This window comes from Geodermatophilus sp. SYSU D00965, from assembly GCF_054050075.1.
In genome coordinates, this window is the sequence record NZ_JBJGYQ010000002.1 from 168,099 (window position 1) to 283,441 (window position 115,343).

Below are 115,343 nucleotides of genomic sequence, written 5' to 3' on the forward strand. Positions count from 1 at the left end.
GCCCGGCGCTTGACAGTGGGATCGGCCGTGACAGCAGCCGCCCGCTCCAGAGCCACCCGTAGCACTCGGTTCTCGAGCACGTCGTGGTCGAACGCTTCGAAGTGGCACGCCAGGACGTCGACCCGGCCGAAGTGCCGGGTCGATTGGCTGACGACATCGACCCTGCCTCGGACGTACGGCAGGTCGCCCCCGTGCTGGCGGTAGTCCCGGATCGCCCCCGATGCCAGCAGCTGGGACGTCGCGCTGACGAGCAGTGCGCACAGTAGGTCGACGAGGTCGCGGCTCGCCCCGGTGTCGATCGACCGCTCGAGTGCCAACAGCTCGTCAGGGCGCAACCCGCCCGCCAGGCCGACCATGTACAGCACCTGGAGCTCATCACCGGCCAGCTTGGGGACGACGCGGATCGGCGTTCCGTCAGACAGGCGCACGACCCCCACCCAGGAGGAGGTCCGGATCCGGAGCCGATCATCAGCGAGCCACGTCAGCTGCAGGCGGCGGCCCAGCTCCCGGTCGAGTGCCTCCCTCGCTCGGAGGGAGGGCGGCGGGTGGTGTACCTCGCGCTCGTCGTACTCACTCAGGGTGAGCGGCTCAGGAGGCGCCATCGGATCCGCTCTTGTACTCCTTGGCCAGAGCGGCGATGAGTCCCTGCGGGTCGTTGACCACGTCGGTCAAACGCTGCTCGGCTGCGTCGACGACGTCTGTTCCGAGGTACTCGGCCAGCCGTCCGTAGTCGTCGTAAGCGATCTCTTGCAGCAGCGGCACGATCTCCAGACGCAGGACGTCGGCCAGGGTGGGAGCGTCCTGGACCGGTTCCTCGCCGTCGAGGAAGAACGAGTGGCCGATCTGTCGCTCACGACCGGCTGTTCGGGTGATGCGCCGATTGAGCTCCCGTAGGAAGGTGTCGAGCTCCAGATCGTCCACCTTCGCCCCGTTGAGCAACTGCGGCTGCGGCATCAGCTCGATGAAGGCGAACCGTCGCCGCAGCGCCGCGTCCAGTGTCCGGATGCTGCGGTCGGCGGTGTTCATGGTGCCCACCACGAACAGGTTGTCGGGGACCGCGAGGTTCTGCCCGCTGCCGGGCAGCGTGACGGGGAGGCCGCGCTTGTCCGACTCCAGGACGGTCAGCAGCTCCCCGAACACGCGCGGCAGGTTGGCGCGATTGATTTCATCGATCAGCACGACATAGGGGGAGGGGCGGTCCGCGGCAGCGGTGGATGCGACTCGCTTCATCACGCCGTCCCGGAGCCTCAACGACAAGCCGGCCGTTCCGTCGTCCACCGGGCGGTATCCCTCCACGAACTCCTCGTACGAGTACGACGCATGGAAGGTCAGGAACGTCAGGTAGCCCGCGAGCTCGGCCGCCTGCTCACCGAGCGGTAGGCGGTCGACGCCACTCAGCACCGCGATGCGCTGAGCCTCTTCCCAGGTCAGCGGGAAGACCGTGCCGCTGGAGTTGGCTCGCACCGGAACGCTCTCGCTCAGGCGTGTGTCAGCCTGCAGCTGCTGCCACGTCGGGCCGCTCTCGATGCGCAGGAGGAGACGGAGGCGGAGTTCCCCGGTGGTGTCCGTGGCGCCGGCATGGCTCGAGACGACTCGAGCCAGCGCCACCACCCGGCTCGTCGGGTCCGACTCGTAGCACACGACCAGGTCACCGCTCTGGATGTCGCGGTCACCGCCGGATCCGGACAGGGGGACGGCGACGTGGCCATCGCCGAACAAACCCTCCCACCAGGCCGTCGCGGGGCTGCTGTTCATCCACCACGTGCGCGTCGCTGAACCGGGATGACCCAACTCCGCGTCGAGGTCCTGGATGGACGCGAACTGTGCCACGTCGTACCCCAGTTCATGGGCCAACCACCAACGTGCGAAGCCGCGCGCGGCGTAGGTCTTCCCGGTGCCCGGAGGGCCGTAGAAGATGACCTGCTTCTTTCGGCCCAGGAGCCTGGCCCAGTCGGCGTACTCGGGTCGCTGTAGTGACTCCAGGGCCAGGCCGCTGTCGGTGACGATCCCGGGTTCGGCTGCCAGCAGGCTCGTGTACAGGGCGCTGGGCATGGGAAGCACGGTCGTCGTCGCCCACTGCCGGACGGGCGTCTCGAGACGTCGGGCCTTGGACGTGTCCCAGTCGACGGCCACCGTGTGGCGGTACTCGTCCCGTTCCGGACGCCATTCGTAGGCGGGGTCCTTGACCGTTCCGACGGCGAGGATCTCGCTCGTGCCCCGGTTCGCCACGACCTTGTCTCCTGGACGGAGACGGGTGAGCGTCCAGAGCTCCTTCGCCTTGCGCGTCACCTGGGACTGGCTGCCGTTGTAGGGGTACGCGGATGCGAAGGCCGTCCGGAAGTCCTCCTCGGTCTCGAAGAGCGAGAGATCTCCGACGTCGTCCCAGCCGACGCAGATGTAGCCGTGCTCGAGGCAGTCGTCCCATTGGTCCGCATTCGGGCCCGGAGCGATCTTCACGCGTGTCGTGGCGATCTGACCCGGCGGCGGACTCCACGCGTAGAGGAGCGAGGCCATCTCGTGACCGGACAGTTCCGAGATGCCCGGCAATCCCTTGAGGTGCTCGAGGATGGACCGGTTGAGCAGGACGACGTCGCTCTGCACCGGGAGTCCGAGCTTCCCCGCGAAGTACTTGAGGTGCTCCTGGCTGTGTACCGGCAGCACGTCCGTCGGGAAGTACAGCGACAGGGTCTTGAGCGTGACGACCGTGGCGCCCTGCAGTGCGGTCAGACCGCTCACCTCTGCCCAGCGCCCCTCCGCCCCGTACTCAAGGAGGCGCCGGAAATCGTGCCGGAGAGCAGCCCAGGCTTCGTCGACGTCTGAGTAGCCGACGGGGTGGTGCCACTCGCCGTCTTTGCGGCGACGAAAGATCACGTGCTTGAGCGACGTGCCACCGCGGATGCTGCCCAGATCCGGCGTACCCCACTCGAGCGCGTACGAGTAGGACTCCCGCGCGTGCTCGGTTCCGAGCGCGTACTGCTCCAGCGCCATCGATTCCCAGATGGAACGAGGAAAGGCGCTGAGGAACTCGTCGTGCTGCCGGGTCATCTCGGCCAGCTCTTCGGCTGTCAGCTTGCCGAGGCCATGATCGAAGGCGTCCGTCAACTCCACGATGCTCTCTTCCTGTCCATCACCAGCCTCGGCGCGGGGCGCGTCTCCCTACCGCCGCCACCACGTGCACTGCGACCTCCGTACTACGGACAGTGTGCTCACAGTTCAGTTGGGCAGGCGCTGTAGAGGCGACGACACGAAGCCCAGAGCGGCTCCGTCACTTCAGCAACGCTGACCCCAATGGGCCAGGCTCGGTCCTGGCACACCAGGCCAGTCGCGGGACGTATGTAGTCTCCGGTCGGAGGGGGTTCCGTAAGCATGGGTACCGCGAGTAAGACCGGCGCCGGGGCGAGTTGCGGGGCTGCGACTTGAGGAGTGACAGTCCTCGCTGGACTCAGGTCACACCGTCAGCCTTCGCCTGGGAGCGCGAGGCGCTCGAGCATGTCAAAGCACTGCTCCCCGACGCTGAGCCATACCGCGCCTGGGCGAACTTCGAGTTCGTCGCCGACGACGGCACGGTCAACGAGGTGGACCTGCTGGTCGCCTGCCCACGGGGTCTCTACCTCGTCGAGATCAAAAGCCGGCCTGGTCGGCTGACGGGCGACGCAGGCACATGGACGTGGCGCGGTGAGCGGACGCGGACGGACGACAACCCACTGTTGCTCGCAAATCGCAAGGCCAAGAAGCTCAAGTCGATGCTGGAGCGGGCTGCTCGTCCTCGCCGGGCCAGGGTTCCGTTCGTTCAAGCCGTCGTCCTGCTCCACGGGCCGGGCATCGATGTCCAGCTAGACCCGGCCGGTCGGGCCCACGTCTACGCCCCGGACAGCGACCTGCCGATCCCGCGTCCTGGTGCTCTTCCTCGAATCGGTCGAGAGCTGCTGACTGCTCCCGCTGACGACCAGCGTCGAGGCTTGGACGCGATGACCAGCAAGGCCCTGGTCGGGCTCGTCAACGACCTGGGCATCCGCCAGTCGCGGCGCCTGTTCACGATCGGCCAGTATGAGATCACCATGCCGCCTCTCGACGAGGGGCCGGGGTGGCAGGACTTCGCCGCTAAGCACGTCGACCTGCACGGGGTTAAGGCTCGCGTTCGCATCTACCTGGTGGAGAAGGCGGCGAGCCAGGAACACCGGCGGACTGTCGTTCGGGCGGCGGAGCGTGAGTTCCGGTTGCTGTCCGGGATGCAGCATCCGGGCATCGTTCAGGTGCAGGCATACGTCGAACACGACCTGGGTCCTGCTCTCATCTTCTCGCACGAACCAAGCAGTGTCCGGCTCGACCACTACCTCCGCGACTCGCTCGACCGGCTCACCGTGGACGCGCGCCTCGCGATGGTCCGGCAGCTCGCAGAGACGCTCCGATACGCCCACAGCCGTCACCTGGTCCACCGTGCGCTCAGCCCACGCAGCATCCTCGTCATCGACCCGGACGCCGCCGTTCCTCGACTCAAGGTGCTCGACTGGCAGACGGGCGGTCACGCGGGGACGACGACTGCCACCACGACGAGCCGCGTGCAGGGAACCTCGCACCTCGATCGACTCACCGACCGTGCGGTGGAGTCGTACCTCGCACCGGAGGCGTTGGTCTCACCAGACGCCCGAGGAGTGCCTCTGGACCTCTTCGCACTCGGGGCGGTCACCTTCCACCTGTTCGCCGGTCGTGCGCCGGCATCGAGCGCGGTGGAGCTCTCCGAGGTCCTCCGCGGCGAAGGAGGACTGCGGCTCGACGGGGCAGTAGACGGCGTCAGCAGCCGGCTTGCAGAGCTCGTGGCCATGTGCACCGCACCGGAGGTCGATAGCCGATTGGACAGTGCTGAGCTCTTCCTGGAGGAGCTCGACGCTGTCGAGGAGGAGCTGACCGCGCCCGAGGACGACACCGTCGATCCTCTCGACGCCCACAAGGGCGACCGACTCGACGGTGGTCTGACCGTGGTGCAGCGATTGGGCAGCGGCTCCACGGCGCTGGCCTTGCTCGTCGAGGGAGGGGAGCTCGCTGAGCCGGCCGTCCTCAAGGTCGCCTTGGACGCCGACAAGGAACAGCGCCTCGTAGACGAGGCCGAGGTGCTGAACCGGGTCCACCACGCGGGCGTCGTCCGGCTGCTCGGAGAAGTCAGCGTGAGCGGTCGGTTCGGCCTCCTGCTGGAGCGAGCCGGCGACCGGACCCTTGCACAACAGCTGCGCGAGGACGGCAGGCTTCACCTCGACCTCCTCGAACGCTTCGGAACAGACTTGCTGCAGGTTGTCGATCACATCGACGGCGAGGGTGTCGCGCATCGAGACATCAAGCCGGACAACCTCGGCGCCCGTCCTCGCAGACGAGATCGGCAACCGCACCTGGTCTTGTTCGACTTCTCCCTGGCAAAGGCACCGATCGAAGCAGTCCGCGCCGGGACAAGCGTGTACCTGGATCCCTTCCTTGGCTCCCGCTCGCGACCGCACTGGGACCCCGCCGCCGAGCGATATGCCGCTGCCGTGACTCTGTACGAGATGGCGACGGGCACCTTGCCGGCGTGGGGAGACGGCGAGACCGCTCCTGCACTCTTGGACGACGAGGTCACGCTTGAGCCGGAGCTCATGGACTCGGCGGTCGCCGAAGAACTCACGGACTTTTTCAGAACTGCTCTCCGGCGGGATGCGGCACAGCGCTTCCCGACGGCAGAGGCGATGCTCGCGTCTTGGAGAAGGATCTTTGCTGCCCTGGGGGAGGCAGCGGGCGAGGAGTCTGCGGAGGAGGACGCCCGCGACGAGGCCGCGGCTCGCGCGACGATCACCACACCCTTGGCACAGGCCGGAATCTCCGCTCGAGGCGTCGCTGCTCTGGAGCGATTCGGTGTCTCGACCGTGGGCGAGGCGCTCGCGGTGCCGTCGTACGAGCTGACGCGCATGCGAGGCGTCGGCGACGCGACCCGTCGCGAGGTCCGCTCCCGGATCAGGGAGTGGCGACTCAGGCTGGCGCGTACGTCCATCGGCGCGCCGTCGCCATCGCCCGGGAACGCCGTGTCGGACGCCGTCGAGCCACAGCGCAGCGTGGACGCAGTACTTGCCTCGCTCTTGCCGGGCGGTGGCGTCGCCGTGAATCCGGTGGTCACCGCCTACCTGGGGCTTCACCGGCCGGGCGCGCTGGGAACGAGTACGTGGCCTAGCGAGCGCGAAATCTCGGAAGCGGTACGGGTGCCGCCGGAACAGGTGTCGCGCGAGACGGAGAGCGCACGCAGCGGCTGGCTGTCATCGTCTCTGGTCAGCGACGTGCGTGAGGACGTCGTGAGGCTGCTCGCCGACGCGGGTCGGGTCGCGACCCCCGCGGAACTTGGCGAGGGGTTGCTCGCCGTCCGAGGAAGCGCTGCTCCCGCTGAATTGCGACGTCCGGAAGCGGTTGCCTTGGCGCGTCTCGCGGTGGAGACAGAACTTGCTGACCCCGCTGGTTCCCGCCTGTGGCTTGGCCGAGCTCGTGGCCGAGTGCCTCTCGTCGCGTTGGAACCGACTGACGACGACCCGACGATGCCACCGGCGGAGGCGCTCGTCGGTTGGGCGCGCCGCTTGGCCGTGCTCGCCGAAGAACTTGCCGGCACCGATCCTCTGCCAGGCCCTGCGCGCGTGAGGGCGCGGCTGGTGGAGGAGCCGCCGCCGGAGGGCTATGACGTCGTTGACCCGGACCGGCTGGTGCGCCTCGCCGCCTCCGCCTCGACCATGGCCGCCGCCTCGCCGCGGCTGGAGCTCTATCCCCGGGATCTCGACCCCATCCGGGCGCTTCGCTTGGCCCAGGGGGCTTTGACGGGCGCTGGCGTGGATGCGCTCTCTGAGAAGGAGCTCCGCGGGCGGGTCGCTGCGAGGTTTCCGGTGGCACCGTCCCTCCCGCAGCGACCGCGACTCGATGCCCTCATCGAGGAGTCCGGCCTCCCTCTCAGTTGGGATCCCGTTGAGGAGCTCTATCGCCTCGGAGGACGAGAGGGGTTCATCTCCGCTACGACGAGGTTGCCGAGTCGGGTGCTGACGGCCACGTCCACTGCCTCGATCCCGGCCTCGCCAGAGGTCAGGGCGGCCGTCCGGGCGGAGTCTCGGCTCACCCGAAGCGTGAAGGCAGGGGGATTTCTAGCCCTCGTCGTGCGGCCACGCCTGCTCCCCAGGGCCGTCGACGAACTCGCTCGTCGTTTCGCGATGACCGAGATCGATGTAACGGCACAACTCATCGAAGAGATGAGGACGATTGCGCAAAGAGCCGGTGTGCCGTGGGAGCTCGTCGTCGCGGCGGACGCCGCAGAGCCAGGGAGCCGTGACGCGACCAATCTCTCTCGCCTTGTCGCCGACGCCGTCCCCGGTCTTCGCACACGGCTACGCGGAGCAGGCGAGGCACTGATCCTCAGTGAGGCCGCAGTGCTCGCCCGCTATGGCGCGGGACATGTCCTGACCGACCTCATCAACGACGTCGGACGCAGCGGCTCTGGCCTACGCACCCTGTGGTTGGCGGTGCCCGAGGACCGCTCGGGGGGCCTTCCGATGCTCGACCGTGAACCCGTTCCAGTGATGACTTCGAATCAATGGCTACGGCTTCCGGACTCCTGGGTGAGCAATGCGCACCGTGGTAGCGCAACTTCAAAGATCGAAGGTAGCAACGCGTGATCGATGCGCCGGTGTTGTTGAAGGACCTCCAGAGTCAGCTGCGCCTCCTGGAGGCTGATTTGCGGCTTCGTCTCGAGGAAGACACCTTGCTTCGCGAGACCTTGGAGACGGAGCACGCACAGGCTCTGGCGGTGGAGCGTACGGCCGCATCGTTCGGGGCGTGGCGGGACGAGCGGGTGACCCAGGCTGCTGTGGCGTGGCTGCTGGCGTGCGTTTTCGTCCGGTTTGCCGAGGACAACCACCTGGTCGCCGACATCCATCTTGCCGGGCCGGGGGAGCAAGGCCGGATGGCTGCCGATGCGCAGATGCACTACTTTCAGCAGCACCCCACGCATAACGACCGCGATTGGCTCCTCTCCGCATTCCGGGCATTGTCGGCGTATCCTGCATCCGCGCCGCTGTTTGATGAGCGATACAATCCATTATGGCAGATGCCGATTTCGGCGGATGCGGCATCTACTCTGCTCGAGTTCTGGCGGCGGCGTGACGCTGACACGGGTGCGCTAGTGCACGACTTCCGAGATCAGTCCTGGGAAACTCGCTTCCTGGGGGACCTTTATCAGGACCTGTCGGAGCTCGCCAGGAAGACGTACGCGCTATTGCAGACCCCGGAGTTTGTTGAGGAGTTTCTGCTTGACCGGACGCTGGAGCCGGCGATCGCCGAGCGCGGGGTCCACAAACTGCGCATGATCGATCCAACCTGCGGATCAGGACACTTCCTATTAGGCGGCTTCGCCCGTCTGCTGACGCACTGGCGCAACCAGGAGCCCGGCACTGACGATAGAGTTCTTGTCCAGCGTGCTCTAGGGTCTGTCTATGGCGTGGATGTCAATCCCTTTGCCGTGGCGATCGCGAGATTTCGCCTGACTGTTGCAGCGCTGAAGGAATCGGGGCTGCGCCGATTGGGCGACGCGCCGGCATTCCGAATGAACTTGGCAGTCGGGGACTCCTTACTGCACGGTCGGCGCGAGGGCATCATTCCTGGAATGGATGATGCAGCACTCCGCCTATCGGACCATGCCTACGCGACGGAGGATGTGAATCTTCTTCGCGAAATCCTGGATCCGGACCATGCATACGATGTTGTGGTCGGAAATCCGCCCTACATTCAAGTGAAGGATCCTGCACTTCGTGCCGCGTATCGCAAGCGGTACAAAGTGAGCGTCGGCAACTATGCTCTTGTTGTTCCCTTCACTGTTCGATTCCTCGAACTGTGCCAGCCTTCGTCGCCGGTCGGCCACGTAGGAATGATCGTTGGTAGCGCCTTCGCAAAGCGAGAGTTCGGCGCTCCATTGGTCCACAACTTCCTCGCTGGGGTAGACGTAACTCATGTCATCGATACAAGTAAGGCATATCTTCCTGGGCATAACACTTCAACTCTTATTCTCCTCGCCCGTCGCCAGCGACCGTTGAAGAGCGATATTCGGGTTGTCCTGGGATTGACTGGAGAGGCGGGCATACCCACGCCCGCGGACCAAGGTGTCGTCTGGCGTCAGATCGTCGACCGGCTGGACAGTCCAGGTTGGAGGTCGCGCTTCATCGAGGTTGTGGACCTCCCACGGGAACGTCTCGCGATCCACCCCTGGAGCCTGGGCGCTGGCGGTAAGCTGCGCTACGAACTGGAAGCTCGACACCCATCGCGGGTGGGAGACAAAGTTCTCAGAATCGGCATGTTCGGCGATTCCCACGCCGAGGACTTCATGTCCGTTCGGGCCGGAACCCTAGCGAGAAAGGGGTTGCCAGACCGATACTGGAGGCCTGCCTACAATGGCGATCAAATAAAGGACTGGGCATTCCTTCCTGCGGATGAGGACGTCTTTCTGCCCTATTCCGCGTCGGGTGAACTTCTGCCGTTGCCCTCTAGTGGCGAGGGCCTTCCGTTTCTCTGGCCGTTCAGAACAACGCTCGGGAATCGCAGAACCTTCTCTGGCGAGTCCTACATTCAAGCTAACCGCCCCTACCATGCATGGCATCAGCTGCCCCGGGACGCCGACGCGCGTCCTGAGAGAGCCTACTTCCATAAGATCACTTCCCATAATCAGGCTCTCTACGCTAGAGGCGCGGTGCCCACGAAGCCGAGCGCCTTCGTCGTAACCTTCCCTGCCGCCGTTCTGCCCATCGAGGTTGTGGGCACAGTTGGCGTACTTAACAGTTCGATTGCCGCCTTTATGCTCAAGCAGGTCTGCTATCCAAAGGGTGGAGATAATGCGGGCGCTGAGGGCGCACGAGTGGTTAAGAATGAATGGGACGAACGTTACGAATTTAACGCTGCAAATCTAAAGCGTCTACGAATTCCGGAGGCGCTTCCAACCGTCCGGGCGCAGCGTCTGTGTGAAATCCTCGGAGGGGCGGTGCCTGAGGACGAGAACGACGAATATGTGCCGCGTCTACCCGCGAACGCCTCGGACGGCGATGCACGACGGCGACGCGGGTTGAGTATCGCCCTACAGGAGGAACTGGACTGGGAATGCTACTTGCACTACGGTGTTATCGATGAGGACTTGACGGCGCCCGACGGATGTATACCGGCTTTGGTGCTGGGAGAGCGCGCCTTTGAAATCATCATGGCGCGCAGGCTGGCGGCTGGTGAGCAGTCTACGGAGTGGTTCGCGCGGCACGGATCCGCGCCGGTTACAACATTGCCCCTTCATTGGCCCGCTGCCTATCGCCAAGTCGTCGAGCGCCGGATAGCGCTGATTGAGGAGAGCGCTGACCTCGCCCTTGTGGAGCGGCCGGAGTGCAAGCGGCGTTGGCAGGCTGAGGATTGGGAGCAGCATGAGCGTCGAGCCCTGCGGGACTGGTTGCTGGACCGTCTGGAAGGTCGCGGGACGTGGATGGCAGACGCAGCCGCAGGGGCTCAGCCGGTAATCCGCAGTATTAGTGAGCTAGCCGATTCCTTGCGTGAGGATTCCGAGTTCTTGTCCGTCATGGCCCGGTACACGGGGCGTCTCGACCTCGACTTGGTTGCCGAGCTCAGCAAGTTAGTGGTCGAGGAGGCGGTGCCCTTCCTCGCTGTATTTCGGTACAGCGAGTCGGGCCTTCGTGTGCGAGAGGAGTGGGAGAGAACCTGGGCGTTGCAGCGCCTCGAAGACGCTGGGCAGGCGGTCGGTGCGATCCCGGCTCCACCTAAGTATTCGGAGAAGGACTTCGCACGTAAGGAGTCATGGGCGCTGCGAGGCAAGCTGGACGTTCCCCAGGAGAGATTCATTTCCTATCCGACGGCCGGTCGGGACGCTGATCCGACGGTCATGGTCGGTTGGGCCGGCTGGGACCATTTGCAGCAGGCGCAGGCCTTGGCGACGCTCATCGTCGAGCGCCGGGAGATCGATGGATGGAGCCCTGAGCGTCTGGTGCCGATGCTGGCTGGATTGGCCGAACTGGAGCCTTGGGTGCATCAGTGGCATGCCGCTGTGGACCCTTCCTACGGCACCACGCCCGGAGCGTTCTATACGGAGTTTCTCGAGGACACCCTGCGAGAGTGCGAACTGACCCGTGATGACCTCGCCGCGTGGCGTCCGCCAGCGCCCAGCCGAGGCCGACCAAGGAAGACACGATGACCCTCGTCAGCGAACTGTTGAAGGATCTGCCCGATCAGGTCCTGAGCGGGGACTTCGTTCTCCGCCTGTCCGAGGGGGTGGCAGACCCCGAGCAAGCGCTGTCGTCGTACGTCGTCACCCCTCAGCTCGCCGGCTCGTTCGACCAGGCGCTGGGCGTCATCAGGCAAGCCCTGTCGAATGGGACGTCTAAGGCGGCATACCTGCACGGGTCCTTCGGCTCCGGTAAGAGCCACTTCATGGCAGTGCTGCATGCGCTGTTGCGGCATGATCCTCACGCACGCGCAATCCCCGAGCTCGCGGCGATCGTGGCGAAGCATGACCAATGGCTGGCTGGCCGCCGGTTCTTGCTCGTTCCCTACCACCTCATCGGCGCAAGCTCACTCGAGTCGGCGATCCTCGGCGGTTACGTCAAGCACGTACTGCAAGTCCACCCCGACGCCGCGCTGCCGCCCGTCTACGTGGCAGACAAGATTTTCGAGGACGCTCGAACGCTCCGCACGAAGATGGGCGAGGACAAGTTCCTCGAGGGGCTCGGTGGTGGGCCAGCGGGCGCCGGCAGCTGGGGCAGTTACGGCGGCGGTTGGACCACTGCCCAGGTCGATGCGGCGCTGAGCGCTCCGCCGAATGATGCCGAGCGGAATCGGCTTTTCTCGGATCTCGTGCTGTCCTACTACTCGGCGTACCGGGACGTAGCCGCCAGTGGCGGCGCCGCCTCCTACGTCAGCCTGGACGAGGGACTCGTGGCTATCGCCGCGCACGCCAAAGAACTTGGCTACGACGCCCTGCTCCTGTTCCTCGACGAGCTCATCCTCTGGCTCGCCAGCAATATGGCCGACCACTCCTTCGTTGCCCACGAATCGTCCAAGGTGGTCAAGCTGGTGGAGGCCGCCGGTCAGCCCCGCGCTGTCCCGGTCGTGAGCTTCATGGCCCGACAGCGAGATCTGCGGGAGTTGATCGGTACGCACGTGCCCGGGGCCGAGCAGCTGGCCTTCGCTGATGGGCTATCGCACTCTCAGGGACGGTTCGACACAGTCCACCTGGACGACCGCAACCTTCCGGTCATCGCGCAGCGACGCATCCTGGCGCCCAAGGACGACGCCGCCAAACGGCAAATCGACCAGGCGTTCGAGACCGTGGCCCGCATGCGGCGCGAGACAATGGACGTCTTGCTCGGTAGTGATGCAGACCGGGACGCCTTCCGGGCTACCTACCCCTTCAGCCCCGCCTTCGTGTCGACTCTCGTCGCCGTCTCCTCGGCGCTGCAGCGGGAGCGCACCGCGCTGAAGGTCATGCTGCAGCTGTTGGTGGACCAGCGGAGCACGCTTGAGCTTGGACAGGTCGTCCCCGTCGGGGATCTGTGGGACGTCGTAGCTGCTGGCGACGAGCCCTTCACTGACGAGCTGCGGGGTCACTTCGAGAACGCGAAGCGGCTGTATGTCGAGAAACTGCGCCCGATGCTGCTCAGGGAACACGGCCTCACCGAGGAGGAGGCAGAGCAGCAACCCAGAAAGGCGTCGTTCCGAACGGACGACCGCCTCATCAAGACGCTGCTGTTGTCTGGGCTCGTCCCCGAGGTCGAGGCCCTCCGCAACCTGACGGCCGGCAAGCTCGCGGCCTTGAACCACGGCCTTCTTGCGACCCCGATCCAGGGCCAGGAGAAGCGCATCGTGCTGTCCAAGCTGCGCACCTGGGCGGGCGAGGTCGGAGAGATTCGGATCGGCGATGACACTGCTGACCCGATCATCAGTCTCGAGCTCTCCTCCGTGGACGTGGACCGCGTCCTCCAGCGCGCGCGCGGCGTCGACAACGTTGGTGAACGCCGACGCCTCGTACGCCGTCTTGTCAGTGAGGCGCTGGGGATCGGTCCGCAGGAGACCTTCACGACGACCCATGACTTCACGTGGCGCGGCAGCCGACGCAGTGTCGAGGTGGCCTTCGGCAATGTTCGAGACCCTCGAGATCTGCCTGATGCCGCTCTCGTGCCCGAAGGGGCCGGATGGCGAGTCGTCATCGACTTTCCCTTCGACGACGAGGGCTATGGGCCGCACGATGACCTTGCGCGACTCGACGCCCTGCGATTGCGACAGCTGACCGGGCGCACCGTCGTCTGGTTGCCGTCATTTCTGAGCGCTCGCCGTCAGGAGGATGTCGGAACCCTCGTCGTCCTCGAGCACCTTCTCGCCGGCGAGCGCTTCGAGAGCTATGCGAGTCACCTGCCGCCCCAGGATCGGCAGCCGGCGAAGAGCATCCTCGCCAACCGCGCGGCGTCGTTGACCGAGCGCCTGAAGTCCGTGCTGCTGGCTGCATACGGCGCGTCGCGGGCTGAGACCGCGGACCTGCAGGTGTTCGAAGGCGCTGAGACCCTGCGCTCGCTGGATCCTTCATTCACTCCGCAGCTGCCTGTCGGAGGAACGCTCAGCCAGGCATTCGAGAGCCTGGCCGACCAGATGCTCAAAGCGCAGTTTCCTGCCCACCCAGACCTTGACAGTGGCGGAACGGGAACCGCCGTCCGCCAGCGCGACCTCGCCGTTGTCTTCGAGGAGGTGTGTCGCGCCGTTGAGCAGCCCGATGGCCGCGTCATCGTCGATTCGGCGAAGCGAAGGACGATGGCGCGCATCGCCAATCCTCTGCGGCTGGGCGAGATGCATGAGGCGCCGTTCGTTCTCGGCAGGTACTGGGAGCAGCACTTCCTGCGTAAGGCGGCCGAGGAGGAAGTGACCGAGGAGATCCCGGTGCCCCGGCTGAGGGAGTGGATCGACGAGCCCCAGCCCATGGGTCTAGCGCGAGAAGTCCAGAACCTGCTCATCGCGTCCTTTGCAGCACAGACCGATCGCTCGCTCTATCGAGCCAGTGGTGCAGCAGTCCCCCTGGGTCTCGATGTCTCGGACGACCTGCTGCTGCGGCAGCCGGCACTCCCTGCCGAGGACGAATGGCAGAAGGCGCGCGAGCGCTCAAGGGGACTGTTCGGAACCGTGGTGGCGGCACTTCGTAGCGCTGCGAACGTTGCGCATGTGGCGCGGGTCAGCCGCGAGGAAGCGGCGAGGCGTCGCCCGGACGCGGCGCGGCTCGTGGCAGCCCTTCGAACCCATATCCACGAGCTGGGGCGTGAGGGGCTCGAGGCTGGTCGGCTTCGCACAGCCGAGGCCGCTCTGAACCTTGTGGATGCCGTCCGGGACGGCGACGACCTGACGGTCATCGCTGCGCTCGCGGGGACGGATCTCCCCGTGACTGAGGTGGTCGTCTCCAAGTCGCTGACCGCCGCAGCAGATGTCGCGACCGCTGTTGAGTCGACGAACTGGACGCTGCTCCGAGGACTGGAGGGCCTGACCGACGACCGCCGGCAGTCGGCTGAGCAAGTTCTTCAGCGGCTCCGGGAAGTCGCGGCCCACGATGAGCACGCGGCTGCGCTAGCGCCGGCCCTTAAGGAAGCAGTTCGACGGGCCAGTGAACTGCTGGTTGCCCCGACACCGCCCCCGGCGCCCCGAGCGACTTCTGCCACGGCGGTCGTGCACCGCGTCACAGGTCGCGACAGGGAAGCGGTTGCTCGGCAGCTCGCCGAGTACATGGACGCCCATGCGGAAGAGCTGTTGGAGATCACCTGGCGCGTGGTTGAGGGCGATGCCTGATATCCGCTTTGGAGGGGTCGCGCACGGCATATGGCTTTGGTCGGGGCGTGCGGTGACATGGCAAAACAGTCATTCTTCGATGAACAACAGAACCTCCAGGTGACCCGTGACCGACACGCTCGAAGAGATCGTTCCGATCGCTACCCCGGCGCTCGTGCGGGCTGTGGTGGCCGAGGCGCTGGACAAGAGGCCCGAGGCTCGGGTGGTCGCACTGAGCGCTCAGCCCCGGTGGCACTATCCGACTGAGCTCGACGTCAATGGTCGGTCCGTGACCGTGGTGCCGTGTGTCTCGAGCCTTGCTGTCCGTCAAGCGCTGGTGGAGCATCCTCGGCCCGCGCTGCTGGCCGTGCTTACGGATCGGCCTGAGGCCGACCTCGGGTCGGGCTTGCTCGCGCATTTCGCCGGCGAGCGCGTTCTGCCGTTGGATCGCTGGCTTGCTGTGCGAGCGCGGTTTGGCGCCAGCCGACACGACTCTCGACTGGGTGAGTGGGCTGCCGCCGCGCTCTTGGAGGCGGAGCCTCCGGTGGGCTGGCCGCCTGTACCGAGCGGCTATCTCGATCGAGACACCGCCATGGGGCACCTCGCCGACGCCCTGCTCGGCCTCGGGGCAGCGGACCTTGACGAGAGCGGCTTGCTTCAGTGGACGTTGCGCGATGACGCTGCTGCTCGCTGGCGGAGCCTGACCGCCGACGTTCGCTCGGGATTGACCCAGTGGCTCGTTGAGCGTGCGGGCCCCATGGTCCGCGTGATTTCGGCCGCTTCGGATGCCGGCTACACGCCAGACGTCGTCCCGCTAGGCCTTCTGGCGGAGCTGGCGGCGACTGACGAGGCGGAGTCCGTGGGCGTGCGCACGCGGTTGGAGCGCTTCATCGGCGACCAGCCTCTGAGTCGGGAGCTGGCCAGCAGGTGGGGGGCGGCCAGTGTGGGTGTCGTCCAGCGACTGCTGCTCACGGGACAGGACCAGCCGCTTCTGAGCCGGGCGGAGGTGCTGGTCAGCACCCTTGGCGCCGCTTCGCTGGCCGGGGCAAGCACGCTGCTGCCCCGAGGCCTCGATGGTCGTCTGCAAACTCTGGCTGCCGCTATGGACCGTGCGCTCCGCGACGCGTCCAAGGCCGGCGAGGTCGAGAGTGCTCTGTCGCAGGTCCATGAACATGCGCTGGCAGCATCGGGTGACAGCAGAGTGCGGGCTGCCGACATGGGCGTGCGCCTGCTGCGATGGCTCCTGTCCGAGCCGCAGCGACCGGACACCCTGAACGACCTGGCCCATGTCTACCTGAGCGACCGAGGCTGGGTCGATCGGGCTCGAGGTTCTGTCTGGGGCACTGAGACCGACGCACGCGTTGCCGCCTCGTACGGACGATTGCTGGACCGCGTCCGCGCGGTGCGTGACCAGGACGACCTCGCCTTCGCGAGGCGCCTGGCTACCGCTACATCGGCGGGTGATGTGGGTTCCTCGATCGTGGTCGAGCAGGTCCTGGACCGCGTCGTTGCCCCGCTCGCACGGCAGCAGCCCGTCCTGCTCGTCCTGTTGGACGGGATGAGCGCGGCGGTCGCGGTTGAGCTGGCAGAGGACTTGCAGCGACGTGGCTGGGTTGAACACATCCGGCCGGGTGAGGGTCGAGTGCCGGTCCTTGCTGCCCTTCCCACCGTCACGCACATATCTAGGACATCGCTGTTCTCCGGCAAGCTCGCTGACGGGGCCGCGCCCGACGAGCGCCGAGCCTTCCCTGTGCATCCGGGGCTCGCCGCTGTTAGCGGATCCGGCCTGCCACCCGCGCTGTTTCACAAGGCCGGTCTCGAAGGTGCCGAGGGCTGGGCCATCGCCGAGGATCTCGCAACTGCGGTGGCTCGGACGGGCCCGCGCGTGGTCGGCGTCGTCCTCAACGCCGTCGACGAGGAGCTCGACAAGGGAGACCCCGGCCGCAGGCGTTGGGGAGTTGACGATGTCCGCCATCTCGCCCCATTGGCGGTGGCGGCACGTGACGCTGGCCGGCTCCTGATTCTGCTGAGCGACCACGGACACGTCGTTGAGCGTGGGACGGAGCTTCGACCTTCCAGCGGCCTTCCCGCTCGGTGGAGGCCTGCAGACGAGCCTCCCGCGGCGGACGAGGTGCTGCTTGTCGGCCCGCGCGTTGTTCGCCCTGAGGGGCAGATCGTGGCCGCGGCGACCGACGGCATTCGTTATGCCGCGAAGCACGCCGGCTACCACGGCGGCGCCACACCCGCGGAAGTTGTGATCCCTTTCCTTCTCTTCTCCCCGAGCCTGGCTGTGGAGCTGGAGGGCTGGGAGACCGCGCCGCCGCAGCAGCCGTCGTGGTGGCTGGGGCCGTCGGTTGTGTCGAGCGCCGTTCCTGCAATACGAGCGCCTCGGCCGGCTCCGGTGCAGCCAAGCCTCTTCGATCCGGTCACTCCGACACCGACGGCGTCTGGAACCGTGGACGAACTGCTGAGCAGCGAAATTCTTGCCACACAACGGCGCCGCGCTCCACGTGCACGCGTCGACGACACCAGATTGCAGGCGGTGATTCAGCTGCTGCTCGATCACGGAGGGACCGCCGCATCGGCACAGGTGGCCCAGGCCGCGCAGTTGCCGTTGAGTCGCTTGGCAGGGTTCCTGAGCGCGATGGTGAAGCTGATCAACATCGAGGGCTACCCGGTCCTGCAGTACGACGAAGACGTCGTTCGGCTGGATGAGCGCCTGCTACGAACGCAGTTTGGGTTGACCGCATGACCATGCAGCTGAGTCCGCAGCGTCGGCGAGATGTCCTCGACGCACTTCGGCGGGGTGCTGTGCCGGACGCCGGTCTTGACGTCTTGGCCGTAGGACTGAACCGCTTCGAGCAAGCTGTGGACGACGAACTGGACACCGTTGCCTCCGGAGGCGCGGTGGTGAAGGCAGTGCGTGGTGAGTATGGGAGCGGCAAGACCTTCTTCGTCCGCTGGCTGGCTGAACGGGCGAAGCGGCGAGGAATGGCGACCTCTGAGGTTCAGATTTCGGAAACTGAGACTCCGCTGCACAAGCTCGAGACGGTCTACCGGCGCCTCACCGAACGGCTGATGACCTCCGAATACCCCCCGAGCGCCCTGCGCGCCGTCGTCGATGCGTGGCTCTACGCGCTCGAAGAGGACGTGCTCGCCAATGAGCGCGTACCTGAGTCGGACACGGCGCGCCTTGGTGCCGAGGTTGACCTGCTCTTAGAGCCACGGCTTGCCGAGGTGTCTCGGAGTGCGCCCGGGTACACCCCTGCGCTTCGGGCGTACCGAGCGGCTCGAGAGCGAGGGGATCGTGAGACCGCAGATGCCCTGATTGCGTGGCTCGGTGGTCAGCCGCATGTCGCTGCCGCGGCAAAACGCGCCGCCGGGCTGAAGGGGGAGCTCGACCACTTCGGTGCCTTCGGGTTTCTCCAGGGTCTTCTGACGGTTCTCCGGGATAGCGGCCATCCGGGTCTGCTCCTCGTCCTCGACGAAGTGGAGACGCTGCAGCGAGTTCGTGGCGATGTTCGCGAACGAGCACTCAACGCCCTGCGTCAGTTGATCGACGAGGTATCCGGCGGCCGGTTCCCCGGTCTCTACCTGGTCATAACCGGTACTCCGGCGTTCTTCGACGGGCCGCAGGGCGTGCAGCGTCTGCCTCCGTTGGCGCAGCGGCTAGCAACCGACTTCTCGACCGACGCGAGGTTCGACAACCCTCGTGCCGTCCAGCTGCGGCTGCCGGGCTTCAACGACGCTCGGCTTCTAGAGCTGGGGGCGAAGGTCCGTGACGTGTTTGGCTCCGGCGCGAGCGATCCCGGGCGTATCGCGAGCGCGGTGGACGACGCTTACATCGCCACCTTGGCGAGGGCCGTCACTGGCTCCCTCGGTGGTCGAGTTGGCGTCGCCCCCCGGCTGTTTCTCAAGAAGCTCGTGGGGGATGTGCTGGATCGGGTGGACCAGTTCGACGACTTCGACCCTCGGCAGCACTACGCGTTGACGGTCAATTCGATGGAGCTGACTGATGTTGAGCGGGAGAGCGCCAGTCTGACCGTTGCACCGGCGGCTCGGGCCGATGACGTGCGCTTGGATCTGTGACGGCAGACCTACTGGACCCCGCAGTCCAGTACCACATCGTCAACTCGCTCGGCTGGCCCGCGCTGCGGCCGTTGCAGGAGGCGGCCGTCGAGCCGGTCCTTCGCGGGGACGACGCGCTGCTGCTCGCGCCGACGGCCGGGGGGAAGACAGAAGCGGCGGCCTTCCCGCTTCTCTCGCGGATGGCGCAAGAGGACTGGCGCGGCCTGACCGTTCTCTACGTCTGCCCGCTGCGGGCACTACTCAACAACCTCGAGCCGCGGCTGGCCGGCTATGCATCCTGGCTCGGCCGTCGGGTCGGTCTCTGGCACGGCGATACGCCCGACGCGGTGCGGCGGCGTCTCACCGTTGACCGGCCGGACATTCTGCTGACGACGCCCGAGTCGTTGGAGTCGATGCTGGTGTCGACTCGCGTCACCCCGGAGCAGATGTTCGGCGACCTGCGAGCCGTCGTCGCCGACGAGGTGCATGCGTTTGCCGGGGACGACCGTGGGTGGCACCTGCTTGCGGTCCTCGAGCGGCTGTCGGAAGTTGCCGGTCGCCCGCTTCAGCGGATCGGTCTCTCCGCGACGGTGGGAAACCCTGACGCGTTGCTGGGCTGGTTGCAGGGCTCCGGGCGGTCGAAGCGACGGGCGAGCGTCGTGGCGCCGACCGTTTCTGCGGCGGTGACGCCGGAGCTGGAGTTGGACTACGTGGCGAGCGTGCCCAACGCCGCCACGGTCATCTCCGCTCTCCACCGCGGCGAGAAGCGACTCGTCTTCGCCGACAGCCGGCGGACCGTCGAGGCTCTCGCGGTCGCGCTGCGAGCACGGGGGACAACGACCTTCGTCTCGCACTCCTCCCTCTCGGTCGATGAGCGCCGGCAGGCCGAGAAGGCGTTCGCCGAGGCGCGGGACTGCGTCATCGTGTCGACGTCCACGCTGGAGCTGGGCATCGACGTCGGTGACCTGGACCGGGTGCTCCAGGTGGGATCGCCGCGGACCGTCGCCTCGCTGCTGCAGCGGCTCGGTCGCACCGGCCGACGGGCCGGGACGAAACGCAGCATGCTGTTCCTCGCTCTCGACGACGACCAGCTCCTCCAGGCGGCAGGTCTGTTGCAGCTGTGGAGCGAGGGCTACGTCGAGCCGATCACCCCACCGCCGCTGCCACGGCACCTGATGGGGCAGCAGCTGCTGGCGCTCAGCCTGCAGAAGGGGCGGGTCGGGCGGTCGACGTGGACCCAGAGCCTGGCCGGGCTCGAGCTGGCCTCGGCCGACGAGACAGCGCAGATCACGGATTGGATGCTCAAGACCGGGCACCTCGATGAGGACTCGGGGATGCTCTTCGTGGGCCCGGAGGCAGAACGGCGTTACGGGCACAAGCACTTCCTCGACCTGCTCTCAGCCTTCACCGCCGACCCGGAGTTCACCGTGCTGCACGGCCGGACGGAAGTCGGCTCTGTCGACCCGCTGGTGATGACGCGGAAGGTCCAGGGGCCGCGCGTGCTCGTCCTCGGCGGCCGGCCGTGGAAGGTCACGTTCATCGACTGGAAGCGGCGGCGGGCCTTCGTCGAGCCGACCGATCTGCCCGGCAACTCGAAGTGGTCGGGCATGGGTCAGCCGCTGTCCTTCGCCCTGACTGACGCGATGCGACGGGTGGCGCTGGGAGCTGATCTACCCGGGGTCTCGCTGACCCGCCGGACGATCGAGCGTCTGAAGATGATCCGCGAGGAGGTCCAACCGACGGTGTCGGAGGGCAGCAGCCTCGTGTTGCCCCAGGACAGCGGGCTGGCGCGCTGGTGGACCTGGGGCGGTGGCCGTGCCAACGGAGTGCTGGCTGCCGCGCTGACTGCTGTGGCCCCGGGGCTGGTGGACGAGCTCGAGCGCTACGACAACCGGTACGTGAAGCTGCGCGGCGATGCGACAGCCGGCGCGGTCCGCGACGCGGTGGCAGAGGCACGGAGTCGCTTCGGCCACGACCTGACCGGTGTCGAGCCGTCCGTGTCGGACGACGCGCTCAAGCAGCTCAAGTTCGCCGACCTGCTGCCGCCAGACCTCGCCAGCTCGACGCTCGGCCAGCGCGCGGCCGACCATGCTGGGGCTGCATCAGTGCTCAGGCGCCCCATCGCTTGAACCACTTGCGCCCTATCTGTCACGAACGGCGTGGGCAAAACAAAGTCTGAGCGATCCGCTATTACCTTCCTGCGAAGTCCTGCTGCATCTCGGAGGTTCAAGCGGTGGTCCTTCCCCTCATCCCTCTCGCCCTCATCGGCCTCGGCGCGAGCACAGGAATCGGTGGGATCGTCACCGGCGTCATGGGCGGCCTGAAGATGAAGGAGGCACAGTCGATCGCGGACGCTGCCCGCAAGCGTTATGACCAGTCGACGTCGCGCACTGAAGGCCGCGTCGGCGAGATCAACGAGCGCATCCAGCAGTACGGCCGTCAGCAGGAGCAGGCCCGGCAGCTGGTGATCAAGCGGATGGGTTCGTTCATCGAGCGCCACCGCCAGCAGGTCAAGCAGAGCGCTGCGCAGCTGCTCGACGGCATCGACGCGGAACAGCGGGACGTCGAGGCTTTCACAGGAGCGCTGACCGCGGACGTCAACTGGATCAAGGGTGCCGGCATGGCCGCCCTGACCGGAGTGGGTGCCTACGCCGGCATCCCGGGTGCGGTGACCGCCTTGGGCGCTGCGAGCACCGGGACGGCCATCAGTTCCCTCTCCGGCGCCGCAGCGCAGAGCGCCACAATGGCGTGGCTGGGTGGTGGACCACTGGCTGCGGGCGGAGGAGGCGTGGCCCTCGGCACGACCGCACTCGGCGTGGTGACCCTCGGTCCGACGATGCTCATCGGTGGCCTCACCCTGAACGTCCAGGGTGAGAAGGCGGTGACAAAGGCCAAGAAGTACCAGGCGAAGGTCGCCGTGGCCGTGGAGGAGCAAGCCGCCTTCCGATCATTTCTCGACACCCTCGACACCAGGATCACTGAGGTGAGCGACGTGCTTGCCGGGCTGGTGACGCGAGCGCAAGAGGCCCTCTCCATTCTCGAGCAGCTCGACTTCGACCCGAAGCAGCACACCGCCGAGTTCCAGCGCGCGCTCTCGCTGACGTTCGCGGTGCGTGACGTCTGCAAGGTGCCGCTGATCGGTGACGACGGGCAGATGAACGCAGACATGAACCGGCTGATGCTGAAGTACAAGGAGATGAAGTGACTGCCGCCAAGAAGCCGGTGGAAGGCACTGTGTTGCCGCCCGCGGCGAAGTCCGCTCTGCCCGGTGTAGACGCGCTGAGCGCCCTCAACAACGTCGTCGACGGGACGCTCGAGTTCCTGCGGGTGCGCGAGGAGGAGCGCACCAAGCGCGCCAACATCGACGCGTACGCGACGGTCGAGGTCACCCGTATCAAGGAAGCCGGCGCCTTCCTCAAGCAGTACTTCGAGCACGTCTTCGCGGAGCGTTCGCGGACCATCGACGGGCTCTTCGAGCACCTCGACGACGCGATGACGCGAGGCGACGGGACGGCGGCCACGGCGGCGCTGCAGGGCATCGTCGACCTGGCAAAGTCCTCACCGCTGGCCGACATCGGCGACCTGACCCAGGTGCGGAAGGCGCTCGACGACCCCGACCACGTCTGGGAACTGTAGCCAGGGAAGGCGGCGCAGCACCGCCAGGACAATCAGCGGAAGTGACGGTGTCGCGTCCGAATGCCGTCACGCTGACGAGCCGGCTGGTCGTTCAGCGGTATCAGGCCTACGAGGCGCCCGTGGGATGCGTCCGCAGTGTGCTCGGGGCGACAGGACCTGCTGTCACCCCGTCCACCCCAGCATGTGCCACTTGTGCCGACCGGCGAACCAGCGACCCGTCACTCGAGACCGCCGGTAGGTGCCCAGGTGTCCTAAGGGCGCGACCGTCACGTGCACCTGCCAGGACCGGCCGTCCGGTCGGTCGGGGAGGTGAGCACCTAGACGGGCCAGAGTGCCGTACCAGCCCGCGTATCGGTCCAGGAGGAGACTCGCCTCTCGTTGGGGCGCCGTGGGCGGGTCGTGGATGATGCGGCCGGTCAGCGGCGGGAGGCCTCCGAACTCCGGACCGCCGAGGAGGTGGTCGAGGACGTGGCCGAGGTGCAACGGATCCCCGCCGCCGTCCGCGGCGAGGTGCCACCGTTCCTCGGACTCGACCCGAGGCATGGGTGTGGTCGGTCCCAGCGTGGTCGCAGTCGCCGAAGCGATGGCGTGGCTGTAGTGCTCGATTTGTTGCGATCTCTGCGCCCAGGCGGTCAAGCCGAGCACGTCACGCCCCCACCAACGGTTCAGCAGGTTCAGGGCTGCATCCTCGTCGGGGCATCCCGCTTCGACCCACCTCTGTACACCGACCTCTGGCCGAGGCCATCCCAGGACGCCGTAGGTCAGCGTTAGCAAGGGTGCCCAGAACGCGATGCGCGTGGCGAGGTCGTCCTCACCGCGCCAGGGCGGCGGGGGAGGGGCCCATGGGCCGTCCGGATCGGCGAGGCCGCGCCAGAGGGTTGGAACCTCCCATGTCCACGGGCCCTGATCACCGAAGTGGTGGGCCGAGATGGGCGTGTACTCCCAATCGCGTTCAGTCATGACCAGATCCCCGTGAGCGGTAGTGGATCGCCTTTAGGCGACCGAGACGACGTGACAGAGGTCAGTTGGTAGCTGGCTCAGGACCGCTGGGGTCCCTCTGTTCCAGCCCCTCACCTGACTGCAGTCCGACCTTTACACGGGTCCTGAGCCAAAGGCGTCAACAAGCGACCGGAGGAGAGCCTGAGTCTCGGCATCCGTGGAGAAGAGCAGAGTCCCACGCATTCCGCGGCTGAGAAGGACCTTGTAGACGTTCCTCACCAACGCGTCGAACTCCTGGTCGCTGACGCGCTTGGTGTTCCGGAAGTCCGGATCCCGGTTGGCAGACCGAACGGTCACCCATCGGTCGGTGCGCCACACGACGTCCGGTCCGATGAGCACGCCGTTCCAGTCGTACTCGAAACCCTGTGCGGTGTAGACGCAGCCGACCTGACCGAAGCCGGCCGGCTCGCTGGCCCACAGCGCGGATGGGGGAGCGCCGCCGACCGACCGATCTCCCTTGAGGTTCCAAGGCCGTGCCCAGTCACCGATCTGCACGTCGGGTACCAGGGAGCCGTCCTTGCGGGGATCGCTCCACGGCCAGCAGTAGCCTGCCGCCATCCGAGCGCCGTAGTGCTCGTCGAGCTTGGCCTGCAGGGCGGACTCCATGGCGGACGGTGACTCCACCACCCGTACCTCGAAGTTCGGGTCGCCGTCCCACGGCACCGGGCCGCCAGGCTTGAGGCCAAGTAGCCGCTCTACCCAGTCGATGTAGGCCTCCGAGCCGCCACAGCGGTACTGGGCGCTCAGGTCGACATGGTGGACGGCGAGGCCTCGCTCCCGGGCGGCCTTCTCGATGTCCTCGACCGTCCCGAGCTCGCCCGGCCGCACGACCTGGTTCTGGTCGAGCAGGAACACCGGCACGCGCGCCGCGTCGATCAACTCATCGACCTGCGCCTTGCTGGTCCGCTGATCGGCTCGCGTCCACCGGTTCGCCGAGGTCTCGCGCAGCCGGTGCGCCTCATCGGCGATGAGGACGTCGAAGCCGTTCTTGTCGGCGTCCATGAAGCTGTTGAAGTACTTGAACAGGGACTGGACCTGACGGGAGCCGCTGCCCGCCACCTTGCGCAGCGTCTGGGTGAAGGAGCGGGATCCCGTGGCGTGGATCGCCGACCGCCCTCGCCGGTTCAGCTCCCCGAGCAGCGACAGTGCAATGACGCTCTTCCCGCTCCCTGGGCCACCCGAGACGATGACGACGCTCTTGTGGTCGCCGGCGCGAGCCTTCTCCACCTCGTGCATCACCAGGTCGAAGGCGACGCGCTGCTCGTCGAGCAGGACGAACTGCTCTCTGCGGCGGACCTCCTCCGCGGCGACGGCCATCAATTGCTTGCTGGGCGCGATGGCGGAGTGCAGCAACCGGTCCGCGTAGACGCTCCCGTCGATGGGCGCGAGCCGGCTGCGCAGGAAGTCGAGCCACTCACCGCGGTTTTGCCCGGTGAAGAGCCGGCCGAGTTCGTCCTGCGGGTAGTTGTAGAGCCCGCCGACCTTGGCCGACGTCGCGTTGTGGAGGTAGGCCGCGCCGGCCAAGACGTCCGTCGTCCCGTGCAGGACGGTGGTGAAGTCGAGCAGGTACTCGCCGTACGACCGCACCTGCGCGACCGGGTGCAGGATCGGCCGAGGTCCGTACGACGGCTGGACGACGAGTTCGACGTCGTCCTCGAATTCCTGAGCCTCGGTCCACTGCTTCAGCTCGACGAGGACGTAGGAAGGGCCGTCACGGCGCGAATGCCGGCCGGCGAGGACGACGTCGATCCGCTTGCTGCTCAACGGGAGCTGGTACTCGAGCAGGACGTCGATCTGGCCCAACCCGGCCTGCAGGAGGTCGTCGGCGAGTACACGGAGGCTCGCATCCCAGGAGCGGATTTCGGCGGCCGAGGCCTGGCGCTTCATCTGGAAGGACATCTGCTCGGCGAGAACGGCGCCGATCCGACCCTCTCGGGCCAGGTCGGCGAGGCCTCGCGCGGAAGTGCGCAACAGGGGCAAGGACAGTCTCCGGGCAGCACGAATCGACTCGTGCGGGTGGAGGCGTGTCCGCAGTGCGGAAGCCTGTCGGGCCGCGTATCTCGACAGTAGATGGCATCGACGCCAGGGCTCGTGGCGATACTCGGCCCGTGTCAGACATCGAGGACCTCACCGGCCGCATGCGCCACTTCACCGAGGCCCGCGACTGGATGCGGTTCCACGACCCCAAGTCGCTGACGCTCGCGCTGGTCGGCGAGGTGGGGGAGTTGGCCGAGCTCCTGCAGTGGCTGCCCCACGAGGAACAGGCGGAGGTCGTTCGCGCGCAGCCCCTGCAGGGTCGGCTGGCGGAAGAGATGTCCGACGTCCTGCTGTACCTGCTGCGCCTGGCGGACGTGGTCGGTGTCGACCTCGCCGAGGCCGCTGCGTCGAAGCTCCGGGGGAACGAGGAGCGCTTCCCACCGGAAGACCACCGGAGCGTGGCGCCCTCCAAGGCGTGAACTCGCCCGTGCGGAGTGTCATCGCCTCGTGAGCGCCGAAGCTTCCGCATAGTGGAGGGGTCGGCGTGGAGAAGCGTTGGCATCGCGAGCACGGCCCAACGGGCTTCCGTCAGGACATGCCCTCACCCGCTGCGAACACCGGACGGCGCGGATGAGTGACGCATTGGGTCGGCTCGATCTCCTTCGAGCAGCGGGACAACTGGGAGATCTGCAAGCGCACATCTCTCTTCGGCTCGAACACACCGACAGCGCTCGGTGTCCGCGAAGGCGACGAGCTGTTCATCTGGGGTTCCCAGCGGGGCTGGCTCGCTCGGTGCCGGGTCACTGCTGACGCGCGCCGTCCAGGCGGGGTCGACGACGTCCCGTGGCCGGACCCTGAGCGGTACATCGCGCTCATCCCCATTGAGGTGCTCGGCGAGCCCGAGGTACCCCTGGCGATGTCCGGCTCGGAGATCGAGCGCACCCTCGGGATAGGCACCATCCAGCTGCCGCGCTTCCCACGCCTCGATGCCCAGCACGCTGAGCGGCTGACCGTGCTGCTCTCGGACGGCTACCGGTCCCACGGCCAGCTGAACGCCGTCGCGCCCGCGCAGCCGTCGGCGACTGATCACCCGCTCCTCCAGGCGCTCGACGACCTAAAGGTCGACCGTCAGCTGGGCCGGCCAGCGCCGTACCAGCAGCTCGTCCTCCTGTGGGCCATCGCTGAAGCGGTTCTGGGTGGTGACCGCTTACGGTCGTTCTCTTCCGCGGGTGACGAGTTGCGAGTTCTCCTTGCGCCCTTCGCGGTGGGCGAGAGCGCGCCGGACCCCGAGCTGCCGTGGTTTGCCCTCCGGAGGTCTCCCTGGTGGCAGCTGTCGCCCGAGCCGGACGGTCCGGTCACCCGCGGGGGTATGGACTTCGTGCGGCGCGAGGACCCAGTCGCCGGCCTGACCCGCGAAGTTCACCGCCTCGTGCGGGAGGACTCGGCCTTCCGTCAGCGCGCCATCGAGAAGCTGACCGCGCCGCTGGCGGGTCACGCGGCGCTGCAAGCCGCTATGGCGTCCCTCTTCTCGGCGCCAGCTCCGGAGCAAGTGGTTGATGGCGAGGCCGCCGCCGTCCTTACCCAGCTCGTGGGGCGACGGCTGACGACGGTGACCGGGCAGGTGAACCGGGTCCTCAGGGTGGAGCCGCCCGTCGTCATCGTCGCCACGGAGCGGTCGCCGCAGGGCCAGCCTGTGCCGGTCTCGGATTTGCAGCGCGCACTCGACCTCCTGCGTCGGGACGGCGCCGTGACGATCGACGTGCCGACGCTGGGACATCGCGGCTCTTTTCTTGGTGCTGTCCTTGCGACCCGGCCTGGCGTGACGATCAGTGGGTCCCCGCCAGTCGCGAGCTCTTCCGCCGCGGCGCAGCCCGAACCCACCGACGTCCCTGGCGATGTCACCGTCGAGGACGTCCCTGGCTCTGGCAGCTACGAGGTGGGCCGAATCTACGACCGCGATAACCTTCACGAGGCGGCGCGGCGAGCAGGCCTGCCCTACGGCAACCGCTACTCCGGCATCACCGTTGTCGGCGAGCACCTCTGCATCTTCTGGAATCCGTTCAAGCGGCTCTACGCCAACCGCTGGATCGAGGAGCCGCGGGAATTCACGTATTCCGGTGAGGGCAGTAGCGGGGACCAGACGGAGACGGGAGGGAACCTTCGGCTCATCGAACACGAAGACTCCGCCGAGCCGGTGATGCTCTTCGTCAAGACAAAGCGTGAGGGCTCGGCGTGGGTCCACATGGGTGGTTATCGCGTTGCCGAGCACACCTGGGGCACCAGTCACGGGGACGACGGCGTCGTACGGCGTGACCTGCGGTTTCGCTTTGCACTGGTAACACCGAGAGCCTCTCGACCCGTTTCGACTCCGCGGCTTCCGCCTGTGGCGCCACCCCGTCTTCCCACCGAGCAGGAGCTCTGGGACGCCATCCAGCGCGGTGCAGCGGCTGCGGGAGAGCGGCGCCGTGGAGCGAAGACACACGTCGACAAGCGGCTGTCCGATCCGTTGAAGACGGACTATGTCGTCCAGCGCGCCATCGAGTCCGGCGGTGCCTGTGAGCTCTGCGAGGTGCCGGCGGGATGGGTTCGTGAGGACGGGCGACCCCACTTCCAAGCGCACCACATCGACGCTGATATCGACCTGGTGGACTGGATTGCCGCACTTTGCGGGACGTGCCACGACCGCATGCACCACTCAACCGACCGTCAGCAGGTTGCGCAGCGACTGTTGGCGAAGATCCAAATGCGACAACGCAAGCGCGGGCGACCAGTCGTAAACCGGGAGGGACTCAGTCAGCGTCGAGAGGACACTCCAATTCCCTCCTGAGGATGAGCTGTGGAGTCATGAGGGCGCCACCCCGAGGAGCGAAACTGCGCCGTCGGTCTCAACTGCCGTCAACGAACGACCGATCCCGGCCTCCGTGGCCACGTCCTCCGCCGTTGACCCGACCGCAGCGCTCGGCGACGTCATCCGCGGCGTGCTCGCCTCCGTCCCGCACGAGCCGTGGCTCGTTGCGTTGCTCGTGGTCGCCGCGGTGAGCACCGTCGTCCGGGCGGGCCGCTCCGAGATCCACAGGCGGCGCCGGCCCGACCCGGTGCGTCGGTTCTCGCGCGCCGACAGGCGGGTGATCTTGGAGCGGGCGGGCCACCGGTGCGAGCACCACTCGCTGCTCGAGGGGCGCTGTACGGCCACCGAGGACCTGCAGGCCGACCACGTCCACCGCACAGCCGCGGTGGCGCGACCAGCGTCGGGAACGGTCAGGCGCTGTGCCCGTGGCACAACAAGCGGAAGTCGGCCCGGGTGCCCTGGAACTGGGAGCTCCGTCGGCTCGCACGCCGTCGGGCCGCCTACTTCCCACCGGGCGAGCCGGCCATCGTCATCCGCCGCCGAGAGCAGTCCGTCCAACCCGGGGCGAGCGCGTAGCCGCACTCCCTCCTTGGGATGAGGGCGCCCACCGAAGCCACGCCAACGGCATTCCGGCACACATAGGTTCCGATCGCCGCCCACCCCTGCGCCGTAACCGCGCGTGTAGGCGACCGGGGAACCGTCAGCCGTCGGTGCTCCGCGTCAGCCAGTCCATGGTTGGACGGCGCCCCAATTGCGACGGGAGTGAGCGTGGTCGGACTCAGCACGGACCAGGTCGACTTCGGCTTCCGCACCCTGCGCATCCCGCTGGATCAGCGGCTGAGGCTGCGGTGGTACGCCCGCAACGACCGACGCGCCGGTCTGCCCGTCGGGCTGGACGCCGCCACCACGCCCGTCCTGCATGAGCTCGTCGCCCAGTTCGGCGACGCCTGCGAGCGCGAGCGCACCCGGTACCTCGCCGAGGTCGACCCCCTCGTGGTCCGGCTGGGCCAGCTCGAGGCCCAGGTGACGTCGCTGGCCAGCGCCCTGGCCCGCCAGTCCGACGAGGTCGCGCGCTGCGCGCAGCCGCCGACGGAGGAGTGGCTGGCCATGCGCTATCCCGGCGAGGAGGCGATGACCGAGTCGGCCACCCGCGAGCGCCGGATGGTCGCCCACCGTCGCCAGCTTGACCGGGCCCGCGCGGCGCAGGCCGACGTCCAGCAGCAGCTCGACGAGGCGCTGGCCGAGCGGGCCGACCTGCAGGCCCGAGCCCGCGCCAAGGCCGACGTCGCCCGCTCGCGTGTGGTGCGGCTGAGCAAGTTCACCAACCGCCAGGCCGCCGTCTACCGCCGCGCCCTCATCCGCCGGCACCCGGAGCGCGAGGAGCTGGTGCGCCGGTGGAGCACCGACCTCGCCCGACCGCCGGCCTGGGCCGCGGTCGACCTGTCCCTGCCGACCGACGAACCCTCGGGAGTGTCCGCGTGAGCCGTCCGTGGTCCCGCTCGCCGCAGAACGACCAGCCCGCCGTCACGATCGACGTCGCCTGGCCGTTCGCCGGTCACCGCGACGCGCGCGAGGACGTCCGGCGCCGCGTCGGGGAGCTGGCTCAGGCCGGCTCGCTCGACGCCGCCAACGGTGACGTCCTCGACCCCTGGCTGGAAGGGGTGCGCCGCACCCGGCGCGCGGAGGTCGCGGCCGGCCGCACGAAGGCGGAGCTCGCGGCGCAGCGTGAGGTCGGCCGGCTCGAGGCCGAGGTGCTCGTCGCGGAGCAGCGCCTCGAGGCGGCGACCGCCGAGGTGGAGCACACCGAGCACCTGATCGACCTCCACGAGGCGCGGCTGCTCGGGCAGGCTGAGCGGTCACCCGTCGAGTCCCGCGAGCGTCGCCGCCGGCCGCGGCCGACGCTCGACCCCCTGGAGGGGCTGGTCAACGACTGGGCGCACGGCCTCGTGACCAAGGGACTGCTGTTCCTGGCCGCGGTCGGTGACGTGGCCACCTTCTACATCGTCCTCGCCAAGGCGTACCGCGAGTCCGGCGAGTTGATCATCGGCGCGCTCACGCTCGCCTTCGCGGCCGCATCCGTCGGTCTCATGCACGGGATCGGCCGCGCGGTGAAGGACCTCCGCGAGGCGCGGGGTGGCATCGGCCGGGTGGCGATCACCCTGATGGCCCTCGGCTGGCTGACACTCGGTGGCGTCGCCTTCGTCTTCCGCCTCAACGCGGAGGACTCCGGTACGACGACCGGGGGCTTCGGGACCGCCACGGCGACGACCACGGGCACCGACCCGCTGCTGTCGGCCGCGCTGCTGGCGGGCTTGTTCCTGGCGTCCGGGCTGCTCGCGTACTACTCCGGCTTCTCCACCCACCACCCGCGCATGAAGACCTACCTGTCGCTGCGCAAGCGGCTGCCGAAGGAGCGCAAGGCGGTTGCGGACGAGGTGCAGAAGCTCAACGAGGTAAAGCAGGCGCTCGAGCAGGCCCGTGCCGACGCCGACCGCGCGTCGCAGCTCGCCCTGGACGCCGTCGCCCAGGTCGACGCCCAGATCGACGAGCTCAAGGAGTTGGTGCGCGTCGAGGTGGCAACCCACCTGGGTCTCCCTGAGGCGACTACGGGTCTCGTCACCGGCCGGGGCCCCACCTCCTGACGGCTCCACCGCACCAAACCCAGAACGGAAGAACTGACCGTGTCGACTCCTCGTCCCGTGCGCCGTCTGCTGACGGTTGCCGCCTCAGCCGCCCTCGTCGCCGGCCTCGCCGGCTGCGGCGACGACGGACCAGAACCGACCGGCGGTGTGGCCTTCGTGGTCGGCGCCCGCAACAACATGCCAGCCGTCCACCTGGACGGCCAGGCGCTGGAGGCGCTCGACACCGCGGTCGAGGACCAGTCGCTAGTGGCGATCGTCGTGGCAGACGGCGAGCCGAACCTGCTGGGGACGAAGCAGCTGATCGCCGAAGGAGCGACGAGTCAGGCGCGCCAGGCCAGCAAAGAGGAGAACCGACAGGAGGTCATCGACGGGCTGACTTCGGCGCGGGCGGAAGACGAGGAGACCGATCTGCTCGCTGCCATCGACCTCGCAGTCCGGTCCATCGAGTCCGCGCACGGTGACCGCACCGTGGTCGTCATCGACTCAGGGCTGTCCACGGCTGGAGCCTTGGACTTCCGGGAGCCGGGTCTGCTCGACGCGAGCCCCGACACGCTGGCGGCCGACCGAGCCGAGGCCGGCTACCTGCCTGACCTCGAGGGCGTCAGGGTCGTGTTCCAGGGAATCGGTGACACCTTCGCTCCTCAGGTGCCGCTTGAGCGGCCCCAGAGGATGAACCTCGTTGCTATCTGGACGGCCATCATCCGAGCGGCCAGTGACGTTGACGTGGTCATCCAGCAGACACCGCTGACCAAGGCCCCGGCCAATGGTTTGCCCTGGGTCACTCCCGTCGAGGTGCGTGGCGGGCAGACCTGCACCGTCACGCTGACCAGCGAATCGGTGCAGTTCAACGCGGACAGCGCGGACTTGATGAACCGCGACGCGACCGTGGAGCTTCTGGAACCGCTGGCACAGCAGCTCGCCCAGCCCGGCGTCTCTGCGGTCCTGATCGGGACGACGGCCAACGTGGGGGATGAGGCCGGTCAGGTGGAGCTGAGCCTGAGCCGGGCCGAGGCCGTGCGGTCACTCCTGGAGCAGAACCTCGACGTCCAGCCGGACGCAATGGCTGCCATCGGACTCGGTAGCGACTTCCCGGGCTACGTCGAGGACCACGACGCGAACGGTCACCTCATCGAGGGGGCTGCAGCCCAGAACCGCAAGGTCACTGTCCAACTCGTCGGCGGTGCCGGCCTCGATTGCGACTGACCGGCCCCGGATGCGACCGGCGAGCCCCTCTGTAGACATCAGGCAATAGGTCGAACGGTCCCCGGTTCAGCCAACGGTCCGGTGGTGTTGGACAGGGCGACAGCGCACGCGCACGGCGCGGGAACTTCCGGGACGGCGTCGTCCGTGACAACCTCCCCGAGGCTCTGCGCACAGCACCACGGGGGAACGTTGCCGCACTCATCCCTGCCCGCGGTCCGTCCGACGGAGGGCTGAGTCGTGTACCGCGTCGACGGGCGGCTGGTCCTCAGCCCCAGTGACCTGACCCAGCACCAGGAGTGTCACCACCTCACCGCCCTCAACCTCGCGGTGGCCGGCGGCCACCTGCAGCCGCTCGCCGAGGGGGTCAATGACCAAACGGTGCTCGTCGCCGACCTCGGCATCGCCCACGAGCTCCGCTACCTGGAGTCACTGGAGGAGCAGGGCCTTGAGGTCGTCCGCCTCCACCAGAGCCGCAGCGAGGCGGCGACGCTCGAGGCGATGCGCGCCGGCGTCGACGTCATCCACCAGGCGACGCTGTTCGACGGCACCTGGGGTGGCCAGGCCGACTTCCTCCTGAAGACGGCCGCGCCGTCCGACCTCGGCGACTGGTCCTACGAGGTCGCCGACGCCAAGCTCGCCCGCCGCATCAAGGTGCCGGCGCTGCTGCAGATGGCCACCTACGCCGACCGGCTCGCGATTCTCCAGGGCCGCGCGCCGGAGCGCATCTGCGTCGTCACCGGTGACGGCGAGTCCCGGCCGTGGCGGCTGGTCGACGTCGCCGCCTACGCCCGCCGCGCCCGCACCCGACTGGAGACCTTCGTCGCCAACCCCGGAAGCACTGGCCCCGTCCCGATCGCGCACTGCGGCCAGTGCTCGTGGAAGGCCCGGTGTGAGGACGAGCTGCGCACCGGCGACGACCTCAGCCTCGTCGCCGGCATGCGCCGCGACCAGCGAGGCGCGCTGATCGGCGTCGGCGTCACCACGCTCGAGCAGCTCGCGAACGCCACAGACGACGTCCTCAAGGCCACCGGCATCACGAAGGGCACCCGGGAGCGGCTGCGTGACCAGGCCCGCGAGCAGCTGCGCGGCCGCCAGGCCGGATCGCCCACCCGGACCCTGCTCGCACCCAACCCCGCCCAGGGACTCTCGAGGCTCCCCGCGCCCAGCCCCGGCGACCTCTACCTCGACTTCGAGGGCGACCCGCTCTCCGGCGACGGCCAGGGCCTGGAGTACCTGGCCGGCCTCGGCGACCGGCAGGGCCGCTTCACCGCCCTCTGGGCGCACGACGCCGCCAAGGAACGCCGCATGGTCGAGGACCTGATCGACCACGTCGTCGACGCCTGGCGCGCAGACCCCGGCATGCACGTCTACCACTACGCCGCCTACGAGGTCAGCGCGCTCAAGCGGCTCACCGGCCGGTACGGCGTCCGCGAGGCCGAGCTCGACCAGCTGCTGCGCGCCGAGCGGTTCGTCGACCTCTATCCCGTCGTCTGCCAGTCGATGCGGATCAGCAAGGAGTCCTACTCGATCAAGAAGGTCGAGGCCTTCTACGGGCGCGAGCACACCGGCGACGTCGCCGACGCGATGTCCAGCGTCGTCGAGTACGAGAAGTGGCTGATGGACCGCGACCCGGCCCGCCTGCGGGCCATCCACGACTACAACCGCGACGACGTCGACTCCACCCGCGAGCTGCACGACTGGCTGGAGACCCAGCGCGCCGAGCTGGAGGCGGAGCACGGCGAGCTGCCGCGCCCGGTGCTGTCCGAGATCGATGCGCCCAAGCCGCAGTCGGACGCCGAGGTGGCGGAGCTGGCCCTGGTCGAGCAGCTGCAGACGAGGGGCCACGACCTGCTCGGCGACCTCGTGCAGTGGCACCGCCGCGAGGCCCGGCCGGGGTGGTGGGAGTTCTTCAGCCGCGGCGACCTGGAGGACGAGCAGCTCGTCGAGGACCGCACCGCGCTCGGCGGGCTCTCCGTCGCGGTTGACATCGGCGCGGAGAAGAAGAGCCGGCTGTACGAGTTCACCTTCCTGCCGCAGGACACGAAGCTGTCGGTCAAGTCGGTCGCCTTTGACGTCGACACTCGCGCCCGCATCGGTCAGGTCCACGAGATCGACGCCGTCGGTGGGCGGATCGTCATCAAGAGCACGAAGCAGCCGGGCGCCGTCCGCGGGCTCGGCCCCGAGGGACCGCTCGACGACAAGCAGATGCGCGCGGCGATCGTCGCCACCGCGGACGACGTCCTCGCCGGCCGGCCGTGTCTTGGGCAGGCGCTGCTCGACCGCGTCGTCCCGGCCGACTGCCGGCGGCTGCCGGGGGAGCAGGCCGGGGACGCCGTCGTCCGGCTCGGACTGGAGTTGGACTGTGAGGTGCTCGCCGTGCAGGGGCCGCCCGGGAGCGGGAAGACGCGGGCGGCGTCGCGGCTGATCCGCGCGCTGCTGGACGCCGGCAAGAAGGTCGGCGTCACGGCGCAGTCCCACGCGGTGATCGGCAACGTGCTGCAGGCCGTCGGCCGGCCGGCGCTGCAGAAGTGCGAGGAGCACCAGGCCTGCGGGGCGCCGGGCGTGGAGTGGTCGAAGGACTCCGCCGAGGTGGCCTCCCGGCTGCTGGACGGTTCGGCGTCGCTGGTGGGCGGGACATCGTGGTTCTGGACCCGTCCCGAGCTGGCCGAGGCGGTCGACGTCCTGGTGATCGACGAGGCGGGGCAGTTCTCGCTCGCCAACGCGGTCGCCGTGGCGCGCGCTGCGAAGTCGCTGGTGCTGCTCGGCGACCCGCAGCAGCTGGCGCAGCCGACGCAGGCCGTGCACCCGGGGGAGTCGGGGCTCTCGGCGCTCGAGCACCTGCTCGAGGGGCATCCGACCGTGCCGGAGGACCGCGGCGTCTTCCTCGACCGGACCTACCGGATGCATCCCGCGCTGACCGCGTTCGTCTCCGACCTCGCGTACGAGGGGCGGCTGGAGTCGGCGGCCGGTCGTGAGCGGATCGCGGTGGACGGCTGGACGAGCGGGCTCGCCGTCCGGTTCGTCGAGCACACGAAGCCTGCTGCCGCTGCGTCGGACGACGAGGCTCGTGCGGTGGCCGAGCTGTGGCGCTCGCTGCAGGGCGTCGGCTGGGTCGATGCGGCGGGGGAGCGGTCTGTCATCGGTGCGGACGACGTGCTCGTGGTCGCGCCGTACAACAACCAGGTCGCTCGTATCCGGAGTCTGCTGCCCGACGGCGCGCGGGTCGGGACCGTGGACAGGTTCCAGGGGCAGGAGGCGCCGGTCGTCGTCTACTCGATGACGTCGACGTCGGCCGAGGACGCCCCGCGAGGGGTCTCGTTCCTCTACGACCTGCACCGGCTCAATGTGGCGGTGTCGCGCGCGAAGGCGCTGGCCGTCGTCGTGATGAGCGAGGACCTGTTGGACGCCACCGTGCGGACGCCGGAGCAGTTGCGGCAGGTCAACGCGCTCTGTCGGCTCGTCGAGATGGCAACTGTTCTTCCTGAGCTTGTGACAGTTTATGGGGGTACGGAGCGGAGAACTTTATGAACATCTACTTCCACAACTCGACCTGTTCCTCGGAGCCGGAGCGGTCGACCGGCACGGATGTCGAGGAGTGGGACTTCTGGAACCTTTGGCAGCGCCGCTTGTCTCCGTGGGCGGAGTTGTCTGAGGGGGATCACGTCATCCTCGTCGAGTCCTGGCCTGGCGGCTGTCGGTTGAGCTGGGAGGTGGAGGTGACGGGTCTCATCCGAGGCACGTTCAACCGCGTGGCGGAGGCAGTGCGACCCATCGCCGAGTTCCACGCCTTGTCGGAGGCAGACGTCTGGTCCGACCCCTACACGGCCGACAAGCCGGACGAGCCCGGTGTCTACCTCGCCTGGCACGCGAAGCCGGTCAGGGAGCTCTACGTCTCTCGGCCAGCCGCCCTCCGGATGCGGCAGCATGGCTGGGCCGTTGTGGACGACGAGATCGTTCATTCATGGGGACTGGACGCCCCTGGCCACGAAGTGGCGAGCGCCGCCACGCGGGATATCCGCGACGCGGTACAGGTCCTGACCGGTTTGGTGGGGCGGGAGCTTGCGACGGCTCGGAGGGGTCGGTGGAACCGTATCCTCTCGCTTGAGCCGCCGAATGTCGTCGTGGGGACCGAGAAGTCGCCAGAAGGTCAGCCGGTTCCCATTGCGTGGGTGGACAACGGGTTGCAGCTTCTTCGCCGCCACGGTGCCGTGACCGTCAACGTCGAGACGCTCGGTCACCGCAGCTCGTTCATCGGGGCCGTGCTCGCCACCCTGCCCGGAGTATCGGTTGCTGGCTCTCCCCCAGTCGTCTCCCTGCCCGAGTATGACGATGCAGGAACCCCTTGGCCGTTCGAGGCCTTTGAGGGAGATACATCTCTCCGGAGAATGGTGGAAACGCGCAGGGAGCAGCGGCCACTCCGTGCGCTGCTATTTGGTCAGCGGGAGACTGGAACCTGCGCATTGTGTGGGCAGGAATATCCGGTCTCACTTTTGGTTGCCGCCCACATCAAGCCGCGTCGCGCGTGTTCGGAGGATGAACGTCGCCAGCTGTCACGCATCGCCATGCCAGCCTGCCTCTTCGGTTGTGATGCTCTTTTCGAGGCCGGCTACGTCGGGGTGGACGGACAGGGGCGGATCATGACGGCCAACAGCGTCCCTGCCGGCAGCGCCCTGTCCCGCCAGGCGGAGCGCCTGACGGGACGGACGTGCGCTGCCTTCAACAAGGCAACGGCTGACTTCTTCCAATGGCACCGCGAGAACTCGCTGCGGAAAAGCCCCGTTTCGGCGGAGGAAACTCCGCTCACTCCCCGGTGAGGGCGGCGCCCAGCTTCTCGTCCAGCCCGGTCGGCTGCACGTTGCCGTACTTGCCCTCCATCCACGTGACGACGTCGTGGACGCGGATGGCGGAGATCCGGTCGTCCAGACCGACCTCGTCCCGGAGACGCAGCAGGCGGTCGTGCAGGACGCCGCCGTTGGCGCGCAGCTCCTGCCGGAGCGGTTCCCACTGGGCGAGCCGCGCGTCGGTGACGTCGCGGACGATGGAGTCGTAGATCGGGATCATCCGCGGCCGCTTCCGGGCGCAGAGCTTGCTGGCGATGGTCGGGCCGACCCCCGCGAGCCGATCCTGGAGCGCACGGTTCAGCCGGCGCCCGGGCCAGGCGTCGTCGATGGTCCTGTCCTCGTCGACCAGGTCGCGGTCCGGGCCGAGGTCCTCGAGCAGTCCGGCCAACAACTCCGTGTGCTCGATCAGCAGCCGGTGGGCGGCCATCGGTGGGACGACGACGGAGAGGAAGGTAACGGCGACGACGTCCTCTGCCGTGAAGCGGTTCGGGTCCTGCTCGTCGCCCCAGTCGTCGAAGTACGAGCCGGTGTAGGCAGTGCCGCCGTCGAGGCCGTAGTACTCGCGCAGGTACGCCAGCGCTCTTGTGTCGTCCTCGGTCTGCAGGGCCTCGGGCAGGCGGTAGCTCATGCGATCTCCTCGTGGTGCGGGGGAGCGGTCTCCCCGTAGCGGGCGCAGTACTCGTCCGTCGTTACGGACGCGTCGGTGAAGACGGCTGGGTCCAGGGAGATAAAGCGATCCGGATGGCGCAGCAGGCGCTGCCACACCTCCGACACCGTTGTCCCATCCGCGCGGTGGGCAGGGCGCGTCAGGCTCGCCTGGTACGCGTCGTTGGCGGGCGGGAGCACGTGCACGATTCGAACCACCTCGGCTCCCTGAGCCCTCCGCTTCTCCAGCTCGGACGCGAACAGCTGCTGGCGCATCAGCTGGTAGAAGGGCTCGTCGAGCAGGTCGTCGAAGTCCAGGACCGAGCCGTCGAGGGGTCCGTCCGGCGCGGCGACGAGGTGGGCATACCGCCGTCGCCGGGTGGCATCCGAGCGTGGATGCGGGGTCCGCGGCTCCCGGTAGTCCTCGGTGTACTTCCACTCGACCAGGGCGAGCTCGCTTCTGCCAGTCGACGTCTTGTAGAGGAACGCCGCGTCACAGCTGGTCGCCATCGTGCCGCGCCGGCGGGGACGCCCAGGACTCTCGCCGAGGACGTCCTCATCCCCGATGTACTCGAACGTCAGCCGGCGTCCCGGCTCGATCTCGAGCACCTCGGCGATGTCCAGCACGGTGCCGAAGGCACGGACCAGGCGATCGGCATCCGTGACCATCGGGAAGAGGGCGTTGACGCACTGCACCTGCGAGGACAGCAGGTGGTTGCCGGGCCCACCCCGGGCACCCATGTGCCAGGGGATGTCGAGCTCGCGGAACAGGGCCAGGGCGCCGTCGCGGACGTGGGGCAGGAGGTTCAGCTCGGCCGATGTCGCTGGGAGGCAGAACGGAACCGGCGGTCCCACTTCGACGCCGGCGCCCGACAGCCAGCGGGCCGGCCGGCGCGCCTCCTCCGGAAGGGACGGCGTGGTCGCCTTCCACGCCGCCGCCTGGACCCGACAGCGGTCCCGGTAGCTGTGGTCGCGTGCTGTCACCCGAGGAGGCCCAGCGGTTCGGCGACCGGCCGCGGATCGGCGTCCGCCCAACCCCGGACCACCCGTGCGCTCCATGTGACGTCGTCGTCGAGGGCGGCGGCCAGAGCGCGCGTGTACGAGGGCAGGTGCGGAGAACCGTCCGAGTGCGCCCCGATCACGAGCGCCAGGCGGATCCGAGCGTCGTCGGCGGCCCCCAGGCGCCCGACCAGCGCTGAGCGGTACGCGTGCGCCCACACCACGTAGTCGAGGCCCTGCAGGACGAAGAGTGGATCGGCGTTCTTCTCGATCTTCGTCTCGGCGATCAGGACGTCACCGTTGCCGTCCAGCCCGACGAGGTCGACGTACCCGCGGGTCCACCCGCGGTCGGTGTCCGTAGGTCGCCAGGCCGGCACCTCGCGCAGGGCCTGCTGGTCGATGCCGACGACGGTGGGAGAGCGGCGCAGGACGGACTGCAGCAGGTGTTCGTCGTCCCGACGTATCGCCGGGTCGTCGCCGGCCGACCGCGAGATGACGGCTGCCTCGATCGCGGCCTCGATCTCGGCCAGCCAGGCGGACGTGAGGTGACCAGTCAGGGGCCATTCCCGAGGCGCCCGGTCGGGTCCGGAGTGGTGGATCCCCGCCTTGATGCGGACACCGTCGACCGAGCGCACGAGGGAGAGCACACGCTGACCCCGGTGGTGCCAGGACCGCTCGGACTGCGTGTGTGCCGCGTCCAGCCGGGGGTCGCTCGTGGCCAGGCCGACCAGCTCCGTCACCCAGTCCGCGCGGTCCCGCAGGTGCAGCGCAGTTGCGGCGCGGCGGAACTCCACGTCGGGCGTCACGTCGCCGAGCGAGGTGCGGACGGCGTCGATCGTGTCGTCGCGGCTGCGGATCCGCGCCGGTACGGCCTGACGCCCGTCGTGCAGCCACAGCGTCGGCCGCTTGTCGGCTCGGAGCCACGGGATCCGCTGCGCGGTCGCGTTGCTCATCTGCTCGGGCAGGGCGAGGAGCAGGCGTCGCGCACCGGCCCAGGCCACGCCGTATGCCAGCGCGAGCTCGACATTCCGGGCTTCCTGCTCACCCGCCACCACCAGCAGCGTCGTGGCGTCACCGAAGCAGGCGAATCGCCGGGACCCGCTCTCGACGCGGACGAGTCCTGCGTCGATCGAGGCGGCGATCGTGGCGGCCGGTGTCGCGTTGAAGGTCTCGCGCAGTGTGGCGACGTCGGTCAAGGGGTGCTCCCCGGGGGCACGGAGTCGGTTGACCGCGGAAGGCTCGCCCGCTGTGGCCGCCTCGTGGCGATTGCCGCGCCGCGACGGAACTCGAGGGTCTCGTGTGCTGCGAGTGTCCGCTCGGGACGTGGCGAGGCGCCAGGCAAGCCCTGTGACAGGAGGCGCAAGGTGGGGTTGCGTCCCTTTGAGCCTGCGGTGTTCCGGCACTTCCCCGTGTCACTGTCCCCGTGTCCACCTCGAGGAGACAGCACGGACGCACCACCGATGACGTGGCCGCAGCACCGGCGCCTCGATCGTCACAGCCCATCAAGGGGAGACATGTCCCAGACCACCGCGCCCGTCGGTCCGCCTCCGATGCCCGAGGCCGCCCCGGCCAAGAAGCCGTTCTACAAGAAGGCCTGGTTCATCGTCCTGGCCATCATCGTCATCGCCGTCATCGCTACCCAGGGCAGCAAGGACGGCGGTGACTCGACCAGTGCTGCAGGTGACTCGTCCTCGTCGGGCGACGTTGCGACCGCCCCGGTCGCCGACGCTCCGGCGGCTGACGCGCCTGCCGCCGACGCGCCGGCCGCCGACGAGCCGGCCGAGGCCCCCGCGGACACCAATCCGGGGATCGGGCAGCCGGCCGCCGACGGTGACTTCAACTTCGTCGTGAACGGTGTCGACTGCAGCGTCACCGAGATCGGCAGCCAGTACCTGAACACCAAGGCCCAGGGTCAGTTCTGCATCGTCGACGTGACGATCACCAACATCGGCGACGAGGCGCAGAGCTTCTTCGGCGACAACGCGAAGCTGTTCAACGCCCAGGGCCAGGAGTTCTCGGCCGACAGCGAGGCTGCCATGTACCTGGAGGACTCCTCGTCGCTGTACGAGGAGGTCAACCCGGGCAACACGCTGAACAGCAAGGTCGTCTTCGACGTCCCCGCTGGTACGGCCCCGACCTCGATCGAGCTCCACGACTCGATGTTCTCGGGTGGCGTGACCGTCAACCTGCAGTAAGCCCAGCACTCACTGAGGGCCTTCCGCCGACACCGGCGGGGGGCCCTCAGTCGTCTTCCCAGGCGACGTCGGGGGACCTGATCGGCGAAGACGGTGCAGTGCGGCAGTGAAGCTGTCGTTCCACAGCCCCAGGTGCTCCCACCGCCGGGCGACGTAGTCGGTGGCTGCGGCGACCGACATCCCCTCCTCACGGACCAGCCAGCCGCGCAGCACGAGGCCGGTGCGCGAGGCGCCGCCGTGGCAGTGCACGAGCAGCCGGTGACCCTCGGCGCGCAGCGCGGCCATGTCGTCGAGGACGTCGGCCAGGACGGCGTCCAGGTCGTGGTTGTGCTCGTTGTCGGCGATGTAGGCCATCCGGTGCGTCCGGTGGGGGAACGGCTCGCCGAGCCGGCACAGCGAGATGACGGCGCAGTCCTCCTCGCTGTACCGGGCACCGTCGAGGTTTCCTGCCCAGATGCCGGGGATGACCTCACGCGGGCCGATCCGCGGGATGACGCCGGGGTCGTACGGTCCGCCGTCCTTGCCGTCGAGCGCGGCCGCGAGCTCCTGCAGGTCGGCCAGCCGCCACACCTTTCCGCCGTGGCCCGGCACGCGGCCCTGCACCACCGAGGCCCACCGCGCCGGGATCCCGCCCATGCCGTAGACCGCCCCGGCCAGCCCGCCGGCGACCGCGGCCACCGTGTCGGTGTCCCCGCCCAGGTCGATGACCAGCCGCATGACCTCGGAGAAGTCCCGCCCGTGCCGGAGCGCCCACACCGCCTGGCCGAGCGTCGGCCACACCGCGCCGTTGGGCATGCCGGGCGCGGGCGTCCAGCCCGCCGCCAGCACCTCCGCCCACCGCCCGCGGTGCTCGTCGTGCACGGCCTCCAGCGCCGACGGGATCGCGGCCAGCGGGTCGCCGCCGTCGAGCGCCACCCGCACCAGCTCGTGGAAGACGGCGCAGCCCTCACCGGCGGACGGGTCGCCGTGGGTCAGCGCCGAGATCCGGCGGGCGGCGTCCATCGTCGCCTCGCGCCCCTCGCGGGCGAACCGGATCGCCGCGGGCGTCGTCCGCATCAGCGACCCATTGCCGGCGGCCCGTCCGGTGCGGCGGAAGTGCTCGGCCGCGGCGCGGTCCCAGGGGAGCCCGGACTGCAGGACGGCGCGGGTCTGGATGTCGACGTCCGGAGGACCGGCCTGGACCCAGGCGCGAAACCGGTCGAACAGGTCGCCCTCGTCCAGGCCGCCGCGCTCGGCGAGGGACTCCGCGACGAGCAGCGCCATCTGCGTGTCGTCGGTGAACTCACCCGGCTGCCAACCGAGCGAGCCACCGCCGCACATCTCGGTGTGCGTGCCGCGGGCCGGCTCCGGGAAGCGGGCGGTGAACCGCCCGGGCGGGCCGAACTCGAAGGGTGCGCCGAGCGCGTCGCCGACGGCCGAGCCCACCAGCGCGCCGGCGACGCGGGACGAGCGGTGGAGCGTCATGCCTCTTGACCTCCTGCGGGAGTGATCTACGTGGATGGTGCGGCCGTGCCAAGCGGTGGCGCCCATTCGGACCGAGTGTCGAACTTCGCCACGCCCACCATGCCTCGGGTCGAGAGGCACGTCGGCAAGCCGGGGCAGCTCGACCTGTGCGCCCTCACCCCTCTCGCGCAACTGCACCCCGGGTGCCGGCTGACCGCTCTCGGCGGTCTCACGATTCCTGTCGGTGGTGCTTGTCAGCATGCGCGCCCGGCCGTCGCGCGGACGGTCAACGAGACGGGGAGTGGCATGGCCGAACCGGTCGGCGTCCAGGTGGGGCGGGTCTGCCCGCAGTGCGGGCGGGAGGACTCGGTCCCGCTGCGCTGGGGCCTGCCCGCGCTCGAGGACTTGCGGCTCGCCGAGCGCGGCCTGGTCGCGCTCGGCGGCTGCATGCTGCCGCAGGAGGACCCCGCCTTCACCTGCCGGTCGTGCGGGCTCGAGTGGGGGCGCGAAGAGGACCCGACCACCGACGAGCAGGCGCTGGCCGATCTGCTCGGCGTCCGGTACGCCGACGTCGTCCGCGCCCTCGGCAGGGGATGGCGACGGCAGGGCGCCGCGGATGATCTGGTGCAGTGGTTCGTCAGCGGCGAGCCGGCGCAGGTCGTGGTCGGCGTCGAGGGGCCGTGGTTCGTGCTCGCCCGTCCGCTGACCCGCTGGGGGGAGCGGACCGAGCTGCAGCCCGCCGACCGGCGCGAGTTCAGCCGCGACGACCTCCTGTGGACTCCGGGGGTGGTCGCCGAAGCGGCCGAGGCCATCGCCGCTCGCCGGCGCCGCTCGTTCCGCTGGTGCCGTTCCTGCCGCCGCGCCCACGCCCCCGAGTGGTTCGTCGGCGCCGCAGGGACCTGCCGGGAGTGCGCGTCGGTCCTCGACGGCGTCGACGCAGAACACCGACGGGACCGGATGCCGTAGCCGCTACCGCTCGCCCGTCCAGGCCAAGGGCTGGGTGGCCTGCTCAGTCGGGCAGCTGTCGACGGCGCCGTCGGGCCGCCCAGGCGCTGACGATCGCGACGTTCACGCCGGCCGCCACTGCGTACAGCCAGGGCAGGTGGAGGTCGAACCGGTTGCTGACCTTGACCGCGACGATCGCCAGAGCGAAGACGCCCAAGAGGACCCAGGCCAGTTCACCTCGACCGTGGGTCGCGGGTCGGGTCTCGCCAGTGCTCACAGGTCTGCCTCCTCCACGCGGGTCCGCTGGAGCACTCCGGCCACCACGGTCGGAGGTGCTCGTGCCTGATCGAGCGTGGGGTCGAGCACGAGCGGGAACGAGGGAGGCAGCCAGAACGCCGCCGAGGCAGACCCCCGTCCTGGGACGGGGGTGGACCCTTCCCCCTGCGTTCGGCGGCGGCCCTCCAGGATCGTGGTGCCGTGCTCGGCGGGCCGTGCCGATACAGGTAGGGCACCACCTCGCCGAACCAGGAGCCCCGACGTGCCCAGGTCCACCGCGCCCCGGTCCCGCTCCGGGGCGAGCAGGGGCGCCCGCACCACGAAGGGCTCTCGGTCCGCGAAGGGCGCCCGCAACACGAAGGGCTCCCGGTCCACGAAGGGCTCCCAAGCCAGCAAGAGGACGGCGAAGGGCCGCCGCCGGTCGAGGTCCGGCCGTGGTCTTCGAGCGGTGCTGCTCGTGGTGCTGGTGGCCGCCGGCGTGGTCGCCTGGCCGGCACTCCAGCAGCGGCTGTCCGCGCTGCCGTTCCTCGGGTCCGTCGTCGCCGCGCTCACGCCGCCGTCCGCGCCCGCCTGGCCGCTGACAGGGGTCCCGGCCGACGCGATCGCCGACCGCCCGGCGCTCGCGGTCAAGATCGAGAACTCCGTCGACGCCCGCCCGCAGACCGGTCTCACCGCCGCGGACATGGTGTGGGAGCAGGTCGTCGAGGGCGGGATCACCCGGTTCGTCGCCGTCTACCACTCCGACCTCCCATCCGAGATCGGCCCGGTGCGGTCGATCCGGCCGATGGACCCCGCGATCGCCGCGCCGCTGGGCGGCCTGCTCGCGTTCTCCGGTGGCGTGCAGACCTACGTCACCGCCGCCCAGGACGCCGGGCTGCAGGTCATCCGCCAGGACTCCGGGGCCGCCGGCTTCTCCCGGACGTCGACCCGCGTGGCGCCGCACAACGTCTACGCGGTGCCGCAGACCCTCGTCGACCAGGCCGACGCCACCCACCGAGCCGCACCAGGCGCCCAGTTCGACCACCCCGCGGCCGGCGAACGGCCCACCGCCGTCGCCGCGGGACGACCGACGACCACCCTGGAGCTCGCGCTGTCCGGGGTCAGCCACCCCCGGTGGACCTGGAACGCTGCTGACGGCCGCTGGCTGCGCAGCGAGGGGAGCACCCCGGCGGTCGAGGCCGACGGCCGGCGGCTCGGCGCCACCAACGTCGTCGTCCTGCGCGTCGACGTCGTCGCGACCGAGGCCCGGGATCCCGCAGGGAACCCCGTCCCGGAGACCATCCTGACCGGCACCGGCCGGGCCCTCGTCGCCTCCGGTGGGCACGTGGTCGACGCCACCTGGTCCAAGCCGGCGACGGGCGACCGGGTGACGCTGACCCGTGCGGACGGCGCCCCGGTGACGCTGGCGCCCGGGACAACCTGGGTCGAGCTGGTCCCCAACAGCACGGGCGCAGTCACCACCGGTTGACCACGGAGGGACGGCGACGTGGGAGGTGATTCCGACCCCTTCGGCAGTCAAGGCTGATGACGGGCTCGACGACGAGCGTCAGATGGACTACACGAACTCCGACCTGCGGAGCCAGACGAAGGCCGCCCAGCCCGGCAGGATCGGCAGCCAGAACGTCGCGATCCGGTAGAGGAACACGGCCGGGACGGCGATGGTGTGGTCCATCCCGGCGGCCACCAGCCCCGCGATCAAGGCCACCTCCACCGCACCGAGGCCGCCCGGCGTGGGAGCCGCGGCCCCCACCGCGGCGCCGACGAGGTAGACCGCGCCCACGGTGGCGAGGCCGAGGTCACCGCCGAACGCCCGCGTGGACAGGTACAGGCACACCAGGTAACCGAGGGTGATCACGGCGGAACCGCCCAGCAGCAGCGCGACCTTGCCCGGCCTGCGCAGGGCGTGCCCGACGCCGTCCACCGATCGGCGCAGCACCGGGACCAACCGGCTCGCCAGCCGCCGCCGGACCGTCGGCCAGGCGAGCATGAGACCCGCCAGGACGAGTACCACCAGGGCGCCCCAGAGGAAGACCTGCGGGTCCGGCAGCCGCAGTGAGCGGAAGGCCGACCGGCCGGCCCAGATCGCGAACACCACCATCAGGAAGACGTGGACGACCGAACCCGCCACGTAGTCCAGGCCGACCGCGGAGGTGGCCACCGCCGGGTCGACGCCGCTCCGCTGCAGGTAGCGCACCTGCAGCGCCATGCCGCCGAGACCGGCCGGTGCGAGCTTGGAGGCGAACGACGAGGCGAGCTGCGCCACGAACGTGGGCAGCGCGCGCAGCCGAGCGGGCACGGCGCCGGCCAGGCTCAGCGCGGCGCCTCCGTAGGTCAGCGCGGACATCGCCAGGATGGCCGGCGCCCAGACCCAGTCGGCCTCGCGGACGCGGTCGACCATGCCGGGCACGTCGCCGAACTGCGGTGCGAGCAGGTAGGTGGCCACGACCAGCAGGACGACGGTCGCCACCGTCTTCGGGTGGACACGCTCCAGGTCGACGAGCCGGGGCGCCGGGACCCCGCACCGCTCGGACACCGTCGCGCGCAGCTGACCCACGAGCTGCTTGCGGGAGTGCAGGGCGTCCCGCGTGGCCCCGCTGAACGAGTTGGGCTGCAGCCGGGGCAGCGCCGCGGCCACCGCCTCCGGGCCGAGCTCGGCGATCGCGGCGTCGACGACGGGGTCCACCCCCGCCTGCAGGGCGAGCGCGACGAGGAGCTGGGCGACGTCCGCGTCGAGGAGGGCACCCCCCGCCGCCACCTCGCTGAACCCCCAGTCGATGAGCCACGGAGAGCCCTCGCGGTCGAGCAGGACGTTGGCGCGGCGCAGGTCGCGGTGGGCGACGGAGTGCCGCCGCAGCACGGCCACCTGAGCCCAGATCCCGTGCAGCACCGGCGTCGTGAGGGCGTCGTCCGGGAGCCGGTCGAGGGTGGTGCCGTCGACGAGGTCGTAGGACAGCAGGAACGAGTCGCGCCCCACCGGCGCGATCGTCCGCAGCCGCGGCGTCCGCGCGCCGGCGTCCCGGGCGAGCAGCGACACCAGCGCCTCGTGCTCGACGGTACGGCGCAGCGAGGAGAACGGGCGCTCGTCGCCGACGTTCTTCAGCCGCAGGAACCGCCAGGCGCGGAAGAGCAGGTCGGCCGCCCGGTTGTCCGCGCCCATCACCTTGGCGAAGACGGAACTGCCGTCCTGCAGCGTGGCGACGTAGGGAACCGACCCGCGGGCGTCGACCGAGGCCGGCTGCAGGTGCGCCACGGGCAGGCCACCCCCGGTCAGTGCGGCGGCGACCGCGCCCGGCGTCGGCCGGCTGCTGGGACGGCCGAGCAGCAGGAGCGTCCCGGACCCCGCGAGGCTCCCGGTCAGGAGCGCGAGCACCAGCGCGGCGGGGAAGGCGACCGGCACCAGCAGCCGCAGCAGCACGACCACTGCCAGCAGCACCGCCCCGGCCCGCCGCCACCGCCGGGACACGAACGGCGCGAGGACGACGAACGCGGCCGCGGCCACGGCGAGGCCGTCCACGGTCAGCGCGCCGTCTCCACCACCGTCTCGCCCGACGTCGGTGTCCCCCTGGTCGACCACCCACCCGGCGCCGCGCAGGAGTGCCACCGAGAGCAGGCCGCTGAGCAGGAGGTGGCCGAACAGCCGGTGGGAGCGGGTCACCAGCGGGGCGACCCACGCCGCGGTGACGCCCGCCAGGACCAGCAGGGACGCCGTCCCCAGCAGGAGCTGCCCGACGGTCGGCGTCAGGAACGACAGCCGCCGGGCGAGGTCGTCGTCCAGCGAGGCGGCGGCGTCGCGCGACCACCGGGCGAGGGCGAGGACCGCCAGGGTGACGACGGCGAAGACGACGGTGCGGAGGACGTCACTGGGGGACCGCTCGTAGCCCGTGACCTCCTCCTCGGTGTGGTCGCCCGCAACCGCCCCCGTGGTCGTCGGCTGCGCCGGCGGGGCGCCCGCTGCGCCGGGACGCGCCGTCCGTCCGGTCCGCGTCATGCCGACCACCTCCTCGGCCGTGTCCCCCCGAGCTCACGGTCCGCGAGTTCAACTCCTGCCGGTCGTCGGCTCAGGGTGGGACGGGGCCGGACTCGGGGTAGCCGGTGGTGCGACCCACTGCGCCGCGGCGGCCTTCTCGGCTTCCGGTCCGATCGGTCGGCCCTGCGGCCGGTGGACCCGGCGGCCGACGGCCAGGAGCGCGGTGAGCAGCGCGAGGGCGGTGGCCATCTGCCACGGCCAGTCGCCCCCCTCGACGGCCTCGATGTTCTGGGCGGCGTTCCAGGAGGCGTGCTGGATGCCGGCCGCGAGGATGCTGCCGCCGGTGTCCAGCAGGTGCATGCCGACCAGGTACCGGGCGACGAGCGCGGTCAGGAACAGGAACCCGATGCCGGCGAGGAGCCGTGACCCGCTCGGGTCACCCGCGAACTGGAGCGGCAGGTGGATGGCTGCGAAGAACACCGCGGTGATCAGGGAGGCGACCAGCAGACCGTGCCGGGCCATCCACCGGGACTGGGCGAAGCCGGCCCAGGCGGTCTCCTCCCACAGGTTGAGGCTCAGCGCGCCGAAGATCAACGTGTTGAACAGGTACCAGCCGATCTCGACGGCCCAGCCGCGCTCGGGACTGGTCAGCGTCCCTGAGACGGCGGCCACCGCGACGGTCAGCACCGGCACCCCGAAGAGGACGATCGCCCAGCGCCAGGCGCTGAACCGCCACTGCACCACGCGGAACAGCAGCTTCCGGAGGCCGGCCGGACCGTCGGCCAGCCACGTGACCAGGAGCGCAGCGCCGAGCAGGGCGACGAAGACCAGCAGGAGCAGGAACGGCGCCTGCGGGATCCCGGCCAGGAGCGGGACGACCAGTCCCGGCACCCCGATGGCGAATGCGAGCAGCAGGAACGCGGTGAGCGGCCGGCGCTGGGCGAGGTCTCCCCCGGCCCCCTCCCGGGACGGAGCGGCGCTGGTCATGACTGCTCCTCGGTGCCAGGCCCCGTGGACAGACGTCATCCCCTCGCCGGGGAGCGTGGACCCGTGGGCCTGGCGCGGACAAGGGGTTCAGGAACTGCGTCGATCAGGTGATCGCATCGGGGTCGCGTCGAGGAGCCCGGAGCGCGAGGCGACGAACCCGGCAGAGAGGTGCCCCGGCGCGCGGGTCAGAACGTCAGGCCCTGGCGCTCGATGATGCGCTGCGTCGCGTCCGGGTCGGCATCGCACTGGTACGGGGCGGCCGAGGCGCGAACAGGTGCTGGACGAGGGCGAACCGGCCACCGGCGTCCTCGTCGTCGATCATGAACCGGTCGCGGACCCCGGCCGGGTCGCCCATCACCACGCCGTCCGCGGCCCTGAGGATGCGCGGTGCCGACTGGGCAGCTGACCGATCGTCCATCGTCGTCTCCTCGATGGACGGCGGGCGAGCACGGTACTGCCGTGGGGCACCGTCAGGCGCTGACCTCCTCGTGGGTGTTCACCCCGGGGATGCGCCGCACTGACCCCCAGCCGAAGCGCGCCCACACGACCAGCAGTGCCGCGCCGACGAGCGAGCCCAGGGTGTCGCGGAACAGGTCGCCGTTGGTGTCGTCGTTGTCCTCCGACAGGTCCGTCCCGAACCAGACGTCGGACCGCCACTCGAACAGCTCCCACAGCGCCCCCACGGAGATGCCCAGGGCGAGGGTGACGACCCCGATGCCGATGTAGTGCTGCAGGTGCGTCTCGTCGCGGGGATCAGGGACGACGTCCGCCCGGGCCAGCGCGATGTAGACGACCGGGGCCGTGAGCATCGGCAGGGTGAAGTGCACCAGGTCGTCGAAGCGGACGAACTGGTCGTACAGGCCGAGCGTCTCGCCGAACCCCTGCAGCGCCATGCCCAGCGTCAGCGACAGGTCGTAGAGCCGCGGCAGGTTCACCAGCCGCGCGACCAGCGTGATGCCGCCCAGCGCGGCCAGCAGCGCCGCCGACCCCCAGTCCCCGGCGACCGCGTAGACCACGGCCCCGCCCAGGATCACCAGCCGGAGGACGTCGATGCCGTCCCGGACGATCGGCGTCCAGTCGCCCAGGAGCAGCGTCCGCGCATCCACGTCGCTCCCGTACCCACCGCCCTCGGGACGACGACAACCGCGCGCGACTGGTCAGGAGACCGCGAGCAGGCGCAGGTCCTGCGCGGCCCGCCGCACGTTGACGCGGGCGGCGAGACCCACGGGCTGCAGGCGCGCGTTCGCCCAGGTCACCATCGCCGGCCGGGGGAGGCCCGGCAGCGGAGGACGGCGCACCGAGACCGGGTCGCCACCGAGCGAACGCACCAGCACCGCGGCGACCCCCGCCGCCACCGAGACCGTGCTGAGCGCAGCGGCCAGCCCGGTCAGCTCGGCCAGGAACCCGAGCAGCGGCGGACCGCCCAGCAGGCCGCTGTAGCCGACGGTCGAGGCCAGCGCCACGCCACCGGCCCCGCCGAGCGCGCCGGCCCGGCCGATGGCCAGCGGGAACACGTTGGCCAGTCCGAGCCCGACGAGCACGAAGCCGGCCAGCGCGACGGTCACCGAGCCCGACCACGCGGCGAGCAGCATGCCGAGCGCCGCCAGCAGGGCCCCGCCGACCAGCAGCCGCCCCTCGCCGAACTGCACCACCAGCGAGCTGCCGACCAGGCGGCCACAGGCCATGGCCAGCGAGAACCCGGCGTAGCCGGCGGCGGCCAGGACCGGCGTCGCGCCGAGGTCCTCCCGCAGGAAGAGCGCACCCCAGTCGGTCAGCGCACCCTCGCCGTAGGCGGTGCACCCGGCGACCGCGCCGAGCACGACGAGGACGGCCGTCGGGACGCCACGGCGTTCGGCCCCCTCGTCCGTGGCGACGGAGGCGACGGCCCGCGGCGCGGCCTCGTCGGCGCGGGCCAACGTCGGCCCGATCCAGGCCAGCAGCGCCAGCCCGGCCACGGTGACGCCGGCCAGGTGCGGCACGACGCCGACCGACGCAGCCACCAGCCCGCCGACCAGGGCACCGACCAGACCGCCGAAGCTGAACCCGGCGTGCAGCGAGGACAGCAGCGGCCGGGGCCACCGGGCCTCCACCTGTACCCCGAGGCTGTTGGCCGCCACGTTCACCGCGCCGGTCGCGGCGCCGAACACGAGCAGCGCTCCGCACAGCTGTGGCACCGACGTCGCCGTCGCCGGCAGCGCGACCGCCAGGCTGACCAGCACCGCGGCGCCCAGGGCGACCCGGCCGGGGCCGAGGCGGGCGCTGAGCGCGCCGGTCAGCTGCATGCAGGCGAGCGCGCCGAGGGACATGCACAGGACGGCGATCCCCAGTGCGCTGTGCGAGGCGCCGACCCGGGCGCTCACGTCGGGGATGCGGGCGGCCCAGGTGCCGAACACGAAGCCGTCCATCGCGAACAGGACGGCGACGGCGACGCGTAGCTGCTGCAGCGCGGCCGAGACGGCGGGTGCGGACGTGCGGGCACGGTCGAGGACAGGGCTCACGCCGGGTTCCTTCCGGGTGGGGCGCGCCACTGACGAGAGGCCCCCACGGTGGGGCGGGCGCGCCGGCCGTCTCGGGACGGCTCGACGAGGGACGAGGCGAGCACTTCCTCGGGCTCCGTCTCCACGGTGCCACCGCGCGGGCTTCCGCGCGTGACCGACGCACCCCGGTGGGCCATGACGTGCACGACACCCCCGTGACCGAGCGCACGGTTCCGCGGGGTTGTCGTCGTCCGCCTTGTGCGCCCGCCCCGCACCTCGGGAACCTCGATGCGTCCGAGGGGAGAGCGACATGAAGTACGTCGTCACCTGGCGGGAACGGCCCACCGGCTCGGCCTCCGAGTACGAGGCGGCGCAGAAGCGGATCCTCGACGTCTTCTCGCAGTGGGAGATGCCGACGAGCCTGACGTTCCACCAGTTCGTCGTCCGCGTCGGTGAGTTCGGCGGGTACGCCGTGATCGAGACCGACGTGCCGGCCGACCTGCAGTACCTGACGACCGTCTACGCCGGGTTCGCCTTCACCGTCGAACCCGTGCTCGACGTCATGGACGCCGTCGCCGCCGAGAACCGCGCGATCCAGTGGCGGGACGCCCTGCCGAACAGGTGACGGCCACGTCCTGACCCTGTCCGCGGTCCCGGCGGCGGCTGGATGCCGACGAGGTCGGACGCCTCTTCGAGTCGCCGAGCCGTCTCGCTCGTCACCGAGGCTGCGGGGAGTCGCCGCCGTACGTCGTGCTCTGCATGCCAGGGGCACGCAGAGCACGACGATGGGCGATACCCCTTCACCTCGCCGGCCCCTGACGGGACAGCGCAGCGCCCCGGCCCCGCAGGCAGCGGGACCGGGGCGCCTCAGGGGAACCTCAGGGCCGGCGGCTCAGCCACCCGGCGGCGGCGATGCCCAGGCCGAACACGACGGTGCCCGGGATGATCCCCCAGCCCTCCACCGGCAGGGCGCCGGCGAGCACCCCGCCGACCGGCAGGGCGAGCAGCGACAGCGCCACCGGCACGGGCAGCAGCCGGGAGCGCAGCGCCCCGACGGCGATCAGCAGCGGGCCGAGCAGCGTGGCGGTGCCGGCCAGCCCCGAGAACCACAGGGTCGCCTCCTCGACGGCGGCGAACCCGTGGTGCATCGCCGGCGCGACGTAGGCCTCCGTGTAGCCCCCGATCGGCATCAGCACCAGCCCGACCCACAGCACCCCCAGCCCGATCGTGGCCACCCGCGAGCCGCGCAACCGGGCGGCCAGCGCGCCGGCCCCGGCCGCCATCAGCAGCGCACCGGCGCTGAAGACGACGTGCGCGGCCACCCACGTCGCGGCGGAGTGGGCCGCCTCGCTGTGCTCCATCGGGTGCAGGGCGTTGCCGACGGCGAACAGCACGCCCCCGGCGGTGACGGCCAGCCCGCGCAGGGCGAGCGGCGGGCGGTGGTCGGCGGCGGCGGCCGGGGATGTCGGAGCGGGCAGGGCGGTGGCGGTCATGGCGTGTCCTCGCGGTGAGTCGGAGTCCGGGGAACCCGGTCGGCGAGAACCGTGGCCGGCTGCGCTGACCGCCCACTTGCAGCCGCGCTGCAAGCGGCCGGTAAGCGGACCGCGCGAGCGTCTCGGGCAACAGCCCCCACCCGAGGAGATCTGCGATGACCCGCTCCGACGCCATCCGCGTCCACCCCCGCACCGACGCCGACCCGGTCCCCGATGTCATGGGCATGCGGCTGGCGCACCGCGCGATGCTGCGCGACGCCAACCGGCTCACCGACCTCGCCCAGCGGCTCGCCGCCGAGCCGACGGGAGACGGGAAGCGCGCCGACGCCGTCGCCCGCTACGTCCGCGACTTCGCCGACTCGGTGCACCACCACCACAGCGTCGAGGACGAAGTGCTCTGGCCCGTGCTCGCCGCCTCCGCCGGCCCGCACGTCGACCTCACCGAGCTCTCCGACGACCACGCCGCCCTCGACCCCGCCCTGCACCGGCTGCGGGCCACCGCCGACGCCTTCCGCGCCCGGCCCGGCGAGGACACCGCCACCGCACTCGCCGTCGAGCTCGCCGAGCTGCGCGACACCCTCACCGAGCACATCGGCGACGAGGAGGCCTCGGTCTTCCCGGTGATCGAGCGCTACGTGTCGGTCGGCGACTGGGCCGCGGTCGAGGCCCGCATCCGCAAGCGCGCCAAGCTGTCCTTCGAGGCCCCGCGGGTGCTCGCCGTCGCCACCGAGGCCGAGCGCGCCACGATCGAGGCCGACGGCGGGCTGGCTCTCAGGGTCATCCTCGCGGTGCTCATCCCGCCGTTCCGCCGCCGCGAGCGCGCCGTGTTCGGGAGCTAGTCAGACGCCGACGGCGGCCAGCTGCACGGCCAGCTCCGCCCGCACCCGCTCGGCACCGCGCCGGGCGGCGGCCGCGGCGCCGGCGTCCCCGAGGGCGTCGGCGACCGCGGCCAGCGCGTCGTCCACCGGGCCGACGACGAGCGTGCCGGAGTCCAGGCCGGCGATCCGCCCCGCCCACGGCAGCAGCTCCTCGCGCACCTGCGCGGCAACGGCCAGGTCGCCCAGCCGTGCGGCGGCGTGCGCGCGCAGCGTCGTGGAGGCCAGCCAGTAGTAGTCGCGGCTGATCGGCCGGCGCACCGCCCAGGCCGCGCGGGCGTCGTCCGCCCGCCCGGCGTCGAGCAGCCCGAGGACGACGGCGTCGGTGAGCGCCCCGGGCATCGCCGCGTGCAGCCACTCCAGCTCGGGCACCACCGGGGTGAGGTCGCCGCGGGCGAAGCCGGCCGCGAACCGGCCGACCAGCGCCATCAGCCCGCCGTTCATGGCGCCGGTCTCGACCAGGTGCGCGGCCACCTGCTCGTAGCGCGCCCGCCCCTCGTCGTGGCGGCCGGCCAGCACGAGCAGCGCGCCGGAGAAGATGTGCAGCGCGCCGAGCACGTGGCCCAGCTGGCCGGCGTCGGCCAGCGCGACCGCGGTGTCGACGTGCTTCCGGGCCGCGACCAGGTCGGTCCGCGCCGAGGCGGCGAGGAACAGCAGCCAGTGGGCCACCGCCCGGTGGTCGGTCATCCCGGCCGCGGTCGCCACCGCGCGCAGCTCCTCGGCCAGCGGCTCCCGGACCGCAGCCAGGTGCGGGCCCAGCGCCGCGTACGCCCGCACGTTGAGCGCCGCGCACAGCAGTCGGGCGGCGTCCGGACCGGTCGCCGCCCGCGCCAGACGCAGCGCCTTCGCGCTGGCGGCGTCGGTGCGCTCGTCGTCGACGCCCTCCACCTCCCGCACCAGCGCGACCAGCAGCCGGCAGCGCACGTCGCCGGGCAGGTCCTCGCCGGCGGGGGTCTCCAGCAGCTCCAGCAGCGGGTCGAGCAGCTCGGGGTCCTGCGCGCCGTCGTCGCGGACGGTCCACACCAGCGGCGCGTCCCACGCGGCCAGCGCGGCGACCAGCAGGTCGCGCCGGCCCAGCCGCCGGGCGGTCCGGACGGCATCCCGCTGCTGGGCGCGGGCGGCGACGACGTCCCCGGCGCGGGCGTGCGCGGGGATCGCGGCCAGCAGCACGTCGAGCTCCTCGGCCGTCCCGCGCCGGCCGGCCATCTCCAGCAGTCGCAGCGCCGAGGCCCACTGCCGCGCCTCCTCCGCCGCCGCGCCCAGCCGGCCGGCCTCGCGCGCCGCCGCGGCGACGTAGGGGACGGCGTCGGCGGCGGTGCGCGGCCCGGCCGCGGCGACCGCGTGGTGGGCCAGCGTCGCGGCGTCCACCCCGTCGGACTCCCGCAGCACGGCGAGCGCGGCCGCGTGCACCCGACCGCGGCGCAGCAGCGGGGTGTCCTCGTAGAGCACGTCGCGCACCAGCGCGTGGGTGAACCGCACCCGCCCGGGCGCCGGCTCGTCGAGCAGCCCGGCCAGCACCGCGGTCTCCAGCGCGTCGAGCAGTTCGTCGACGTCCCGCCCGGCCACGGCCGCCAGCACGTCGACGTCGGCCTCCCGGCCCAGCACCGCCGCCTGGCGCAGCGCGGTCACCGCCGGGCCGGGCAGCCGCTCGGCCCGGCGGCGCAGCACGTCGCGCAGCCCGGCCGGCACGCCGGTGCGCGCGGCGCCCCGGCCCTCGGCGACGAGCAGCCGGGTCAGCTCGCGGACGTAGAGCGGGTTGCCGTCGGTGCGCTCGCGCAGCAGCGCCAGCTCCGCGGGCCCGGCGTCCTCGAGCCCGGACTGCCGCGCCAGGACGGCGACGCCCTCGTCGTCCAGCCCGCGCAGCTCCAGGTGCCGCGCCCCGGCCGAGGCCAGCGCCGCGCGGGTGGCCGCGAGCGCCTCCCCGGTCTCGGCGTCGCGGTAGGTGGCCAGCACCAGCAGCGGCTCCCCGGCGAGGGAGTCCACGACGGAGCGCAGCAACTGGAGGGTCAGCTCGTCGGCGCGGTGCACGTCGTCGAGCACGACCAGCAGCGGCTGCTCGGCGGCGGCCGCGCGCAGCAGGTCGGCGACCGCGCGGGCCCGCCAGAAGGCGGTGCCCTCCTCCAGCGGAGCGGCGCCCAGCGCCCGGGTGATCTCCGTCCACGGCCAGGCCGGGGGAGCGCCGTCCACCTCCGGGCAGCGGCCCTCGGCCACCCGCCAGCCGTCCTCGCGCAGCCGGGCCGCGGCGGCCTCGACCAGCGTGGTCTTGCCCGCGCCGGCCTCGCCGGCGATCCAGACGACCCGCGCCCCCTCGGCGGCCAGGTCCAGCAACTGCCGCAGCTCCGCGGCCCGGGCCGGCGCGGGCGCCGGGGGAGCGGGGGCGGGTGTCGCCGGCAGCGCGACGGGCGGGGCGGGCAGGTCCAGCGCCGGCTCCTGCCCGAGCACGGCGGCCTCCAGCTCGCGCAGCCGGGGGCCGGGGTCGACGCCGAGCTCGTCGGCCAGGTGCTCGCGGGCCCGGCGCAGCACGGTGAGCGCGTCGCCCTGCCGGCCGCTGCGGTACAGCGCCAGCGCGAGCAGCCGCACGGCCTCCTCCCGGGCGGGGGAGTCGTGCAGGTGGCGCTCCAGCTCCGGGACGACGGTCGCCGCCCGCCCGAGCGCCAGGTCGGCGTCGGCACGCAGCTCGACGGCGACCAGCCGCAGCTCCTCCAGCCGCGCGATCTCCGGTGCGGCCCAGGAGGCGTCGGCCGACCCGGCGTAGGCGGGGCCCGACCAGCAGGCCAGCGCCCGCTCCAGCAGCTCCCGGCGGGCGGCGACGTCGTCGGTGGCGGAGGCGCGGGCGACGAGGTCCTCGAACAGCCAGGCGTCCACGGCCTCGCGTGGCAGTTGCAGGCGGTACCCGGGCGCGGCACTCACGAGCACCGTCGCACCGCTCCGCTGGCCGCCGGCGGGCTCCAGTGCGCGGCGCAGCCGGGAGACGTGGACCTGGAGGGAGGCCAGCGCCTTGGGCGGCGGCTCGCCGTCCCACAGGTCCTCGACCAGCCGGTCGGCGGAGACCACGTGCCCGCCGGCGAGCACCAGCCGGGCGAGCACTGACCGCTGCCGCGGACCGCCCAGCGCCGCCGGCTGCCCGGCGACCGTGGCCTGCACCGGCCCCAGCACGGACACCGCGACCGGCGGGGCCTCGGCGGGCGGTACGTCGACCGACGGGACCTCGACCGGCGGGACCTCGGGCAGGGCGGCATCCATGGCGCGCAGAACCTAGCCGAACCCGACCCCGATACCCGGCCACGACGACGCGTCGGGGCCCCGGTGCACGTTCCGGACCCCCGATGGGTGAGCCCCCGAGGTATCCATCGGCTGAACGTCTGGCCAACCGTCGCCGTCTCCCTTGCGCCGCCGCTCCGGCCCGAGGGACCGTGCCCCTCCGGAACGTACGAGGGGGAGCACGCGATGAAGTACGTCGTCACCTGGCAGGAGCGGCCGGCGGGGTCGCTCCCGGAGTACGAGGCCGCGCACCAGCGCATCCTCGACGTCCTCGAGAGCCAGGAGATGCCCGGGAGCCTCACTGTTCGCGAGTCGGTGGTCCGCCTGGGCGACCTCGGCGGCTACGTGGTCGTCGAGGCCGAGGACCCGGCCGACCTCCAGGTCCTCACCGCGGTCTGCGCGCCGTTCAACTCGGCGGTCGCCCCGGTCGACGACGCCGTCGCGAACGAGTCGCGCGCCGTCGAGATGGCCGAGGCGCTGCTCGACGCGTGACAGGGCCCTAGGTACGACCGCGAACATCGACGTCCGGACCGACGCCGAGGTCGTCGGCGGCGGGGGTGACAGCCGGCTGGCGCACCTGGTGCTGCGCGACCGCGGGACCGGGGAGCAGGAGACGGTCGACGCCTGCGCCCTGTTCCTGATGATCGGCGCCCGGCCGCACACCGAGTGGCTGCCGCCGACGGTCGAGCGGGACGGCGACGGCTTCATCGTGACCGGGTCCGAGCTCAGCGCCGAGGCGATCCGGGCGCTCGGTCACCGCCCTCAGGCGCTGGAGACCAGCGTGCCGGGGGTGCTTGCGGCCGGGGACGTCCGGCACGGGTCGGTCAAGCGGGTGGCCTCCGCGGTCGGCGAGGGCGGGGTCGCCATCCAGCAGGTGCACCGACTGCTCGCCACGTGAGTCGGGCCGGTCTTGGGACGTCGCCGGCGGCTGCTGAGCGATACCGTCGCGGACATGCCTCCGGCGCCGCGAAGCGATGACCAGCCCGCGAAGGCGTCGGCCGACTCCGAGGACCCGTCGCGTCAGGGGGTCCTGCGGCGCGAGGCCGTCGAGCGGTACGAGAGGAGCGGCCACGCAGCGCGGGTCCAGGAGAGCTCGGCCCGGCTGACCGGCAGATGGGGTGATGTGCTGAACCGGCTGGGCAGGGCGTGAGTGCGGCCTGAGGACCTCGACGACCTCCTCAGGCCTGACCTTCCTCTCGCGCTGAACGCCCGGGCGCGCACGCTTCTGCCGGCGCAGCCGACGCCGAGGAGATCGCCGACCGGCTCCGGATCGTCCCGCGCTGACGCGGAGGGCGACGGTCAGGACGGCGGTTGGGCGCCGACCACGCCCGCGACCACGGCAGCCGCCGCGTGCCCCGTCCGGACGGCGTCGAGGACACCGGCCCCGGCGCGCCAGCCGGCCAGCACCCCGGCGGCGAAGGCGTCCCCGCAGCCGGTGGTGTCCCGCAGTGCCGGGACCGGCGGCACCGGCACCTCCGCGGTCCCGGACCGCGTCAGCGCCCGCGTCGGCCGCGCTCCGGCGTGCACCAGCACCAGCCCCGGCGTCCACCCCGGCAGGCCGCCGTCCAGGCCCAGCACCGCGGCCTCGTCCGCGTTGGCGAACAGCACGTCGGGCCGGAGCCCGGCGAGCAGGTCGGCGTAGCGCTCGGTCCCGAACCGCCGGACCCGCGCCGCGGCCGCCGCGTCCACGCTGACCGGCACGCCGGCCTCGTGCGCCAGCGACGCCGCGGCCCGCAGCGCGTCCGGGAAGCGCAGCAGGTCGTAGCCGTCGAGGTGGACGACGGCGGCGTCGGCCACCTCCTGCGCGCGGACGTCGGCCGGCGAGAGGCCGCCCTCCCCGCGGTCGGCCAGCAGCGTCCGCTCCCCGTCCGGGGAGACCAGCACCGTGGTCAGCGGCGTCCGGCCGCGGCGCACCACCGCGACCTCGACCCCGCGGCCGGCCAGCGCGGCGAGCAGCCCGTCGGCCACCGGGTCGGCACCGGCCCAGCCGGCCAGCCGCGCCGGCACGTCCAGCCGCGCGAGGTTCGCCGTCACGTTGGCCGGTGCGCCACCGGCCGTCGTCGTCCGCACGACCCGCTGCTGCCCGCCGACGACCAGCGGCTCGGAGAGCTCCAGCACCTGGTCGGCCACCAGCTTGCCCAGCGCCACGACCGGGCCGGCGCCGGCGGGGCGGGGCCAGCGGGGTGCGTCCACGGGGAGAGGGTGCCCGACGCCGTTCGCGGGGAGGTCCCGGCGACGACCGCATCGTGGGACCCTCGGTGTCCCGAGGGGTACCCCGCGCTCCGCCGTCGAGGTGATCGCCCGATGTCCTGGATCGTGCCGCGACGGCTGGCGAGGGCGGGGGGCGGCCTGGCGGCGTGCCTGCTGGCCGGGTGCGCCGCCACGGGCGGCAGCGCGGCCGCGCCGGGCACGGGGACGCCGCGGGACTGGGGCGATGCCACCCTCAGCGTGACCTGCGACGAGATCGTCCCGGACGGCTTCCCGGCGACGCTCGTCGAGGGGGTCGCCCGGGTGCCCGCCGACCCGGACCGCAGCCCGTACTACGACCACTACGACGTCCGGCTCCAGGCCGAGGCGCAGGGCGACGTCGACGGGGACGGCGCGCCGGACACGGTCGTGCTGCTGCAGTGCTCGCCGCAGCCGTCCAACGGGATCGTCGAGGAGGTGCAGGTCTTCGCCGCCTCGGGCGACCGGCTCGGCGTCCTGCCCAGCCCGCGCACGCTGCGCGAGGCGACGATCCTGGCGCCGCTGTACGACCCGGCCGGGCTGTCGGTCGAGGACGGCGACGTGGTCGCCCGCATGACGGCCTACGCGCCGGAGGACTCCCACGCCAGCGGCCCGTCGGTGCCGATCACGGTGCGCTGGCACTGGGACGGGCACGGCTTCGTCCGCGTGCCCGGTTGAGCCGGATCAGAGCCAGGCCTCGATCTCGTCGAGCTGCGCGTGGGTGAGCCCGGCCCACAGGTCCGGTGCGACGACGAGCACGTGCGGGTGCGCGGCGAGCCACTCGCCGGTGTCCTCGGCCTGCTCGGCGAGGTCGTCGTCGATCCAGACGATCCGCCGGTCCGGTTCGGCCTCGGCCACCTCGCGGGCCAGGTCGAGCTTCCACCAGCCCGACGCGCCACCCAGCGGTCCGGCGAACCCGGTCGGGCTGGCGCCGTTCCGCTCGTGGGTGCGCAGTCCGCGCGGCAGCCCCATCGGCTCGGCCAGCAGCCGGTCGGCGTCCCCGGCCCACGTGGTCAGCCAGTGGATCTCCACCCGGCCCGACTCGTGCAGCTCGCGCAGCCGCGCGGTGACCGTCGGGTCCCACGACAGCACGAACCCGTTGAACGTGCCGCGCTGCCAGCCCTCGGGCAGGTCCACGCAGGCCGCGTTGAGCACCCCGTCGACGTCCAGCAGCAGGATCGGGACGTCGGCCATGGGGGTGCGGTACCCCGCCGGCGGGCCGCGCACCCCGGGCACGCTGCGTCACCGGGCCACGGGCTCACCCACGCGAGCGGGCGACTTCGGCGTCCACCGCGTTCGTCGGCCCCGCTCACGGGTCATGTCCCGTGCTGCACTGATGGTCGGCCGGTGATCCGGCCGCGCACGTTTCGAAGGGGGAGCCGGTGTCCGACCACCTCGAGCCGTACCCGGGCCCGAGCCGGGTCGAGCACGCCACCGCGTGCGACCGGCGCGCCCGCGGCCACGCGCCGCACCCGGTGCACGTCCGGCTGTGCCAGAACGACCCCGCCGACCACTGGCAGGCGGTGCTCGTCATGGGCGCGGTCGACGACGACGTCGTCACCCTGGCCGCCGGCGACGAGTTGCGGCGCTACCGCAACCACGACACCGGCGCCCTCACGGCCCTGGTGCAGGCACAGGGCCCGGGCGGGTTCCTGAACACCCGCGTCGGGCTGCTGTTCCTGCACTCCTGGCCGGGTGACGCCGGCGCGGTCTTCTCACTCCAGTCGGCCGAGCAGGCCCCCGTGCCCTGCCGGCTGGAGTGAGCGCCCGGGCCGCTCGGGAGAACCGCCCGGGCGCCGCGACTCACGCGACCCGGCGAGCCCCGTTGAAGCCGGGCATCGAGTCGAGGTTGACGACCTTCACCGGCTGGCCGGCCGTGGAGGCGTGCACCATCTGGCCGTTGCCGATGTACATGCCGACGTGCGAGACCGGGCTGTAGAAGAACACCAGGTCACCGGGCTTGAGGTCGGACTTCGCCACCGGGGTGCCGAAGCCGGACTGCGCCCGCGAGGTCCGCGGGATCGAGATGCCGGCCTCGCGGTAGGCGAAGCTGGTCAGCCCCGAGCAGTCGAAGGCGTTGGGGCCGGCGGCGCCCCAGCCGTACGGGTCGCCCTGCTGGGCGAGGGCGGTGTCGACGGCCTTCTGCGCAGCCCCGTTCGGGGCCGCGGCAGCAGCGACGGCGACGGCGCCGGAGCCGCCGTCACCGGCGTCAGCCGAGGCGGTGGCGGGGGCGAGGGTCACGGCGGCGCCGGCAACAGCGGCGACGGCGATCCCGCGGAACGAGCGACGAGCGAAGGACGTGCGGGCAGTCGTCATCGACGACGGTTCTCCTGTTCTCCACGGCCGCCTACCGGGTTAGCTGACGGGTTCGGACGGGGGAGTCGCCCGGCGCGCGAACGCGCTTCACCCCAGGGATTCGGTGGGTCCCCGGTCCGGGCACGGCGGATGACCGTGTCCGGTTCGGCGTAGTCCGGCCGGTGTCACCACGGTTCGGTGACGAGGGGCCCGGCAGGACCGCGCACGACCGTATGGGCGGTTCCCGGGCGTCGCAGCCGGCCGATCGGCCGCGCAACGGCGGCGTGTCCGCATGGCGACACGCCGCCGCGACCACGCGTCACTACGGAGCGCGCGGGAATGTCATGGATGCGTTTTCGCAGGTCAAGGCGTCGGGACCAAAGTCGTCGGGTCGCGGAGTGTCCGCACGCGCAGTGACGGACGCACTGCGGACGGCGTCCGGAACCCGGGGATTGGCGCGACCGTTGGGCGGGCACGACTGCAGGTAACCGAGAACGAGGAGGGACACCCCCATGGCCGGCATGATCCGGAAGCTGGTGGCGTCGGGGATCGCGGCGAAGGTCATCCAGGAGGCCCGCAAGCCGCAGAACCAGGCCAAGATCAAGCAGTTCATCGCGGACTTCCAGGCCAAGCAGGCCGGGAAGAACCGCGGCGGCAAGGGCTACGGCCGCTGAGCCGCCCGCACGCGGCCCCCGCCCGGTCCCGGGCGGGGGCCGCGTGCACCGGGTCGCCGTCCTCGACGACTACCAGTCCGCCGCGGCGGAGTTCGCCGACTGGTCCCGCGTCCCCCAACCGCTGGACGTCGTCACCTTCCCCGACCACCTCGACGTAGAGGATGCCGTCGCCGAGCGGCTCGCTCCCTTCGACGTCGTCGTGGTCATGCGCGAGCGCACCCCGTTCCCGCGCAGCCTGCTCGACCGCCTGCCGAACCTGCGGCTGCTGGTCACCACCGGCGCGCGCAACGCCGCCATCGACCTGGCCGCCGCCCGCGAGCGCGGCGTCACTGTCTGCCGCACCTACGAGGTCTTCTACCGGGAGGCCGTCGAGGACGTCGCCGCCTTCCTCGTCGGCTCCCCGGTCCGGGTCCTCCGAGCCGACTGACCACCGCCCGTCCCGGGTACCGGGCAGGCATGTCCGAAGGCAACATGACCGGCCGTCCCGCCGGGGGCGTCAACGAACCGACCGACGAGGTCCCGGGCACGCGTCCGGAGGAGGACCTGGTCGGGCCCCCGTCGGAGGCGGAGGAGCCGCGCGCCGCGAAGGGCGGCACCATCGGGACCGAGGACCCCAGCGTCCCGCACAGCTCCAGCCAGCCGCCGCCCGGGGCCACCGGGAGCTGACCTACGGGCGGCCGGCGTGGGGGACGTCGACCTCGGTCGCCACCAGCACCGCCTCGCGCACCGGCGCGCGGTTGTGCTCGTAGAAGTCCGGCGCGCAGCACATCAGCAGCGTGCGGCCGTCGTCCCCGCCGAGCATGCAGGCGTAGACCCCGAGCCCGTCCGGCGCGGCGACCTCGTCGACGACCTCCCCGCCCTCGGCCACCCGCACCACCCGGCCGCCGACCGCGTCGGCGGCCCAGATCCGTCCCTCGGCGTCCAGCGCGCAGCCGTCGGGGGCCACCACCAGCTGGCCGAGCACCTCGTCGACCGTCGATCCGGTGACCTCCGGGCCCAGCGACGCCCACACCCGCCTGTTGCCCAGCGTCCCGTCGGCACCGAGGTCGAACGCGGTGTACCGGTTGCCCAGCGTCTCTCCGACGACGAGCGTGCCGCCGTCCGGGGTGATCACCGAGCCGTTCGGGAACTGCAGCCCCTCGGCGGCGACCGACACCGTCCCGTCGGGGTCGATCCGCTTGAGCGACGCGGTCGCGGCGGCGCCGCCGCCCATGAGGTCGAAGCCGAAGTCGCCGACGAAGACGTGGCCGTGCGCGTCGACCACCAGGTCGTTGAGGTGCCCGCCGCAGTGCTCGGCGAGGTCGGCAAAGGTGGTCAGCGACCCGTCGGCGTACCGCAGCACCCGCCGGTCCTTCATCGACACGACCACCAGCGAGCCGTCGGGCAGCCAGCCCAGCCCGGAGGGCTGCTGCTCGACCTCGACGACGACGGTCTCGGCGCCGTCCGCGGTCACCCGGCTGACCGTGTGCCGGTAGAAGTCCGACACCCACCAGGTGCCCTCGTGCCAGCGCGGGCCCTCGAAGAACCCGCCGCCCTCCAGAACCGTCCTGAGCTGCCGATCCGCCATGGTCGGGCACCCTAGGGGGAACCGACCCCTCCTCGAGGAGCGCAGCGTGCCCGGACCCGTGATCGCCGTCGTCGGAGCCACCGGGCAGCAGGGCGGCGCCACCGCCCGTGCGCTGCTGGCCGCCGGGGCCCGGGTCCGCGCGCTGGTCCGCGATCCCGACCGGGCCCGCGACCTCGCCGACCGCGGCGCCGACCTGGTCCGCGCCGACCTGCAGGACCCCGACAGCCTGCGGACGGCGTTCCGCGGCGCGCAGCGGGTGTTCGCGATGACCACGCCGTTCGGCCCGCGCGGGGTGGACGGCGAGCTGGCGGACGGGATCGCGCTGGCCGACGCGGCCGCCGACGCCGGCGTCGAGCACCTGGTGTTCAGCTCCGTCGGCGGGGCCGAGCGGCACACCGGCATCCCGCACTTCGAGAGCAAGCGCCGGGTCGAGGAGCACATCGAGGGCCTCGGTCTGCCCGCGACGTTCGTCCGGCCGGTCTTCTTCATGGAGAACCTGCGGTGGATGGCGTCGGCCCACGACGGCGGGGTCGTCGTCCGGATGGCGCTGGCCGCCGGGGTGCCGCTGCAGATGATCGCCGTCGCCGACATCGGTGCGGTCACCGCCGCCGTCCTGCTCGACCCGTCCCGGGTGCCGGGCGGCGCCGTCGAGATCGGCGGGGACGAGCGCACCGGCGAGCAGGTCGCCGTGGCCTTCGGTGAGCGCGCGGGGCTGCCGGCGCGCTACGAGCCGCTGCCGCTCGACGCCCTGGGCGAGGACGAGGACTCCCTCGCGATGTTCGCCTGGTTCGCCGCGCCGCCCGCCTACCGGGCGGACTTCGCGGCCACCCGCGCCCTGTCGCCCGACCTGCAGGACCTGCCCACCTGGCTGGCACGCACCGGCTGGACGCCCTGACGGTTGCGTCCGCGGTCGGTCGCGGAGGGTCACGCCGGGCGCGTGTCGCGGCCGGATGCCGGCGACACGGCCTGCGGTGGAGCGGGGGTCGCCTCCCGCTGCCCGAGGCTCGGTCGGCATGAGGATCGGTGTGCCCGGGCTGGCGTTGCCGATGGTCACCGCGGTGACCCGGCTGGACTACCTGAGCCGGCGGGACAACGCGTCGGCGGGCCCGCGGCGCCGCGCCGCCGGGCCGACGCACTCCTGGACCGCCCACCTGCGCGGCGCGGTGGAGCCCCTCGACCTCGAGGAGTCCCTGGAGCTGCTCGACCTGGGCGTCGTCGTCGCCCGCCGGGCCTACGACGCGCAGCACCTGGGCATCCGGGCGGCGCTGCGGTGCGGGGCGTCGTGGGCCCGCATCGGCGACTCGCTCGGCACCACGCCGCTCAACGCCTGGAACCGGCACCAGCGGTGGATCGAGGAGCAGGTCGAGCTCCACGAGGTCAGCGGCGGCCGCGACGGTCTGGACGACGCCGGCGCGATGGAAGCGCTGGCGCTGGCCGGTGAGCGCCCGGTCGGCCTCGGCTACGTCCGGACCCTGCGGGACCCGGACGAGGGCTGACCCGGGCCCGGGACGTGCTCCTGGGAAGGTGGTGCTCTGCTTCGCCAGGGAAGCAGAGCACGAGCACGCGACGGGGCACCCGGGCGGGCGGGACCACACCTGCGGGAGGTCGTGCTCTGCGTACCGCGGGCACGCAGAGCACGACCTCCCGCAGGTGGGCACCGGCCGGCGCCGGCTCAGTCGCCCTTGACGTTGACCACCTGGCGCAGCGTGTGCCGGATCTCCACCAGGTCGGCGGCGTCGGCCATGACGACGTCGATGCTCTTGTACGCGTCGGGGTGCTCGTCGAGGAACGCGTCCGACCGGCCCCAGGCGATGCCCTTCATCCGGCGGTCGAGGTCCGCGCGGGTGAACAGCCTGCGCGCCTGGCCGCGGGAGTGGTTGCGGCCCGCGCCGTGCGGCGCCGAGTGCAGCGCCTCGACGTTGCCCAGGCCGACGACGATGTAGGAGGCCGCGCCCATCGAGCCGGGGATGAGGCCCCACTGGCCCGCCCGCGCGGAGATGGCCCCCTTGCGGGACACCCACACCCGCTCGCCGTAATGCTCCTCGCGCTCGGTGTAGTTGTGGTGCGCGTTGACCACCTGCAGCCGCTGGACCTCCGTCGTCAGGCCACGCCGACTCAAGAACCGGGACACCTGCTCGGCGACGCGGTCCATCATCTCCTCGCGGTTGAGGTAGGCGAACCGCTGCGCCCACAGCAGCGCCTCCAGGTAGGTGTCGAACTCCGGCGTCCCCTCGCTGAGGTAGGCCAGGTCGCGGTCGGGCAGGTCGACGTCCCGCGCGGCGGTGACGTCCTTGGCCACCCGGATGTGCTTGGAGGCCAGCCGGTTGCCCACCCCGCGCGAACCGGAGTGCAGGAACAGCCACACCCGGTCGGCTTCGTCCAGGGACACCTCGATGAAGTGGTTGCCCGAGCCGAGCGAGCCCAGTTGCAGCGGCCAGTTGTGGGCGACGCCGTCGGCCTGCGCGGCGCCGGGGAGGTCGCGCAGCTCCTCGACCCGGGCCGCCGCCGTCTCGCGCAGCTTCTTGTTGTACCGGCCGGCCGACAGCGGGATCGCCCGGGAGATCTGCTCGTGCAGCGTCGCGAGGTTCCGGCCGCGCAGGTCGTCGCCGGTGAACTGGGTGCGGACGGCCATCATCCCGCAGCCGATGTCCACCCCGACCGCCGCCGGGATGATCGCGCCGTCGGTCGGGATCACCGACCCGACGGTCGCGCCCAGGCCCAGGTGCGCGTCGGGCATCAGCGCCATGTGCGGGTGGATGAACGGCATCGACGCCGTCCGCTCGGCCTGCATCCGGGTGGTGGGCTCCAGGATCGACGCCCAGTTGTAGAGGCGGTCGCTGATCTTCTCCACGCCCGACCGGTACCCCGCGCGGGGCCTCAGTCCTCCTTGCCCTTGCCCTTGTCCTTGCCCTTCTTCGGCTTGTCGGCGCCGTTGCCGTTGCCGTTGCCGTTGCCGCCCTCGTCCTCGTCGGGCTCGTCCTCGTCGGGCTCCTCGGGAGGTGCGGCTGACGGCACCGGCGGGGCGACGGCGTGCGTGACGGTCACCGTGGCCCCCGGCTGCAGGCGGCCGAGCGGGTCGAGGGCGATCACCTGCCCGTCGGGGACGTCCGCGGTCTGCAGCGGCCGCGGCCGGACGGTCAGGCCCAGCCCGCTCAGCTCGGCCTCGACGTCGGACGCCGGCCGGCCCACGTAGTCGCCGGAGACGACCTCCACCCCGGCCGGTGTGGACGGCGAGGGGGTCGGCTGCGCCGCGGGCGCGGCGGAGCCGCGGGTGCCGAGCACCACCGCCCCCGCCACGACCGCGAGGGTGAGCAGCGCGACCAGCGGCACCAGCAGCCGCCGCGCCGGCCGGTCGCGCCCCGGCCGGTCGGCGGTCCCGGTCGGCAGCACGCGGGTCGCCGTCGACGAGTCGGGCACGGGCAGCACCCGGGTCCGGTCGCGCTCGGGGGCCCCGCCGTCCAGGGCCCGCAGCAGCGCGGCGCCGTCGGGGAAGCGGTCCGCGGGGTCCTTGGCGAGGGCCCGTTCGACGACCCGGCGCAGGTCGGCCGGGACGTCGGAGGGCAGCGGCTCGGGCGTCCGGTGGACCTGGTGGGCGAGGACCTGCGCGGAGTTCTCCCCGTCGACGGCCCGGTTGCCGGTCAGGCACTGGTACGCGACCAGGCCCAGTGCGTAGACGTCGCTGGCCGGGCTCGCCGGAGCGCCCTGGACCTGCTCGGGAGAGAGGTAGTGCACCGTGCCCATCAGCTGGCCGGTCCGCGTGATCGGCACGCACGACGCCGTCCGCGCGATCCCGAAGTCGGTGACCTTCACGGTGCCGTCCACGGCCACCAGGAGGTTGGCCGGCTTGACGTCCCGGTGGACCACGCCCGCGGCATGGGCGACGGCCAGCCCCGCGGCGGCCTGCCGCAGCACCTCGCGCGTCCGGTCGGACCCCAGCCGGCCCTCCCGCGCCAGCAGCGCCGACAGCGGCTCGCCGTCCACGAGCTCCATGACCAGGAACGCCAACCGCTCCCCGGCAGGGCCGAGGGACTCCCCGACGTCGTGCAGCGTCGCGATGGACGGCGCGGTCAGGCCCGCCGTCAGCCGGGCCTCCGCGCGGAAGCGGGCGAGGAACTCCGGGTCGCCGGTGTACTCGCTGCGCAGCAGCTTGACGGCCACCGGCCGCTCCAGGACGACGTCCCGGGCACGCCACACCTGGCCCATGCCACCGGTCGCCAGGAGGTCCTCCAGCGCGTACCGGTCGCCGAGGACGCAGCCCGCCAGGTCCACAGGTCAGCTCCTCGCTCGTGGGATCGCACACCGCACCACCCGGTATCGGCGGACCCCGCGGCGAACCGGCACGCGGCCGGGATCAGACCGGGTCGACCAGCCGCAGCGGCGGGGGAGCGGCCAGCCGCTTCTCCAGGGTCACCCGGTGCCGGCCGTCGTCGTGCCGGAAGTCCAGCCGGTCGACCAGCGCCTGCATGAGCAGCAGCCCGCGGCCGCCGTCCAGCGGGGAGTCGCCGCGGCCCTCGCGCGGCGCGTCGGGGTCGAAGCCGGCTCCGTCGTCGAACACGCTGATCCGGCACAGCGCGTCGTCGATGGCGACCTGCACCTCGTAGTCGGCGTGGTCGCCGGCGTGCCGGACGACGTTCGCGCACGCCTCGGTCAGCGCGAGCGCGACCTCGTCGACCACGTTCCGCTCCACCCGCAGGTGCTCGAGCGCCTGCCGGAGCAGCCCCCGGACGAACGGCACGCTGCTGCGGTCCACCGGGAGGCGGACGGTGAACGCGATGTCCACGACTGGGGTCCCCTTTCCTCCGCGAGGGGAACTACCCTGCGGGAGGCCAGTGGACCACGACGAGGGGGCCGATCCGTTGCTGTTCGAGATCGAGCGGACGACGGTCCTCGGGCGGCCGGCGCTGGGCGTGCGCGGCGAGCTCGACCTCGCCACCGCGCCGCAGCTCGCCGAGGCCGTCGACGCCGTGCTGGCCGCCGGACCCCGGTCGATGGTCGTCGACCTGAGCGGCACCACCTTCATGGACTCCTCCGGTGCCCGCCAGCTGGCCTGGAGCGCCCGGCGGGCGACCCGCGCCGGCGTGCGGCTGCAGGTCGTCTGCCCCCGCGCCAACCGACCCGTCCGGCTGGTCATCGACCTGCTCGAGCTCGAGGCGCTGGTGCCGATCGTCGAGACGGCCAGCCTCACCGAGGGCGAGGTCGGCCCGTAGGGTCGCGGCGGTGACCACCCCGTCCTCCGAGGTCGGCGCCGAGGCGCTGGCGCGCTGCGCCGACGAGCCGATCGCCGTCCCCGGCGCGGTCCAGCCGCACGGCGCCCTGCTCGCCGTCACCGAGCCCGACCTCGCGGTGGTGGTCGCCTCGGCCAACGCCGCCGCCGTCCTCGGCAGCGCGCCGGCGTCCCTCCCCGAGCTGCTGGCACCGGCTGACCTGGTCCGCCTGCGCGACGGCCTGGCCGGGGACCTCGCCCAGCTCAACCCGCTGCGGGTGACCGTCGCCGGCACCGAGGTGGACCTCGTCGTGCACCGCGCCGAGGGGCTGCTGGTCACCGAGTGGGAGCCGCTGACCGGCGCGGAGCAGGCCGGTGCCGAGTGGCACCGGCGGCTGCCCACCGTGCTGCAGCGCCTGTCGGCCGCGACGTCCCTGGAGGAGCTCACCGCGACCCTCGCCCGCGACGTCCGGGAGCTCACCGGGTTCGACCGCGTGATGGTCTACCGCTTCGACCCTGAGTGGAACGGCGAGGTGGTCGCCGAGGACCGCCGCGCGGACCTCGAGCCCTTCCTCGGCCTGCGCTACCCGGCCAGCGACATCCCCGCCCAGGCGCGCGCCCTCTACACGACCAACTGGCTGCGGCTGATCCCCGACGCCACCTACCGGCCGGCGCCGCTGCGGCCGGCGGCCAACCCGCTCACCGGCCGGCCGCTGGACCTCTCCGGCGCGGTGCTGCGCAGCGTCTCCCCGGTGCACCTGGAGTACCTGGCCAACATGGGCGTGGTCGCCTCGATGTCGGTCTCGCTGATCGACCGCGGCCGCCTGTGGGGGCTGGTCTCCTGCCACCACTACGCCGGTCCGCACCGCCCGTCCTACGCCGACCGGGTGGCCGCCGAGTTCCTCGGCCGCACCGCGTCGCTGCTGCTGCACACCACCGTCGGCGCCGCCGAGCAACGCGACGTCGTCGGCGTCGCGCAGCGGCAGGCGCGGCTGGTGGCCGCGCTGGGCCGCAGCCCGCGCACCCCGGCGGCGGCGCTCACGCAGGGCGACCTGACGGTGCTGGACCTGCTGCCCGCCGCCGGCGCCGCGGTACGCCTGGGCGGCCGGCTGCACCTGCTCGGCAGCACCCCGCCGGCCGACCGGGTGCCCGGCGTGGTCGCGGGCCTGCTCGCCACCGGCCGGCCGGCGTCCGACGCCCTGGGTCGGGTGGTCCCCGACGCGGCCGACGTCGCGGACACCGCCAGCGGGCTGCTCGCCGTCGAGGTGGGCAGCGGGAGCGGGGACTTCCTCGCCTGGTTCCGGCCCGAGACGGTGCGGGAGGTCACCTGGGGCGGCAACCCGCACACCCCGAAGACGGTCGAGACCGACGCCGGCCCGCGGCTGTCCCCGCGCCGCTCGTTCGCCGCGTGGCGGGAGACCGTGCGCGGCACGGCCACGCCCTGGCGGGAGCACGAGGTCGCCGCGGCGCAGGCGCTGGCCGCGCACCTGGCCGAGTCCGCGCTGCAGCAGGCCGGCGAGGACAACCGGCTGGCCGCCGTGCTGCAGCGCACGCTGCTGCTGGAGCAGCTGCCCAAGGTGCCCGGGGTGGCGCTGGCCGCCCGCTACCGGCCCAGCGCCGCCGACGTCGTGGGCGGGGACTGGTACGACCTGGTGCCGCTGCCCAGCGGCCGGGTGTCGATCGTGCTCGGCGACGTCGCCGGGCACGGGCTGGCCGCCGCGGCGATCACCGCCCAGTTGCGGCACGCCCTGCGCGCGCACCTGCTCCGCGACCTCGGGCCGGCCGCGGCGCTGCGCGGGCTCAACGAGGTGATCGCCGCGCTGCTGCCCGGCGAGCTCGCCACGGCCGTCGTCGCCGTGCTGGACCCGCTCACCGGCGCGGTCGCGATCGCCAACGCCGGGCACCTGCCGGTGCTGCACGTGACGCCCGGCGGTGCCGACCTGCTGGTCGCCGGCCACGGGCCCGCGCTTGGGCTCCTCGACGACGCCGACTACCCGGAGGCGCGGCTGCACCTGACCGGCGACGACCGGCTGCTGCTGTACAGCGACGGCCTGGTCGAGCGCCGGGACGCCCCGCTGGAGGAGCGGCTGGCGGAGCTGCGCGCCGCCGTCGCCGCCGGGCGCGACCCGGACACGCTGCTGGACGACGTCCTCGCCGCGCTCGACCCGCCACACGACGACGACGTCACCCTGGTCGGCCTCGGCCGGGTCTGAGGGCGGAGCCGGGACTGAGCCCGGGGCAGGGCGGGGCGGGGCCGGTGGCTGCTACTCGGCGCGGTCGTCGCCGAACCGGCGGCCGGTGAGCGGCGGCTGCCGGCGCCCCATGCCGTCCAGTCGCTGGGTCAGGTCCGCAGGGGCGTCATCGTCGTCCGCAGCGTGCCGCCCGAGGGTGGGCATCGTGAACTCTGCGGTCTCGTCGAGCAGGTGTCGGGCCACGTTGTTGTCCTTCCGCGCGTGGTCGTTCTCGAGCGTATGAGCCGGGGCCGAGGCCCTCGGGGCGTGTGGGGTGGGTGTGACGGCTGGGTCAGCCGGAGCCGAACAGCACCAGGCCGGCGAGGGGCAGGACCCCGGCCACGTGCATGTACGGACTGTAGCCAGAAGGCTGCACTGTGTGCTGCTCCGACCGGCACGGGTGTCCCGGCGGGTGGTCGTGCTCTGCTCCGCCGAGGAAGCAGAGCACGAGCCCCCGCGGAGCAAGGGCTGGGCGCGGCTCAGTCCGGACGGCGGCGGCGCCGGCGGGGAAGCTCGTCGTCGGCACCGCGGCTGCGGGCGAAGGACTCGGCGAGGTCGGCGGGCCAGCCGTCGTCCACCAGCAGGAGGGCGAGCCGGCGGCCGAGGATGCCGTCGACGTCCGGCGCCGGCAGTTCCGAGCCGAACACCACCTCGCGCAGCGCCCAGCCGTTGCCCGCGCCGCTGCCGGCGGCCACCGCGACGGCCAGCTTCTCGACGCCGGCGACGTCCATCCGCAGCGCGGCCCAGCGCAGCACCGCGGGCAGCTCGGAGCGCGGGACGACCCCCTCCAGCCGGGCCAGCCAGCCGACGTCGGCGACCAGGAGGTGCCCCAGCAGCGTGCGGTGCGACTCCTCCCACCGGCCGCCGGTCCGGGTCCACTGCGCCACGAGCGCGTCCCCGACCACGCGCCGGCGGGTGGCCAGCAGCGCCAGCTCCCAGCTGTCGTCGGTGAGCTCCAGCAGCGGCAGTGCGACCCCGAGGCTGAGCGCCTGCTCGACCAGCAGCCCCGCCGCGCGGTCCAGCGAGGCGATCCGCCGGCCGCGGGCGACCTCGGCGGCCAGCGCGGTGCACAGGTCGCCCTGGGTCAGCCCGGCGATCTCCACCGCCCGCTCGGCTGGCCCGTCCGCGCCGTCGAACACCTCGTCGAGCAGCGCGGTGAGCACCCCGCCGCGCACGCGCTCGGCGGCGGCGGGCGACCGCCGGACCGTCCCGCGCAGCCCGGCCTCCACCGCCCGGTCGCCCGCGGCGACCTCCAGCGCGGCGGCGGCGTTGCGCCCGCGGGCCAGCCAGCGCGGAGCGGCGTCGGACTCCAGCACGCAGGCCACCTGCGCGGCGGTCAGCTCGGCGGCGTCCTGCTCGGCCCACGCGTCGGCGAACAGCCACGCGTCCAGCCGGCGCAGGTCGCCGATCGTGTCCGGGGGCAGCTCACCCTTGCTCGCGGCCTCCAGCAGGGTGCGGGCGCGCTCGGTGTCGGCGGCCCGCGTGGCCGACCGCGGCGCGGCGTCGACCAGTTCCACGCAGATACGGGCGGTGTCGCCGTCGTCCCCCCGCGGGCCGGCGGCCAGCGAGACCGGCGCGGTCAGCGCCCGCGGTAGCACGTCGAACAGGACGTCGGCGACCTCCCGGCCCGCCGGCGTCCGGCGCGGCAGCAGGCAGGACCCCTCCCCGGCGGCGAGCGCGGCGAGCAGCCCGGCCAGCGCGGGGACCAGGGCGTCGACCTCGTCGGAGGTCAGCACCGGGACGGTGCGGTCGGCGGGCGGCACTCGCAGCGGCGGCAGGTCGGCGGTGGGGACGGCGTCCGCGGGGAGCGCGTCGAGGAACCGCCCGGTGCGGCGCAGCGCCAGCAGGTCGCGGACGCCCAGCCGGTCGCCGTCGTCCCAGAGCAGGTGGACCAGGTAGTTGCCCGGCCGGCCGAAGCCGTCGGCGCTGGCCGCGACCGTGCGGTGCAGCAGCCGGCCGCCGGGGCGGTGCACCAGCCCGAAGGTCTCGACGGCGTCGGGCGTGAAGCCGACCAGCGCGCCGAGGGCCTTGCGGGTGCGCCCGACCTCGGCCGGCCAGTCCGCCGAGTGGGCGAAGACGCCGAAGCCGGGCCCCTCCAGCGTCCGCGGGGCGGAGGTGTAGACCGCCTGCGCGCAGGCCCGCCCGCTCATCCGAACCACTCGCGGACCGGCGCCGAGCCGGCCTCCTCCGGGTCCAGCCCGTCCTCGGAGAGGAAGCCGTGGCGGGCCAGGAGCACCAGCAGCGGGTCCAGGCAGCCCACCGGGGCGATCTCCGGGTAGCCGCCGTCCTTCGCGTCGGCGCCGGTGGCCGACACCGCGTGCACGGTCGGCCGCGGCAACCGGTTGAGCACCGCGGTGAGCAGGTTGGAGCCGCCGCTCACCTCGAGGAAGTCGACCAGCCGCGAGCTGGTGTCGCGCACGTCCCCGAACCAGTGCGCCAGTGGCATGGCGGCCAGGTCGGTGTCGCGCAGGGTGTCGGTGGGGAAGTCGGGGACGCCGCGCAGCTTGTCGGCCTTGGTGAGCACCACCGCCGCCGAGACACCGGAGAGCGGGCTGTCGGGGTGCAGGTTGCGGGCGGTGCGCAGCAGGTTGGCCAGGTTCACCACCATCTGGGTGTGCCGGGCCAGGCCCATCGACTCCTCGCCGGGGTCGGCCAGGTGCCGCAGCCGCGGGAAGACGCCGGGGGAGAGCAGCACCAGCACCGAGGTCGCCGCGTAGAGGAACTTGCCGTACTGGCCCATGTCCTCGGCGCGGTAGAGCTGCTCGCCGGAGGCGTCGAAGAAGACCAGGTTGACCGCGCGCTCGGCGCCGTTGCGGCCGGTGCCGCGCAGCACGAGCATGAACGGCTCCGGCGAGCTGCCCTCGCCCAGCAGCGGCAGGGTCAGCGGCAGCTGCCGGCGCTGGACCATCAGCCGGTAGCGGTAGTCGTCGAAGCGGGCGGCGCTCTCCTCGTCCATCTCCACCGAGATGCCCAGCGGGGCCAGCGCGCCCTCGTGCAGCAGGTCGATGAGCACGGTGAGGTAGGTGCTCTTCGACGCGCCGGTCAGTCCGACCAGGCCGACGACGATCGTGGGCCGGTCGAGGTAGTCCGGCGGCAGGCGGTGCCCGCGCGGACAGGTGGGGCTGACGTTGGCCGCCGCGGCCCCGGCGGCGTCCTTGGGGGTCGGCGGCGGGGCCGGCTCGCCGCGCAGCGGCTCGAGGAACCGCTGCCAGCGGGTGCGGCGCTCGACCGGCGGGCGGTGCGCGACACCGTGCGCGTCCCGCCACACGGGGGTCGACAGCGGCTCCAGGCAGCGGGGGCAGACGCGGCGCTTCATCAGCGGACGAACACGACGAAGAAGACGACGGCGACCGCGCAGAACACCGCCAGCAGCACCCGCTGGCGCTCGCGGTAGCGGTGCCGCCGCGCGTCGAGGCGCTGCTGGGCGAGGGCCCGCTCGTACATCCCGGACACGGTCGGCCTCCTAGAAGACGAGGTGGTAGAGGACGGCGAGCACCAGCCCCGCGAGGATCCCGAGCACCGCCACGACCGCGATGGCCGCTCCGAAACCGGTCCAGGTGTCGGCCACGGCGCGCTCCAGCCGGGCCAGCTCGTAGCGGGCCGCCTCCACGACGGCGCCGACCGACTGCAGGTCGCGCATCGTCGTCCGCGGGTCGGGGATCTGCGAGGTCTCGCCCAGCCACCGGGTGTGCTGCTCGACCTGCTTGGCCAACCGCGCCACCGACGGCCGCTTCTCCGGCGCGAACTTCAGCGCCGCCGACACGCTGTCGAGCAGGTTGGGCGGCACGGCGGAGAGGTTGAGCCGGCCGGCGCGCAGCGCGAGGAAGTAGTCGGAGTCGGGCATGGTGTCGTCGGGGTCCACCGGGTGGACCGCGCCGGCGGCGTAGGCGATCACCATGCCCCAGCTGTAGACGTCGCTGGCCTCGGTGAGCACCGCGCCCTGCAGCTGCTCGGGGCTGGCGAACAGCTTGGTGCCCAGCGCCGCGATGCCGGTGGTCGAGGTGCCCGACGGCGGCTCCGGGCCGATGTAGCGGCTGATGCCGAAGTCGACCAGCCACACGTCGGCGCCCGAGATGATGATGTTGCCCGGCTTCACGTCCCGGTGGACCACGCCGGCGGCGTGCACGTCCCGCAGCGCCCGGAGCAGGCCGATCGCGATCCGGCGCAGCTCCTCGGCGTTGAGCCCGGCCGCGCGGCGGGCCAGGAACTCGTCCAGCGGCGTCCCGGTCACGTACTCCTGCACGTAGTACGGCGCGTCGGCGGCGAGGTCCTGGTCGACGATGTGCGCCACCCGCGAGCTCTTCACCCGCGCGGCGTTCTCCACCTCGCGGGCCAGCCGCTTGCGGGCCAGCTCCGGCGCGCCCTCGGGCAGCCGCTTGATGACCACGAGCGGGCTGTCCGGTGCGGTGGAGCCGACGAACACGTCCGCGCCCTGGCCGCCGCGCGGCAGCCGGCACAGCAGCTGGTAGGGGCCGATGCGGTCGGGGTCGCCGGGCTCGAGCAGGTCGACCTGCCGCGTCCCGGCCAGGTCGGCGACGGCTCCGGTGGGGTCGTCCACGTGGGCAGGCTCCCTGTCGTCGGCAGGTGGGACCCGACGGTAGATCGCGAAGCTGTGAACATCCATGGAGTTCGCCCCCGGTGGCGCACGGCCCCGGGCCTGCGGGTCCGACCGGGGGCGTTGCGTTCGCGATCGATCCCGGGTTGTGCCCACGAGCACCGGGGACCGCGGCGGAGACCTGAGTCACACCATTTCAGGAGACCTCGGCACCACGGGGGGCGCCCGGCCTGCCCCGCGGCCGACCGATCTAAGAAACGCGCAAGGAAATCCTCACGCCTCCGCGATGAGAGTCTCCGGTCGAGAGGATGTCGCCCCGCAGTGGGCAAGATCGACACTTCTGCTGCCATTGCAAGCGCCGGAGCGCCAGTCGAGATGCCGCTCCGGTCGACCGAAGGAGGAGCAATGTCTGCACTGCCATCGTGGCCGAAGCTGGGGCGGCGACTGACCTTCACGTCGACAGGTGCATTGGTCCTGGCGGCCGCGCTCTCGACCCCGACCACGGCTCTAGCGGCTCCCCTCCCGGAGACGAATGCTGCCGTGAGCCACTCGACCGCCGCGGAGCCGCCGGGAATCGGGTGCTACCGGGGTTCAGACCTGGAGAGAACGGATCCTGTCTGCCACGCGATTCTTCATCCCGAAGTCGTTCCGACTCCGAGAGAGGTCTGCACGGCTTGGGAGGGCCAGTGGAACACGGAGTTCGGGACGAGCAACAATCTCTGCTGGTTCGTCCCGGGAAGGGCCGGTGGATGAGGGATCGGGCGCGCCGCTGGGACCGGGGCGAGGGCGGGCGGCTCCCACCCCGGACCGAGCCGCCGTTCTCGATCTGAGACCACCGCCGGGCATCTCGTATTCGCTGGCCCACGAATGGCCCGCATCTTGTGCCTAGCGGGAGAATCCGGACACCCTGACAGGAGCGGGTTGATCGTCCGTGGTGCCGTCGCCCAGCTGACCGTCGGCATTCCAGCCCCAGGCCATGACCGTGCCGTCGGTGAGCAGCGCGAGGGTGTGCTGGGTCGAGGTTGAGGCGGCAGCCACACCGGTGAGGTTCCGTACGTCCACGGGAACGGAGTGATCGTCGAAGGTGCCATCGCCGAGTTGGCCGCGTTCGTTGGCGCCCCACGTGGTGACCCGGCCGTTGCTGCGCAGAGCGAGGCTGAACCGATCGCCGGCGGCGATGGCGGCGATGTCGGTCAAGCCGGACACCGTGACCGGGGACGGCCGGTCCGCCGTCGTGCCGTCGCCCAGTTGACCGTCGTCGTTCCACCCCCAAGCCCGAACGGTCCCGTCCATCAACAGGGCCAGGCTGTGGAAGTTGCCGGCGGCGATCGCGGCAACATCGCCCAGTCGCGGTATCTGGACTGGGACGGTGAGGGCGGTCCGTGGGGTGCCATCACCGGTCGGACCGCGTAGGCCGCTGTCTCCCCAAGCCCAGACCGTGCCGTCGGCGAGCAGGGCCAGGCTGTGTGTGCCGCCCGCTGCGATGGCGGTCACCGCGGCAAGGCCGGGTACCGCGGCCGGGGCCGGGCGGTCGGTGGTGGTGCCGTCGCCGAGCTGGCCGTCGTTGTTGCTGCCCCAGGCCAGGACGGTGCCGTTCGCGAGGAGAGCGAGGGTGTGGGCGTAGCCGACTTCGTCAAAGCGGCCGTCGGTCCCGTAGAACCCGCCGACCGCGATGGCGGCTACTCCGGTCAGATCGGGAACCACCGTCGGGGTGAGCAGTCGGTTGGTGGTGCCATCGCCCAGCTCGCCGAACTGGTTGTCGCCCCAGATCCTGACCGTGCCCTCTCTCAGCAACGCCACGCTGTGCCAGACACCGGCGTCGACGTCGGTGACGTCGGACAACCCGGCTAGCTCCACCGGAGTGGACCGCCGCGACCCGACGGGTCCGTCGCCGACCTGACCGACGTCGTTGAAGCCCCAAGCCTTGACGCTGCCGTCGGCAAGCAGTGCCAGGTTGTGAACCTGGCCGGCCGAGACCCGGACGACCCCGGGCCCAGCCTCCGGACCGGCTGACCGTTGCGGTTCGGCATCGAGGACGTTCCAGCGCACGGCCGTCCCGCCGGCCACCAGCGCCGCCGCCGAGCCCAGGCCGGCGAGCAGGACCGTGCGCCGGCTCAGCCGGCGGCGGTCGGCCGTGAGCGATGTCTCGAGTGCGTCGACGAACTGACCCGCGGAGGGGTACCGCTGTGTGGGTGACTTCGCCAACCCGCGCTGGAAGACGGCATCCACTGGCGCAGGAAGCTGTGGGTCCCGGTCGGTGGCGCGCGGTACAGGCTGGCTCGCGTGGGCCAGCATCAGTGCCAGGGGGTCCTGCTGCGTGTACGGCGGGGTGCCGGTCAGCATCTCGAAGGCCAGGCACGCCACCGAGTACAGATCGGCCCGGTGGCCTACTGCACTGCCGGAGGCCTGCTCGGGGGCCATGTACGTGGGCGTGCCCAGATACTGGCGGCTCACCGTGACGGACGCGTCGCCGAGGGCCTTGGCCAACCCGAAGTCGGCCAGCACCGGCCGCCCTCCCGAGTCGATCAGCACGTTGGACGGCTTGATGTCGCGATGGATCACACCACGGCTGTGCGCGTAATCGAGCGCTTCGGCGAGCTCAGCGAGGATGCGGAGGGCTTCCTCGGGCGGCAGCCGGCCCTGGGCGAGGAGTTCTTTGAGGCTGATCCCGCCGATCAGGCGCATCGCCAGGTACAGCCGTCCGCCGGCGTCCCCGGCGTCGAACACGGTCACGATGCCCGGATGGTCGAGGCTCTGCATCATCCGGGCCTCGCGGACGAACCGGGCGGCGAACTCCTCCTGCCCCGCCAGGGCCGGATGCAGCAGCTTCAGCGCCTCCGGGCGTCCGAGGTCGCGATGGATCGCCCGGTACACCTCGCCCATCCCGCCTCGGCCGATCAACGCTTCGATCGTGAACGACCCGATGTCCGTGCCGGCTGGCAGGGAGCCGCTCGTCACGGCGACGGATTCCGCAGGTCGGCGAAGGTCACCGCCCCGCGGCGGATGGCTTCGTTGGCCAACAGGCTGCGACGACTGCTGGTTCCGGTTTCGATGCCGAACTTGTCGTAGAGGTGGAGCAGGTGTTGCTGCACCGCGGCTTCGGTGACGACCAGCGCGGTCGCGATGTCGTGCAGGGATGCCGGCTCGGTGAACACCGTGCTGCCGAAGAGCGGCCGACACAGGGCCCGCAGCACGTCGCGCTCGCGACGGGTCAGCTCCGGCACCGGGGCTGCCCCTTCGGTCCGGGTGACCGGCGCAGCATCTGCCGCGCGGAACACCAGCTTCGTCCGCCCGACCGCGACCTCGTCACCGTGCCGCAGGACGCACATCCCGAGGATGCGCTCACCCCGGACGAAGGTGCCGTTGCGGCTGCCGACATCCTGGACGCACCATCCTGCACCGACCGGCTCCAGGACCGCGTGCAGGCCCGAAACGCCCTTGTCGTGGGGCAGGGCTACGTCGTTCGCGGCGCTGCGGCCCACCGTCACCCGGCGCGTCTCCAACAGGATCAGCTCGACGCCCGACGGCTTCCACACCTCCAGATACGCCGTCATGGCTGCCGTCCCCCACCGAGGCGCAGTTCGCGGCCACGCCCCGGCCGTTCACTGACTGGCTCTCGGATCGAGCGTGGCGACATGGCAAGTCTCCTCGGAGACCGCTACCAGGGCTAGCCGGTCGAGCCTACCGACATGCCCCTCCTCGCCAAGTCCCCATCGATCCCGGTACGCCCGACCACCTGGGGCGTGGGCAGCGACGGTCAGCATCGTTTGCGAGTTCGTGGATGGTGCACCGGCACACGTCAACGCCGTGTCCCAACCCTTGGGTCCCTGGAACAGAACTCTCACGCGGACCCAGAGGAAGCGTCTCGTGCGGCGCCATACCGAAATCGCAGTCGTCGGGACACCTCTACCGATGGTCCCCAGGTGGAAGGACCGGTAGACGGCAGGGAGGCATCCGATGCCCGCACGATCATTGAATTCGGGCGTAGGTCCGAACGGTGTCGCGTCTCGGATGCAGCCCTGCTATCGGCACGCCGCCACAACATGGATGGCCTATTGTCCAGACTGCACTGCCTGGCACTTGTCCACCCAGATGGCCCGTCGCGCCATCAAACTCACGACCTGATGCGTTGTCACGATGGCCCGGCTGACGATTACGCCGTCCGCGTCCGGTCTACTCCGGCGATTCAGCCCGCGCCTTCTGCTGACCGTCCGCGGGCGATCCGGTGCGGCCAGTCCAACTGACGATCGACCAAGAAAAGTCTGCTACTCGAGCAATCAAGTCCTGCGGGCGAGAAGATGTCGCAGCGGGCGAGCTGGGGCCGATGCTGTTGAGCGTCCAGCAAACACCCTGGAGCGCTCGTGCTCCAACGCATTGGAGGCCCTGATGTCCGGAACGTGGTCAAGATCGGGACTGGTTCACCGGCTCGCCCTTGCATCGATTGGCGTTGTACTCCTGATCCCTGCCCTCGCGGGTGTCGCGTCCGCTCAGACAGCAGCCGACCCGCCCCCCTACTTCTGCATCGGCACAGATCGTGGACCGGAGTGCGAGCAACCACCGCAATCGCCAACGTCGCCATCGGAGTCCTCGGAGTCCTCGGAGCCGAGCCAGCCGATCAATCTGCCGTCTCTTCCGCCCATCGAAAATCCGTTGCCGGTCCTCCGGGACTTCCTCTGCTCGGAACCGCACAGGCAGCTGATCGTCCCCGACCACCTGTCGCACCTGTGCCCTGACGGGGATTGACGAGCCGGTGCGCAGGGGCCGTGCGGGGCTCGTGCCCCGCACGGCCCCTGCGCGACGACCGGACCGATACCGGCACGCCACCCGTGGATCCACGGTTGGCGTGGCAGGCTCCCTGTCGTCGGCAGGTGGGACCCGACGGTAGATCGCGAAGCTGTGAACATCCATGGAGTTCCGCCCCCGCCGGTGGCAGCAGCCGGAACTGCGGACAACGAGAGTCGTTGCGATCGCGAACGACCTCGGGGTGTGGGATGGGCAGTGTGGGCACCGGCTCCCGGCCGGACACCGCCGTCCGCTCGCACCGGGCGCCGCGGGGGGGCCCCTCGCCGTCGGTCGTCCTCGGGTCGGCAGCGGCCGCGCTGGCGGTGCTACTCGTGCTCCTGGTCGTCGTCGCGCGGTTCGGCGGGCAGCCGGACACCCAGCCGGCTCCGGAGGCGGGCCCGACGCCCGAGGACACCTCCGACCTCAGCGACCCGGCCAAGCGGGACGTCGCGATGCAGCTGGTCTCCAGCGCGGAGGACTCCGGGCGCACCGCGACACCAGCCGGGTGGACGACGCGCAACGGGTCTTCCTCGACGAGGGCGACCTGCACCTGACTCCGCCGCTGCGCTGGTCCACCTACGGCGACGACTACCGCATCCCCTGACCCCCGTCCGGCGTTGAACGAGACCGCGGGGAACCGGAACAAGCCGTCCTCCGGGTGGACGTGGTTGCCGCGCGACACCGGGTAACGAGACGCCGTCCGCGGTGCCGTGGCTTCAACAGACTGGCCCGGCCCCCGTCCGGTCGCACCACGCGGCCCCGGAGGCATCTCGATGGAAGCAAGTGAGCGGGTCACCTGGGAGGACTGCCCGGTCTGCCGGCGGGTGGCGGCGGTCGGCTGGGTGAACGCCTTCCCCGTCGAGTTCGACTGTCCGGGCGGCTGCCGCCTCAGCGCGGAGCAGGTCCAGGCCTTCGCCGCCCGGCGGAGCCGGCCACCGGTCGCGTGGTTGACGCGTCCGTAGGCCCGGCTCCGCGCGGGACGGCCGTGCTCACGCGGCGGTGAGCAGCCCCGACTCCTGGCGGGTCAGCCGCCCGGCGTCGAGCACCCGCGCCAGCGCCGCCTGCAGCAGCGGGGCCAGCGACGGCGTCCGGCGGCGGTAGCCGAAGACCTCCGCCGTCCGCAGGAACAGCTCGTCCTCGGTCATCCCGGCACTGGCCCGGCACAGCGCGACCATCGCGTTGCCGACCTCCTGCGGGGCGACGTGCTCCAGCGGCCGGTCGGCGCTGGCCGCCTGGCGGCGGTAGCCCGACCAGGTCGCGCGGTCCAGCGCCTCGGGCCAGACGAACTCGCCGTCGACGGAGCCCGCCGGCAGCAGCGCCAGCAGCGCGTCGCGGCGGGCCTCGCTGACCCGGGACAGCCCGAAGGCGCTCCCGGTCAGGCGGGCCAGCCGGTCGCGGTGCACCGGCCCCTCGGCCTTGACGCCGGCGGTCAGCACGCGCTTGACCGTGCGGGCCACGCGGGCGTCGGAGAGCTGGTCGAGCAGCTTGCGCTCGCCGGCGGTCTTGGGCACCCAGGGCACGAACGGGGCCTCGCCGTCCACGGGGGCCGCGGCCGGCACCTTCCGCCGCGCGGGCCGGGCCATCGCCTCCTCGGCCGGCGTCTCGGCGACGGCGTGGGCCTCGACGACCGGGGCCTCGACGACCGGGGCCTCGACCACCGCGGAGGGGGCGGCCCGCAGCGGGGCCACGGCCTTGAGCTCCGGCACCTCGCGGTCGGCCGGCTCGGCCGGGGCGGGCACCGGCACGACGACCGGCGCCAGCTCCTCCACGGCCGGCGCCGTCTCCTCCGGAGGGGCAGAAGTGGCCATCCCTGTCCCTCCGGAGGCGGGGACCTCCGGCACCGGGACGGCGGCGACGGCGGCGGCCAGCCGGTCGAGCACCGCCTCGCGGTCGCGCAGCCAGGTCGGCAGCCAGACCCGCTCGACGGCCGGCCAGCGCAGCATCCCGGCCAGCACCTCCACCGGCAGGCCGTCGCGGTCGCCGACCGTGCGCCGGCGGGCCCAGGCCGGCCCGTCGAGCAGCACGGCCATCACCGGGGCGTCGGGCGCGTCGGCGCGGGCGACCGAGAGGTCGACGCGGAACTCCGACAGGCCGACGTCGGTGCGCACGACCAGGCCACGCTCGCGCAGCGCCGCGGCGATCTCCTCGCGGTGCCGGTCGGGGACGGCCACCGGACGGGCGTCCTTGGGCAGCGCGTCGGTGCCCAGGGCGGCGAGGTCGAGGTAGGCGCGCAGGTGCTTCACGCCGACCGACGAGGTCTGCTCGGCGCGCAGCTGCGACGGGTCGAACGAGGTGAAGACGACGACCTGCCGGCGGGCGCGGGTGACCGCGACGTTGAGCCGCCGCTCGCCCCCGACCCGGTTGAGCGGGCCGAAGTTCAGCGGCAGGAAGCCGCGGTCGTTGACGCTGAACCCGGTGGAGAACAGCACCACGTCGCGCTCGTCGCCCTGCACGTTCTCCAGGTTCTTGACGAACAGCCCCTCGCCGTCGGTGCGATCCAGCGCCTCGACCAGACGCTCGTCACCGGCGTCCCTGAGCAGGCCCTCGATGTAGGCCCGCTGCTGCGCGTTGAACGTGACCACGCCGATCGACGGCAGGGTGTCGGGGGAGGCGTCGAACCGGCGGCGGATCTCCGCCACGACCGCCTTGGCCTCCATCGGGTTGGTGCGCAGCAGCCGCCCGGCGCCGGAGCGGTGGAAGGTGCCGTTGACCCGCACCAGCGAGATGCCCCGCCCGTCGACGTCCGCCGTCGGCCGGCCGTGGGTCGGCGCCGGGAACGAGGAGAGCCGGTTCTCGTAGTAGTTGGCGTTGCTGAACGCGATGAGCGACTCGTCCTGGCTGCGGTAGTGCCAGGACAGCCACTGCCGCGGCACCCGCGCCTGGACGCACTCGGAGAGGATCGACTCCTCGTCCTCGACCGCGGTGCCCAGCAGCTCGATCGCGTCGTCCTCGGCCGAGCCCGAGGAGGGCTCCATGAACGACGTCGGCGGCATCTGCTTGCTGTCACCGACGACGACGGCGGCCTTCGCCCGGCCCAGCGCCCCGACGGCGTCGGCGACCCGGATCTGCGAGGCCTCGTCGAACACGACCAGGTCGAACAGGCCGGCCTCGGCCGGGAAGAACCGCGCCACCGAGTCGGGGCTGACCAGCACGCACGGCATGACGGCGGTGACCAGCTCGCCGTACTGCGCGAGCAGCCCGCGCACGCCCAGCCGGCTGCGGGACTTCGCCAGCTCCCGCTGCAGCGCACCGACCTGGCCGTTGCCGCTGGCCGCGTCGAACGGCCGGGCGGCCAGCACCGACCCGGGCAGCGCGGTGCGCAGGTGCTCGCGGACCGCGCGGGAGGCGGCGGTGAACCGGACGATCGCCTTCTCGTGCACGTCGGCGTCGAACCCGTCCAGGCCCGAGGCGCCGCGGCGCTCGGCCACCGAGGACCGCGCGATGCCGTGCTCGAACGCGCGGACGGCGTCGTCGGCGAGCAGCTCGCCACTGACGAGGAGCGCCCGCGCCTCGTGCAGCCCGGCCGCGCGCAGCGGCTCGAGGGTGTCGACGAAGTCCGCCCAGCGGCGCAGCGACATCAGGCCGGTGTGCTCCACCCCCCGCTCGGGGCGGGTCATCTGCCAGCGCAGCACCAGCCCGTCGTCGCCGGCCCAGTCGGCCAGCCGCCGCTCGTCGCTGCCGACGACCCGCAGCAGCGCCCGGGCGGCGTCGCGCAGCCGGGCGACCGCGGCGGCCGCGGCGGCGTCCGGGCCGGGGCCCTGGACGACGTAGCGGCGCAGCGCGACGGCGAACTCGCTGTCGCTGTCGGTGGCGGTGCCGGCCTTCTCCAGCCACTCCACCTGCCCGACCAGCAGCTCGGGGTCGACCAGCGGGTTCCAGCCGGCGGGTACGGCCAGGCCGGGGATCACCGAGGCGCGGGCGGCGATGCCCTGCCCGGCGGTCTGCACCCGCCACAGCGCCGCGGTCAGCTCCGGGACGTCGGAGAGCTTCATCTTCACGCCGGGCCGCAGCACCGGGGCCAGCCGGTCGCGGACCGCCCGCAGCCCCTTCCGGCGGGCCAGCCACCGGCCGGCCTGCGCGGTCTGCGCGGCCACGTACAGGTCGGCCAGCGGCAGCTCCATCGCCGCCGGGGTGGCCAGCTCCAGGCCGGGGTGGACGGCGGTGGTGAACGCGGCGACCTCGCTGAGCACGCTGGTCGTCGCCACCGTCCACCGCTCGGTGGGCACCTCGTCGAGGACGTCGAGGGTGGTCGCCGGGCCGGCGAGCACGTGGGCGAGCGCGTCGAGGTCGGAGGGGGTGCGCACCTCGCGCAGCGCCCGGGCCAGGTGCGGCTCGACCGGCAGCTCCCGGACGGCCGCGTCGACGGCGGCCGCGGCCTGCTGCGCGGCGAGCAGGTCGACCTCCGGGGTGTCCACGAACGCCCAGGCGTGCCGCGGCGAGGGGCGGACCAGGTCGGCGATGTCGGGCAGCAGCGCCAGCGCGCGACGCACCGCGGTCATCGTCTCCTCGGACGCGGCGGCCACGAACGGCGTCGGCAGCGGCAGCGCCGGGACGCCGTCCCGCACCGAGAGCACCGCCGTCCGCGCCGAGTAGAACGACAGCCCGGCGGCGTTCTCGGCGTGCAGCCGGTCGGCGTAGCGGGCCAGCGTGCGGCGGGCCGAGCGGAGGTCCTCGCTGTCGGCGGCCAGGCCCTGCTCGTCGACGGCGACCGCGTGCTCGAGCGCGGCCTGGATCTGCGCGCGCACCACTGACGCCTTACTGCCCTTGTCGTGCAGGTCCAGCGCGAACGGGCCCATGCCCACGGCGTCCAGCCGGCGCGCGACGACGTCGAGCGCCGCCCGTTTCTCGGCGACGAACAGCACCCGCTTGCCGTCGGCGACCGCGCGGGTGAGCAGGTTGGTGATGGTCTGGGACTTGCCGGTGCCGGGCGGGCCCTCCAGCACGAAGGTGCGGCCGGCGGCGGCCTCGGCGACCGCGCGCAGCTGCGAGGCGTCGGCGGGCACCGGGCACTGCGCGGCGAGCTCGTCGAGGTCGGCCCGGGCCAGGCTGTCGGGCACGGGGTCGGCGAAGGGCTCGGTGGGCTGGTGCACGAGGTGGTGCACCAGCGGGTTGGCGGCGAGGTCGGCCCAGTGCTCGTCGAGGTCCTTCCAGAGCCGGTACTTGGCGAACTGGAGGACGGCGAGGTCGGCGGTCGGCTCGACGCGGTGGGGGAGGGCGGCGTCGGCCAGCGCCTGCCGCATCGCCTGCAGCGCGCGGTCGAGGTCGATGCCGGCGCCGGCCCACTCGTCGTCAACAGAGCGTGGCTCGGACAGCCCCGGGACGGAGAGCCCGTGCACCTGCCGCAGCTTCTCCAGCAGGCAGTAGTTGGGCGTGCTGGTGCCGGTGTCGTCGAGGGTCAGCCGGTAGACACCGTTGCGGCTGGTCGGGGTGAGCGTGACCGGCACCAGCACCAGCGGCGAGCGCAGCGGCCGGCCGTCGAGCTCCCAGACCAGGCTGCCCAGCGCCAGGTAGAGGTTGTTGGCGCCGGTCTCCTCGCGGACGGTCTTGGCCTTGTAGGCGAGGTTGCGCAGCCGGGGCAGGTAGCCGCCCTCGGTGACGTCGGCGTGCACGGCCTTGCGGTCGACGAGCAGCTCGGCGAGGTGGTCGGCGGGCAGCTCGGCGGCCGACCGCACGCCGCGCTCGCGGTGGACGGCGGCGATCCGGTCGTTGGGCAGCAGCTGCACCGCGGTGCCGCCGTGCAGCAGGTTCTCCAGGGTCGCCAGCGACGCGGCCGGGACGGCCAGCGGCAGGCCGGCGCGCTCGGTGTAGTTGATCAGCCGGTTGCGCAGGGAGAGGTCCAGCAGGCTGTTCTTCCACTGCTGCACGCGCGCCGGGGTCTCGCCCCGGCCGGGGACCGGCGGCGCGGGCACCCGCTCGACCGGCCTGGCCGCGACGCTGTGCACCGCGGGCCGGTACTCGAAGACCTGCACCGCGCCGTCGCGCCCCCGGGTGCGGGCCGGCAGCGGCACGATCCCGTCGCGCCGGGCGCGGTGCACGTCGGTGACGCCGAGGACCCGGTCCAGGTCGCCGGCCAGCCACGCGTCGTAGGCGGCCTGGTGCAGGTCGGCCGCACCGGCGCCGCGGCTGGTCAGCAGCGTGGTCTCGACCAGCCGGACCAGGCCGAGGTCGACCAGGTTGACCAGCGGCGCGACGTCGGTGGTCGCGGCGCTCTCCGCGCTGCGCTCCTCCCGCCAGTAGCCGAGGAAGGCGTGCCCGTCGGCCAGCCACAGCAGTGGCCGGATGCCGGCCTGCTCCAGGGCGGCGGCGAGGACGACGACGGTGTCCAGGCAGGTGCCCACGCGCCCGTCGAGGACGTCGCCCGGGGTGCGCACCTTCTGGCCGACGTCGGCCCAGCTGGCCGGCGGCTCGCTGTAGCGGATCTCCCGGCGCCGCATCGCCTCGGTGAGCGCCGCGACGATCTCGTCGACCCGCTCCGGGCCGGACTGGTAGCCCTGCACCGAGCCGCTGCCGGTGCGCTCCTCGAGCAGCGCGCTGGCCTCGCCGATCAGGGTCGTGATCGTCGGGTGGTTGGGCAGGACGTGCGCCGCGAGCATCTCCAGCGCGAGCGGGACGGGCGCGGCCAGCCACTGGTTGGCGGCCAGCACCTGCACCGGGACGGCGGTGCCGCCGACGTCCTCGCCGTCGACGAGCAGGTCGATCTCGATGGACCCGGGGCGCTGCTCCTCGATCTGCAGCATCGCGGCGGGGTCCATGACCAGGCCGACGTCGCTGAGCACCGTCGTCTGGCCGGCGTCGAGGTCGACGAGCAGTTCCACTGGGGTGCCGATCGGGCCCTCCGCGTCGCGGACGCCGAGCCGCACCGTCGCCGCGCGCACCGGGCCGCCGTGGTTGGTGAACGCCAGCCGGGAGACGACCGGCACCCGGTTGTGGGCCAGCGCGTAGCTCAGCACCGGGGTGGAGGTGGCCGAGATCGCCACGGCCGGCCGCGTGCTCGGGTCGGCTGGCCGGAGGTCCGTGGTGCTCATGGGCTCCTGTCTACCGGGCTGGACGGACCGGTCCGGTCAGGCGGCGGAGGCGTCTGGGGCGGGTGTGACGGGTGCTGCCGGTCTGACCACGGATCACATCCGAGACACCTGCGGAGGGTCACGGACGCCCGTCCGGACGCCGATCCGCGCGACATCGACGGCCCCGCTCGCGCCCGGCGTTGCGGAACGGCATCCGACGGATCCGCTCGTACGGTCGGCCGGACGCAGCCGCACCCCGGAGGGCTCCCATCGACGACGACACGGTCCGGTTCCGGCCGGCGCACCGCGCCCCCTCGTCCCCGTCCCGGCGCCGCTGGGCCGTCGCCGCGGTGGTCCTCGTGGCGCTCGGCCTCACCGCGGTCGCCGGTCTGGTCGTCGGCCGGTCGGGCGGCAGCCCGGTGGCGGAGGTGACCGCTGCCGCGCCGTCGATCGCCGACGAGGACGCCGAGCCGGTCGCCCGCGGTGGACGGCTCGCGGGGGACGACGCCGCGACGCCGTCCCCGACCGTCGGCGCGGTGACCGGGTCGCCGGTGGCGGAGGAGGCCGCGGGAGCCGACGAGCCCGCTCCCACGCGCCCGGCCACCGCGGCCCCGACCGCGTCTCCCGAGACGGCGACGAGCGAGCCCTCCGCGGCCGAGGACGGCAAGCCGGCCCGCTGCACCGAAGGGCGCGGCGCGGACCGGGCGAAGGACGCGGCCGGCTCCCGGCGGGGCGGCGCGGCCTGCCGGTGATGTGCGCTCCCGGTGCGTCGTCCGGCGATCCTGCGCCACGACCGCACACCGCCGGCTCGTGAGAGGTTGGCCGGCATGAGCGCAGCGCAGCGGCGGGAGTCGGGGCTGGTCGTCGAGGACCGCGGGCACGTGCGGCTGCTCACCCTCGACCGGCCCGAGCGCCGCAACGCGCTGTCCACCGCGCTGCAGGCCGACCTGGTCGAGGAGCTGTTGCGCTGCGGGGAGGACGGCGACGTCCGCGCGATCGTGCTCACCGGCAACGGCCCGGCGTTCTGTGCCGGCTTCGACCTCAAGGAGATCCGCGAGGGCGACCGGCGCGGGGAGCGGTTCCGGCCGCCGATGGACCGACCGACCCGGTCGCTGTTCGAGGTGGTCACCGAGACGCCGGTGCCGATCGTCGCGGCCATCGCCGGTGCCGCGGTCGCCGGCGGCTTCGAGCTCGCGCTGGCCTGCGACCTGCGGGTGGCGGCGCCCGGGGTCCCGATGGGCCTGCCCGAGGCGAAGATCGGGATGGGCGCCAACTTCGGCTCCGTCGTCCTGCCCAAGCGGATCCCCATGGGGATCGCGCTGGAGATGCTCTACACCGGCGAGTACGTCACCAGCGAGGTCGCCGAGCGCTGGGGCCTGGTCAACCGGCTGGTGCAGGTCGAGGAGGTCCTGCCGACGGCGCTGCGGCTCGCCGACGCGATCGCGGCCAACGCGCCGATCTCCGTCCGCCGGATGAAGGAGACCGCGGTCAAGGGCCTGGAGCTCCCGCTGTGGCAGGCGCTGCGGCTCGACGTCGGGCCGAACCCCTACCTGTCCGAGGACCGCGCCGAGGGCATCGCCGCCCACCTGGAGAAGCGCCCGCCGAGGTGGACCGGGCGGTAGGGGCCGCCGCCGACCGACCTGTCCTGCGGAAGGTCGTGCTCTGCGTGCCGGATGCACGCAGAGCACGAGTTCCGGCGGGAGGGGTGGGTCCGCGGGAGGTCGTGCGCTGCGTACCCGGGGCACGCAGAGCACGACCACCCGGGAGGTCAGGGTGCCGCGGCGGGGGCAGCGTTCCCTCAGGCGAAGCGCTGCTCCAGCTGCTGCACCTCCGGCAGGCCGATGAGGTCGGTGAACTCCTCGAACGCCGGCAGCCCGTCGAGTGAGGGGACGCCGTCGGCCTTCAGCGACTCCAGCAGCGTGCGCATCCCCGCCGTCGCCGCCAGCAGCGTGCCGATCGGGTAGATGACCAGCGCGAAGCCCAGCTCGGTCATCCGGGCCAGCGACAGCGGGGGAGTGCGGCCGCCCTCGGCCCAGTTGAACACCAGGGGCGCCACGCCCTGCAGCTCGGCCGCGATCCGCTCGATGTCGGCCTCGGACGTCGGCGCCTCGACGAACAGCAGGTCCGCGCCCGCGTCGGCGTAGGCCCGGGCACGCGCGAGGGCGTCGTCCACCCCGGTGACGGCGACGGCGTCGGTGCGGGCGATCACCACCAGGTCCGGGTCCTGCCGCGCCGCGACGGCGGCCCGCACCTTGCCGGCCATCTCGTCGGTGCCGATCAGCGCCTTGCCGCTCATGTGCCCACACTTCTTGGGCATCACCTGGTCCTCGAGCTGGATGCCGGCGACCCCGGCCTGCTCGTACAGCTGCACCGTGCGGACGACGTTGAGCGCGTTGCCGTAGCCGGTGTCGGCGTCGGCGATCACCGGGACCTCGACGGCGGCGGCGATCCGGCGGGCGTTGTCCACCATCTCCGCGCCGGTCAGCAGGCCCACGTCGGGGCGGCCGATGAGCGAGGCCGTCGTCCCGAAGCCGGTCATGTAGACGGCGTCGAAGCCGGCCTGCTCCACCAGCCGCGCCGACAGGGCGTCGTAGGCGCCCGGCGCGACCAGCGGCCGCGGGGCCGCCAGCAGCTCGCGCAGCCGGGCCCGCGGTGCCCGGCCGTTCCCCAACAGGTCCCCCACGGCGACCTCCTCCAATTCGGAACGGGAATCGCATGTATGCAGTCACCCGAAGTTCGCCGGACAGCATTGCCCATGGCACGGCGACGCCCCTAGGTTTGCACACAATCTGCGAGGAGGTGTGACGGCTGACACGCTCCCTGACCTCGGCCGAACGGGCGCTGACCACCCTGCGCGACATGATCATGGGCGGCGACCTGCGCCCGGGCGCGCGCCTGGGCGAGGTGGAGCTCGCCGAGCGCCTGGGCGTGAGCCGCACCCCGGTGCGGGAGGCGCTCTCCCGGCTGGCCGCCGAGGGCCTGGTCGAGCTGGTGCCCAACCGGGGCGCCCGCGTCGCCACCTGGACCGTCGCCGAGCTCGAGGGCGTGTTCGACCTGCGCTCCAGCCTCGAGCCGCAGCTGACCGCCCACGCCGTCCCGAACGCCACGCCCGCCGACGTCGACGCGCTCGACGCCCTGGCCACCCGCATGCACGAGGTCGGCAGCCCCGGGCCGGACCAGGACCTCGAGGCGCTCGTCCCGCTCAACCGCGCCTTCCACGACCGGCTGGTCGCGCTCGCCGGGCACCCCACCCTGGCCTCGGCGCTCGCCGCCGCGATCCACCCGCCGATCGTGCGGCGCAACTTCCTCACCTACGACGAGGCGTCGCTGCGCCGCAGCCTGGCCCACCACAGCGAGATCGTCGCCGCCCTCCGCGCGGGCGACCCGGAGTGGGCCCGCGCCGTCATGACCTCGCACATCGCCAACGCCCGGGCCGTCATGGTCCGGGCGGCCCGACTGCAGGGGACCCGAGAAGAGGAGACCGCATGAGCTACCGGCTCGGCGTGGACGTCGGCGGCACGTTCACCGACGTCCTGCTCGTCGACGAGGACAGTGGCGCGACCTGGCGGGCCAAGACCGCCTCGACCCCGGCCGACCAGGCCGTCGGCGTGCTGCACGGCATCGAGAAGGTGTGCGCCGACGCGGGCATCGCGATGAGCGAGGTCGCGCAGGTGCTGCACGGCACCACGGTCGCGACCAACGCCATCCTCGAGGGCAAGGGCGCCACCGTCGGGCTGGTCACCACCCGCGGCTTCCGCCAGGTGCTGCAGATCGCCCGCTCCTTCGTCCCCGGCGGGCTCGCCGGCTGGATCATCTGGCCCAAGCCCGAGCCGCTGGCCGACCTGGAGAACACCGTCGAGGTCGACGAGCGGATCGCCAGCGACGGCAGCGTGGTCCGGCCGCTGGACGAGGACGACGTCCGCGCGCAGCTGGGCACGCTGGCCGGGCAGGGCATCCAGGCGCTCGCGGTCAGCCTCATCAACTCCTTCGCCGACCCGGCGCACGAGCGGCGGATCGCCGCGATCGCCGCCGACGTGCTGCCCGGGGTCCCGGTGTCGCTGTCCTCCGACGTCCTGCCCGAGCTGCGCGAGTACGAGCGCACGCTGACCACCGTCGCCAACGGCTACGTCCAGCCGCAGGTCGCCCGGTACGTGCAGCACCTCTCCGACGGGCTGGCCTCGGGCGGGGTGGCCGGGGAGCTGTCCATCCTGCGCAGCGACGGCGGGCTGCAGTCGGCGCGGGCGGCGGTCGAGGCCCCGGTGACCATGCTGCTGTCCGGGCCGGCCGGCGGGGTCACCGGCGCGGTCTGGGTGGCCGAGCAGTGCGGGTACCGCGACCTGATCACCTTCGACATGGGCGGCACGTCGACCGACGTCGCGCTGGTCCGCGACCTCACGCCGAGGATCGGCCGGGAGACCAAGGTCGGCGACCTCGCGGTGCGGGCCTCCAGCGTCGACGTCCGCACCGTCGGGGCCGGCGGCGGCTCGATCGCCCACGTCCCCGAGCTGACCCGGGCCCTGCGGGTCGGCCCGCAGTCGGCCGGCGCGGACCCCGGCCCGGCCGCCTACGGCAAGGGCGGGGTGGAGCCGACGGTCACCGACGCCAACGTCGTCCTGGGCTACCTGCCCTCCTCGCTGGCCGGCGGCGAGATCACCCTCGACGCCGAGGCCTCGCGGGCCGCGGTGAGCAAGGTGGCCGAGGCGATCGGGCTGGACTCCCCGGAGGCGGCGGCCGCCGGGATCGTCGACATCGTCAACGAGAACATGCTCGGCGGCCTGCGGCTGGTCTCGGTGCAGCAGGGCTTCGACCCCCGCGACTTCGCCCTCGTCGCGTTCGGCGGGGCCGGCCCGCTGCACGCCAACGCCCTCGGCCGGCTGACCGGCGCCTGGCCGGTGATCGTCCCGCCGGGCCCCGGCCTGCTCTGCGCCCTCGGCGACGCGACCACCAGCCGGCGCGACGAGTCCGCCCGCACCGTGCTGCGCCGCTTCGGCCAGCTGACCGGCGCCGAGCTGGCCGCGATCCTGCGCGAGCTCGCCGACGAGGCGGGGGAGCGGCTGGCCGCGCAGGGCCTGGCCCGCGCCGACCAGACGGTGGGCTTCCAGGTCGACGTCCGGTACCACGGGCAGGGCTTCGAGATCCCGGTGGAGGTCGACCCCGCGTGGCTGGATTCGGGTGACGCGCTGGCCGAGCTCGGGCGGGCGTTCGACGCCGAGCACGACCGGTTGTTCTCCTTCCTCCTCGGTGTCGACCACGAGCTGGTCAACGCCCGCGCCACCGTCACCGGTCCGAGGCCCGACGTCGCCCCCGTGCACCTCGAGCAGGGGGACGGCGACCCGTCCGGCGCCCGCATCGACGAGCACCCCGTCCACGTCGAGGGCGAGCGGGTGACCGCCGGGATCTACGCCCGGGAGCGGCTGCGCGCCGGCGACGTCGTCCCCGGGCCCGCGATCGTCATCGAGATGGACTCCACGACCCTCGTCCTGCCCGGGCACGCGGCCACCGTGCACCCCTCGGGCTCGCTGCTCATCAACCCCGTGCAGGAGGGCTGAGCGCCATGGCACGCATCGTCGAGACCGCGACCGGGACCCTCGAGCGGGTCGACGTCGACCCGGTGACCCTCGACCTGATCGAGAACGGGCTGCGCAACGCCCGCTACGAGATGGACGAGGTGCTGTTCCGCACCGCCCTGTCGCCGGGCATCCGCGAGCAGCACGACGAGTTCCCGCTGATCGGCGACCCGAGCGGGAAGATGGTCGTCGGCCAGTTCGGCCTGTCCATCCCCGACTTCCTCGAGGGCTTCGACGACACCGTCGAGGAGGGCGACGTCCTGCTGACCAGCGACCCCTACGCCTGCGGCGCGGCGATCAGCCACGCCAACGACTGGCTGCTGGTCATGCCGGTCTTCCACGAGGGCCGGGTCGTGGGCTGGGCGTCGATGTTCGGGCACATGTCCGACGTGGGCGGCAAGACGCCGTCATCGATGCCCACCGACGCGCGGACGATCTACGAGGAGGGCGTGGTCATCCCGCCGTTCAAGCTGTACCGCAGGGGGCAGCTGAACGACGACGCGCTGCGGATCATCCTCAACCAGGTCCGCATGCCCGACTGGAACCGCGCCGACCTCAACGGGCTGGTCGCCGCCTGCCGCACCGCCGCCCGGCGGGTGGTGGAGATGTGCGAGCGGTTCGGGACGGCGACCTACCTGTCGGCGCTCGACGCGCTGCTGCAGCGCAACTACGACGCCATGAAGGTGCTGCTGCAGGCGGTGTTCGAGGAGGGGCGGACGCTGTCGTTCACCGACTACATCTGCGACGACGGCGTCGGCAACGGCCCCTACGAGCTCAAGCTGTCGCTGACCCGCACCGGCGAGAAGGTGCACCTGGACTTCACCGGCTCCTCGCCGCAGGCGGCCGGGCCGATCAACTACTACATCAACGAGAACCTGACCCGGATGTTCTTCGGGATCTACATGATCACCGTCGCCGACCCGCAGATCCTCTGGAACGACGGCTTCTACCCGCTGGTCGACGTCACGATCCCCGACGGCTCCTACTGGAAGCCGGCGCACCCGGCCGCGCTCAACGGCCGCAACCACGGCATCGGTCGGGTGTTCGACCTGTTCGGCGGGCTGCTCGGGCAGACCAACCCGGCGCTGCTCAACGCCGCCGGCTTCTCCTCCTCGCCGCACTTCATGTACTCCGGGCACTACTCGTCGGGCGAGCGGAAGGGCGAGTGGTTCCAGCTCTACTCGATCGGCTTCGGCGGCATCCCCGGCCGGCCGCTGGGCGACGGCCCCGACGGGCACTCGCTGTGGCCGAGCTTCGTGAACATCCCCTGCGAGTACCTCGAGTCCTACTACCCGCTGCGCATCGAGACGTGGGAGACCGTCGCCGACACCGGCGGCCCCGGCCTGCACCGCGGCGGCAACGGCGTCGACGTCGCCTACGTGTTCGAGGAGCCCGGCGAGATCGCCATCCACGACGACCGCTGGCTCACGTATCCGTGGGGCGTCAACGGCGGGCACCCCGGCGCGCGGGGCCGCAAGTGGGTCGACCGCGCCGACGGCACCCGCGAGGTGCTGCCGAGCAAGTGCCACGGGGTGCCGGTGTCACCGGGCGACGTCCTGCACTTCGTCACCTGGGGCGGCGGCGGGTGGGGTGACCCGCTGGAGCGGGACCCGGAGCTGGTGGCCAAGGAGGTGCGGCGCGGGCTGGTGACGCAGGCCGGCGCCCGGCGGTACGGGGTCGTGGTCTGCGACGGCGGCGAGGTGGACGTCGAGGCGACCGAGACCCTGCGCGACCAGTTGCGCGCCGACCGGTCGGCCGAGCTGCCGGTGTTCGACATGGGCCCACCAGTCGAGGAGCTGCTCGCCCGGTGCGAGGAGGAGACCGGGCTGCCCGCGCCGAGGCGCCCGGTGTGGGCCGCCGGATGACGGTGCCCGAGCCGGCGCCGGGTCCGCACGGGTCGGCGTTCTCCGGACGCGTCGGGTGGGGCAGCGCGCCCGCGGTCGTGGTGGTCGACCTGGTGCGCGCCTACACCGACCGGGACGGGCCGTTCGGGCTGCCCGACCCGGGGCCGGCGGTGGCGGCCACCCGGCGGCTGGTCGACGCCGCCCGGGCGCACGGGCACCTGGTCGTGTGGACCGTCGTCCGCTACGCCGCGGGGCTGGGCGACGCGGGGCTGTTCGTGCACAAGGTGCCGGCGCTGGCCTGCTTCGTCGAGGACGCACCGGGCACCTGGGGCGAGCTGACCCTGGTGCCGGAGGCCGGCGAGCCGGTCGTGGCCAAGCAGTACGCCTCGGCGTTCTTCGGCACCTCGCTGGCCTCGACCCTGCGCGCCGCGGGGGTGGACACGGTCGTGGTCGCCGGCGTCTCGACGTCGGGCTGCGTGCGGGCCACCGCCATGGACGCGCTCAACTCCGGGTTCCGCCCGCAGGTCGTGCGCCAGGCCTGCGCCGACCGCACGCCCGCCCTGCACGACAACAATCTCGCCGACCTCGACGCGAAGTACGCCGACGTGGTCGACCTGCCCGAGGCCCTGAGCCACCTGTAGGCGGGGGCAGAGATGGCCATTCCTGCCCCTGGGAGGTGGCGGTGGCGAGGACCAGCGCGGGGGTGCTGCTCTACCGGCGCGGGCCCGGCGGCGTCGAGGTGCTGATCGGGCACATGGGCGGCCCGTTCTGGGCGCGCAAGGACGACGGCGCCTGGTCGATCCCCAAGGGCGAGTACGGCGACGGCGAGGACCCGTTCGCCGTCGCCCGCCGGGAGTTCGAGGAGGAGCTCGGGTCGCCGGTGCCGGCCGACGACTTCCTGCCCCTCGGGGAGCTGCGCGCCGGCGGCAAGGTGCTCACCGTGTGGGCCGCCGAGGGCGACCTGGACGCCGCCACCTGCCGCAGCAACACCTTCGCGCTGGAGTGGCCGCCGCGGTCGGGGAGGGTGCAGGAGTTCCCCGAGGTCGACCGCGCCGCCTGGTTCGCCGTCGACGGTGCGCGGACCAAGCTGGTGAAGGGGCAGGTGCCCTTCCTCGACCGGCTGACCGAGCGGCTGCCCGGGAGCTAGGTCGCGATCGGCGGCAGGTGCAGGTCGACGCCGAGCAGGACCAGCGGCCACAGCACGACGGCCACCACCAGCGACAGGATCTCCGAGATCCCGGCGACGCTGTTGTAGCCCTGGGTGAGCGCCACGACCAGGCCGATCGCCAGGTAGACGAGGCTGAGCAGGGAGATGCGCACGGTCTCCACCTCCGGGTGCGGGGGAGGGGAGTCTGCGCCGCCCGGCTGTGACACGGCTGCGTGCCGCCTGTGAGAAGGGCTGTGAGGAAGGCCGGGAGGGTGGCCCGCACCGGCCGCCGCGCCGCGGGGGGTCGGCGGCGACGACCGGTGCGGGGTCCTCAGGCGCCGACCAGCGAGCGCCACTCGCGGACGGCGAACCGGCCGGTGCCGGCGCGGGCGGCCAGCGCGGTGGCCGCCGCCGCCGACCGGGCCCGCACGTCGGCCTCGTCCACCGTCGTGAGTGCGCCGCCGGCCACCACCAGGCGGCCGTCGACGTAGACCCGGTCCACCTCGTCCCCGCGCTGGCTGTAGACCAGCGAGGAGACCGCCGCGTGCACCGGCGAGGCGCACAGGTTGGCCAGGTCCAGGACCACCACGTCGGCCCGCTTGCCGACCTCCAGCGACCCGATCGAGTCGGCCATGCCCAGGGCGCGGGCGCCGTCGATGGTGGCCATCTCCAGCGCCTTCTCGGCGGTCATGACCTCCGGGTTGCGGTGCACCCCCTTGTGCAGCAGCGCGGCGAACTTCATCGCCTGCAGCATCGAGTGGTTCGACGACGAGGCCGGGCCGTCCGACGCCAGTCCCACGGTGATGCCGCGCCGGTGCATCGCCGGCACCGGGGCGAACCCCGAGCCGAGGTAGAGGTTCGAGCACGGGTTGTGCGAGACCTTCGTGTCGGTCTCCCGGAGCAGGTCCAGGTCGGCGTCGTCGACCTGGACGCAGTGCGCGGCCAGCAGGTCCGGGCCGAGCAGCCCGGTCTGCGCGGCGAACGGGACGTCGCGCACCCCGAACCGGCGCACGGACTCCTCGACGTCGAACGGCGACTCGGCCAGGTGCATGGTGACCAGCGCGCCGGTGGCGTCGGCCAGCGCGCGGGTCTCGCGCAGCGTCGGCTCGTCCACCGTCCAGCTCATGCAGGGGGCCAGCCCGACGGTCACCCGGGACCCCGGCCGGTTGCGCGCGCCGATCAGCCGCTCGGCGTCGGCCAGCGCGTCGTCCAGGGTCTGCACCAGCGGGGGCGGGGCGCCGACGTCGGTGCCGGCGGTCATGTAGCCGCGGGCCATCACGCCGCGGATGCCGACGTCGTCCATCGCCGAGGCGACCGCGTCCCCGAGCCCCGGGCGCGGGTGCACGTACATGAAGTCGAGCAGCGTGGTGGTGCCGGTGGTGAGTGCCTCGGCGCAGCCGTGCAGGGCCCCGGCGTAGCAGTCCTCCGGGGTCAGCTCGACGGCCGACGGGCCGGTCATCGTCAGGAACCAGTCCGACAGCACCCGGTCGTCGCCCAGCCCCTTGAGCAGTGTCTGGAACAGGTGGGTGTGGGTGTTGACGAAGCCGGGTGTCACCAGCCGGCCGGTGCAGTCGACGACGTCGGCGCCGGGGTGCGCGGCGAGCACCTCCGACGTCGGGCCGACCGCGAGGATCCCCGCGTCGGAGAAGGCCACCGCGCCGTCGGGCAGGACCCGGCGCCCGGCGTCCATCGTCACGACCGTCGCCCCCGCGAGGACGGTCACCGGCGTCACGCCTGCTGCTCCGCCGAGCGCAGCAGCTCCCACACGACCGCCGGTTTGAGCGGGGTCCGGGTGACCCGGACGCCGAGGTGCTCGATGGCGTCGGCGACGGCGTTGGCCACCGCGGAGTGCCCGCCGATCGCGCCGCCCTCGCCCATGCCCTTGACGCCCAGCGGGTTGAGGGGCGACGGCGACTCCAGGTGGCCGATCTCGACGTCGGGCACGTCCAGCGACCCGGGGAGCAGGTAGTCCATGAACGACGTCGACTGCGGCTGGCCGTCGGGGCCGTAGACCAGCTCCTCCATCAGCGCCCCTCCCAGGCCCTGGGCCACCCCGCCGACGATCTGGCCCTCGGCGTTGCGCGGGTTGACGATCGTGCCGGCGTCGTTGACCACGACGTACCGGTCGACGGTCGTGCAGCCGGTGGCGGGGTCGACCTCCACCTCGGCGATGTGGATGCCGTAGGAGTACGGCGCGGCCGTGTTCTCGAAGTACTGCACCGACTCCAGGTCCGGCTCCATGCCCGCCGGCCGGCTGCCCCCGGGGCTCGCCGCCGTCCCCACCTGGGCCCAGGTCACCGACGCGGTCGGCACCCCCTTGACCGAGAACGCGCCGTCCTCCAGCACCAGGTCGGCCGGGTCGGCCTCGAGCAGGTGCGCGGCCAGTTCCTCGGCCTTCTCCCGGACCTTGCGCGCGGCCAGCACCACGGCCGACCCGGCCATGACCGCGTTGCGACTGGCGTAGGTGCCCATGCCGAACGGCAGCCGGCCGGTGTCGCCGAACACGACCTTGATCGACTCGGGCGGCACCTGCAGCTCGTCGGCGGCGATCTGGGCGAGCATCGTGGCGGTGCCCTGGCCCATGGGGGCCGCGCCGGAGACGATCGTGACCTCGCCGGTGGGGTCGACCCGCACGCTGCCGCCCTCGAACGGGCCCGGTCCGGTGATCTGGTGGTAGACGCAGATGCCCAGGCCGATGAGCCGGCCCTCCGCGCGCGCGGCGTGCTGGCGGGCCGCGAACCCGGCGTAGTCGACCATCTCCAGGGCCTGCTCCAGCCCGGCCGGGAAGTCCCCGCTGTCGAGGACGACCGCCGCCTCCAGCGACACCAGCCCGCTGTCGTACGGCAGCTCCTCGGGGGTGAGCAGGTTCTTGCGCCGCAGCTCCGCGCGGTCGATGCGCAGCTCGCGGGCGACGATGTCGAGCAGCCGCTCGCGGGCGAACGTCGACTCCGGCGCACCGGCGCCGCGGTACGGGGAGGCGGGCGCCTTGTTGGTGGAGGCGCACACCGCCTCCACCCGGTAGGCCGGCACCCGGTAGACCCCGCCCAGGCTGGTCGCGGCCAGCGAGGCGTTGATGACGCCGAGCGGCCGCTGGTAGGCGCCGCAGTCGGTGACGTGCCGCGCGCGCAGGCCGAGGATCGTGCCGTCGGAGCGCAGCGCGATCTCGACCTCGTGCACCTGCTCGCGGGAGTGGGCGATGGACAGGAAGTGCTCGTTGCGGTCCTCGATCCACTTCACCGGCCGGCCGGTGCGGACGGCGGCGAAGGGGACGAGGAAGTCCTCCGCGTTGAAGTCGGCCTTGACCCCGAACCCCCCACCGATGTCGGGGACGGCGACCCGGACGGTGCGAGCCGGGACGCCGAGCATCCCGGCGAGGATGGTGCGCACCGTGTGCGGCCACTGGGTGGAGTCCCAGACGGTGAGCTCACCGGTGACCGCGTCCCGGGAGGCCACGACGCCGCGCGTCTCCAGCGGGATGCCGGTGTAGCGCTGCACGTCCAGCCGCTCGTTGACGACCCGGTCGGCCGCGGCGAAGGCGGCCTCGACGTCGCCGTACTCGTACACCGAGCGGGCGGCCACGTTGTCCGGCGCGTTGGCGTGCAGCACCGGCGCGCCGGGGGCGATGGCCTCCAGGGCGTCGACGACCGCGGCGAGCGGCTCGTACTCGACCTCGATCAGCTCCAGCGCGTCCTCGGCGACGTGCCGGCTGTCGGCGACGACGACGGCGACCGGCTCGCCGACGAACCGGACGGTGTCGGTGGCCAGCGGGTGCTGCGGCGCCGGGTGGAAGGTCTCCAGCGCGAACAGCGCGGGGATGGCCGGGGGGTCGGCGCCGAGGTCGGCGGCGGAGAAGGCGTCCACGACGCCGGGCAACTCCCGGGCGGCGCGCACGTCCACCGACACCAGCCGGGCGTGGGCGTGCGGGCTGCGCAGGATCGCCATGTGCAGCAGCCCGGGCACGCGCAGGTCGTCGACGAAGGCCGCCTCGCCGCGCAGCAGCCGGGGGTCCTCCAGGCGCTTGACGTTCGCGCCGATCGTCTGCACGCCCACGTCACCGCTCCCAGGTCTCGTCGGCGGCCTGGACCGAGCGGACGATCCCCTGGTAGCCGGTGCACCGGCAGAGGTTGCCCGACAGCGCCTCCCGGATCTGGCCCTCGTCGACCCCGCGGGACTCCCGCAGGAGGTCGTAGGTGGTCAGCAGGATGCCGGGGGTGCAGAAGCCGCACTGCAGGCCGTGGTGGTCCCAGAACGCCTGCTGGATGGGGTGCAGGTGCTCGCCCTCGGCCAAGCCCTCGACGGTGGTGAACGCCGCGCCGTCGGCCTGGACGGCGAACATCAGGCACGCCCGGATCGGCTCGCCGTCCATGAGGACGGTGCAGGCCCCGCACACGCCGTGCTCGCAGCCCACGTGCGTGCCGGTCAGGCCGAGGTCCTCCCGCAGGAAGTCGGCCAGCGAGCGCCGCACCGACACCGTCCGCTCGTGGACGGCCCCGTTGACCGTGACCCGGATCGACCTCTCCGCGACGGGGCTGACGGTCGCGGCCGCGCGGTCCTCGACGTGCATCGTGTGCTCTCCTCCTCGGCCGGCCGGGGCCGGTGCACTGGTCGGGTCGGGTGCGGTGGTGGGCGGCACGGTCAAGCTGCCGCGGCGGCGGGCGGGCCGGTCGCCTCGGTGAGGGCTCGTTCCAGCAGGTGGGCGGCGAGCGCCCGGCGGTAGGCGGCGGGGCCGTGGACGTCGGGCGGCGGGTCCAGCGTCGCCGCGTAGTCCGCGGCCAGGGCGGCGACCGTGGCCGCGGTGGGCGCCTCGCCGACCAGCGCGTCGACCAGCGGCTGGGCGTCCACCGTGCCCGCGGCCACGCCGGCGAGCCCGATGCCGGCGCGGCTGACCCGCCCGTCGTCCACGGTGACGACGGCGGCGACCGCGACCTGGGCGAAGTCGCCCCGGCGGCGGCTGACCTCCAGGAAGGAGGTGCCCGTGCCGGCCGGCCAGACGGGCACCCGGATCGCCACGAGCAGCTCATCGGGTGCCAGGCACGTGGTGAAGAAGCCCTCGAAGAACTCGCCGGGGCCGACCTCGCGCTCCCCGTCGGCGCTGCGCAGGCAGAGGGTGGCGCCCAGCGCGGTGACCGCGGCGGGGAGCTCCGCCGCGGGGTCGGCGTGCGCGAGGCTGCCGCCGAGCGTGCCCCGGGCCCGGATCTGCTTGTGCCCGACGTGGGTCACCGCCCGGGGCAGCAGCGCCCAGGCCGACGCGGGCGGCAGGCGGTCGGGCAGCCGCGTCTCCAGCGCACGCTGCCGCACGGTGGCGCCCAGGGTGAGCGCGTCGCCGGCCACCTGGACGTCGTCGAGCCCGGCCACGCCGTTGACGTCGACGAGCACCGCCGGCCGGGCCAGGCGGAAGTTGAGCATCGGCACCAGGCTCTGGCCGCCGGCCAGCACCTTGGCGTCGTCGCCGTGCTCGCGCAGCACGTCGAGGGTCTCCTCGACCGTGGTGGGGGCGAGGTAGGCGAACGGAGCGGGTTTCACGGGGTCCTCTCTCCCTCCGGCGGCGGTACGGGTCGCCGCGCCGCGTGGACGATCGTGGCCGCACGGGCGGGTGCGCTCCACGGACGTTGTGTGGCGACTTGTGGGTCCGGGACTGGACGTTGTGTCCGGTCGTTGGTGGACTCCCCGCGTGGTCACGACGCTCGGTGAGGTGCTCCGGCTCGACGCCCTGCAGCGCGCCGCGCCGGAGGTCGTCGTCGGCGCGGACCTGCTCGACCGGCCGGTGCGCTGGGTGCACACCAGCGAGCTGGCCGAGGCGGCCTACCTGCTCAAGGGCGGGGAGCTGCTGCTCACCACCGGTCTGGGCATCGGCGGCCGGGGCGCGGTGGGGGAGTCCGCCTACGTCGCCGCGCTGGCCGAGAGCGGCGCCGCGGCACTGGCCCTGGAGCTGGGCTGGACGTTCCCCGAGGCGCCGGCCGCGCTGGTGGCCGCCTGCCGGGAGCACTCGCTGCCGCTGGTGGTGCTGCGGGAGGTCGTGCCCTTCGTGGAGATGACCGAGCAGATCCTGACGATGCTGCTGGAGCGGGCCGCGGCCGCCTCCCGTCGGGAGCGCGACGTCCGCCAGGTGCTCACCGACGCGCTGCTCGACGGGGCCGGCCCGCAGGAGCTGACGGCGGTCATGGCCGAGCAGGCGCACGCCCCGGTCGTGGTCACGACCGCCGACGGGGCACTGGTCGCCTGCGCGGGGATGCCGCCCACCACCCGGCGCCGCGGCCGGCCGGTCGCCCGCCGCGACGTCGTCCTGCTGGACCGGCACTGGGGGCAGGTCGCGGTCCTGCCGCCGGGCCGGGCCGACGACCCGGCGGTGTCCGCGGTGGTCTCCTACGGCGCCGAGGCGCTCGGGCTGGCGCTGCTGCGGTCGGCGGCCGGCGGCGACCTCGACGACCGGCGCCGCCAGCTGCTGACCGACCTGGCCGAGCGCCGCTGGCGGGCGCCGGGCGAACTGGTCACCCGGGCCCGGGTGCTCGGCCTGCCGTTCGCCCCCGAGGGTCGGTACACCGCCCTGCTCGTCACCGACCTCGGCCGCGCCGACCTCGACGCGGTCGTCCGGGCGTGCGCGGGCGCGCTGGCCCCGGGCGCCGCACTGGTCGCCGACCTCGGCGAGGACGTCGTGGCCGTCGTCCGCACCTCCGCGGCGCTCACCGCGGCGCGCGCCGTGCTCGCCGCGGTCGACGCCCTCGGGGTGACCTGGGCGCGGGTCGTCGCCGGCACGGTCGTCGGGCGGCTGGAGGACGTCGACCGCTCCGTGGCCCGCGCGCGCAGCGCGCTGCGGCTGTCCGCTGCCGGCGAGCGCGTGGTCGCCGCCGGGCAGATGACCGTGCCGTTGCTGCTCGACGGGCTCTGCCGGGAGCCGCTGGCCCAGCAGCTGGTCGCCGAGGAGATCGGCCGGCTCGCCGAGCACGACGCCGCCCACGGCAGCGCGCTGGTGCACACGCTGCGGACCTACCTGGCGCACTCGTCGTCGAAGGTGCGGACGGCCGAGGCGCTGCGGCTGCGCCGGCAGACGCTGTACCTGCGGCTGCACCGGATCGAGGAGCTCATCGGGGACGTGCACGCGCCCCAGCGGCACGCGGCCCTGGTGCTGGCGCTGGCGCTGACCGACCTCCCCGAGGCGGGCGCGCGGCGCGGGCGCGGAGCGGGACCGGCGGCTCCCGTTCCATAACGGTCCGTTGACGTGTCGTCACACCTCTCCCGCGAGGAGGTGTCCCGGGCGTCCGGCCTGGCAGGGTCCACGTCCGGCGGCGCCGCCCGGACCGCCGCCCGGACACTCGACAACGAGGAGGACCCCATGACGTGTGCTGCCTGCGGGGCTGCCGACCAGCGCGGCCGGTTCTGCGTCGGCTGCGGCACGGCCGTGCCGCCGTCCCCCCGACCGGCGCCGCGCCCGCGGTCGCCGCTGGCCGACGCCCTGACCCAGCCGGTGCTGCGCCTCGAGCGCCCGTCCAGGCCGGCCGTCCCGACCCGGTGAGCCCCTCGGGGGCGGCGAGGCCGCCGCCCCCGAGGACGTGACCGGTCTCACAGCAAGCAATACGCTTGCTCTAGTTAGCAGGCGCGCGGCTGGGGCACTCTCACGACGTCAGGTCATCCCCGATGTCTGGAGACCCCGCCATGACCGACGCCCGACTCACGGCCGACACGGCCAAGATCATCAACCAGCTCCGCGCCCTCGTGCTGCTGACGCAGACCGAGGAGCAGGTCGCGCGCACCCGCGTCGCCCAGGCGCGCACGGACGCCGTCCGCCGGGAGCTCACCCAGAACGCCGACCACGCCGCGGACCGGACCAAGGCCATCACCGAGCAGCTGCGTGCCCTCGGCGGTGTGCCCGACGTGGTCACCCCCGCGGTCGGCCGCCTGGGCGCCCTCGTCAAGGCCGCCCTCGAGCAGGCCGAGCCGGTCGAGGAGGCGCTGCTGCAGGACCTGCAGCTCGAGCACCAGCTGCTCGACCGCGCCACCTACCTCAAGGTGCTGGCCGAGAAGGCACAGCTGCCGAAGGTGCGGCAGCTGGCCGAGCGGCTGATCACCGCGCACGAGGCCACCGTCGAGTGGCTCACCGTGGTGCTGGCCGAGGAGGCCCTCGGCGGTCCCGCCGCGCTGCAGCCGACCCCGTTCCAGCGGGTGGCCGGCGGCGCGGTCCGCGTGGCCAACGCCCCCGTGCGCTTCTGGGTCAACCGGGTGAACGAGACGCTCGACACCGCGCGCCAGCGCCGCGACGAGGCCGGCGAGAAGCTCGGCCAGGTCACCGGCAAGGCCAGCTCGTTCACCGACGCCGTCCGCGAGACCCTCACCGTCGGCCGCAGCGCCGCGCTGCGCCGGGCCGAGCGGATCGCCCGCCGCGAGGGCAACACCGAGGCCGCGGACGCCGCGAAGGCCGCCCGCGAGGAGCTCGGCGACGTCTCGGCCGACGAGCTGCCCATCAAGGGCTACGACTCGCTGTCCACCCAGGACGCGGTCAAGGCGGTCAAGGAGCTCACGACGGCGCACGACGTGAACGTGGTGATCCGCTACGAGGAGACCCACAAGAAGCGGTCCAGCGTCATCAGCGCGACGCAGACCCGGCTGGCCGCCCTGGCCAAGGAGGCCGTGGGCGTCGACAGCTGACGACTCGCACACCGACGAGGGCCCGCACCCCACCCCGGGGTGCGGGCCCTCGCGCCGTCATGGGGTGATCTGCGCGACACCGGGGTTTGACCCGCGGACCGCCTCGGGGATGGGATGCCTCATGCGCATCACACCGGGTGACCTCGAACAGGAGTTCTCCCTGACGACAGCGGTGACCCGCCTGGACTTCCTGAGCCGGCGGGACAGTGGGGAGACGACGCTGAACACCGCCGCCGAGGTCGACACCGACGACTGGACCACCTTCAAGGACGCCGCCACGTCGCTGGACGTGCCGGAGTCCCTCGAGCTGCTGGCCCTCGGCGAGGTGGTCGCACGCAAGGCGCACGACAGCCAGCTGGTCGGCTTCCGGGCCGCCCTGCGCGGCGGCGCTACTTGGGAGCAGGTCGCCGCGGCGCTCGACGTGACCCCCGCCGAGGCGTGGGCGCTGTTCCAGGGGCTCATCGAGCGCCAGGAGCGAGCCCGGGCCCTCGACCCGGCCGCCGCCGCGGCCGCCCGGGAGCTGGCCGGCACGCAGCCCCGCTGAGGGCGGTCGGCGGGCCTGGTGCCGGCGCCGCCGATGCGGTGCACTGGGGCCGTCGGGGTCGCGGAGCGGGTCGACGGGCCCCGGCGGGCAGGGATGTCGCACCAACGCCGAGGAGGAGCGTCATGACCACCACCCAGGAGACCGGCGGCACCACCGGGACCAAGGACAAGGACTACGACCTCGTCTGGTTCACCGAGCAGTGCCTGAGCAACGCCCTACGCCTGGAGACCTACATCCAGGACGCCGAGCGGGACGGGGACCGGGAGGTCGCCGAGCTGTTCCGCAAGGCGCAGGCCGACAGCCGCAAGGGCGCCGAGCAGGGCAAGGCGCTGCTCAAGGCCCGGCTGGGCAGCTGAGGAACCGCCGAGGGGCCGCCGGCCGGCCGGTCGGCGGCCCCTCGCGCGCGGCCGGTCGGTCCGTGCGGCCGGTCAGTCCACCTCGACGCCGCGCCAGAACGCCACCCGGCCGGTGATCTCCCGCGCCGCGTCCTTCGGCTCCGGGTAGAACCAGGCCGCGTCGGCGTTGGTCTCCCCGTCCACGTGCACGCTGTAGTACGACGCCGTCCCCTTCCACGGGCAGAACGAGGTCGTCTCGGACGGGCGGAGGACGTCGTCGCGGACGGCGTCCCGGGGGAAGTAGGCGTTGCCCTCGACGGTGACGATGTCGTCGGACTCGGCGAGGACGGTCCCGTTCCAGCGTGCGGTGGCCATGTGACCGGCAACACCCGGTCCGCCGGACCGCATTCCCGCAGGGGGGGGGGGGGGGGGGGGGGGGGGGGGCCGGGGGGGGGGGGGGGGGGGGGGGCGGGGGGGGGGGGGGGGGGGGGGGGGGGGGGGGGGGGGGGGGGGGGGGGGGGGGGTTTGGGGCGGGTTGGGGGGGCGGGGCGCGGCCCGGGGGGGGGGGGCGCGGGGGGCCGCGGCGGGGGGCCGGGGGGGGGCCCCCCCCCATCCCCTGCACCGTCACCGTGCGGCCGTTCACGCTGATCCGGCCCTGGTCGACCATCTGCTCGACCACCCGGCGCGAGCCCACCCCGGCGCGGGCGAGCACCTTCTGCAGCCGGTCGCCCTCGCGCTCGGCGGCCGTCGCGGGCTCGCGGTCGCCGGGGTGGGCCGGCGCGAGCTCCATGTCCTCGGACCAGCCCTCGCCGGCGGCGCTGGTGGTCTCGTCGTGCGGGGCGCTGTTCATCGCCGTCCAGTCTCCCACCGGCGGGGCGCGCCGCCGGACGTGCGGTGCAGTCGCCGACCGCGCGGTGTGCGGCGCGGCCGGCGACCACGGAGCGCGGACGGCCCCCGGTGGGCGAGGCCAGTTGTCCGGCCGCGGCCCGTTGCCGGCGTTCCTCGCGGGTTGCCGGTGCTGAAGGACCGGCAACCCGCGAGGAACGCCGGCAGTGCCCGCCGGCCCCGGCTCAGGCGTCGGGGTGCTCGTCGAGGAGGGACGACGCCTCGGGCAGCAGCGGCCCGAGCTCGGGCAGCTCGTCGAGGCCGGCCAGCCCGAGCCGCTCCAGGAACAGCGGCGTGGTCGCGTACAGCCCGCCGCCGCTGTCGGGGTCGGTGCCCACCTCGTGCACCAGCCCGCGGGCGATGAGCGTGCGCATGACGCCGTCCACCCCGACGCCGCGGACGGCCGAGACCCGGGCCCGCGTGACCGGCTGCCGGTAGGCGATGACCGCCAGCGTCTCCAGCGCCGCCTGGGTCAGCCGGCTGCGCTGGCCCTCGCCGAGGTAGCGCTCGACGACGGGCGCGTGCTCCTCGCGGGTGTAGAGCCGCCACCCCTCCCCCACCCGGCGCAGCGTGATCCCGGCGCCGCGGCTGTCGTAGTCCTCGGCGAGCTCGGCGAGCAGGCCGCGCACCCGCGGCACGGGGCAGCGCAGGGCGCCGGCCAGGGTGACCTCGTCGACGGGGGTGTCGACGACGAACAGCAGCGCCTCCAGCCCGCCGCGCAGCGCCGCGGGGTCGAGCTCGGGCTCGGGCTCGGGTTCCGGTTCCGGTTCGGGCTCGGGCGCGGCCGCCACCGGCGGGGGCAGCGGCTCGGGCACCGGCGCCGGCTCGGCCTCGGCGGGCGGCGCCGCCCGGTCGGCGACCCGCGCGGCGAGCTCGGCGGCGACGGCGTCCCACGTCGTGGGGTCCGGACCCTCCCGCTCCTCGGCCTCCTCCCGGGTGGCGGCCAGCTCCGCGGCCAGCGCCTCCCAGGAGACCGGCGGGCGCTCCTCACTCATCGGTACTCCTCGTCCGCGGCGTCGTCGTCGCCCGGGTCGGGCTCGTCGCCCCCGGTCCAGCGCACGTGCAGCTCCCCGAGCGGGGTCAGCTGCTCGAAGGTCACCCGCTGCTGGCGGTAGAGCTCCAGAAGCGCCAGGAAGCGGGCCACCACCTCCAGGGTGTGCCCGCAGTCGGCCGACAGTGCCCGGAAGGTCGCCGTCCCGGCCGTCAGCAGCTGGTTGCGCACCAGCAGCAGCTGCTCGGCGACGCTGACCGGCGGGGCGTGCAGGTGCGACACGCTGACCACCGCGGGGGCCTTGGGGATGAGCGCCCGGGCGGCCAGCGCGGCGAACTGCTCCGGGGTCACGCCCAGCAGCACCTCGGGCACCAGGTCGGCGAAGCGCGGCTCGAGGGCGGCGTCCCGCGGGTACCGGCGGACCGCGTCGGCCTCGCGCGCGCGGAGGAACGCGGCGGCCTGCTTGTAGGCCCGGTACTGCAGCAGGCGGGCGAACAGCAGGTCGCGGGCCTCCAGCAGCTCGAGGTCGTCCTCGTCCTCGACGTCGGCGGCCGGCAACAACCGGGCGGCCTTGAGGTCGAGCAGGGTCGAGGCGACGACCAGGAACTCGCTGGCCTGGTCGAGGTCGAGCTGGTCACCGAGCGCGCGCAGGTGGGCGATGAACTCGTCGGTGACCTTCGACAGCGCGATCTCGGTGACGTCGAGCTTGTGCTTGCCGATGAGCTGCAGCAGCAGGTCGAACGGGCCCTCGAAGTTGGTCAGCCGGACGGTGAAGCGGCCCGGCGCGGCCTCCGGGGTCGTCTCGGAAGCCGCGCCGGGAGTCTCCACGTCCCCCGAGGGTAGAGAAGGGACCCGCCACCCTGGGCTTCCTGCAGGGTCCCGCCGCGAGCCTGCGAGCGGTGGGGGGGCAGGACGGTCCTTTCTCTCGCAGGCTCGGCGTGAGCCTCGGGACGGGGCCGGGTCAGCGGCCCTTGAGCCGCCGGACCAGCACCGAGTCCTCGCCGCGCTCGGAGAGGTCGGCGAGCAGGACGCCGATCGCCTCGCGCACGATGCGGCCGCGGTCGGCGGCCACGCCGTGCTCGGCCCGCAGCGACAGCCGGGCGCTCTCCAGCGCGAGCAGCTCCTCGGCGGAGATGTAGACGGTGATCTTCTCGTCGTGCTTGACCCGCTCGGCGCGCTGGGCGCGGCCACGGGTCGGCCGCGACGGCGTGACCACCGGCGCCGGGGCCGGCGGCGTCCGGTAGGCGGCGAGCGCGTCGGCGGAGTCGGACGCCCCGCCGGGGACGAGGGTCAGCGGCGCGGTGGTCTCGGCCGGGGTCGGCTCGGCCGGCGCGGGACGCCGGGGGGCGGCCCCGCGCAGCGCCGGGGAGCTCACCGTGGCGCTGATGCTGGGCAGCTCGGTGACCTCGGGGGTGGCCGGCGCGGTGTCGGTGCGGCGGAACAGCTCGGCCGCACCCGGGAGGACGGGACGCCGCGTCACGCTGCCTCCTCGCCGGCGCTCGTCGGGAGCGCGACGCAGCCTGCCGTGCTCGTCGGTGAGCTCGCGAGCTCGCTCACAGTGCCAGGACCTCCTTGGCCAGGTCGCGGTAGGCGGACGCACCCGAGGAGGTCGGCGCCCAGGTGGTGATGGGCTGCCCGGCGACGGTGGTCTCCGGGAAGCGGACGGTGCGCTGGATGACGGTCTGGAACACCGTGTCGCCGAACGCCTCGACCACGCGGGAGAAGACCTCGCGGCAGTGCACCGTGCGGGCGTCGTACATCGTGGCGAGGATCCCGGAGATCTCCAGGTCCGGGTTGAGCCGCTCCTTGACCTTCTCGATCGTGTCGACGAGCAGGGCCACGCCGCGCAACGAGAAGAACTCGCACTCCAGCGGGATGACCACGCCGTGGGCCGCGGTCAGCGCATTGACCGTGAGCAGGCCCAGCGAGGGCTGGCAGTCGATGAGGACGTAGTCGTAGTCGTCGCGCACGTCGGCGAGGACCCGCAGCAGGGTCTGCTCGCGGGCGACCTCGCTGACCAGCTGCACCTCGGCGGCGGACAGGTCGATGTTGCTGGGCACCAGGTCCAGGCCGGCGATCTCGGTCTGCACGAGGACGTCGCGCAGCGAGGTCCGCCGCTCCATGAGCGCGTTGTAGATGGTGCGGTCCATGTTCTGCGCCGGCACGCCCAGGCCCACCGACAGCGCACCCTGCGGGTCCAGGTCGATGAGCAGCACCCGGCGGCCGTACTCGACCAGCGACGCGCCCAGGTTGATCGTCGACGTCGTCTTGCCGACACCGCCCTTCTGGTTGCACATCGCGATGATCTTGGCCGGCCCGTGCTGCGTCAGCGGCTTGGGGTCGGGCAGGGGGCGCATCCGCGCGCGAGCAGGGTCCAGCCGCGAGGCGGCGGCGCCCATCTCCGGTCCGGTGTCGGTCGGGAGCGCGACGGCCTGACCGGCCACGTCCCCTCGCATCGCCATCGGTCTGTTGCCTCCACCTCGTACCCGTCCCGGCTGGTCGCCGGCGCGGTCAGCCGTTCTGCCGCTCGGGTGATCACGAAGGTAGGGACCTGGCAGCGATTTGCCGCGGAGGCACGCCGCGTGCCGTGTCGACTTGGCGACCCCTGACAACTCCTGTGACGGCACAAGCCGAACGGCATGGCAACCTGCGCCGATTCGGTGGCGGCCGACCTGTCAGCTCAGCGCCCGCGGATGGCTGCTGGCGTAGACCTCGCGCAGCCGGTCGACGGTCACCAGGGTGTACACCTGCGTCGTCGTCACCGAGGCGTGGCCGAGCAGCTCCTGCACGACGCGGACGTCGGCGCCGCCGTCGAGCAGGTGGGTGGCGAACGAGTGCCGCAGGGTGTGCGGGGACACCTCCGCCGTGAGCCCCGCCCGCTCGGCGGAGGTCCGGAGGATCGCCCAGGCGCTCTGCCGGGACAGCGCGCCGCCGCGCGCGTTGAGGAACAGCGCGCCGCGGAAGCCGGAGCGGCCGGCCGCGGCCAGCGCCGGGCGGCCCCGCACCAGGTACTCCTCCACCGCGCGCACCGCGTAGCTGCCGACCGGCACCACCCGCTGCTTGCCGCCCTTGCCGGCCAGCCGCACCGTCGCCTGCCCGCGGTCGAGGTCGTCGACGGCGAGCCCGACGGCCTCGGAGATGCGCGCGCCGGTGCCGTAGAGCAGCTCGAGCAGCGCCCGGTCGCGCAGCCCGCGCGGGCCCTCGACCGCGCCCGCGGCCTCGATCAGCGCCGTCACCGACTCGACCGGGATCGCCTTGGGCAGCCGCCGCGCCGGCGTGGGCGGGCGGACCTCGTGCGCGACGTCGTCCGGGACCAGGCCGTCGAGCAGCGCGAAGCGGTGCAACCCGCGGACGGCGACCACCGCGCGGGCCGCCGACGTCGCCGACAGCGGCGGGTGCTCGTCGTCCCCCTCGCGCAGCGCGGCGAGGAACCCCGCGACGTCGGACTCCGCCACCTCGGGCAGCCCGCGCACGCCGGCGGTCTCCAGGAACTCGGTGTACCGGCGCAGGTCGCGCCGGTAGGAGGCGATCGTGTTCGCGGCCAGGCCGCGCTCGACGGTCAGGTGGTCGAGGTAGCCGGTGACGACCCGTTCGACGTCGCTCGGCGGTGCGGTGAGGGTCAGCGGAGCACCTCCTCCAGGGGGACCGCGGTCATGCCGTGCGCCTGCGCCACCTCGGGCAGCACCACCTGCCCGGCCACGACGTTCACCCCGTGGGCGAGCGCACGGTCGGCGCGGACCGCCGCCGCGGTGCCCTCGTTGGCCAGCGCCATGACGTAGGGCAGCGTGACGTTGGTCAGCGCGTGGGTCGAGGTGTTCGGCACCGCGCCCGGCATGTTCGCCACGCAGTAGAACACCGAGTCGTGCACGCGGAAGGTCGGCTCGTCGTGCGTGGTGGGCCGCGTGTCCTCGAAGCACCCGCCCTGGTCGACGGCGATGTCGACCAGCACCGACCCCGGCTTCATCCGCGCCACCAGCTCGTTGCTCACCAGCGTCGGGGCCTTGGCACCGGGTACCAGGACCGCGCCGATCACCAGGTCGGCGTCCAGGACGGCACGCTCGACCTCGTAGGCGTTGGAGGCCACGGTCTGCAGGTGCCCCTGGTAGATGCGGTCGGCGGCGCGCAGCTTGTCGATGTCCCTGTCCAGGACGACGACCTCGGCCTGCATGCCCAGCGCGATGGCGGCGGCGTTCATGCCGGAGACCCCGGCGCCGATGACGACGACCTTCGCCGCGTAGACCCCGGAGACGCCGCCGAGCAGCACCCCGCGCCCGCCGTGCGCCCGCTCCAGGCTGTGCGCCCCCACCTGCGGCGCCATGCGGCCGGCCACCTCCGACATCGGCGCGAGCAGCGGCAGCGCGCCGTCGGCGGTCTGCACCGTCTCGTAGGCGATCGCGGTGGTCCCGGAGGTGACCAGCGCGTCGGTGCACTCCTTGGAGGCGGCCAGGTGCAGGTAGGTGAACAGCGTCTGGCCGGCGCGCAGCCGTCCGTACTCCTCGGCGACCGGCTCCTTGACCTTGAGCAGCAGGTCGGCCTCGGCCCACACGTCGTCGGCCGCGGCGAGCGTCCGCGCGCCGGCCGCGGTGTAGTCGGCGTCCGGGATGGAGGACCCCTCCCCCGCCCCCCGCTCGACCAGCACCGTGTGCCCGGCCCGCACCAGCTCGGTCACCCCCGCGGGGGTGAGCGCCACCCGGTACTCCCGGTTCTTGACCTCTCGGGGAACCCCCACCCGCATCGTCGGCTCTCCTGGTCCCGGCGGGGGCTCCCGAGGGTGACGGGACGCCCCGCACGTGTCTGGGCCGCCCGGTCGGGGCGGGCCTCGCGCGGAGTCTAGGCGGGTGCGGGTCCTCCGCCCGGCTGCGACGTGTGCCGCGCCACCTGGCCGGGTGATCGGCCGCCGCGTCCGGGTAGGGGGCCCGCACCCCGCCCGCGACCCGGAGGACTCCCCCATGCCGCTGTACGCCGCCCGCCCCGACCTCCGGGCCCGCCAGCTCGCGGCCGACCTCGGCCTGCTGGCCTGGGCCGTCGCGTGGGTGGTCGTGGCCCGCGTGGTGCACGGCTCGGTCCTCGCCCTGGCCGAACCGGGCCGGGCGGTGGAGGACCTCGGCGCGTCCGTGGCCGGGAGCATGGCGTCGGCGGCCGAGGCGGCCGGGGACGTCCCGGTGGTCGGCGACGACCTGGCGCGCCCGTTCGACGCGCTGGGCAGCGCCGGCAGCTCCGTGGGCGGGGCGGGCCAGGCCGCGCAGGACGCCGTCGGCACGCTGGCCGCGGTGCTGGCCGTCGTCCTCGTGGTGCTGCCGGTGGGCTGGCTGCTGCTGCGCTGGGCGCCCTGGCGGCTGGGCTGGGCGCGGGAGGCCCGCGCCGCGCGGCAGGTCGACCCCGAGGTGCTGGCCGCACGGGCGCTGGCCACCGCCCCGCTGTCCCGGCTGGCCGCGCTGCCCCCGGGCACCGCGGCGGCCTGGCGCACCGGCGACCCGGACGCCACGCGGGCGCTGGCCCGCCTCGAGCTCGACCGGCTGGGCCTGGCAGCCCCGGACACCCCGGCCGCGCCGGTTCCCGGTTGGCGTTGAGGACGGCCCGCTCCCTGCCGAGAACTCCCCCGGACACGGGAGGCGGTTCATGGCCGGATCGGCGGGACGGCGACGGGGACGGGGACGGCGGCGCGGCGGCCGGTACGGCACCGCCGTCGGCGTGCTGGCCGTCGGCCTGGTCGCGCTGAGCGCGCCGGCCGGCTCGCTCGCCGCCCAGCTCGCCGCGGTCACCAGTCCGTCACGGCCCTCGGTCCCGCAGCCGGTGACCCCGCCGGCGGCGACGCTCGCGCCGGCTCCGGAGCCGGTCGTCGAGCCGCCCGTCGTCGCCACCGGTCCCGCGCCGGTCGCCCCGCGCGGGGTCGACCTCGACGTGCCGAACCCGGTCGTGCCCCGCGGCAAGCCGATGGAGACCGAGCCGCCCCCGGCGACGTGCGGCAGCAACGCCTACCCGCGCCGCATCCTGCCCACGGTCGTGCCCGGGCCGGGGACGGCCACGCTCAGCTGGCCGGCCGACAGCGACGACGACGTGCAGCGCTACCGCGTGCAGGCGGTCAGCCAGCGGCTCGTGCCCGGTGCCCAGGCCGAGCCCCCGACGCAGGTCGCCGCCCAGGTCGAGGGCTGCGAACAGGTGACCGTGCGGTTCGCCGGCCTGGAGCGCGGCGGGACCTACGTCTTCTGGCTGGAGGAGGAGGTGCTCGGCCGCTGGGCGGCGCGCTGGGTGCAGGTCGGGACGACCCAGCCCGTCGTCATCGGCTGACGCCCAGGACCCGAGCGGCCCCAGCGCCGGGCGACCGGGTGCGCGGATCGGCAGGTCCCGGCGCGGGACCTGCCGATCCGCGCACGCAGTCGGGGAACGCGCGGCTACTCGGCGTCGGCCGGGCGCAGCTCGGGCTCGGTGGCCCGCACCTGCGCCGCGGCCAGCACCCCGATCACCGCCGAGGCGTTGCGGATCCCGCCGGAGAGCACCCGGGCGACCGCGTCGGCGAGCGGCACCCGCTCCACGGTCATGTCCAGCTCCTCGTGCTCGACGACGAAGCCCTCCGGCCGGTCGGCCTCCGACAGCCCCTCGGCGAGGTAGATCAGCACCTGCTCGCTGCAGAAGCCGGGAGTGCTGTAGTTGTTGACCAGCAGCGACCACCGCTCCGCGGCGAGGCCGGCCTCCTCGGCCAGCTCCCGCTGCGCCGTCGCCAGCGGGGCCTCCCCGTCGGCGTCGCGCAGGCCGGCCGGCAGCTCCCACAGGTATCCGCCGACGGGGTGCCGGTACTGGCGGACCATCACGATCCGGTCCTCGTCGTCCACGGCGGCGACGCACACCGCGCCGATGTGCCGCACCACCTCGCGGTCGCTCGTGCCGCCGCCGGGCATGGCCACGGTGTCGCGGACCAGCGTGATGATCCGACCCTCGTGCAGCGTCTCGCTGGCGACGACCTCGTAGTCCCCGGGCCGGGTGGGCTCCACCATCAGTCCTCCTCGCTGGCGCTCGTCGTCCTGATGGCGGGCCACGCTGCGCTCTCCGGTGACCTCGCGAGCTCGGTCACTAGATGCCCACCTTCTCCGCCTCGTCGACCGGCACCGGCAGCCGCGCGGACTCGCAGAAGTCGATCGCGGCCTGCACGAACGCGGCGAACAGCGGGTGCGGCCGGGTGGGGCGGCTCTTGAGCTCCGGGTGGGCCTGGGTGCCGACGAAGAACGGGTGGACCTCCCGCGGCAGCTCGGCGAACTCCACCAGCAGGCCGTCGGGCGAGGTGCCGGAGAAGACCAGCCCTGCCGCGCTCAGCTCGTCCCGGTAGGCGTTGGACACCTCGTAGCGGTGCCGGTGCCGCTCGGTGATCTCGGTGCTGCCGTAGGCCTCGGCCGCGACCGAGCCCTTCTGCAGGCTGGCCGGGTAGCTGCCCAGCCGCATCGTGCCGCCCATGTCCCGCTGCCCGGCGACGACGTCGACCTGGCTGGCCATGGTCGCGATGACCGCGTCGGGGGTGTCCGGGTCGAACTCGGTGGAGTTGGCCTCCGGCAGGCCGGCGAGGTTGCGCGCGGTCTCGATGACCATGCACTGCAGGCCCAGGCACAGGCCCAGCAGGGGGACGCCGTTGACGCGGGCGAACCGGATGGCGCCGAGCTTGCCCTCGATGCCGCGCACCCCGAAGCCGCCCGGGATGCAGATCCCGTCGACGCCGGCCAGCGCCCGCTCGGCCCCCTCGGGGGTCTCGCAGTCGTCGGAGGGCACCCAGCGGATCTCCACCCGGCTGCGGTGCGCGAAGCCGCCGGCCCGCAGCGCCTCGGTCACCGAGAGGTAGGCGTCGGGCAGGTCGATGTACTTGCCGACCAGCCCGATGGTCACCGTCTGCTTGGGCGCGTGTACCCGGTCGAGCAGGTCGCCCCAGACGGTCCAGTCGACGTCCCGGAAGGGCAGGCCCAGCCGGCGCACGACGTAGGCGTCGAGGCCCTCGCGGTGCAGCACCTTGGGGATGTCGTAGATCGACGGCGCGTCGGGGCAGGAGATGACGCCCTCGGCGTCGACGTCGCACATCAGGCTGATCTTGCGCTTGAGGCCGGTGCCGATCTCCCGGTCCGACCGGCAGACCAGCGCGTCGGGCTGGATGCCGATGCTGCGCAGCGCGGCCACCGAGTGCTGGGTCGGCTTGGTCTTCAGCTCGCCGGACGGCGCGATGTAGGGCACCAGCGAGATGTGCAGGAAGAAGCAGTTGTCCCGGCCGATCTC

91 protein-coding genes, 1 pseudogene and 1 riboswitch (2 of these 93 cut by a window edge) are annotated in these 115,343 nt (G+C 72.6%); of the genes and pseudogenes, 46 read left to right on the forward strand and 46 right to left on the reverse strand.

The features are described 5' to 3' along the window. Both ACI789_RS02475 and ACI789_RS02480 read right to left on the reverse strand, forming a co-directional pair. Positions 1–602: the 5' portion of an McrC family protein gene (locus ACI789_RS02475; protein ID WP_457006562.1), read on the reverse strand. 1,198 nt of this gene lie to the left of the window's left edge; 602 of the gene's 1,800 nt are visible here — the first part of the coding sequence; its start codon is at positions 600–602; its stop codon lies beyond the left edge, outside the window. Next, positions 589–3,108, reverse strand: a complete 2,520-nt coding sequence (locus tag ACI789_RS02480) for an AAA family ATPase (protein WP_457006563.1) — start codon at positions 3,106–3,108, stop codon at positions 589–591. Before ACI789_RS02480 ends, ACI789_RS02475 begins: the two co-directional genes overlap by 14 nt. Positions 3,109–3,416: 308 nt before the next feature. Between ACI789_RS02480 and pglW the strand changes: the two genes are divergently transcribed. From pglW to ACI789_RS02520, 8 genes are all read left to right on the forward strand, one after another. Beyond that, entirely contained in the window at positions 3,417–7,664 is a 4,248-nt protein-coding gene (gene pglW, locus ACI789_RS02485) for a BREX system serine/threonine kinase PglW (protein ID WP_457006564.1), read from the forward strand. Then, positions 7,661–11,221, forward strand: coding sequence for a BREX-2 system adenine-specific DNA-methyltransferase PglX (pglX, locus tag ACI789_RS02490; RefSeq protein ID WP_457006565.1), 3,561 nt, complete (start codon positions 7,661–7,663; stop codon positions 11,219–11,221). The genes pglW and pglX overlap by 4 nt, the downstream gene beginning before the upstream one ends. Further along, positions 11,218–14,847 (forward strand): DUF6079 family protein, encoded by a 3,630-nt coding sequence (locus tag ACI789_RS02495; protein ID WP_457006566.1) that lies wholly within the window; start codon positions 11,218–11,220, stop codon positions 14,845–14,847. The genes pglX and ACI789_RS02495 overlap by 4 nt, the downstream gene beginning before the upstream one ends. A 106-nt stretch (positions 14,848–14,953) precedes the next feature. Next, positions 14,954–17,578, forward strand: coding sequence for a BREX-2 system phosphatase PglZ (pglZ, locus tag ACI789_RS02500; protein WP_457006567.1), 2,625 nt, complete (start codon positions 14,954–14,956; stop codon positions 17,576–17,578). Further along, the gene (brxD, locus tag ACI789_RS02505) at positions 17,575–18,915 is read left to right on the forward strand and encodes a BREX system ATP-binding protein BrxD (RefSeq protein WP_457006568.1); all 1,341 of its coding nucleotides are present in this window, start codon (positions 17,575–17,577) and stop codon (positions 18,913–18,915) included. The genes pglZ and brxD overlap by 4 nt, the downstream gene beginning before the upstream one ends. Further along, on the forward strand, positions 18,912–21,023 hold the full coding sequence (locus ACI789_RS02510; protein WP_457006569.1) for a DEAD/DEAH box helicase: 2,112 nt from the start codon (positions 18,912–18,914) through the stop codon (positions 21,021–21,023). Before brxD ends, ACI789_RS02510 begins: the two co-directional genes overlap by 4 nt. 104 nt (positions 21,024–21,127) lie before the next feature. After that, positions 21,128–22,099: a hypothetical protein gene (locus ACI789_RS02515; protein ID WP_457006570.1), complete on the forward strand. Its 972-nt coding sequence runs from the start codon at positions 21,128–21,130 to the stop codon at positions 22,097–22,099. Beyond that, entirely contained in the window at positions 22,096–22,530 is a 435-nt protein-coding gene (locus ACI789_RS02520) for a hypothetical protein (RefSeq protein WP_457006571.1), read from the forward strand. The genes ACI789_RS02515 and ACI789_RS02520 overlap by 4 nt, the downstream gene beginning before the upstream one ends. Positions 22,531–23,622: 1,092 nt before the next feature. Here ACI789_RS02520 and ACI789_RS02525 read toward each other — a convergent pair. Continuing rightward, the gene (locus tag ACI789_RS02525; protein WP_457006572.1) at positions 23,623–25,509 is read right to left on the reverse strand and encodes a DNA/RNA helicase domain-containing protein; all 1,887 of its coding nucleotides are present in this window, start codon (positions 25,507–25,509) and stop codon (positions 23,623–23,625) included. Positions 25,510–25,637: 128 nt separating this feature from the next. Here ACI789_RS02525 and ACI789_RS02530 point away from each other — a divergent pair, with 128 nt between their 5' ends. From ACI789_RS02530 to ACI789_RS02560, 7 genes are all read left to right on the forward strand, one after another. After that, positions 25,638–25,985 (forward strand): nucleotide pyrophosphohydrolase, encoded by a 348-nt coding sequence (locus tag ACI789_RS02530; protein WP_457006573.1) that lies wholly within the window; start codon positions 25,638–25,640, stop codon positions 25,983–25,985. Between the two features lie 155 nt (positions 25,986–26,140). Then, on the forward strand, positions 26,141–28,333 hold the full coding sequence (locus ACI789_RS02535) for a hypothetical protein (RefSeq protein ID WP_457006574.1): 2,193 nt from the start codon (positions 26,141–26,143) through the stop codon (positions 28,331–28,333). Between the two features lie 789 nt (positions 28,334–29,122). Further along, positions 29,123–29,836 carry a hypothetical protein gene (locus tag ACI789_RS02540; RefSeq protein WP_457006575.1) on the forward strand — a complete coding sequence of 238 codons (714 nt, stop codon included), beginning with the start codon at positions 29,123–29,125 and terminating at the stop codon, positions 29,834–29,836. Beyond that, on the forward strand, positions 29,833–30,996 hold the full coding sequence (locus tag ACI789_RS02545; RefSeq protein ID WP_457006576.1) for a hypothetical protein: 1,164 nt from the start codon (positions 29,833–29,835) through the stop codon (positions 30,994–30,996). The genes ACI789_RS02540 and ACI789_RS02545 overlap by 4 nt, the downstream gene beginning before the upstream one ends. 57 nt (positions 30,997–31,053) lie before the next feature. Further along, on the forward strand, positions 31,054–32,199 hold the full coding sequence (locus ACI789_RS02550; RefSeq protein WP_457006577.1) for an OmpA family protein: 1,146 nt from the start codon (positions 31,054–31,056) through the stop codon (positions 32,197–32,199). 237 nt (positions 32,200–32,436) lie between these two features. After that, a complete protein-coding gene (locus tag ACI789_RS02555; RefSeq protein WP_457006578.1) occupies positions 32,437–35,727 on the forward strand; it encodes a TM0106 family RecB-like putative nuclease in 3,291 nt (1,096 codons plus the stop codon). After that, the gene (locus ACI789_RS02560; protein ID WP_457006579.1) at positions 35,724–37,013 is read left to right on the forward strand and encodes a hypothetical protein; all 1,290 of its coding nucleotides are present in this window, start codon (positions 35,724–35,726) and stop codon (positions 37,011–37,013) included. Before ACI789_RS02555 ends, ACI789_RS02560 begins: the two co-directional genes overlap by 4 nt. Here the strand turns inward: ACI789_RS02560 and ACI789_RS02565 are convergent. From ACI789_RS02565 to ACI789_RS02575, 3 genes are read right to left on the reverse strand one after another with little or no spacing between them, the layout of a single operon-like run. Further along, positions 37,000–37,668: a DUF6308 family protein gene (locus tag ACI789_RS02565; RefSeq protein WP_457006580.1), complete on the reverse strand. Its 669-nt coding sequence runs from the start codon at positions 37,666–37,668 to the stop codon at positions 37,000–37,002. The two genes, ACI789_RS02560 and ACI789_RS02565, sit on opposite strands and share 14 nt — an antisense overlap. After that, the gene (locus ACI789_RS02570) at positions 37,665–38,669 is read right to left on the reverse strand and encodes a PGN_0703 family putative restriction endonuclease (protein ID WP_457006581.1); all 1,005 of its coding nucleotides are present in this window, start codon (positions 38,667–38,669) and stop codon (positions 37,665–37,667) included. Before ACI789_RS02570 ends, ACI789_RS02565 begins: the two co-directional genes overlap by 4 nt. Continuing rightward, positions 38,666–39,880, reverse strand: a complete 1,215-nt coding sequence (locus ACI789_RS02575; RefSeq protein WP_457006582.1) for a hypothetical protein — start codon at positions 39,878–39,880, stop codon at positions 38,666–38,668. The genes ACI789_RS02570 and ACI789_RS02575 overlap by 4 nt, the downstream gene beginning before the upstream one ends. 318 nt (positions 39,881–40,198) lie before the next feature. On the opposite strand from ACI789_RS02575, the gene ACI789_RS02580 reads away from it, so the two are divergent. Continuing rightward, entirely contained in the window at positions 40,199–40,879 is a 681-nt protein-coding gene (locus ACI789_RS02580) for a DUF4352 domain-containing protein (RefSeq protein ID WP_457006583.1), read from the forward strand. 9 nt (positions 40,880–40,888) lie between these two features. On the opposite strand, the gene ACI789_RS02585 is transcribed toward ACI789_RS02580, so the two are convergent. After that, positions 40,889–42,343 carry an ADP-ribosylglycohydrolase family protein gene (locus ACI789_RS02585; RefSeq protein WP_457006584.1) on the reverse strand — a complete coding sequence of 485 codons (1,455 nt, stop codon included), beginning with the start codon at positions 42,341–42,343 and terminating at the stop codon, positions 40,889–40,891. Between the two features lie 285 nt (positions 42,344–42,628). Between ACI789_RS02585 and ACI789_RS02590 the strand changes: the two genes are divergently transcribed. Next, on the forward strand, positions 42,629–43,288 hold the full coding sequence (locus ACI789_RS02590; protein WP_457006585.1) for a hypothetical protein: 660 nt from the start codon (positions 42,629–42,631) through the stop codon (positions 43,286–43,288). A gap of 43 nt (positions 43,289–43,331) precedes the next feature. On the opposite strand, the gene ACI789_RS02595 is transcribed toward ACI789_RS02590, so the two are convergent. Further along, the gene (locus tag ACI789_RS02595) at positions 43,332–43,484 is read right to left on the reverse strand and encodes a hypothetical protein (protein WP_457006586.1); all 153 of its coding nucleotides are present in this window, start codon (positions 43,482–43,484) and stop codon (positions 43,332–43,334) included. 507 nt (positions 43,485–43,991) lie between these two features. Here ACI789_RS02595 and ACI789_RS02600 point away from each other — a divergent pair. After that, positions 43,992–45,011 (forward strand): DUF3048 domain-containing protein, encoded by a 1,020-nt coding sequence (locus ACI789_RS02600; RefSeq protein WP_457006587.1) that lies wholly within the window; start codon positions 43,992–43,994, stop codon positions 45,009–45,011. Positions 45,012–45,098: 87 nt separating this feature from the next. On the opposite strand, the gene ACI789_RS02605 is transcribed toward ACI789_RS02600, so the two are convergent. The 5 genes from ACI789_RS02605 to ACI789_RS02625 all read right to left on the reverse strand — a co-directional run bounded on the left by ACI789_RS02605 (position 45,099) and on the right by ACI789_RS02625 (position 50,995). Beyond that, a complete protein-coding gene (locus ACI789_RS02605) occupies positions 45,099–47,531 on the reverse strand; it encodes a flippase-like domain-containing protein (RefSeq protein WP_457006588.1) in 2,433 nt (810 codons plus the stop codon). A 48-nt stretch (positions 47,532–47,579) separates the two neighbouring features. Continuing rightward, positions 47,580–48,497: a CPBP family glutamic-type intramembrane protease gene (locus ACI789_RS02610; RefSeq protein WP_457006589.1), complete on the reverse strand. Its 918-nt coding sequence runs from the start codon at positions 48,495–48,497 to the stop codon at positions 47,580–47,582. A 193-nt stretch (positions 48,498–48,690) separates the two neighbouring features. Further along, positions 48,691–48,915 carry a hypothetical protein gene (locus ACI789_RS02615; protein WP_457006590.1) on the reverse strand — a complete coding sequence of 75 codons (225 nt, stop codon included), beginning with the start codon at positions 48,913–48,915 and terminating at the stop codon, positions 48,691–48,693. 52 nt (positions 48,916–48,967) lie between these two features. After that, complete coding sequence (locus ACI789_RS02620) at positions 48,968–49,603, reverse strand: hypothetical protein (RefSeq protein WP_457006591.1); 636 nt, start codon at positions 49,601–49,603, stop codon at positions 48,968–48,970. 51 nt (positions 49,604–49,654) lie between these two features. Then, the gene (locus ACI789_RS02625; protein WP_457006592.1) at positions 49,655–50,995 is read right to left on the reverse strand and encodes an MFS transporter; all 1,341 of its coding nucleotides are present in this window, start codon (positions 50,993–50,995) and stop codon (positions 49,655–49,657) included. 289 nt (positions 50,996–51,284) lie between these two features. On the opposite strand from ACI789_RS02625, the gene ACI789_RS02630 reads away from it, so the two are divergent. After that, positions 51,285–51,599, forward strand: coding sequence for a DUF3303 domain-containing protein (locus ACI789_RS02630; protein ID WP_456918220.1), 315 nt, complete (start codon positions 51,285–51,287; stop codon positions 51,597–51,599). Between the two features lie 253 nt (positions 51,600–51,852). Here the strand turns inward: ACI789_RS02630 and ACI789_RS02635 are convergent, their stop codons facing one another. After that, the gene (locus ACI789_RS02635) at positions 51,853–52,467 is read right to left on the reverse strand and encodes a hypothetical protein (protein WP_457006593.1); all 615 of its coding nucleotides are present in this window, start codon (positions 52,465–52,467) and stop codon (positions 51,853–51,855) included. Between the two features lie 155 nt (positions 52,468–52,622). Here ACI789_RS02635 and ACI789_RS02640 point away from each other — a divergent pair, with 155 nt between their 5' ends. Beyond that, entirely contained in the window at positions 52,623–53,306 is a 684-nt protein-coding gene (locus ACI789_RS02640) for a hemerythrin domain-containing protein (protein WP_457006594.1), read from the forward strand. Here ACI789_RS02640 and ACI789_RS02645 read toward each other — a convergent pair whose 3' ends face one another. Next, entirely contained in the window at positions 53,307–56,585 is a 3,279-nt protein-coding gene (locus ACI789_RS02645; RefSeq protein ID WP_457006595.1) for a BTAD domain-containing putative transcriptional regulator, read from the reverse strand. Between the two features lie 204 nt (positions 56,586–56,789). On the opposite strand from ACI789_RS02645, the gene ACI789_RS02650 reads away from it, so the two are divergent. Continuing rightward, positions 56,790–57,095, forward strand: coding sequence for a DUF3303 domain-containing protein (locus ACI789_RS02650; protein ID WP_457006596.1), 306 nt, complete (start codon positions 56,790–56,792; stop codon positions 57,093–57,095). 25 nt (positions 57,096–57,120) lie between these two features. Next, positions 57,121–57,501 carry an NAD(P)/FAD-dependent oxidoreductase gene (locus ACI789_RS02655; RefSeq protein WP_457006663.1) on the forward strand — a complete coding sequence of 127 codons (381 nt, stop codon included), beginning with the start codon at positions 57,121–57,123 and terminating at the stop codon, positions 57,499–57,501. Positions 57,502–57,902: 401 nt separating this feature from the next. On the opposite strand, the gene ACI789_RS02660 is transcribed toward ACI789_RS02655, so the two are convergent. Further along, positions 57,903–58,796, reverse strand: a complete 894-nt coding sequence (locus ACI789_RS02660) for a carbohydrate kinase family protein (RefSeq protein WP_457006597.1) — start codon at positions 58,794–58,796, stop codon at positions 57,903–57,905. Positions 58,797–58,907: 111 nt separating this feature from the next. Here ACI789_RS02660 and ACI789_RS02665 point away from each other — a divergent pair, with 111 nt between their 5' ends. Then, a complete protein-coding gene (locus tag ACI789_RS02665; RefSeq protein WP_457006598.1) occupies positions 58,908–59,507 on the forward strand; it encodes a hypothetical protein in 600 nt (199 codons plus the stop codon). Positions 59,508–59,513: 6 nt separating this feature from the next. Here ACI789_RS02665 and ACI789_RS02670 read toward each other — a convergent pair whose 3' ends face one another. Next, positions 59,514–60,023, reverse strand: coding sequence for an HAD domain-containing protein (locus ACI789_RS02670; protein WP_457006599.1), 510 nt, complete (start codon positions 60,021–60,023; stop codon positions 59,514–59,516). Between the two features lie 188 nt (positions 60,024–60,211). On the opposite strand from ACI789_RS02670, the gene ACI789_RS02675 reads away from it, so the two are divergent. Continuing rightward, positions 60,212–60,592, forward strand: coding sequence for a hypothetical protein (locus tag ACI789_RS02675; RefSeq protein WP_457006600.1), 381 nt, complete (start codon positions 60,212–60,214; stop codon positions 60,590–60,592). Between the two features lie 40 nt (positions 60,593–60,632). Here ACI789_RS02675 and ACI789_RS02680 read toward each other — a convergent pair whose 3' ends face one another. After that, positions 60,633–61,145: a C40 family peptidase gene (locus ACI789_RS02680; protein WP_457006601.1), complete on the reverse strand. Its 513-nt coding sequence runs from the start codon at positions 61,143–61,145 to the stop codon at positions 60,633–60,635. Positions 61,146–61,157: 12 nt separating this feature from the next. Then, positions 61,158–61,305: riboswitch (cyclic di-AMP (ydaO/yuaA leader) on the reverse strand. Positions 61,306–61,636: 331 nt separating this feature from the next. Here ACI789_RS02680 and ACI789_RS02685 point away from each other — a divergent pair. From ACI789_RS02685 to ACI789_RS02695, 3 genes are read left to right on the forward strand one after another with little or no spacing between them, the layout of a single operon-like run. Beyond that, positions 61,637–61,798: a hypothetical protein gene (locus tag ACI789_RS02685; protein ID WP_457006602.1), complete on the forward strand. Its 162-nt coding sequence runs from the start codon at positions 61,637–61,639 to the stop codon at positions 61,796–61,798. A 43-nt stretch (positions 61,799–61,841) separates the two neighbouring features. Beyond that, positions 61,842–62,225, forward strand: coding sequence for a hypothetical protein (locus ACI789_RS02690; protein WP_457006603.1), 384 nt, complete (start codon positions 61,842–61,844; stop codon positions 62,223–62,225). Between the two features lie 29 nt (positions 62,226–62,254). Further along, positions 62,255–62,464, forward strand: coding sequence for a hypothetical protein (locus ACI789_RS02695; protein ID WP_457006604.1), 210 nt, complete (start codon positions 62,255–62,257; stop codon positions 62,462–62,464). A gap of 1 nt (position 62,465) precedes the next feature. Here the strand turns inward: ACI789_RS02695 and ACI789_RS02700 are convergent, their stop codons facing one another. Continuing rightward, on the reverse strand, positions 62,466–63,365 hold the full coding sequence (locus ACI789_RS02700; RefSeq protein ID WP_457006605.1) for an SMP-30/gluconolactonase/LRE family protein: 900 nt from the start codon (positions 63,363–63,365) through the stop codon (positions 62,466–62,468). Positions 63,366–63,411: 46 nt separating this feature from the next. On the opposite strand from ACI789_RS02700, the gene ACI789_RS02705 reads away from it, so the two are divergent. Next, the gene (locus ACI789_RS02705; RefSeq protein WP_457006606.1) at positions 63,412–64,260 is read left to right on the forward strand and encodes an NmrA/HSCARG family protein; all 849 of its coding nucleotides are present in this window, start codon (positions 63,412–63,414) and stop codon (positions 64,258–64,260) included. A 118-nt stretch (positions 64,261–64,378) separates the two neighbouring features. Then, a complete protein-coding gene (locus ACI789_RS02710) occupies positions 64,379–64,861 on the forward strand; it encodes a hypothetical protein (RefSeq protein ID WP_457006607.1) in 483 nt (160 codons plus the stop codon). Positions 64,862–65,037: 176 nt separating this feature from the next. On the opposite strand, the gene ACI789_RS02715 is transcribed toward ACI789_RS02710, so the two are convergent. The 3 genes from ACI789_RS02715 to ACI789_RS02725 all read right to left on the reverse strand — a co-directional run bounded on the left by ACI789_RS02715 (position 65,038) and on the right by ACI789_RS02725 (position 68,145). Continuing rightward, positions 65,038–66,216, reverse strand: a complete 1,179-nt coding sequence (locus tag ACI789_RS02715; RefSeq protein WP_457006608.1) for an RtcB family protein — start codon at positions 66,214–66,216, stop codon at positions 65,038–65,040. A 26-nt stretch (positions 66,217–66,242) separates the two neighbouring features. Beyond that, positions 66,243–67,634 (reverse strand): serine/threonine protein kinase, encoded by a 1,392-nt coding sequence (locus ACI789_RS02720; protein ID WP_457006609.1) that lies wholly within the window; start codon positions 67,632–67,634, stop codon positions 66,243–66,245. A gap of 82 nt (positions 67,635–67,716) precedes the next feature. Then, on the reverse strand, positions 67,717–68,145 hold the full coding sequence (locus tag ACI789_RS02725) for an ATP-binding protein (protein ID WP_457006610.1): 429 nt from the start codon (positions 68,143–68,145) through the stop codon (positions 67,717–67,719). Positions 68,146–68,194: 49 nt separating this feature from the next. Between ACI789_RS02725 and ACI789_RS02730 the strand changes: the two genes are divergently transcribed. Then, on the forward strand, positions 68,195–68,572 hold the full coding sequence (locus ACI789_RS02730; protein WP_457006611.1) for an STAS domain-containing protein: 378 nt from the start codon (positions 68,195–68,197) through the stop codon (positions 68,570–68,572). Between the two features lie 10 nt (positions 68,573–68,582). Further along, entirely contained in the window at positions 68,583–70,781 is a 2,199-nt protein-coding gene (locus ACI789_RS02735) for a SpoIIE family protein phosphatase (protein WP_457006612.1), read from the forward strand. A 51-nt stretch (positions 70,782–70,832) separates the two neighbouring features. On the opposite strand, the gene ACI789_RS02740 is transcribed toward ACI789_RS02735, so the two are convergent. From ACI789_RS02740 to ACI789_RS02770, 7 genes are all read right to left on the reverse strand, one after another. Further along, a complete protein-coding gene (locus tag ACI789_RS02740; RefSeq protein ID WP_456918249.1) occupies positions 70,833–71,003 on the reverse strand; it encodes a hypothetical protein in 171 nt (56 codons plus the stop codon). A gap of 275 nt (positions 71,004–71,278) precedes the next feature. Further along, positions 71,279–72,949, reverse strand: coding sequence for a GAP1-N2 domain-containing protein (locus ACI789_RS02745; RefSeq protein WP_457006613.1), 1,671 nt, complete (start codon positions 72,947–72,949; stop codon positions 71,279–71,281). Beyond that, positions 72,946–74,115 carry a TRAFAC clade GTPase domain-containing protein gene (locus ACI789_RS02750; protein ID WP_457006614.1) on the reverse strand — a complete coding sequence of 390 codons (1,170 nt, stop codon included), beginning with the start codon at positions 74,113–74,115 and terminating at the stop codon, positions 72,946–72,948. The genes ACI789_RS02745 and ACI789_RS02750 overlap by 4 nt, the downstream gene beginning before the upstream one ends. After that, the gene (locus ACI789_RS02755; RefSeq protein WP_456918253.1) at positions 74,115–74,252 is read right to left on the reverse strand and encodes a hypothetical protein; all 138 of its coding nucleotides are present in this window, start codon (positions 74,250–74,252) and stop codon (positions 74,115–74,117) included. Before ACI789_RS02755 ends, ACI789_RS02750 begins: the two co-directional genes overlap by 1 nt. Before the next feature lie 10 nt (positions 74,253–74,262). After that, positions 74,263–75,357, reverse strand: coding sequence for a serine/threonine-protein kinase (locus ACI789_RS02760; RefSeq protein ID WP_457006615.1), 1,095 nt, complete (start codon positions 75,355–75,357; stop codon positions 74,263–74,265). A gap of 882 nt (positions 75,358–76,239) precedes the next feature. After that, entirely contained in the window at positions 76,240–78,312 is a 2,073-nt protein-coding gene (locus ACI789_RS02765; RefSeq protein ID WP_457006616.1) for an RCC1 domain-containing protein, read from the reverse strand. Then, positions 78,309–78,908, reverse strand: a complete 600-nt coding sequence (locus ACI789_RS02770; protein ID WP_457006617.1) for an FHA domain-containing protein — start codon at positions 78,906–78,908, stop codon at positions 78,309–78,311. Before ACI789_RS02770 ends, ACI789_RS02765 begins: the two co-directional genes overlap by 4 nt. A gap of 1,437 nt (positions 78,909–80,345) precedes the next feature. Between ACI789_RS02770 and ACI789_RS02775 the strand changes: the two genes are divergently transcribed. Beyond that, positions 80,346–80,690, forward strand: a complete 345-nt coding sequence (locus tag ACI789_RS02775) for a hypothetical protein (protein WP_457006618.1) — start codon at positions 80,346–80,348, stop codon at positions 80,688–80,690. A gap of 435 nt (positions 80,691–81,125) precedes the next feature. On the opposite strand, the gene ACI789_RS02780 is transcribed toward ACI789_RS02775, so the two are convergent. Further along, complete coding sequence (locus tag ACI789_RS02780; protein WP_457006619.1) at positions 81,126–87,161, reverse strand: DUF4011 domain-containing protein; 6,036 nt, start codon at positions 87,159–87,161, stop codon at positions 81,126–81,128. 338 nt (positions 87,162–87,499) lie between these two features. On the opposite strand from ACI789_RS02780, the gene ACI789_RS02785 reads away from it, so the two are divergent. Both ACI789_RS02785 and ACI789_RS02790 read left to right on the forward strand, forming a co-directional pair. After that, positions 87,500–87,892 (forward strand): hypothetical protein, encoded by a 393-nt coding sequence (locus ACI789_RS02785; protein WP_457006620.1) that lies wholly within the window; start codon positions 87,500–87,502, stop codon positions 87,890–87,892. A 75-nt stretch (positions 87,893–87,967) separates the two neighbouring features. Next, entirely contained in the window at positions 87,968–88,762 is a 795-nt protein-coding gene (locus ACI789_RS02790; protein ID WP_457006621.1) for an enoyl-CoA hydratase/isomerase family protein, read from the forward strand. 176 nt (positions 88,763–88,938) lie between these two features. Here ACI789_RS02790 and ACI789_RS02795 read toward each other — a convergent pair whose 3' ends face one another. Continuing rightward, on the reverse strand, positions 88,939–89,823 hold the full coding sequence (locus ACI789_RS02795) for an isocitrate lyase/PEP mutase family protein (protein ID WP_457006622.1): 885 nt from the start codon (positions 89,821–89,823) through the stop codon (positions 88,939–88,941). A 158-nt stretch (positions 89,824–89,981) separates the two neighbouring features. On the opposite strand from ACI789_RS02795, the gene ACI789_RS02800 reads away from it, so the two are divergent. The 5 genes from ACI789_RS02800 to ACI789_RS02820 are packed head-to-tail and all read left to right on the forward strand — an operon-like array spanning position 89,982 to position 95,698. Then, positions 89,982–90,629, forward strand: a complete 648-nt coding sequence (locus tag ACI789_RS02800; RefSeq protein ID WP_457006664.1) for a GntR family transcriptional regulator — start codon at positions 89,982–89,984, stop codon at positions 90,627–90,629. Continuing rightward, entirely contained in the window at positions 90,626–92,689 is a 2,064-nt protein-coding gene (locus ACI789_RS02805; protein WP_457006623.1) for a hydantoinase/oxoprolinase family protein, read from the forward strand. Before ACI789_RS02800 ends, ACI789_RS02805 begins: the two co-directional genes overlap by 4 nt. 5 nt (positions 92,690–92,694) lie before the next feature. Continuing rightward, complete coding sequence (locus tag ACI789_RS02810) at positions 92,695–94,572, forward strand: hydantoinase B/oxoprolinase family protein (protein ID WP_457006624.1); 1,878 nt, start codon at positions 92,695–92,697, stop codon at positions 94,570–94,572. Next, on the forward strand, positions 94,569–95,192 hold the full coding sequence (locus ACI789_RS02815; protein WP_457006625.1) for an isochorismatase family protein: 624 nt from the start codon (positions 94,569–94,571) through the stop codon (positions 95,190–95,192). The genes ACI789_RS02810 and ACI789_RS02815 overlap by 4 nt, the downstream gene beginning before the upstream one ends. A gap of 41 nt (positions 95,193–95,233) precedes the next feature. Beyond that, positions 95,234–95,698: an NUDIX domain-containing protein gene (locus ACI789_RS02820; RefSeq protein ID WP_457006626.1), complete on the forward strand. Its 465-nt coding sequence runs from the start codon at positions 95,234–95,236 to the stop codon at positions 95,696–95,698. On the opposite strand, the gene ACI789_RS02825 is transcribed toward ACI789_RS02820, so the two are convergent. The 5 genes from ACI789_RS02825 to ACI789_RS02845 form a co-directional block, all read right to left on the reverse strand. Beyond that, positions 95,695–95,871 carry a hypothetical protein gene (locus tag ACI789_RS02825; RefSeq protein ID WP_456918266.1) on the reverse strand — a complete coding sequence of 59 codons (177 nt, stop codon included), beginning with the start codon at positions 95,869–95,871 and terminating at the stop codon, positions 95,695–95,697. The two genes, ACI789_RS02820 and ACI789_RS02825, sit on opposite strands and share 4 nt — an antisense overlap. Before the next feature lie 158 nt (positions 95,872–96,029). Further along, the gene (locus ACI789_RS02830; RefSeq protein WP_457006627.1) at positions 96,030–97,430 is read right to left on the reverse strand and encodes an amidohydrolase family protein; all 1,401 of its coding nucleotides are present in this window, start codon (positions 97,428–97,430) and stop codon (positions 96,030–96,032) included. Further along, entirely contained in the window at positions 97,427–99,748 is a 2,322-nt protein-coding gene (locus ACI789_RS02835) for a xanthine dehydrogenase family protein molybdopterin-binding subunit (RefSeq protein ID WP_457006628.1), read from the reverse strand. Before ACI789_RS02835 ends, ACI789_RS02830 begins: the two co-directional genes overlap by 4 nt. Before the next feature lies 1 nt (position 99,749). Beyond that, positions 99,750–100,262: a (2Fe-2S)-binding protein gene (locus ACI789_RS02840; RefSeq protein ID WP_457006629.1), complete on the reverse strand. Its 513-nt coding sequence runs from the start codon at positions 100,260–100,262 to the stop codon at positions 99,750–99,752. 71 nt (positions 100,263–100,333) lie between these two features. Then, positions 100,334–101,221 carry an FAD binding domain-containing protein gene (locus ACI789_RS02845; RefSeq protein WP_457006630.1) on the reverse strand — a complete coding sequence of 296 codons (888 nt, stop codon included), beginning with the start codon at positions 101,219–101,221 and terminating at the stop codon, positions 100,334–100,336. Between the two features lie 148 nt (positions 101,222–101,369). Between ACI789_RS02845 and ACI789_RS02850 the strand changes: the two genes are divergently transcribed. The 5 genes from ACI789_RS02850 to ACI789_RS02870 all read left to right on the forward strand — a co-directional run bounded on the left by ACI789_RS02850 (position 101,370) and on the right by ACI789_RS02870 (position 105,238). Beyond that, a complete protein-coding gene (locus tag ACI789_RS02850) occupies positions 101,370–102,902 on the forward strand; it encodes a PucR family transcriptional regulator (protein WP_457006631.1) in 1,533 nt (510 codons plus the stop codon). 126 nt (positions 102,903–103,028) lie between these two features. Continuing rightward, a complete protein-coding gene (locus tag ACI789_RS02855; protein ID WP_457006632.1) occupies positions 103,029–103,208 on the forward strand; it encodes a hypothetical protein in 180 nt (59 codons plus the stop codon). A 140-nt stretch (positions 103,209–103,348) separates the two neighbouring features. Then, positions 103,349–104,338, forward strand: a complete 990-nt coding sequence (locus ACI789_RS02860) for a ferritin-like domain-containing protein (protein WP_457006633.1) — start codon at positions 103,349–103,351, stop codon at positions 104,336–104,338. A 121-nt stretch (positions 104,339–104,459) separates the two neighbouring features. Continuing rightward, complete coding sequence (locus tag ACI789_RS02865; RefSeq protein WP_456918271.1) at positions 104,460–104,882, forward strand: hypothetical protein; 423 nt, start codon at positions 104,460–104,462, stop codon at positions 104,880–104,882. A gap of 122 nt (positions 104,883–105,004) precedes the next feature. Beyond that, a complete protein-coding gene (locus ACI789_RS02870; RefSeq protein WP_456918272.1) occupies positions 105,005–105,238 on the forward strand; it encodes a hypothetical protein in 234 nt (77 codons plus the stop codon). Between the two features lie 72 nt (positions 105,239–105,310). Here ACI789_RS02870 and ACI789_RS02875 read toward each other — a convergent pair whose 3' ends face one another. The 8 genes and pseudogenes from ACI789_RS02875 to ald all read right to left on the reverse strand — a co-directional run bounded on the left by ACI789_RS02875 (position 105,311) and on the right by ald (position 111,828). Beyond that, a complete protein-coding gene (locus ACI789_RS02875) occupies positions 105,311–105,592 on the reverse strand; it encodes a DUF427 domain-containing protein (RefSeq protein ID WP_457006634.1) in 282 nt (93 codons plus the stop codon). A 259-nt stretch (positions 105,593–105,851) separates the two neighbouring features. Continuing rightward, positions 105,852–106,067: pseudogene (locus tag ACI789_RS02880) on the reverse strand (S4 domain-containing protein); the annotation flags it as partial. 220 nt (positions 106,068–106,287) lie between these two features. Beyond that, on the reverse strand, positions 106,288–107,097 hold the full coding sequence (scpB, locus tag ACI789_RS02885; protein ID WP_457006635.1) for an SMC-Scp complex subunit ScpB: 810 nt from the start codon (positions 107,095–107,097) through the stop codon (positions 106,288–106,290). Beyond that, the gene (locus tag ACI789_RS02890; protein ID WP_457006636.1) at positions 107,094–107,921 is read right to left on the reverse strand and encodes a segregation and condensation protein A; all 828 of its coding nucleotides are present in this window, start codon (positions 107,919–107,921) and stop codon (positions 107,094–107,096) included. The genes scpB and ACI789_RS02890 overlap by 4 nt, the downstream gene beginning before the upstream one ends. A gap of 133 nt (positions 107,922–108,054) precedes the next feature. After that, positions 108,055–108,573: a hypothetical protein gene (locus ACI789_RS02895; protein ID WP_457006637.1), complete on the reverse strand. Its 519-nt coding sequence runs from the start codon at positions 108,571–108,573 to the stop codon at positions 108,055–108,057. Between the two features lie 73 nt (positions 108,574–108,646). Further along, a complete protein-coding gene (locus ACI789_RS02900; protein ID WP_456920992.1) occupies positions 108,647–109,555 on the reverse strand; it encodes a ParA family protein in 909 nt (302 codons plus the stop codon). Between the two features lie 213 nt (positions 109,556–109,768). Continuing rightward, positions 109,769–110,716, reverse strand: coding sequence for a site-specific tyrosine recombinase XerD (xerD, locus tag ACI789_RS02905; RefSeq protein ID WP_457006665.1), 948 nt, complete (start codon positions 110,714–110,716; stop codon positions 109,769–109,771). After that, positions 110,713–111,828 (reverse strand): alanine dehydrogenase, encoded by a 1,116-nt coding sequence (ald, locus tag ACI789_RS02910; RefSeq protein ID WP_457006638.1) that lies wholly within the window; start codon positions 111,826–111,828, stop codon positions 110,713–110,715. Before ald ends, xerD begins: the two co-directional genes overlap by 4 nt. Before the next feature lie 214 nt (positions 111,829–112,042). Between ald and ACI789_RS02915 the strand changes: the two genes are divergently transcribed. Together ACI789_RS02915 and ACI789_RS02920 are read left to right on the forward strand one after the other, a co-directional pair. After that, complete coding sequence (locus ACI789_RS02915; RefSeq protein WP_457006639.1) at positions 112,043–112,663, forward strand: hypothetical protein; 621 nt, start codon at positions 112,043–112,045, stop codon at positions 112,661–112,663. A gap of 49 nt (positions 112,664–112,712) precedes the next feature. Then, positions 112,713–113,381 carry a hypothetical protein gene (locus ACI789_RS02920; protein WP_457006640.1) on the forward strand — a complete coding sequence of 223 codons (669 nt, stop codon included), beginning with the start codon at positions 112,713–112,715 and terminating at the stop codon, positions 113,379–113,381. Positions 113,382–113,485: 104 nt separating this feature from the next. Here ACI789_RS02920 and ACI789_RS02925 read toward each other — a convergent pair whose 3' ends face one another. Beyond that, complete coding sequence (locus ACI789_RS02925; RefSeq protein ID WP_457006641.1) at positions 113,486–114,085, reverse strand: NUDIX domain-containing protein; 600 nt, start codon at positions 114,083–114,085, stop codon at positions 113,486–113,488. A 76-nt stretch (positions 114,086–114,161) separates the two neighbouring features. Further along, positions 114,162–115,343, reverse strand: partial view of a CTP synthase gene (locus ACI789_RS02930; protein WP_457006642.1) — the 3' portion only. 567 nt of this gene lie beyond the right edge of the window; 1,182 of the gene's 1,749 nt are visible here — the last part of the coding sequence; its start codon lies beyond the right edge, outside the window; it ends in the stop codon at positions 114,162–114,164.

Coding starts and splice junctions, on each gene's coding strand:
- ACI789_RS02870 (WP_456918272.1), top strand. CDS start 105,005: ATGACCACCACCCAGGAGACCGGCGGCACCACCGGGACCAAGGACAAG.
- ACI789_RS02670 (WP_457006599.1), bottom strand. CDS start 60,023: ATGGCCGACGTCCCGATCCTGCTGCTGGACGTCGACGGGGTGCTCAAC.
- ACI789_RS02645 (WP_457006595.1), bottom strand. CDS start 56,585: ATGGATGCCGCCCTGCCCGAGGTCCCGCCGGTCGAGGTCCCGTCGGTC.
- ACI789_RS02745 (WP_457006613.1), bottom strand. CDS start 72,949: ATGAGCGGGCGGGCCTGCGCGCAGGCGGTCTACACCTCCGCCCCGCGG.
- ACI789_RS02790 (WP_457006621.1), top strand. CDS start 87,968: ATGAGCGCAGCGCAGCGGCGGGAGTCGGGGCTGGTCGTCGAGGACCGC.
- ACI789_RS02865 (WP_456918271.1), top strand. CDS start 104,460: ATGCGCATCACACCGGGTGACCTCGAACAGGAGTTCTCCCTGACGACA.
- ACI789_RS02495 (WP_457006566.1), top strand. CDS start 11,218: ATGACCCTCGTCAGCGAACTGTTGAAGGATCTGCCCGATCAGGTCCTG.
- ACI789_RS02810 (WP_457006624.1), top strand. CDS start 92,695: ATGGCACGCATCGTCGAGACCGCGACCGGGACCCTCGAGCGGGTCGAC.
- ACI789_RS02840 (WP_457006629.1), bottom strand. CDS start 100,262: ATGCACGTCGAGGACCGCGCGGCCGCGACCGTCAGCCCCGTCGCGGAG.
- ACI789_RS02750 (WP_457006614.1), bottom strand. CDS start 74,115: ATGAAGCGCCGCGTCTGCCCCCGCTGCCTGGAGCCGCTGTCGACCCCC.
- ACI789_RS02900 (WP_456920992.1), bottom strand. CDS start 109,555: ATGGCGATGCGAGGGGACGTGGCCGGTCAGGCCGTCGCGCTCCCGACC.
- ACI789_RS02635 (WP_457006593.1), bottom strand. CDS start 52,467: ATGACCGCCACCGCCCTGCCCGCTCCGACATCCCCGGCCGCCGCCGCC.
- ACI789_RS02925 (WP_457006641.1), bottom strand. CDS start 114,085: ATGGTGGAGCCCACCCGGCCCGGGGACTACGAGGTCGTCGCCAGCGAG.
- ACI789_RS02855 (WP_457006632.1), top strand. CDS start 103,029: ATGACGTGTGCTGCCTGCGGGGCTGCCGACCAGCGCGGCCGGTTCTGC.
- ACI789_RS02590 (WP_457006585.1), top strand. CDS start 42,629: ATGGCCGAACCGGTCGGCGTCCAGGTGGGGCGGGTCTGCCCGCAGTGC.
- ACI789_RS02685 (WP_457006602.1), top strand. CDS start 61,637: ATGGCCGGCATGATCCGGAAGCTGGTGGCGTCGGGGATCGCGGCGAAG.
- ACI789_RS02915 (WP_457006639.1), top strand. CDS start 112,043: ATGCCGCTGTACGCCGCCCGCCCCGACCTCCGGGCCCGCCAGCTCGCG.
- ACI789_RS02700 (WP_457006605.1), bottom strand. CDS start 63,365: ATGGCGGATCGGCAGCTCAGGACGGTTCTGGAGGGCGGCGGGTTCTTC.
- ACI789_RS02630 (WP_456918220.1), top strand. CDS start 51,285: ATGAAGTACGTCGTCACCTGGCGGGAACGGCCCACCGGCTCGGCCTCC.
- ACI789_RS02780 (WP_457006619.1), bottom strand. CDS start 87,161: ATGAGCACCACGGACCTCCGGCCAGCCGACCCGAGCACGCGGCCGGCC.
- ACI789_RS02650 (WP_457006596.1), top strand. CDS start 56,790: ATGAAGTACGTCGTCACCTGGCAGGAGCGGCCGGCGGGGTCGCTCCCG.
- ACI789_RS02805 (WP_457006623.1), top strand. CDS start 90,626: ATGAGCTACCGGCTCGGCGTGGACGTCGGCGGCACGTTCACCGACGTC.
- ACI789_RS02585 (WP_457006584.1), bottom strand. CDS start 42,343: ATGACGCTCCACCGCTCGTCCCGCGTCGCCGGCGCGCTGGTGGGCTCG.
- ACI789_RS02775 (WP_457006618.1), top strand. CDS start 80,346: ATGGGCAGTGTGGGCACCGGCTCCCGGCCGGACACCGCCGTCCGCTCG.
- ACI789_RS02860 (WP_457006633.1), top strand. CDS start 103,349: ATGACCGACGCCCGACTCACGGCCGACACGGCCAAGATCATCAACCAG.
- ACI789_RS02695 (WP_457006604.1), top strand. CDS start 62,255: ATGTCCGAAGGCAACATGACCGGCCGTCCCGCCGGGGGCGTCAACGAA.
- ACI789_RS02605 (WP_457006588.1), bottom strand. CDS start 47,531: ATGACGCGGACCGGACGGACGGCGCGTCCCGGCGCAGCGGGCGCCCCG.
- ACI789_RS02920 (WP_457006640.1), top strand. CDS start 112,713: ATGGCCGGATCGGCGGGACGGCGACGGGGACGGGGACGGCGGCGCGGC.
- ACI789_RS02615 (WP_457006590.1), bottom strand. CDS start 48,915: ATGGACGATCGGTCAGCTGCCCAGTCGGCACCGCGCATCCTCAGGGCC.
- ACI789_RS02875 (WP_457006634.1), bottom strand. CDS start 105,592: ATGGCCACCGCACGCTGGAACGGGACCGTCCTCGCCGAGTCCGACGAC.
- ACI789_RS02680 (WP_457006601.1), bottom strand. CDS start 61,145: ATGACGACTGCCCGCACGTCCTTCGCTCGTCGCTCGTTCCGCGGGATC.
- ACI789_RS02560 (WP_457006579.1), top strand. CDS start 35,724: ATGAACATCTACTTCCACAACTCGACCTGTTCCTCGGAGCCGGAGCGG.
- scpB (WP_457006635.1), bottom strand. CDS start 107,097: ATGAGTGAGGAGCGCCCGCCGGTCTCCTGGGAGGCGCTGGCCGCGGAG.
- ACI789_RS02815 (WP_457006625.1), top strand. CDS start 94,569: ATGACGGTGCCCGAGCCGGCGCCGGGTCCGCACGGGTCGGCGTTCTCC.
- ACI789_RS02565 (WP_457006580.1), bottom strand. CDS start 37,668: ATGAGCTACCGCCTGCCCGAGGCCCTGCAGACCGAGGACGACACAAGA.
- ACI789_RS02640 (WP_457006594.1), top strand. CDS start 52,623: ATGACCCGCTCCGACGCCATCCGCGTCCACCCCCGCACCGACGCCGAC.
- ACI789_RS02710 (WP_457006607.1), top strand. CDS start 64,379: ATGAGGATCGGTGTGCCCGGGCTGGCGTTGCCGATGGTCACCGCGGTG.
- ACI789_RS02580 (WP_457006583.1), top strand. CDS start 40,199: ATGTCCCAGACCACCGCGCCCGTCGGTCCGCCTCCGATGCCCGAGGCC.
- brxD (WP_457006568.1), top strand. CDS start 17,575: ATGACCATGCAGCTGAGTCCGCAGCGTCGGCGAGATGTCCTCGACGCA.
- ACI789_RS02770 (WP_457006617.1), bottom strand. CDS start 78,908: ATGACGGCGTATCTGGAGGTGTGGAAGCCGTCGGGCGTCGAGCTGATC.
- ald (WP_457006638.1), bottom strand. CDS start 111,828: ATGCGGGTGGGGGTTCCCCGAGAGGTCAAGAACCGGGAGTACCGGGTG.
- ACI789_RS02610 (WP_457006589.1), bottom strand. CDS start 48,497: ATGACCAGCGCCGCTCCGTCCCGGGAGGGGGCCGGGGGAGACCTCGCC.
- ACI789_RS02665 (WP_457006598.1), top strand. CDS start 58,908: ATGTCCTGGATCGTGCCGCGACGGCTGGCGAGGGCGGGGGGCGGCCTG.